Consider the following 113405-nt stretch of genomic DNA (forward strand, 5'->3'; position numbering starts at 1 on the left):
TACATATGGATCAGGATGGCGTGAATCAAAATAATCGCCGAGGTGGCGTGAATCAGCAGGCTGTAGCGAATGACCTGGATCGGGAAGAAAGGGGCAAACCAGGGACGCCAGATGATCACCCCGGTCACCAGCAACACGAAAATCATGCTCATGATGGTCCAGAACATCATCTTCTGCCCGGCGTTATATTTGCCGACGCGGGCCACTTTATGTTCATTGCCCTTCAGCACTTCAACAATGCCCTTCAGCCACGGGATGTCCTGCTTGTCCGGAATGTTATGGTGGACAAAGCGTACAAACATAAACATCAGCGCAATGAAGATAGCCACGCCGAAGAACGGATGCAAAATGCGTCCCATCTGCGGCGTACCGAAGGTTTCCGTCAGCCACTGCAGCGTCGGGAAAAAGAACGAGATCCCGGAGAGCGCCACCAGAAAGAAGCAGATAACCACCGTCCAGTGACAGGCGCGGTCGATAAACTTTGTGCGCACAATCATTTTCGACTTATTCATCATGCTCCTCCTCGTCGTCATCCACTTCCTTGTTCGGCCCGATGCCGATGTAGTGATAAATCAAGCCGGCAAAGGTAGCGATAAAGCCGGCCGCTGACAGCGGTTTCAGCGCCCCCTTCCACAGATTAATACTGGTATCAATCTGCGGCTGTTTCGGCAGATTGTGGTACAGCTCCGGCTGGTCAGCATGGTGCAGGACGTACATCACATGGGTACCGCCCACTCCCTGCGGGTTGTACACCCCGGCCTGTATATAGCCGCGCGCTTTCAGCTTGTTGACCCGCTCCTGCGCCACCTCCAGCATCTCTTTCTTGCTGCCAAAATGGATGGCGCCCGTCGGGCAGGTTTTCACGCACGCCGGTTCCTGGCCGACGCTAACGCGATCCACGCAGAGGGTACATTTATAGACCCGGTTATCCTCTTTATTGAGACGCGGGACATTAAACGGACAGCCGGCAATGCAGTAGCCGCAGCCGATGCAGTTCTCCTGCTGAAAATCGACGATACCGTTGGCGTACTGAATAATCGCCCCGGCGGAGGGACAGGCTTTCAGACAGCCTGGCTCCTCGCAGTGCATACAGCCATCTTTACGGATCAGCCACTCCAGCTTGCCGTTCTGCTCGGTTTCGCTAAAGCGCATCACCGTCCAGGATTTGGCGCTCAGGTCCGCCGGGTTATCGTACACCCCGACACAGTGCCCCACCTCATCGCGGATATCGTTCCACTCGGAACAGGCCACCTGGCAGGCTTTGCAGCCCACGCAGGAGGAGACATCAATCAGCTTAGCCACTTCCGCCTTGTAGTCCCGCGCACGCGGCGCGGGGGTTATCGGGTTGGTTGCGGAGCGCTTAATAATGTCTTGTGTTTCCATCGCCATTGAATCGCTCCTTACGCTTTCTCGATGTTGACCAGAAACGCTTTATACTCCGGCGTTTGCGAGTTGGAATCGCCGACGTTTGGCGTCAGGGTATTGGCGATATAGCCTTTCTGCGCCACCCCTTCAAAGCCCCAGTGCAGCGGGATCCCGACGGTTTCCACCTGCTGGCCGTGAACGTTGAGGGTCCGCAGACGGCGAGTCACCACCGCCACCGCGCGAATAAAGCCGCGCTGGCTGCTCACCGTCACCCGATCGCCGTTGGTAATGCCTTTCGCCTGCGCCAGACCTTCGCTGATTTCCACAAACTGTTCCGGCTGGGCGATGGCGTTAAGCCGCGCATGCTTGGTCCAAGTGTGGAAATGCTCGGTCAGACGATAGGTGGTGCCGACGTAAGGGAACCGATCTTTTTTCCCTAAGCGCAGGGCGTCGTCTTCATACAGACGCACCACCGGACTGGAGATCACGTTCGGGTGCAGCGGGTTGGTACCCAGCGGCGTTTCCATGGGCTCGTAATGTTCCGGGAACGGCCCTTCCGCCAGCTTATCGAGCGCAAACAGACGCCCCAGCCCTTCCGGCTGCATGATAAACGGCCCGGTGTTGCTGCCCGGCGCGGCGGTATTGAAGTCAGGGATATCGTTCCCCGTCCACTTGCTGCCGTTCCACTGGATCAGCATCCGCTTCGGATCCCACGGCTTGCCGTTAATATCCGCCGATGCCCGGTTGTACAGCACGCGTCGGTTCAGCGGCCACGCCCAGGCCCAGCCCAGCGTATTGCCCAGTCCTGACGGATCGGCGTTATCGCGGTTGGCCATCTGGTTACCCTGCTCCGTCCAGCTACCGGCGTAGATCCAGCAGGACGACGCCGTGGTGCCGTCATCACGCAACAGTGCGAAACTGCTCAGCAGCTGGCCTTTTTTCGCCAGCAGGACGCCGTTGCTGTCATAGAGATCCGCCAGCGCATAGCCGTTGTTCTCTTTCGCCACCTCTTCCGACTCCGGATGATCCGGCTGCCTGTAGCTCCAGCTCATCTTCAGCAGCGGTTCGGCGCCTTTCCCGCCTTCACGGCGATACATCTCGCGCAGACGGTGGTAAATCCCGGCCAGAATTTCACCGTCGTTACGCGCTTCGCCCGGCGCATCCTGGCCTTTCCAGTGCCACTGCAGCCAGCGCCCGGAGTTAGCAATCGACCCGTCCTCTTCAGCAAAGCAGGTGGAGGGCAGACGGAACACTTCGGTCTGAATCGCCGCCGGGTCAACATCGTTCGACTCGCCGTGGTTTTGCCAGAAGGTCGAGGTTTCGGTCACCAGCGGGTCGATAACCACCATGTACTTCAGCTTGCTCAGGCTGCGGACCACCTTGTTTTTGTCCGGGAACGAGGCCACCGGGTTGAAGCCCTGGCAGATATAGCCCGTGACCTGTCCTTTATCCATCATGTTGAAATACTTGATGACGTCGTAAGACTGATCCCATTTCGGCAGCCAGTTAAAGCCCCAGTCGTTCTCTTTCTGCGCCGCATCGCCGTAAAACGCTTTCATCAGGCTGACCGCAAACTTCGGATAGTTGCTCCAGTAATTCACCTGATCCGCTCGCGTGGCTTTTGGCGTGTTCGCCGCCAGCCAGCTGTGCAGATCGGTCTGTTTTTCAGAGGGCAGCGTCAGATAGCCCGGCAGGCTGGTCGACAGCAGACCGAGGTCGGTTAAGCCCTGAATATTGGAGTGGCCGCGCAGGGCGTTGACGCCGCCGCCGGCCATCCCCATATTGCCAAGCAGTAGCTGGATCATCGCCATGGTGCGGATGTTCTGCGCGCCGACGGTATGCTGCGTCCAGCCCAATGCGTACAGGAAAGTGGTGGTCCGGTCCGCGGCGCTGGTGGAGGCCAGCACTTCGCACACTTTGAGAAAATCGGCTTTTGGCGTTCCGCAGATGTTCTCCACCACTTCCGGCGTATAGCGGGAGACGTGCTGCTTCAGCAGGTTCCATACGCAGCGCGGATGTTGCAGGGTCTCGTCGCGCAGAGCGTAGCCGTTTTCGTCGAACTGATAGTTCCACGATGTTTTATCATACTGCCGTTTTTCAGCGTCATAGCCGCTGAACAGGCCATCTTCGAAGGCAAAATCGTCGCGCACCAGCAGGTTGGCGTTAGTGTAGTGTTTAACGTACTCCGCGTTGATTTTGTTGTTTTCGATCAGGTACCGCAGCACGCCCGACAGGAAGGTAATGTCGGTACCGGAACGAATCGGCGCATAGATATCGGCGACCGAAGCCGTACGCGTAAAGCGCGGGTCAACGACGATAAGCAGAGCATCGTTGTTGTTTTTCGCCTCCATCGCCCAGCGGAATCCCACCGGATGGGCCTCAGCGGCATTGCCGCCCATCACCACCACCACGTTAGCGTTTTTGATATCAACCCAATGGTTGGTCATCGCACCGCGACCAAATGTTGGAGCAAGACTTGCTACCGTTGGTCCGTGTCAGACGCGCGCCTGGTTATCCACTGCCAGCATGCCGAGCGAACGCACGAACTTCTGCGTCAGCATGCCGGTTTCATTACTTGCCGCCGAGGCGCACAGCATCCCGGTTGAAAGCCAGCGGTTAACCACGGTGCCCTGCTCGTTTTTCTCAATAAAGTTGGCATCACGGTCGGCTTTCATCAGTCTGGCGATACGGGTGAAGGCATCGTCCCAGGAGATGCGCTGCCATTTGTCAGAGCCCGGCGCGCGGTATTGCGGATAACGCAGACGATTCTCGCTGTGAACATAATCCAGCAGCCCCGCCCCTTTCGGGCATAACGCGCCCCGGCTGACCGGGTGATCGGGATCCCCTTCAATATGATAAATGGCTTCTTTCGCGTTCTTCGCGCCGTCGCCCAGGCTATACATTAATAGCCCGCAGCCCACGGAACAGTATGTGCAGGTGTTGCGGATCTCTTTGGCGCGCAATAATTTGTAATTACGCGCCTGAGCCAGCGCCATTTTGGGTGCGAAACCCAGTGCAGCAGCTGTTGTTCCGGCCATACCGCCTGCGCAGATTTTAAAAAACTTTCTGCGGCTGACGTCCATTGATTTTCTCCATGCAGGATGCGTGTTCATCGCGGGGGAAACTAACAGCAATGCCCCTTATTTTTTTGCGTCAAATCAATGTCGAAAACCATCGCCCCCTTAATAGTCAAGGTCAGCGGATTTCATTACTCCCTTTGTATTAAGCGCGAAGGAAAACAGGGGCCAGAAGGAATGAAAAAGTGTTATAAATCGTCTCTTGATGAATATCGGTGTCAGGTTTGACATGGAAAAGAAAAAAGCAACGTTGACCGGTCTGGCTGCCATTGTGCTGTGGAGCACGATGGTCGGATTAATTCGTGGCGTCAGTGAAGGGTTAGGTCCGGTCGGCGGCGCGGCAATGATCTATACGCTGAGCGGCTTATTACTGCTGGCCACCGTCGGGTTTCCCCGGCTGCGGCAAATGCCGCGCGCCTATCTGCTGGCCGGCAGTCTGCTGTTCGTCAGCTATGAAATTTGTCTGGCGCTGTCGCTGGGCTTTGCCGGGAGTCGCCAGCAGGCGATTGAAGTCGGGATGGTCAATTATCTGTGGCCCAGCCTGACGATTCTCTTTGCCATTCTCTTTAATGGTCAGAAAACCAGCTGGCTGGTCATTCCCGGCTTATTTCTCGCGCTGCTTGGCGTCACCTGGGTATTAGGCGGTGAGCATGGCCTGAATATCGATGAAATTACCCGCAACGTCGTCTCCAGCCCGCTGAGCTATATTCTGGCCTTTGTCGGCGCATTTATCTGGGCGACCTATTGCACGGTCACCGCAAAATATGCGCGCGGCAAAAACGGCATCACCCTGTTTGTTTTATTAACCGCTCTGACCCTGTGGCTGAAGTTTATGCTCAGCGATCAACCGCCGATGATTTTCAGCTGGCCGGTGGTCATTAAGCTGGTGATGTGCGCGGTGGCGCTGGGGTTTGGCTATGCGGCCTGGAACGTGGGGATTCTCCACGGTAACGTCAGCCTGCTGGCGGCCGCCTCTTACTTTACCCCGGTGCTCTCTTCGGCGCTGGCGGCGGTGTTGCTCAGCGCGGTCCTCTCCTGGCCATTCTGGCAGGGCGCCGGCATGGTTTGCGCCGGCTCCCTGCTCTGCTGGTACGCCACCCGACGTTAGCCGAGGTCGCCACCGGCCACCGGCAGCGTAACGCCGGTGATATAGCTTGCTTCATCGCTGGCGAGAAACAGGATCGCGTTCGCCTGTTCCGCCAGCGTGCCGTAGCGATGCATCAGGCTGCTCTCCACGGTTTGCGCGACCACCTGCTGATACCACGCCTGCTCCTGCGCCGTGGGCGTTTCATGATTCCGTGGGGTTAAGCGCGCCGGCGCCTCGGTTCCGCCCGGCGCCACGGCGTTGATGCGAATCCCGCTGCCGCTGTACTCCATGGCAATCGAACGGGTCAGCGCGTTGACCCCGCCCTTCGCCGCCGAGTAGGGCACCCGGTTAATCCCCGCAGTGGCGACGGACGAGACGTTAACGATGCTGCCCTTGCCCTGTTTGAGCATCCACGGTAGCGCCGCGCGGCAGCCCCATAGCGTCGGAAACAGCGAACGACGAATCTCTTTTTCAATCTGATCCGGCTGATATTCGGCAAACGGGCGCGCCCAGATCGTCCCACCGATGTTATTAATCACCACGTCCAGTCGGCCAAAATGGGCGACCCCGGCGGCAAAAGCCTGCTCGGTGCTCTCCCACTGTTCGAGGTCCGCCTCCAGCGCCAGCACCTCGCTGCCCCCCTCGGCCAGCGTCGCCGCCAGCTCATGGACATAGCGCGAACGGTCGATCAGCAGCAAACGGGCGCCTTCGCGGGCGGCTTGTTCTGCCGTCTGACGGCCAATACCCTGGGCGGCGCCGGTAATGGCCACCACTTGATGTTGAAAACGCATCGCTCCTCCTTATGCCGCCGCACTCTGGCTGGCGAGAAATTTTTCGTACCAGAAACCTGCCGGGTTAATTCCCCGCTCGCGAAGCGCGCCGGAGACCGCGTTGACCATCGGCGGTGGGCCGCACAGATAGATGTCGACATCGCCATCGTTAAGCATCGCCTCATCAAGATGCCCGGTGACAAACCCGCGCTGCGGGCAGGCGCTCTGTTCATCGGCGACCACCGGCAGCCAGCGATAGTCGGAAAGCTGGCCGACAAACGCATCCAGCGCCTCGGTTTTCACCAGATCGCCATCGCGGGTGACGCCGTAGAGCAGCGTGATCGGCCGGGTGCTGCCCTGGCGGGCAAGGGTGTGCAGCATCGACAGCAGCGGCGCCAGCCCGGTTCCGCCCGCCAGCATCAGCAGCGGGCGTTCCCCGTTGCGCAGGTAGAAGCTGCCCATCGGGCCGCTGAGGGTGAGACGATCGCCCGGCGCCGCCTGGCGTGTCAGCCATTGGCTCATTACCCCGCCGGGCACGTTGCGGATCAGAAACCGGCCTTCGCGCTCGCCCGGAAGCGAGCTGAAAGAGTAAGCGCGCACCTGCGGCGTGCCCGGGACCTGAATGTTGATGTATTGTCCTGGCAGAAAAGCCAGCGGCTCATCCAGCTGGAGCACCAGCTCAATGGCGCTCTCCGACAGGTGATTCACCTGCATCACCGCCGCACCGGTGCTGGCCAGCGCGGTTTTGCACTGCGCCGCAGCAACCGGGACGTCAATCACGCAATCGCTGGTCGGGATCATCTGACAGGTCAGCACCTGACGGGCATCGGCCTCTTCTTCGCTCAACGCCTCCTCCAGATACTCTTCCCCCATGCCATAGTCGCCGCTGGCGCAATGGCATTTGCAGGTCCCGCAGACGCCGTCCGAGCAATCCATCGGCAGGTTGACCTTCTGTCGGTAGGCGGCGTCCAGCACTTTTTCTCCCGCATTGCACTGGATAAAACGGGTAATTCCATCCTCAAAATTGAGTGCGATAGTAAACATATCCACCTCTTAAATATGGTAAACGTCGATCACCTGACGGATATAATCGTTATTCAGGCGCACCGTTTTACGCAGGATCTGCGGCTTGCCGTCGCAGGCCGTCAAGGTGACGCAGGTCGAGCCAAACCACGCATCGGTCTGCTGATAACGGTGGTTGTAAGTCACCCAGTTGTAGCGCACCTCCACCCCCTGCTCATTTTCGCCAAGCAGCTCAACGTTGCTAATCATGTGGGTGGTGCGCGGCTCCGGCGTACTGGCGCCAGAACGTTCCGTTTTGATGCGGTAGACGCGGTCTTCCAGTCCCTCGCGGTTGGGGTAATAGATCAGCGATATTTCGCGCTGCGGATCGCGGGTCAGCTTGTCGTCATCGCCCCATGCCGGCATCCAGAACACCACTTTGGGGCTGTAGCACGTCAGCCACTCATCCCACTGGCGGTCGTCCAACAGGCGGGCTTCGTAATAGAGAAACTGGCGAACCTGCTCAAGCGTCAGCATCACACCACCTCCACACGTTGGGTTATGGACTGTTCATAGCGCTGCTGCTCTTTTTCCAGAGCGGCCAGCATGACCTTTTGCCAGTGATGGTGATGGGCAATGTACAGCGCTTCATCCTCCGATTTCACCCCGCTAAGCAGCGGCGTAAATCCGCCATGCCGCGCGTGCTCATCCGGACCATCAACCCAGTGCAGCGCGCCGCGACTGAGATCGCTCCACGCCAGGTTCTCGCCGAGATAGCCGCGCTGACAGGCGCTGAACTCTTCCAGATCGTCCGGCGTTCCCATGCCGCTGACGTTAAAGAAATCCTCGTACTGACGAATGCGCAGCGCGCGGGCCTGGTCCGGCTCACCTTTCGGGGCAAAGCACCAGATAGTGACTTCGGTTTTATCTACTGCGAGCGGGCGAATGACGCGGATCTGCGTGGAAAACTGGTCCATCAAATAGACGTTGGGATAGAGACAAAGATTGCGCGTTTCATTGACCATCTGGTCGGCGCGCAGCTCGCCAAACTCGGCCTGTAAGCGGGCCTGATGGGCGAAAACCGGGCGCACTTCCGGGTTCAGCGCCCGGGTCCACAGCAGCATATGGCCGTTTTCGAAACCGTAACCGCCGCCGAGACTTTTCGACCAGCCGTTGGCATCGACGGAATGCGTCCCTTCGGCTTCGTAGTTGCGGCGCGACATCGTGGAAGCGTAGTTCCAGTGCACCACGCTGACGTGATAGCCGTCGGCGCCGTTTTCCGCGCCCAGCTTCCAGTTGCCCTCGTAGACATAGCTGGAGGAGCCTTTCAACACTTCCAGCCCTTCCGGCGCCTGATCGACCATCAGATCGATAATTTTGCAGGTTTCGCCGAGATAGGTTTCCAGCGGCTGCACGTCCTCATTGAGGCTGCCGAATAAGAAGCCGCGATAAGAGGCAAAGCGCGGCAGTTTTTTCAGGTCGTGCGACCCTTCATGTTTAAAGGTCTCCGGATATCCGCCGGTACTTTCATCTTTGGCTTTCAGTAATTTACCGTTGTTGCCGAAGGTCCAGCCGTGGAACGGACAGGTAAACGAGTTTTTATTGCCGGTTTTACGCCGGCAGAGCATGGCACCGCGATGGGCGCAGCTGTTAATTAACGCGTGCAAGGCATGCTTTTTATCGCGGGTGATAATAACCGGCTGACGCCCCAGGGTCAGGGTGAAATAATCGCCGGGCTCAGGGATCTGACTTTCATGGGCGAGGAATACCCAGTTCCCTTCAAATATATGCTTAATCTCAAATTCAAATAACTGAGCATCGGTAAAAATCGAACGATGGCAGCGGTAAATATGTTTTTGCCGGTCAACAATTAATGCATTGCTGATTTTATCTTTTAATAGCGAGAGTGTTTTTTGCATGAGCTTAGCCCTCCTGCAGAATTCAGGAATTAATGAAATCAGAGAGAATAATCAATTCGGCAATATCCCCGGCCGCGCGTGGCAGGCCGGGTAACAGCATGGCTCACCGCCCCGGGCGCACTGGCCCGGGAGGTGTGCCGATCATGACTCTTGCGCGCGCAGGCGGGAAATACGCTGTTCTTCTTCGGCGTTCAGGGCCGTGCACAAAGTAAAGTCGAAGCGAACTTCGGTGTGTTCGCCGTCAAGCTTACGCTGCTGAATCAGTTCCCGATCGGTGATTTTAACCGGGTCGGCAATCAGGCCATCGCGGGTCGCGAAGGCAAAGTCATCCCACAGATACTTATCGCCGTTAAGGTTAATCTGGCTGGTTAAGTGCTTGTGGCCCGGCGCGGAGACAAAGAAATGAATATGTGCCGGACGATTGCCGTGACGACCCAACTGGTTAAGCAGCTTTTGGGTCGGGCCATCCGGCGGGCAGCCGTAGCCAGAAGGCATGATGCTACGCACGCTGTAGCGGCCATCTGCGCCGGTGCGGATGCGGCGTCGCAGGTTATAGTCGCTCTGACTCCGATCGAAGAACGAGTAGTTCCCCAGGGTGTTGGCATGCCAGATATCAACAATCGCATTGGCAACCGGACGGCCCTGGGTATCGCAAACCTGGCCGTGCAGCCACATCACCTCGCCGGCGTCACGACCGTCATCCATCCGCGCATACCCTTCTGCAAGCGGCGCATTGGCGACATACAGCGGCCCTTCAATGGTGCGCGGCGTGCCGGTTTCGCGATGCTGCGCGGCATCGATCGCATCCTGACGCAGATCGAGGAAGTGTTCCAGCCCGAGACCTGCTGCCAGCAGCGCCGCTTCCTGACGCCCGCCCAGTTCATGCAGATAGTTCACCGCATGCCAGAACTCTTCCTCGGTAATATTATAATCGTCGATCAGGGTGCACATATTTTCCAGTAAACGATGCACAATGGCTTTAAAGCGTTCATTACCGCCGGGAACATTTAACCCGGCACTTTCACGTAATAATTTCTGCACGGCTTCTTGTTGTACGAAAGAATTTTTCATTGTGATTCTCACTTATTGCTTGCAGGTGGCTTGTAGGGTTAACGCCGGAATATCCGGCGCGAGGTTTCTTATTATTTTTAGCTATCGTCTTCACGAATCGAGGAGGGATGACGACACAAGGCCTCGACGCGGATTTCCATAAACGGGTATAACGGCAGAGCCATTAATATCTGGTGCAACTGGTCGGCATCACGGACATCAAAAATACTGACATTGGCGTACAATCCGGCGACGCGCCAGATATGTCGCCAGGTGCCTTCACGCTGTAATTGCTGCGAATAGGCTTTTTCTCGTTGTTTAATATCCTCAAGCTCGTCGGCGGGATATCCCAGCGGGATCTTGACGGTCATATCCACTTTAAACAGCATATTTTTCTCCTGTCATGTCCTACGCTTTACGGGCATAGAACTGCAATTTATCTTCATCGAGTTCGACACCTAAACCCGGGGTCTGCGGCAGGACCACGCTGCCGTTAGCGAACGTCAGCGGTACGCTGACGATGTCATCTTTGAGCAGCAGCGGGCCAAACATTTCACTGCCCCATTGCAGCGGCAGCGTCGACCAGGCGTGCAGCGATGCGACGGTGCCCACGGTCCCTTCCAGCATGGTGCCGCCATACAATCCGATGCCCGCCGCCTGCGCGACGTGCGCCAGGGCTAAAACGCTGGCCGGACCGCCCGCTTTGGCAATTTTCAAGGCAAAGGCGCCGCTGAAGCCTTGCTGCGCCAGGCGATAGCCATCGAAGTACGTCGCCACCGCTTCATCCGCCAGAATCGCGGTTTCAATGTGATGGCTGAGGCGAACCAGCGCCGCGTTGTCCTGCGCGCTGACCGGTTGTTCAATTAAGTCGATGCCCATCGCCGCCAGTTCACGACATCCTTTAGCCGCCGCGGTGGCGTCCCAGGCCTGGTTGACATCGACACGAATGCTCGCCCGATCGCCCAGCGCTTCGACAATCGCCCGGGTGTGGCGTAAATCGCTAGCCAGTTCGCTGGCGCCAATTTTCAACTTAAATGCCTGATGGCGACCTTCGGCCAGCAGCCTTTCCCCTTCGGCGATGTCCTTGTGGGTATCCCCGCTCGCCAGGGTCCACAGCACCGGCAGCGAGGTCTGCAGCGCGCCGCCAAGCAGCGCCGAAACCGGTAGCCCCAGCGCCTTGCCCTGCGCATCCAACAGCGCGGTTTCAATCGCGGATTTGGCGAAGGTGTTACCTTTGATGGCGCTGTTGATACGCTGCGTCAGCGCATTGAGGTTATCGGCGGGCTGCCCTTTGAGCAGCGGCGTCAGGTAATGGTTAATGGCGCTGGAGATAGCTTCCGGACTCTCGACGCCATAGCTCAGCCCGCCGATGGTGGTCGCCTCGCCGATACCGCAAATACCGTCAGAGCGCGTAATGCGGACAATCACCAGCGTCTGGCAGCCCATGGTTGTCATTGAGAGTTTGTGCGGGCGGATGGTCGGGACGTCAACCAGCCAGCTTTCAATGCGTTCTACGGTCGCGGTCATGTTTTCTTCCTGATCGTTAAATTCATAACTTTTTGTGACGCCAACCATAACGAGGGGTGACGATGACTTTGACAATAGGGGGGAGCCGGTGAAATGGTCAACGGCGATAATCGAAATGTTGTGCGATTATCGACGCGCTTGTTAAAATGAGGTTAATAGTGTGATCCGGGTGGTAAAACAGGCACATTCCGTCGCCGCCCTTTTTCCCCACGGTATAGTGGTGTCCCGTGAGCTTTTGTTTTCGAATGGAGAGGAATTCAATGAGCGCGACACCACCAACCCCCCTCAGCGCCAGGCAGGCCGAACACGACCCGAACTTCATGCTGTCGCTGGCGCGCGGGCTGGAGGTTCTCAACGCCTTTACTCCCCAGCGCCAGCGGCTAACTATCTCCCAGCTCAGCCAGAAAACGCAGATTTCTCGCGCCGCCGTCCGCCGCTGCCTGTATACCCTGGCCGCGCTCGGCATGGTGCACAGCCCTGACGGACGCTGCTATGAACTGCTGCCGCGAGTGTTGGCCGTCGGCCACGCCTACCTGGCCGGGACGCCGCTGGCGAAAGTGGCCCAGACCGCGCTGGATAACCTCGGTAAGAGCCTCGGCGAGTCCTGCTCCGCCGCCACCCTCGATGGCGATAACGTGCTCTATATCGCCAGAGCCGCAGTCAACAATCTGCTGAGCGTCGACATCGGTCGCGGCAGCCGTCTCCCCGCATGGGCGACCTCAATGGGCCGTGTACTGCTTAGCGCCCTGCCGGAAGATCAGCTTGACGTGACATTGTCACGCGCAAATTTAATTCGCTATACCCCACATACGCTGTGTGATCTAGCGGGATTGCGGGAGGAAATAGCCAGAGTACGTATGCAGGGATATGCCATCGCCGATCGGCAAATTGAGGTGGGATTATGTTCGCTGGCGGTACCGCTGCTGTCACGCAGCGGCCAGGTGGTAGCGGCGCTCAACATCGGCGTGCCCGCCAGCGCCATGAGCGCCGTCGCGCTGAGAGAGAAAGCGCTGGCCCCGCTGCGACGGGCGGCCATGGAGCTTTCTCTCCAGCTGTAGGGCTAGTTCATTTTCGGCGCCTGCGCCAGACTGCGCCAGATCCCGGCGGCCAGCAACAGTAGCAGCACCCCGGCGGTGGCCAGCACGATACTGTGGGCGCTGATAAATGCGGTTTTCGCCGCTGCAATCAGCGAATGCGCCGGAACAGCGGGCAGCGATTGCGCCAGGGCGATCGCTTCGCTGATGGACGACGAGGCCTGCGCTGCGACCTGACCGTCCATCCCGCCAGGCAGCACAATCGATGAGCTGTAGCTGCGGGTCAGAATCAGGCCGAACAGCGCGATCCCCAGACCGGCCCCCAGCTCGTAGGCCATCGTTTCAATGGCGCCGGCCGCCGCCGCTTTCTCTTTCGGCGCGGCCGCCATAATGGCGGCGCCGGAAGCCAACAACGCGCTGGCGACGCTGAAGCCTAAAAGAGTCATCAATCCCCACGCCAGCCACTGCTGGGAGCTGAAGTCAGTCATCGACAGGCCGAGGAAACTGAGCGCGCTCAGCAGCATACCGCCAGTTGCGACCTGCCGCAGGCCCAGGCGGGAAACCATCACCCCGGCAACAGGTCCGCTAAATCCGCTCGCCAGCATCAGCGGCAGCATAAACAGCCCGGCTTCAAACGGCGTTTTGCCATGGACGAACTGTAGCTCCTGCGCCATCAGTAGCTCAAAGCCCACCAGGGTGATCAGTGCGGTCATCGCCATCATCACGCCGCTTAAGATAATGCGATGCGTAAACAGGCGCATATCGACCATCGGGGTCGCGGCGGAAAGCTGCTGACGAACAAAGCGCACCAGCAGCGCCAGGCCCACCAGCGCGATCAATCCGGTCATCCATAATGCCATCTGCCCTTTTAGCGCCGATTTTGCGCTGAACACCAGCATCAGGATCGCCACAATAAGCATCAATGCCTGGGTCAGATTAAGCGGTTGTTCGCGGCGCGCCGGCTGGCGCGGTACCATCCGGGCGCTGAAGGCGATAACCGCCAGCACGATGGGCACGTTGATCAGGAACACCGATCCCCAGTAAAAATGTTCCAGCAGGATGCCGCCTACCAACGGGCCGAAAGCGGCGCCGCCAGAGCCAATCGCCGCCCACAGACCAAGCGCCATGTTGCGGTGCCGCGCCTGCGAAAAAGTGTTACGGATGCCGGCAAGCGTCGCCGGGACGATCATCGCCGCACCAATGGCCAGCAGCGCGCGGGAGGCGATCAGCGCCAGCGCAGTGGGTGAAAATGCCGCCGCCAGCGACGAAACGCCGAAAATAGCGCTGCCGAGCAGCAACAGCCGTTTAAAGCCAATTTTATCGCCGAGCGCCCCCATCGGCAGCACCATGCCGGCCATGACTAATGAATAAATATCAATGATCCACAGCAGCTCATTGCTGCTGGTCCCCAACGACATACTAAGCGTTGGCGCGGCGACATGCAGCACCGTGGCATCAATCGCCACCGGTAAATACACCAACAAAATCGCCACCAGCGTTAACCATTGCCGAGACATACTTTTTTTCCTCAATTTTACAAATTGGACACGCGTCCAGGATTGCGATCCTGCCGGATTGTTGAACAACTGTCCAACTTTTTGTTACTATCGAGGAAAACCACGGCTCAGCGGGGAAATATGCACTACTTAAATCGGGAAGCTCGTCGGGAGGTGATCATGCTGGCGGCGATGCGCGTCGCGCTGCAGGGTGGCTTAGGTGCCATGACCGTCCGGCAAATCGCCGCCGAAGCCGGAGTCTCTACCGGGCAACTGCATCACCATTTCACCTCTATCGGCGAACTTAAGGCCCAGGCCTTCGTTCGGTTAATTCGTGAGATGCTGGATATCCAGCTGGTAGCGGAAGACGCCAGCTGGCGCGAGCGTCTGTTTTCCATGCTCGGCAGCGAAGATGGCCGCCTGGATCCCTATATCCGTCTGTGGCGCGAGGGGCAACTGCTCTGCGGGAGCGATAGCGACATCAAAGAGGCCTACCTGCTCACCATGTCGATGTGGCACGAAGAGACGGTCAATATTATTCGTCTCGGTAGCGCAAGCGGTGAATTTCATCCCGCTGACAGCGCGGAGAATATCGCCTGGCGTTTAATTGCCCTGGTCTGCGGACTGGATGGGATTTATGCGCTGGGAATGGAAGCGATCGACGACAGCGCATTTACACGCTATATAAATCATTATATATCGTTAGAGCTGCTATGCCCGCCAACCATTTAGCCCCCAGACCTTCAGTTGTCCCGGGACGGCATGGTCTGTCGGCCCGACAGAACCTGTCGCCGCTGCCAGCAGGGGCACATTTTGAATCACATTTCATTTACATTTAGTAACAAATAATAAACTCCTATTCCGTGCACGCTTTCCTGAAGCGTTTTTTTTTATCTATTCTTCAAACACTACAATAATTAATTCGGCCAGCCTTGATCGCCTCTTCTGCTTAATTTGCGGTGTTGTCATCTTTAAATTTTCTTTGGTTACTGGGCACGCGAGGGCACTATGTCAAGAGAAAGTGAGAAAGATAATCATTACCTTTTAAAAGGATGGCGCCCGGAAAATCCGGCATTCTGGGAAAATAAAGGCAAAGCCATTGCGCGAAGAAATCTTATTATTTCAGTGAGTTGTTTACTTCTCGCCTTCTGCGTATGGATGTTATTCAGCGCGGTTGCGGTTAATCTCAATAAAGTCGGCTTTAATTTCACCACTGACCAGCTTTTTTTATTAACCGCGCTTCCTTCGCTGTCCGGGGCAATATTACGCGTACCCTATTCTTTTATGGTTCCTATATTTGGCGGACGCTACTGGACGGTGATCAGTACCGTTATTTTAGTGGTGCCCTGTCTGTGGCTTGGGATCGCGGTGCAAAACCCGGCAACCCCATTCTGGATATTTATTCTTATCGCTCTGCTGTGTGGGTTTGCCGGGGCTAACTTTGCCTCCAGCATGGGCAACATCAGCTTTTTCTACCCGAAAGCGAAGCAAGGCAGCGCCCTCGGCGTGAACGGCGGCCTGGGCAACCTCGGCGTCAGCGTGTTGCAGCTGCTCTCGCCGGTAGTGATCTTCGTGCCGATCTTCACTTTTGTTGGCGTTCGCGGCGTCGACCAAGCGGACGGCGCGACTCTGTGGCTCGGCAACTCGCCGCTAATCTGGGTGCCGCTGCTGCTCGCCGCTACCGTGGCGGCGTGGTTCGGAATGAACGATATCGCCGGCGCCAAAACCTCCATTCGCGATCAGCTCCCGGTGTTGAAACGCCCGCATATGTGGCTGCTGAGCCTGCTTTATCTCGCCACCTTCGGCTCGTTCATCGGTTTTTCCGCCGGCTTCGCGATGCTGGCCAAAACGCAGTTTCCGGAGGTGAATATCCTGAAGCTGGCCTTCTTTGGCCCGTTTATCGGCGCCCTGGCGCGATCCTTCGGCGGCATCATTTCCGACCGTCTGGGCGGCGTCAACGTCACCCTGGTGAACTTCATTCTGATGGCGCTGTTTACCGGCCTGCTGTTCCTCACCCTGCCCGGCTCCGGTTCCGGGAGTTTCCTCGCATTTTACGTGGTGTTTATGGGGCTGTTCCTCACCGCGGGTCTTGGCAGCGGCTCCACGTTCCAGATGATCGCCGTGATCTTTCGCCAGATAACCCTCGATAGCGTCAAGAAACGCGGCGGCAGCGATGAACAGGCCCAGCACGAAGCGGTCACCGATACCGCCGCCGCGCTCGGGTTTATCTCCGCCATTGGCGCCGTCGGGGGGTTCTTCATCCCAAAAGCCTTTGGCACCTCGTTAGCCATGACCGGCTCCCCGGTCGGCGCCATGAAGGTTTTCTTTGTCTTTTATGTCGTTTGCGTACTGGTGACCTGGCTGGTCTATGGTCGTCGTAAACCGGCAAAAAAATAACGGCATATTTGTCGGATGGCGGCTGACGCCTTTATCCGGCCTACGGGATCGTGCGGTCTTACGGGGCGGATAAGGTGCAAACGCGTCGCTTCCGGTAAGGGCTTGATGCCGGACATTATCGGAGCAGGAGAAACGTCATGAGTAAACTACTGGATCGCTTTCGCTACTTTAAGCAGAAACGCGAGACCTTTGCCAACGGCCACGGTCAGGTCCTGGATACCAATCGTGACTGGGAAGATAGCTACCGTCAGCGCTGGCAGTTCGACAAAATCGTCCGTTCCACGCACGGAGTAAACTGTACGGGCTCATGCAGCTGGAAAATTTACGTCAAAAACGGACTGGTCACCTGGGAAACCCAGCAGACGGACTATCCGCGCACCCGCCCTGATCTGCCCAACCACGAACCGCGCGGCTGCCCGCGCGGCGCCAGCTACTCCTGGTATCTCTACAGCGCCAACCGACTCAAATACCCGCTGGCGCGTAAACGGCTGATTGAGCTATGGCGCGCGGCGCTGGACCGCCATCCCGACCCGGTCGATGCCTGGAACAGCATCATGGAAGATCCGCAGCAGTGCCTCAGCTACAAGCAGATGCGCGGCAAAGGCGGGTTTATTCGCTCGACCTGGAAAGAGCTGAACCAGCTGATTGCCGCCGCCAACGTCTGGACCATCAAGCATTATGGCCCGGACCGCATTGTCGGCTTCTCGCCGATCCCGGCGATGTCGATGGTCTCTTATGCCGCCGGCACCCGCTACCTGTCGCTGATCGGCGGTACCTGCCTGAGCTTCTACGACTGGTATTGCGACCTCCCCCCCGCCTCGCCGATGACCTGGGGCGAACAGACCGACGTGCCGGAATCCGCCGACTGGTATAACTCCAGCTACATTATCGCCTGGGGCTCTAACGTTCCGCAGACCCGAACGCCTGACGCCCACTTTTTTACCGAGGTGCGCTATAAAGGCACCAAAACCATTGCCATTACGCCGGACTATTCGGAAGTGGCGAAACTGTGCGATCAGTGGCTGGCGCCGAAACAGGGTACCGACAGCGCGCTGGCCATGGCGATGGGCCATGTCATCTTAAAACGCTTCCACCTCGACAATCCGAGCGATTATTTCCTCAACTACTGCCGCCACTACACCGACATGCCGATGCTGGTGTTGCTCGACGATCGCGACGACGGCACCACCGTCCCCGGACGAATGGTGCGCGCTTCGGACCTGCTGGACGGACTGGGCGAGAGCAACAATCCGCAGTGGAAAACGGTGGCCTTCAGCACCGCCGGTGAACTGGTCGCCCCCAATGGATCTATCGGTTTTCGCTGGGGCGAAAAAGGGAAATGGAACCTCGAACAGCGGGCCGCCGGGCAAGAGACCGAACTCACTCTTTCGTTGCTGGATCTCAAAGATGAGGTCGCTGCCGTAGGCTTCCCCTATTTTGGCGGCAATGAAAACCCGCATTTTCGCAGCGTGCCGCAGCAGCCGGTGCTGGTTCATCGGCTGCCGGCCAAACGTCTGACCCTGGCCAGCGGCGAGAGCAGACTGGTGGTTAGCGTCTATGACCTGGTGCTGGCTAACTACGGCCTTGACCGGGGGCTCGACGATGAGAACGCCGCCGGTGATTTCAGCGAAGTGAAAGCCTACACCCCGGCCTGGGCGGAACAGATTACCGGCGTTCCCCGTCACCACATCGAGCAAATCGCCTGGGAGTTCGCCGATACCGCGCATAAAACCCACGGCCGCTCGATGATTATCCTCGGCGCCGGCGTCAACCACTGGTACCACATGGATATGAACTACCGGGGGATGATCAATATGCTGGTGTTCTGCGGCTGCGTCGGACAAAGCGGCGGCGGCTGGTCGCACTATGTCGGCCAGGAAAAACTGCGTCCGCAGACCGGTTGGCTGCCGCTGGCGTTTGCCACCGACTGGAGCCGCCCGCCGCGCCAGATGAACAGCACCTCTTATTTCTACAACCACTCCAGCCAGTGGCGCTATGAAAAGCTGACCGCCCAGGAGCTCCTCTCGCCGCTGGCGGACGCCAGTCGATATACCGGACACCTGATTGATTTCAACGTACGCGCCGAGCGCATGGGCTGGCTACCTTCCGCCCCGCAGCTCAGCGTCAATCCGCTGAGAATTAAGCGGCAGGCTGATGCCGCTGGTCTCTCACCCGCCGACTACACCGTGCAGGCGCTGAAATCCGGCGCCATCCGCTTTGCCTGCGAGCAGCCGGACAACGGTAAAAACCACCCGCGGAATATGTTTATCTGGCGCTCCAACCTGCTGGGTTCCTCCGGCAAGGGGCATGAGTACATGCTCAAATATCTGCTGGGTACCGACAGCGGCATCCAGGGCGATGAACTGGGGGCGACGGACGAGGTTAAACCGGAAGAGGTCGAGTGGCAGACCGCGGCGATTGAAGGCAAGCTCGATCTGCTGGTGACCCTCGATTTCCGCATGTCGAGCACCTGCCTGTTTTCAGATATCGTTCTGCCGACCGCCACCTGGTATGAAAAAGACGATATGAACACCTCGGATATGCATCCGTTTATCCACCCGCTTTCCGCCGCCGTCGACCCGGCCTGGGAAGCCAAAAGCGACTGGGAAATCTATAAAGAGATCGCCAACGTCTTTTCAACGGTCTGCGTCGGCCACCTCGACGCGGAGACCGATGTGGTACTTCTGCCTTTGCAGCATGACTCTGCGGGTGAGCTGTCCCAGCCCTTCGATGTGGTTGACTGGCATAAGGGCGAGTGCGATCTGATTCCGGGGAAAACGGCCCCCACCATCGCGGTCGTCGAGCGCGATTACCCTGCCACCTACGAGCGCTTCACTTCCCTGGGCCCGCTGCTGGATAAGCTGGGCAACGGCAGTAAAGGCATCAGCTGGAAAACGCAGGATGAGGTCGATTTCCTCGGCAAACTCAATTACGTCAAGCCCGACGGCCCGGCAAAAGGCCGCCCGCGCATCGACAGCGCCATCGACGCCACGGAAGTGATCCTCAGCCTGGCGCCGGAAACCAACGGCCAGGTGGCGGTCAAGGCCTGGCAGGCGCTGGGAGAGTTTACCGGGCGCGATCACACCCATCTGGCCATCAACAAAGAAGATGAGAAGATTCGCTTTCGCGATATTCAGGCCCAGCCGCGTAAAATCATCTCCAGCCCGACCTGGTCCGGCCTGGAAAGCGAACATGTCTCCTACAATGCCGGCTACACCAATGTCCATGAACTGATCCCCTGGCGTACGCTCTCCGGCCGCCAGCAGCTGTATCAGGATCATCCGTGGATGCGCGCCTTCGGCGAAAGCCTGGTGGTCTACCGACCGCCGATTGATACTCGTAGCGTCAGCCATATGCATGAGATTCCGCCCAACGGCTTCCCGGAAAAGGCGCTCAATTTCCTCACCCCGCACCAGAAATGGGGGATTCACTCCACCTACAGCGAAAACCTGCTGATGCTGACCCTGTCGCGCGGCGGGCCGATCGTCTGGATCAGTGAAACCGACGCCAGAGAGCTGGGCATCGAAGACAATGACTGGATTGAGGCTTTTAACGCCAACGGTGCGCTCACCGCCCGGGCGGTGGTCAGCCAGCGCGTACCGCCCGGCATGACCATGATGTACCACGCGCAGGAGCGCATCATGAACATTCCCGGATCTGAAGTCACCGGCCGTCGCGGCGGCATTCATAACTCGGTGACCCGCATTTGCCCGAAACCCACCCATATGATTGGCGGCTATGCGCAGCTGGCCTACGGCTTTAACTATTACGGTACCGTCGGCTCCAACCGCGATGAGTTCATCATGATTCGTAAAATGAGCAACATTAACTGGCTGGATGACGAAGGTCGCGATCAGGTACAGGAGGCGAAAAAATGAAAATCCGCTCACAAGTTGGCATGGTGCTCAATCTCGACAAATGCATCGGCTGCCATACCTGCTCGGTCACCTGCAAGAACGTCTGGACCGGACGCGAAGGGATGGAATACGCCTGGTTTAACAATGTCGAAACCAAACCCGGTATCGGCTACCCGAAAAACTGGGAAGACCAGGAGGAGTGGCAAGGCGGCTGGATCCGCGGGATCACCGGTAAGCTGACGCCGCGCCTCGGCAACCGCGTTGGCGTATTGTCAAAAATCTTCGCCAACCCGCAGTTGCCGGGCATCGACGACTATTACGAACCCTTCACCTACGACTACCAGCATCTGCATACCGCGCCGGAGAGCCAGCATCTGCCTACCGCCCGCCCCCGTTCGCTGATCAGCGGTAAGCGGATGGACAAAATCAGCTGGGGCCCCAACTGGGAAGAGCTGCTCGGCGGCGAGTTTGAAAAGCGCGCCCGTGACCGCAACTTCGAAGCCATGCAGAAAGAGATGTACGGCCAGTTTGAAAATACCTTCATGATGTATCTGCCGCGCCTGTGCGAACACTGCCTTAACCCGAGCTGCGTCGCGACCTGCCCGAGCGGCGCTATCTATAAGCGCGAAGAGGATGGCATCGTACTGATCGATCAGGATAAATGCCGCGGCTGGCGCATGTGCATCAGCGGCTGTCCGTATAAAAAAATCTACTTCAACTGGAAAAGCGGCAAATCGGAGAAGTGCATTTTCTGCTATCCACGGATTGAATCCGGCCAGCCGACGGTCTGTTCGGAAACCTGCGTCGGACGCATTCGCTACCTCGGCGTGCTGCTGTATGACGCCGATCGGATTGAAGAAGCGGCCAGCACCGAACATGAAACCGACCTCTATGAGCGCCAGTGCGATGTGTTCCTCGATCCCCACGACCCGGCGGTGATTGAAGAGGCGTTGAAGCAAGGCATCCCGCATAACGTCATCGAGGCGGCGCAGAAATCGCCGGTCTATAAACTGGCGATGGACTGGAAACTGGCGCTACCGCTGCACCCGGAGTATCGCACCCTGCCGATGGTCTGGTACGTCCCGCCGCTGTCGCCGATTCAGTCGGTCGCCGATGCGGGCGGCCTGCCGAATAATGGCAGCATCCTGCCCGCCGTCGAAAGCCTGCGCATTCCGGTCCAGTATCTGGCCAATCTGCTGAGCGCCGGCGATACCGGGCCGGTGCTGCGCGCGCTGAAACGGATGATGGCGATGCGCCACTACAAACGCTCACAAACCGTCGAAGGGGTGACCGACACCCGGGCTATCGAAGAGGTGGGCTTAAGCGTGGAGCAGGTCGAGGAGATGTACCGCTACCTGGCCATCGCTAACTATGAAGATCGCTTCGTGATCCCCACCAGCCATCGGGAAATGGCCGAAGATGCCTTCCCGGAACGCAACGGCTGCGGATTTACCTTCGGCGATGGTTGCCACGGGTCGGATAGCAAATTCAACCTGTTCAACAGCCAGCGCATCGATGCGATCAACATCGGGGAGAAAGAGTAATGCGGATCCTCAAAATCATCGGTCTGCTGCTGGAGTATCCGGATAGCCTGCTATGGGACAACCGTGAAGAAGCGCTGGAGTTGGTCCGTGCCGATGCGCCGGCGCTGCTGCCGTTTGTTGCATCGCTGCTGGCCGCCCCGCTGCTCGACCGCCAGGCCGAATGGTGCGAAGTGTTTGACCGCGGACGGGCCACCTCGCTGCTGCTGTTTGAACATGTTCACGCCGAATCCCGCGACCGCGGCCAGGCAATGGTCGAGCTCATGAATCAGTATGAGCAGGCCGGGCTGCACATCGACTGCCGGGAGCTGCCTGACCATTTACCGCTCTATCTGGAGTACCTCAGTAGCCTGCCGGCAGATGACGCCAGAGAAGGCCTGCACAACGTTGCCCCGATTCTGGCGCTGCTTGGCGGGCGCGTCAAACAACGCCAGTGCCAATATTATCAGCTGTTTGACGCCCTGCTGGCGCTGGCCGGCAGCACGCTCAGCAGTGACAGTGTCACCAGGCAGGTGGCGGGTGAACAGCGCGATGATACCCGCCAGGCGCTGGATGCGGTGTGGGAGGAAGAGCAGGTGAAGTTTATCGAAGATAACGCCACCGCCTGCGACAGCTCTCCGATGCAACATTATCAACGACGCTTTAGCCAGGACGTCGCGCCGCAGTACGTCGACGTCGGTGCCGGAGGCCCGAAATGATACAGTACCTGAACGTCTTTTTTTACGATATCTACCCCTATCTGTGCGGGACCGTGTTTCTCATCGGCAGTTGGCTACGCTACGACTACGGGCAGTATACGTGGCGCGCCTCCTCCAGCCAGATGCTCGACAAACGCGGCATGGTGCTGTGGTCGAATCTGTTCCATATCGGCATCCTGGGCATTTTCTTCGGCCACCTCTTCGGGATGCTGACCCCACACTGGGTTTACTCCTGGTTCCTGCCGATGTCGCAAAAGCAGCTGATGGCGATGATTCTCGGCGGGATCTGCGGCGTACTGACGCTGGTGGGCGGCGCCGGGCTGCTGATTCGTCGGCTGAGCAACCCGCGTATTCGCGCCACCTCATCGACGGCGGATATTTTGATTCTGAGCATTCTGCTGATTCAGTGCGCGCTGGGTCTGACGACGATCCCCTTCTCCGCTCAACATCCTGACGGCAGCGAAATGCTCAAGCTGGTGGACTGGGCGCAGGCGGTGGTCACCTTCCACGGCGGCGCCTCGGCGCATCTGGATGGCGTGGCCTTTATCTACCGCGTGCATCTGGTGCTGGGGATGACCATCTTCCTGATCTTCCCGTTCACTCGCCTGGTGCACGTCTGGAGCGCGCCGATAGAGTATCTGACCCGCCGCTACCAGCTGGTGAGATCCCGACGCTGAATGTTTTACCACTCGCTCTGTCAGCCCTTATAAGCTAACCAATCAGCCTCCGCGCCAGGAGGCTGATGCGTTTAAAACAGGCGGAAAAGAGTAACCCTGTAGTCGCTTCCCGCAATGACTTATACTGTTCCCGCGCGCGATCTCTTCTCTTGAAAAGCGCTGACTCAACCGGATGATACGGATGTGAGGGAACCATGGGTAAATACGTCATTTTTATCAGCAGCCGCGGCGGGAAAGCCGTACCAAAAGAGGCAGTGACATCCTCTTTGATTAAAGAGATGAAACGACAGGGGTTCAGAAAGCATCACGTTGCGGTAGAAGCTGAAAACGAAAAAGATGCCGTTAACGCGTTAAATAAATTTAATGACGATTATCTGACGGAGGTAAAGGAGTACACCGCAAGCGTTATATTTATGTGCCTGTGTGCAATTCTTATGTTCATCGTTTATCTTTTTGCAAACAGATAGCAAATTTACGCCGCCAGGCGCCAAAAACAGCTTAACAGACCGGGTTCAGCGCTCAGCGGAATTATCCGTCGGCGGTATATGCAGCGCAAAACAGGCGGTAATGGTATTCAGCAGCAGTTTCGCCGGCCCGGTAAGCCGATTTTCATCGCCATATAACCCCACCCCGATGTCACCCGCCGCGGGCAATTTTGCGCAATCAACGACCTGCAGCGAAGCAGGCATGCCAATCGTGGTGCGTAGCGCCACCCCCAGTCCTGCGGATGCGGCGGCCCAGATACCGTTCAGGCTGCGGCTGGTAAAGGCAATCCGCCAGGGTATTCCGGCGTTGTCTAACGCCGCGGTGGCGGCGGTGCGCATGACGCACGGCGCTTCAAAAGCCAGCAGCGGCAGCGGCTGGTTTCTGTCGAGGTAACGGGCAGGATCGAACTCCGCCGCCGCGATCCACTGCAGCGGCAGTCTCCCCAGCAGATGATCAAAAACCGGTTGATCGCGCCCTTCCCAGCTCAGGGCCAGATCGAGCTCCTGGCGCATCATCGCCTCGCGCAGCGGCGCATTGCGCGTGACGGTAACCACAATCTCCACTTCGGGACAGGCGCGGGAAAACTGCCCGAGGACCGCCGGCAATAACACCTCGCCAAAGTCCTCCTGCAGTCCGAGGCGAACCTCGCCGCTCACTCCTCTGGCCTTAAGCGCAGCCCAGGCTTCGTCGTTCAGGCTAAGCATTCGCCGCGCGTAGCTCAGCATAATCTCCCCTTCCGCCGTCAACGCCAGATGACGCCCGGCCTTTTGTACCAGCGCCGTGCCGCTCTGCTGCTCAAGCTTTTTAAGCTGAGCGCTGATCGCCGACGTTGAACGCCCCAGGCGTTCGGCGGCAAGGGCAAAACTGCCCAGTTCCATGCCGGTCACGAAAGCGCGCAGCGCATCGGCATCAAAGGTCAGTGGTCGTCTGGTCATCATTAATCATCCCGCTTTTCAGGATTGTTGATCACAAATTATATGATTATCGAAACCATCATAACCGGATATCGTCTCCGTGACATCCACCTATGAGGTTGCAAATGGACAAAGTTAATCTGACCCGGGAAAACCTGGCGGCGCTGGCGCCAAAGCTGGCATCACTGAGTGAAGAGGTTCTGTTTGGCGATATCTGGCAGCGCCCGGCGCTGTCACCGCGCGACAGAAGTCTCATCACTCTCAGCGCGCTGGTCGCCATGTATCGCCCTGAACAGCTTGCCTGGCACCTGAAATTGGCCCGCAAAAACGGCGTAACGGAGAGCGAAATCACGGAGCTTTTTACCCACCTGTCGTTTTACGCCGGATGGCCAGCGGCGGTTTCGGCGCTCAATGTGTTTAGCCAGCTCGATACCGAATGAGGGGACGCTTATGCCCATGACCCGCATCGCCATTTCCGCGCAGCATTTCGAGCAATGGCACGTTCAAATCTCCAGGGATTTGCAGCAGGCGCTTGAAGAGCATTTTTCGGTACCGCCTGGCGACTGTTTTCAGCTTTTTGACTGCTACAGCCCACAACAGCGCGTGTTTGACCCTGACTATCTCTGCGGCGCAGAGGGCAGCCGCAGCGACGATTATCTGCTGTTTCAGATAACGGCTGGCAAAGCGCGCAGCCCTCATCAGAAACAGGCTTTTTATCAAAATTTAGTCGCCAGACTGGAACGTTCGTTGGGGATCGGCCCGCAGAATATCATGGTGGTCATTGGATTTACCGGGCCGGAGGACTGGTCGTTCGGCAGCGGCAAAATATTCAGCTTAACGGATATTCCTGCGCCGCGGTGACCCACGCGAGGATAACGGAGGCGGAGACCTGCCAGGGGCCGGAAGCAAACTGTCGTCCCGGCGGCCGTGCGGGTCTACCGATGCGATACAGGCGGTCCGCCTGCGCGGCCGACCGCCTCTCTGTCTGGACGGAGTAACCCTTACTTCCCCGCCTCCGGGTGGGTATCAAACGCCGCCATGACCGCTGCGAGCTCGCCTTCCGTAAAGCCATATCTGGCATCATCGACGCCAATACCGAAGCGGGTTTGCAGCGCTTCATACAGCGCCGGAACATCCGGTAAATCAATCTTCTCGACCACATGGGCGTTATCCCAATGGGTGAAGTGGAAGTTGGTTAAAGTCATTTTCCCGCCGTCCGGTAAATGACGGCACATCAGCAGATGGTGGCGGAAATGCGACTGCGGCCAGTGCGCCGACCAGAAATTCCCCATGACATAGTCAGCGGCATACTGGCGCCCGAGGTCGAAAACGTACATCGACTGCCAGTGGCCGTGATGGCTGTACTGCAACGTCCACTCATCCCCTTCGCAAATCAGTCGGTAGACACCGTGCGGGGTTGACTGTTCCGCATCCGCCAGCAGCCGGACAGGCGCGGTCAGGGTCTGGCCGCCGAAGCCGACATCGGCAATCCAGCGCTCACCGTCGACCTCGATCAACAGCAGACGATGGGTTCGCGGCGGCATCTGCGCCGGATTGGCCAGCACTACGCGCCCCAGCAGACTACGGACGTGAAAACCCAGCTCGCGAAGTACCCGCTCCAGCAGCCCATTTTGCTCAAAGCAGTAACCGCCGCGACGGCCATGAATCAGCTTCTCTTCCAGCGTTCGATCGTCGAGATGGATCTCTCTGGGCAGCAGGACATCCAGATTTTCAAACGGGATCGCGCCATTGTGGTGAATATGCAGTTCGCGCAAGGTGTTAAGCGATACATCAGGGGTTCCCGTCCAGCCCAGACGAGAAAAATAAGCGCTTAAAAATCGACTCATCAATGCCTCCAGCAATCGGTGTCCGACATTTATAGCCTGGTTTTCCCCGCCGATTGCATTTTTTGTGCGGTCACCATTAACCGCGCGTGCTGCGTTGCATCAGGGCCAGCGCGCCGAGCATCAGCGCCAGGCCGCTCAACAGCGTCAGCGAAGCCATGGCCATCCCCTGGCCGATTGACCCCTGCTCAAACTGACGCCAGATAAATACCGCCACGGTTTGCGTCCCCGCCGGCGCCAGCAGCAGCGACGTCACCAGTTCGCGCGAAGCGACGGCAAACACCATCAGCATCGCCGCCAGCAGCGCCGGAAAGACCAGCGGCAGCACAATCAGCCGCAGCGCCCGCAGCGGCGATGCGCCGTGGACCCGCGCCGCCGGTTCGAGATTACTCCCCAGCTGGCGCAGGGCGCTGCCAACATAGCGCACCGGCCACGGCAGCAGCAGACAACAGTATGACAATAGCAACATCCATCCGCTGTTATAGGGCGAAACCGGCCAGAACGGCTGGTTCCACAGCAGAATCAACCCGACGCCCACGACAACCCCGGGCAGCGCCGCCGGCATCAGCGATAGCGCATCGACGATGCCACGGCCTTTGATTTTCTGCACCAGCACCAGCCACGCGACAATCAGCCCCACCAGGCCGACGATCAGCGCCGACGCCAGCGCCAGAGAAAGGCTGGTGCCCAGAGCCGACAGCGCATCCCCCTGGCTGGCAAACAGCGCGGCAAAATGGCGGAAGGTAAAATTATCGGCATGAATGCCGCCTGATAAGGTCCCCATCAGGCCGGTCAGGACCATTGCCGCCCCCGGCAGCACCACCGCGATGCCTCCGATACCCAGCATCAGTAGAACAGCGGGCAACGCCAGCCACCCCAGTTCCGCCCCGCTATTTTCCCCCGGCTTACCGGTCACGCTGGTGACCTCAGTATCCCCCACCAACCGCTTTTGCAGCCACCAGGCCAGCAGCGCAACCCCAATCAGCAGCAGCGACAGCAGCGACGCGCCGGGCAGATCGATGGGCCAGTCGGCCAGCTTTTTCTCAATACCGACGGTAAGCATCACCAGTCCGGCCCGCGATCCCAACGCCGCCGGGACGCCAAACTCCTCAATTGCCAGGGTAAACGCCAGCAGCATCCCTGCCGCCAGCGCCGGGGAAAGCATCGGCAGCGTAATATGCCAGAAGGCTCGCCAGGCGCTGGCGCCATGAACGCGCGCGACAATCGCCAGCCGCTGACCGCTCGCCAGCAGGCTGCGGGAAACGGCAAAATAGACCACCGGGAAGATATTAAAGGTCATCACCAGCACGATCCCGCCGCGGCTGAACAGCAGATCGTTCAGATCCCAACCGGTTAACTGTTGCAGATAGCCGTTGCTTTGCAGCACCAGCATCCACGACAGCGCCGCGATATACGGCGGCGTGAGGAACGGGATCAGGAACAGCAGATCCCACAGGCGCGGCAGCGGAACATTAAACAGGCCGCGCAGCACCCCCAGCGGCAGGCCGATAACCACGCTCATCAGCGCGACGCCGCTGGCCACCCACAGGGTACCGCCGAGCATCGGCAGGAGCTGAGGATCGGCTAACAGCATCGGTACGCCCGTCAGCGCCCCGCTCAGAGAACCGGCGCTAAAATGAGGGAAAATGGCCTGCAAGACGATGAATAAAAGCGGTAACGCCACCAGCACCAGTAGCACCGTCAGGGTGACGCTGGAAATCAGTTTCTGTTTCACGGTAGAGTCCTGGATACGATCTTACCCGGCTCGCGCTGCGCTTAGCCGGGCTACAGGTTCACAGCCGTCTGCGGTCCAGTAGCCCGGACAGGCGCGCCAGCGCCGCCTCCGGGAAATGTGCCCGAGCAAACTTTCGCAACCCGGGAAAAGTTGGCTTACTGGGCGAAAAGCGTATTAAAGCGGGAAAGCACCGCGCTGCGTTCGCTGCTGCCATCGCCGGTGGTCGGCAGAATTTTCAGTTCATTAAGCAGCGGACGTTTAGCCGGGATATCGCTACGCGCGGGCATCAGCCACGCGCCGGCGACCAGCGCCTGGCCTTCCGGCGACAGGACATAGTCGACGAAGGCTTTGGCATCGTCAGCATGCGCCGTGGTTTTGAGGATCATCATCGGCCGCGGGGCAATCACCGTACCGCTGGCGGGGAAAATCACCTTCAGGGACTCCCCCTGGTCGATATTACCGTAAGAGACATAGTCCACCGCGCCGAACACCGCCGCTTTCGCCCCCTGCATCACCGGCGTCACCGCCTGAGCGTTCGGCCCGCTGACCACCATACCGTTCTTTTTCAGATCGTCGAACAATGCCCAGGCCTTGTCGCCCATGCCATTTTGTAACCCGATCAGCAAATCCAGCGATGCGCCGGAGAGCGCCGGATCTGGCGTGGTGACCTTATCTTTAAACGCCGCTTCGGTCAGGTCGCGCCACTCTTTCGGCTCCGGGGTTCCGCTTTTGCTGTTCCAGACGATCCCCAGTGCGGATATCCCCTGCGCAACATAATCCGCAGATTTCAGGTTCGCCGGGACCTTATCGGCATTGGCGCTTTCGTACGGCAGCAGCCAGCCGCGTTGATGCAAATCTTCCGCGGTATCCCAGGAGGCGGAGATCAGCACATCCGCCTGCGGATTGGCCTGCTCCGCGTCGAGACGCGCCATCACCTTACCGGTTGTGGCCTGGAAAATACTGACCTTCACCCCGGTTTTCTTTTCATAGCCGCTGGCGAGACTTTTCGCCAGCGAACCCGGCCCGGCGGTATATACGGTCAGCGCGTGGGCGCTGGACATCATGGTGGCAGACAACAACATCGCGAGCACAGCTCCTTTCTTAACGGTCATAACGGTTTTCATACGAGTTCCCCGGAGGATGAAGTGATGGTGCGAACGGCGGCAACAGTGCCGGCAGATAAATGAACAATTCGGTCGGCCAACAGCTCGGCTTCGCGGCGGTCGTGAGTCACATACACCGCGGTGATCCCCAGCTGACGCAGCAGACGGCTCATCTCAACGCACAGCGATTCGCCCAGTTCGCTATCGAGGTTGGAGAGCGGTTCGTCAAACAACAGCACGCGCGGTTCGGCAACAATGGCGCGAGCCAACGCGACGCGCTGCTGCTGACCGCCGGAAAGGCCGGAGGGCTTCCTATCGGCAAAGCCGTTGAGGCCAACCATCGCCAGCGCGTCATTCACCCGCTGTTGTCGTGCAGCGCGCGCTACGCCGCGCATACGCAGAGGAAAGGCGATATTCTGCGCCGCCGTCATATGCGGCCACAGGGCGTAGTCCTGAAAAACCATGCCGATGTCGCGCTGCTCCGGCGCCATCCCCCAGCCGGGTTTCGCCACCAGACGATCGCCAAAGCGTATCTCGCCTGCTGCCGGGACGCTGAGACCCGCCAGCAGACGCAACAGGGTACTTTTGCCGCAGCCCGATGGCCCCAGCAGCGCCACGATGCTGCCAGCATCGATATGCAGGTCTATTTGATTCAGTACAGTATGAGTGCCGAAGGCGAACGAAACGCCGTCGAGTTTGATGCCGGTAAGCGCACGCATTATCGCCCTCCCCGCCGGGAAAGCGTTGCTCCGCCCGCCGTCAACAGCCGACGGGCCGCACTCACCTGTGATAAAGACAGGAGAGCTAACATATTGTTATCCTCTTTGGGATTTAGTGGTGCCGACTATAGGCAGCCTGTATGACGTATTGATTACAATTTCATTGCGGATTAACGTGTTGTCTGGCACCAGACCCATTTACCAAGGAACGCTTATGAGCCGTTTTCGCCACGTGGAACTCCAGTACGCCAGTCGTCTGCTCAATCATGGCCCGACCATTCTGATAACCAGTTACGATGCCGCATCTCAGCGCCGTAACGTCATGGCCGCTGCGTGGTCGATGCCGGTGGAGTTTGCCCCTCCCCGGCTCGCCATCGTGGTGGATAAAAGTGCCTGGACAAGGGAGATCATTGAGCGCAACGGGACCTTCGGCATCGTGGTCCCCGGCGTAGAAGCTGCCAGCTGGACCTACGCGGTCGGCAGCATCAGCGGACGCGATGAGGATAAATTTAACGCTTACGGCATTCCCGTTGTGCAGGGGCCGGAACTGGGATTACCGCTGATTGAAGAGAAGTGTCTGGCGTGGATGGAGTGCCGACTGCTGCCGCCAACGGCAGCGCAGGAGCAGTACGATACGCTGTTTGGCGAGGTGGTTTCCGCCGCCGCCGATGAGCGCGCTTTCGTCACCGGACGCTGGCAATTCGACGACGATAAGATCAATACGCTGCATCATCTCGGCACCGGCAACTTTGTCGCCAGCGGCCGACATGTGCGGGCCAATACCCCGGAAGAATAAACCCCATTCGTCGACACAGGCAGGGTTTACCGACCTGCCTGACTTGCTGACTGCATAGTGCGCTTCAGAGCATTGCCCGGCGGCGCTTCGCTTACACAGGCCTACACGATCGGCGCATGACATCAACTCCCTCGCAAGGAGGGCCTTTCGCTATCACATCCACAACCACCTGTATTTACCTGCAGGCTTGCTGACTGCATAGTGCGCTTCAGGGCATTACCCGGCGGCGCTTCGCTTACACAGGCCTACACGATCGGCGCATGACATCAACTCCCTCGCCAGTCTGGGCCTTTCGCTATCACATCCGCAACTACCTGTAGGCCGGGTAAGGCGTCAGCCGCCACCCGGCAAAATGTCGGCACGCTCTCGCGGCAGGTTTGCCATCACTCTCTACGTTTTACGCTGATGTTCACAAAACGCGCGTTTACATTTGATTGTCTGTGAACCCACCCATATAGTTAGGCGCCATACTATGTTTCAGAGGCCGCTATGGAGCTTGAACAGAAATATCTTTCACTATTGCAGGAGGCCCGGCGTCTTCAGCTTGCCGGTGTCGATAGGATCCGTCTCTGTTTTCAGACCCTCTCACTGGCCGCTGCGATTGATCGCGATTGCGCGATGCTACTGGCGCCATGGGGATTATCCGAGGGGCGCTTCGTACTGTTGTTTTTACTCGATGGCGCGCCTGACGGTCTGGCCCCCAACGTACTGGCGGAAAAAGCCGGCGTCACCCGGGCAACCATTACCGGATTACTTAACGGTCTCGAACGCGACCGGCTGATTGAACGCCACGCTGACCCCCTTGATGGCCGAGCCATGCGTATTGCATTAACCTCTGAGGGTAAGCAACTTATCGCCCGCGTTTTTGCCCAACATAGCCGCTGGATAGCCAGTTTGTTCAGCCCTCTCTCGGCGCAAGAACGCACCCAGCTATCTGAACTGCTGGCGAAAGTTGCCGCCGGTGCCCTGGCGGGAAAAGGAGATACCCATGCCGGTTGAACAACAACGTAAAGGCGCAACCCGCGTCGCGGATATCCCTGACGACATTTTGCACCGGCTTTCGCGGGGAGAGTTGCCAGGTGCCAACCTGACGGAAATCCTGGCCATCGATCAGGCCGTTCTGCTGCGCTCAGTCTTTCCAGAACTGTCGCCGGTTTCCCACCAGGCCGCAGAGGGATTGGCTGCGCAGGGTATTGTTAAACGAATGGCGGGTATGGCTCGTCTGTTGCTGAGCGAACTCGGGGAGAGTGGATTCGACCGCTGTGCGGCTCATTCGTCGGATACGGTGCGCGGCTGGGCCTGTTTTATGCTCGGCGCCGCGCCGGATTTAACGCTTGATGCGCGCTTACACGCTATCTATCCCCTGGCCGACGATAGTCATTTTGGTGTTCGCGAATGGGCGTGGCTGGCGCTGCGTCCGCATCTGGCGCACGATCTGGATCTCACTATCGCCCTGCTCACCCCCTGGACCTCTTGCGCGTCGCAATACATTCGCCGTTTTGCCTGCGAGTCCCTGCGCCCACGCGGCGTCTGGTGCGCGCATATCGCTGAGTTGAAACAACAGCCCCAACGGGCGCTGACAATCCTTTCCCCACTGCGTGCTGACCCGTCGAGATATGTCCAGGATTCTGTGGCCAACTGGCTGAACGACGCGGGTAAAGAGAGAGCGGAGTGGGTACAGTCGCTCTGCGAGCAATGGCTAGCCGACAACCCTTCCCCCGCCACCTTGCGTATTTGCCAGCGCGCGAGGCGAAATTTAACCTGAGGAGCGACGCAGGCGCCCTGCCCGGGCGATAAACGCCGCCGATTGTCGAGCACAGTCGCCCGCGCAGATGCCCGATATCCCACTGCGGAAACATACCGTATAACCAACTCATCCCACCGAAAGGAACTCGCTATGAGCGTACCGCAAACCCAGGCGCAACTCCTGCAAGCCATCAATAAAAACTACGCTAAACTAGCCGGCTATTTGACGCATATTCCCCCGGAGATGACGGAGCAAAAGACCCTTCCTGGTCATGCACAGAACACCGAAATGAGCGTTCGCGATCTGGTCTGTTATCTGCTGGGATGGAATGAACTGGTTCTCAAATGGCTGGCTCGCGATGAAGCGCAGCAGCCCATCGACTTCCCGGAAACCGGTTTTCAATGGAACCAGCTTGGGCTGCTGGCGCAAAAGTTCTACCTCGATTACCCCGCGCAGGACTACCCGGCTCTGCTCGATTCTCTGCATCAGGCTAAACGGCGGCTTATCGCCTGCATCGAAGCCCAGGACAATGATTCGCTTTACGGCCGGCCGTGGTATGGAAAATGGACTCTGGGGAGGATGATTTCACTCAACACCTCGTCGCCTTATGCTAACGCCAGCGCCCGCCTGCGCAAGTGGGCGAAGGCACAAAATGTCGCCTTGAAATAGTGGCTCCATCAGCGCAGCAAACGACGCCTGTCTTCGCTGGGGGTCACCCCAAAAACCTTTTTGTACAGGGTCGTGAAGTGGTTACTGTTGGCAAATCCACACAAGTAAGCCACATCGGTAATCGTCATATCTGTTTCCCGGAGCTTTACTCGCGCTGAGACTAAACGCAGGCGTTTTAAATAATTATCCGGCGTCATCCCGGTGGCTTCTTTTATATGGCGAAAAGCAGTACGTGACGTCAGATGAAATTTTTCGGCCAGCTGTTGCCAGTTATGGTCTTCAAAACAGTGCTCCTGTAACCAGGTCAGCAGCTTATGCAGTTTATATTTGGTATTGCTGTATTCAGCTTCGGTTTCCGCATACATTATGGTCGTGACCAGCTGGAAAAAAGCGGCTTCCCGCAGCGCCCTGTTTTCCCCCCGCTGGCCATCCGCTGAAAATATTTTCCCCACCAGTTCCTTGCAGATATGGCGGGCATCTGGCGCCAGCCAGCCGTAGCAGGAGGCCTGCCGGGAAGAGAAGGTCTGCAATAGCGAATCGAGATGCTGTAAATAATGAAATTCAACCTCGGGGTTAATCAATACATTAATTAATTTCAGTGTTCCAAGCTCATCATAATAATGTACATCCCCAGGTTGAACATAAAAAACGTCGCCCTGCTGAATATATAATGGCCGGCCGTTAATAATATGTAAGCCGTGCCCCTCGTCCACTATCACCAGTTCAGCAAACTCGTGACTGTGTTCATGACTGTTATCTTCCGGATCGCTAGCGTACATCCCTAGCTTATCCTGCGGATCGGCGAAATAATACTCAACGGTTAATATCATCGTTAACAATATCCAAAACGGCATTCGGGCAGTGGCACGATAATGCATTTTACTGACTGCCACGAACAAGATTTATAGAATTGTGATCGTCAACCGGCCCACCCCACTATCAGTGCCATTTTCACAACGGGATTGGCATTGCCAGAGTGGTTATGGCGGGCGTCGACATCTTATGCTGCGTGAAAATCAATTCAGAGGACGCAGTATGTCACAGGCCATTCAACGCAACGCGCAGGTCACGATGACCCGCCACCCGCATTTTTTACGTACCGCCGAAGCGCTCAGACCTGTACTGCACAGCCAGTCGCGCCAGCCGATGGCGGTGATACAAGCCCATGCCGACCCCGAGGCCCTGTTCGGCTGGCGCGGGGATGAAGTAGGCACCTTAGCGGACTTTTCCCGGCGTGAACTGACCAGCGGTGACAGTGCGATCATCGATTTCGGCAGCCACATCGTCGGCTATCTGCACTTCACCTGTCTGAGCGCCGGCAGCCCCCCCGACGCCCCGGCCCATTTGCAATTGACCTTCGGCGAAACCCTGTGCGAAGTGTGCGAACCCTTCAGCGATTATCAGGGCTGGCTCAGCAGCAGCTGGTTGCAGCAGCAGGACCTGTGGCTTGACGTGTTGCCCGCCGCCGTCGACCTGCCACGCCGCTACTGCTTTCGCTACCTGAAAGTGGAGGTTAAGGCGGTGTCGGAGAAATTCCGCCTGCGTCTCAACCAGATCCAGGTCAATGCCGTGACGTCAGCAACGCAAACCTGCCCACCGGCAGTGACCACCGATCCGCAGCTTCAGGCTATTGACCGGGTTGCCGTCCTGACCCTGAAGAACTGTATGCAGGAGGTGTTTGAAGATGGTCCGAAACGTGACCGCCGCCTGTGGCTCGGGGATTTACGCCTGCAGGCGTTGGTCAATGATGTCACCTTCGCGCACCACGATCTGGTCCGCCGCTGTCTGTACCTGTTTGCCGGTCATACCCGGGAAGACGGGATGGTGTCAGCCAACGTTTTCGTCCAGCCGGACGTGCTGGCTGACGATACCTTTCTCTTTGATTACTCTCTCTTTTTTGCCGACATTCTCTATAACTATCTGCACAGTACCGAAGATGACAAAACCGCTCGCGAACTCTGGCCGACGGCGCGTCGACAAATCGACCTCGCCCTGGCCCGCTGCGAAGCGTCTGGCCTGGTGCGCGATAGCGATGACTGGTGGGTCTTTATCGACTGGCAGGCATCATTGAATAAACAAGCCGCGGCTCAGGGTGTGCTGATCTATTGCCTGCGCCGCGCCATCCGGCTGGCCGAGCGCTTTGAGCCTGAGCGAGTGCCGGACTACCGCGCCCGTTTGCAGCAGCTCTGCGCGGCGGTGCAGGAGAGACTGTGGGATGAGAAGCAGGGATTTTACGTCAGCGGCGCACAGCGCCAGGTCTCCTGGGCCTCGCAGATCTGGCTGGTGTTGGCGGAAGTCGGTAGCGCCGGGCAGCGTCGGGAGATCATGCATAACCTGCGACGCCATCCGCCGGCCATCGCCATGAATACCCCCTATTTGCGCCATCACTATATCGCCGCCCTGCTGCAGTGCGGGCTCCGTGAAGAAGCCATTGCCGAAATCAAGGCCTACTGGGGCGCGATGATCAACTACGGCGCCGATACCTTCTGGGAAATTTTTGACCCGGCGGATCCTGAGTTTTCCCCTTATGGCAGCAAACTGATCAACAGCTATTGCCATGCGTGGAGCTGTACCCCGGCCTGGTTTATTCGCCAGTACGGACTTTAACAACAACAATAAGCGAGTGCATTTTATGGCAGAAACATTCTTTACCCGATGGCGGCAGCGCATTGGCTATGGCATCGCCGACCTCTCCTGCAACCTCGTGTGGCAGATGATCTCTTTATATCTGATGTTCTTTTATACCGATGTGATGGGCCTTCCCGCCTACTATGTCGGCCTGATGTTCCTCGTCACCCGTCTGGTTGATGGCGTCGCTGACGTACTGATGGGGCTGGTGATCGATAATACCGCCACCCGCTGGGGGCGCTGCCGTCCGTACCTGCTGATTGGCGCAGTACCCTTCGGTGTGCTCTGTATTCTGGCCTTCTACGTGCCCGATTTTGGCACCACCGGTAAGCTGCTCTACGCCTTTGTGACCTACCTGTGTCTGTCGTTTCTCTACACCCTGGTCAATATTCCATTTTGCGCGATGCTACCGTTTCTGACCAACGACTCGCGGGAGCGCACCACGCTATCGGCGGTGCGTATTCTGCTGGGCTCACTTGGGGCAACGATTGTCGCGGTCGCTACCCTACCGCTGGTCGGGGCGCTGGGCAACGGTAGCCAGGCCGATGGCTTCTTCTATACCGCGGTGGTTTTCGGCGTGATTGCCACCTTCTTCCTGCTGGTGAGCTTCCGTAACGTCAAAGAGAACATCCGCATCACCGAAGAACGGATGACCTTAAAACGTGCGTGGGTCAGCCTGCGCGCCAATCGTCCCTGGTTGGTCTTCGCGGTGAACATTTTCCTGATGTGGGGCGCGTTCTTCTTCCAGACCGGGGCGCTGGTCTATTTCTTCCACTACTACGTTGGCAATAACGATCTGACGGCGATCGTTGCCGGGATCTCCACGTTTGTCCCGCTGCTGGGCACTCTCACCGTTCCGCTGCTCGCCAGCCGGATGAAAAAGCGCCACGTTTATCTGTGGGCGAGCGCGATTAACCTCATGGGTATGGGCATGATGATGGCGGCCGGCGCTAACAGCTGGGGGCTGATTGCCGGGGCGGTGGTACTGTCCCTCGGCGCCGGTCAGCGAACGGCCATTTACTTCTCCATGCAGGCGGATCCCGTGGATTACGGCGTGTGGAAAACCGGTATCAATACGGCGGGGATTTTAACCTCCATCAACGGTTTTTTGGGGAAAGTGGCGATGGCCGGCGCGGGTGCGTTCACCGGCGTGCTGCTCTCTTCCGGCGGCTATATCGCTAACCAGGTACAAAGCGACAGCGCAATGTTGGCGATTAAAGCCTGTTATCTCTACATCCCGGCGCTGCTGATCGTTGCCTCAATGCTGTGGATCGGGCGCTTCTATCGCCTTGACGATCATTACGAACAGATTCGCGCCGACCTCGATGCAGGCCGCCGCGCGCCGCCCGACCCGTCGGTGGCTTCAGGAGAAAAACACGCCATCTAAGGCGCCCCTGCACCGTTCTACCTCTGGAATAAATAAGGATTGATATGCGCATCTCTGTGATAAGCGCAGCGGTTTGCTGCGCCCTTTTTTCGGCCTTCGCCGCCGATGCCACGCCGCTTTCTGTCGAACAAAGGCTGGCGCAGCTGGAGGCTCGCCTGAACCATGCCGAACGTGAGGCGGGAGAAGCAAACCGCCGGGTGCAACAGGCGGAACAACGGACCACCGCCGCCGAGCAACGTGCGGCGGCAGCGGAAAAACAGATACAGACCCTGAGCCAAAGAACCGCGGTGGCCGAACAAAAACAGCAGGCGACCGACAAGCAGCTGGCGAAGAGCAGCCTAAGCGACGGGTTTGAGTTCAATGCCTATGCCCGCGCCGGGATGCTGGTTGACAGCCACGGCAAAGGCGCACGCGGCGGCCCGGGGATCTCTCCGGCCAGTTCGCTCAACGGTGATGCCCACGTTGGCCGTCTTGGCAATGAAAAGGATAACTACGTCGAGCTAAGCTTTGGCAAGAAGATGACCTTCAGCGACGGGTCGTGGGCACGCTTCAAAACGATGCTGGCCGATGGTGCGACCAACCCGGACCCGTGGGTACAGGATAACGACAGCCATCATCTGAACGTGCGCCAGCTGTACGTCGAGATGGGAAACTTCGCCGACTTCTCCGGACCGTTTAAGAACGCGTCGATCTGGGCGGGTAAACGCTTTGACCGCGATAACTTTGATATCCACTTTACCGACAGCGATATCATGTTCCTTGGCGGCACCGGCGGCGGGATCTACGACGTCAACTGGGGCAACAGCCTGCGCGGCGATTATTCGCTCTATGCGCGTAATTTTGGCGACCTGGGAAGCGATAACTACACAGATAACGACATTCAGAACCTGATGTTCACGGCAAACCACTTCTGGCAAAAATGGCAGCTGATGACCACCGCGATGACCGCTCAGGGCAATGATTCGCTGAAAGATAATACCTCCACCACCGGCAGCTACGCTCTGCGCAGCGACAATACGGCGAAAAATGGCTATTACGCGATGCTCGCGTATCACGACAAAGAGCGGTTCTACGGTCTGGCACCGGGAGTATCGGAAAGTGCTCTGCAGTACGGCAGCGGACTGGGCGCCGAGGCGCGGCAGCCCGGTAGCGATGGCGACCTCACCGAGAACGCCAAATCGTTACGTTTTGCCTCGTACGGCATTTTACCGCTGGGGAAAAACTGGCAGTTGGCGCCATCGGTGATTGCCCAGCATAGTGAAAACCGCTACCGCGACGGCGACCGCTACGACTGGGCGACCTTCAACCTGCGCGTCTCGCAAGCGCTGACCCGTAATTTCGCTCTGCTGTATGAAGCGTCATGGCAGTATATGGACCTGAACCCAAACGGGCGCAGCTACCGTTATAACGACCATCTGTACCAGTATCAGGCGGTGAGCGGTGATTTCTATAAACTGACCTTTGCGCCGACATTTAAGGTCGGCGATGTGTTTGATATCAAAGCTCGCCCGGAAATTCGGTTCTTCGTGACGTGGATGAACTGGGACAAAGCGCTGGATCACTACGCCATCAATGATGATTTTGGTAGCAAAGGCTTTACCGCCGGGGGTAACTGGAACTTCGGCATCCAGTCGGAGATTTGGTTCTAATCGGCAAAACCGTGGTCGCTTCTGGGGATGATGGTCTGCAAAAAACAGGTCGCCCGGACCCTGCACAGCAACACCCGGGCGACAACATCCGCCCCTTTTAAAACCGTACTCCGTGACAACAGACCGCCACGGCGACGGGCCTGGCAGCGGCCTGAGGGCAGCTTTCCCGGACAGGGGCGACAGCATCTGTCCGGAAAAGGTTCGCGACTACATGCTGTAACCCGGCTTCTTAATCAGCCTCTCCATCTGCGGGGCGATTTCGCTATCCCAGACTTTTTGCCAGTCGCTTTGCGCAACCTGATTGAGGGCGACGCTCACCGCCCCGTCTTTACTGTTCAGATGGCGGATCAGCACCTCGGTAATGTCGGCGGCCAGGGCGCTTTTTTGTTCATCGGTCAGTTCGCGGGGAAAACATTTAATATCAACATGTGGCATAGCAGGCTCCTTATTGTCAGATCGATAAACTAGCATAGCGGTGGTCAGTCGGTTCGCCTTTTGTGCTTTAAATCAACTCGTTGTCACGCAGAACCTGCTGTAGCTCCGGCCGCTGGTACACTTTGTCCGCCACGGCGACAAACTTTGGCGTGTGCGCCATAAACCACGCCCGCCGCGGCCCCCAGCTGCACATCGCCGCGATATAACAGTCGAGCAGCGACATGTCGGCCCCCAACGCATAAGGCGCCGCCGTCAGCTGCTGTTCCAGCCACAGATACAGCGATTGGCGATAGCGGATGCAGTTCTCCCGCAGCTGTTCAGGCGCATCGGCGGTCCAGCGCTGCGGATAATCGGCATAGGTGAACGTAGGGTAGACATTGGCCACCAGCCAGATCAACAGACGCTGAAACTGCTGGCGCTGCGGTGTGCCCGGCGCCGGTGCCAGATCCGGACGGCTATCGAGGATCATCAGGGCAATCGCGGCGGATTCGGTCATCACGCTGCCATCGTCCAGCCGCAGGGTCGGCACCTGACACAACGGATTTATCTGCATCAGGCTGTCGCGCTGCGGGCCCGGCTGGTCGAAGCCTGCCACGTTAACGAAATGGTAAGGAATGTTGGCCAGGGTCAGCATCAGCTCACTAATCGCCGATCCCCAGCCGGGTACGCCATAGACGGTCATCATCATCGGCCTCCACGATAAAGCTTAAGTTTAGGCACAAAATCGGACTGACATGCTGGCGGTACCGGGCGCTGCGCTTGTTCCCTTCGGCGTGCAGTCGCTACGCCGATTCGCGCGCCACCAGGTGAAAGCCGATATCAATTATCACACCGCCTTCACCATGGCCTTCTATCCTATCGGCCAGCAGCGTCGCCGCCTGTTCGCCGATGGCGTGGCGATCGACGCTGACGGTCGTTAACGCCGGACGATTGCTGCCGGCGAAATCAAGATCGCCGAAACCAATCACCGCCAAATCCTCAGGCACGCGCAGACCGCGGCTTTCAGCTTCCATAATCGCCCCTTGCGCAAGCGTATCGGAGCTACAAACGATGACATCAAACTCGCCGGAATCCAGTAACTGCGCCAGTCCACTGCGCCCCAACGCCAGAGATGCCGGCAGCGGCACTTCAACCTGAGGCACCGCCGGCAGACCGTTTTTGCTCAATACAGCGCACAACCCCTGCTTACGCAGCGCTGCGCGGGAATCTCCTGCCCACAGTAATCCCGGGCGGCGGTAGCCTTTTTGCCACAGAAATTCACCAATGGTTTCACCCACCTTCTCGTGAGAAAAACCCACCAGCATATCCAGCGGCGTAGGGGTCAGATCCCAGATTTCTACTACCGGCGTGGCGGCGTTAAGGATCGTTTTTTTCAGCGCCGGAGTATGCTGAATCCCGGTCAGGACCACACCATCCGGGCGCCGTGAAAGCAAGGTTGCGACCAGCTCAGCTTCGGTCTGACGGCTATAGCCTGCCACACAGAGCAGCATGTGATAGCCGCGCGCGGCGAGGGTATCGCTGAGAGCCTGAATCGTATCGACGAACATATTGTTGTTAATCTGCGGTACGACGACGGCCACCAGTTTGCTGCGCCGCGATGCCAGACCGCCCGCCAGCGCATTGGGGATATAGCCGGTGGCCTGTACCGCCTGCATGACTTTCTCCACCGTTTTCGGCCGCACCAGCTGCGGGGTATTTAGCGCGCGGCTGACCGTCATCGATGACAACCCGGCGCTGCGGGCGACATCATCCAGCGTTGGTGCACGCGACGGTTTTCTGCTTTTCACGACGAAGCCCCTGTATTGAATCGTTTTCCTGCGGGCATTATTGATGATGACCCACGCAATTGCCAGTCTCCTTCGACATATCCCCAATGGAATCAATTACCTGAAAGACAAAATGTTATCGCTATCATTTTTGTTTGTGCTTTTTCACAAATCTGATTGGATCGTGATATCTAATACACAATTTTACCATTAATAACCGCTAATTGTGATCATTTGTACAAATTAACGCCATCGCCGTAGCGGCGATTTAAAATCAGGATTAAAAATGTTAGCGCAAACATTTTTAACTTTAAGGAACTAATCATGACCTTCAGCGCTAACTCTGAGTCCGTAACCTACGCGAAAACCCTCGGCGTCAAAACCGCTGCCGAAACCGGCGATTGCATTGAGCACGTCAAACTGTCGCTGGCCTTTTTACCGCTGGCCACGCCGGTCAGCGACGCCAAGGTGCTGACCGGTCGGCAAAAGCCGCTGACCGAAGTGGCGATTATCATCGCCGAAATTCGCTCCCGCGATGGCTTCGAAGGCGTCGGTTTTAGCTACTCGAAACGCGCGGGCGGCCAGGGGATCTACGCGCACGCGAAAGAAATTGCCGATAACCTGCTCGGCGAAGACCCGAACGATATCGATAAGCTCTATACCAAACTGCTGTGGGCCGGCGCATCCGTTGGCCGCAGCGGCATGGCGGTGCAGGCCATCTCCCCTATCGATATCGCGCTGTGGGATATGAAAGCCAAACGTGCCGGGCTGCCGCTGGCCAAACTCCTCGGCTCGCACCGGGATTCCGTGCAGTGCTACAACACCTCGGGCGGTTTCCTGCATACACCGCTGGATCAGGTGTTGAAGAACGTGGCTATTTCGCGGGAAAACGGCATCGGCGGAATCAAACTGAAGGTCGGTCAGCCTGATACCGCTGAAGATATCCGCCGACTGACGGCAGTGCGCGAGGTGTTGGGCGACGATTTTCCGCTGATGGTCGATGCCAACCAGCAGTGGGATCGCGAAACGGCCATCCGCATGGGACGGAAAATGGAATCGTTTAATCTTGTCTGGATTGAAGAGCCCCTCGATGCCTACGACGTTGAAGGCCATGCCCAGCTTGCCGCTGCGCTGGATACCCCCATCGCGACCGGCGAAATGCTGACCAGCTTTCGCGAGCATGAACAGCTGATTCTCGGTAACGCCAGCGACTTTGTGCAGCCGGATGCGCCGCGTGTGGGCGGCATCTCGCCGTTCCTCAAAATTATGGACCTCGCCGCAAAGCATGGTCGCAAACTGGCGCCGCATTTTGCCATGGAGGTGCATCTGCATCTGGCCGCCGCCTATCCTCTGGAGCCGTGGCTGGAGCACTTCGAATGGTTAAATCCGCTGTTTAATGAACAGCTTGAATTGCGCGACGGGCGGATGTGGGTATCTGAACGCCACGGTCTGGGCTTTACGCTGAGCGAGCAGGCCCGCCGCTGGACCCAACAGAGCTGCGAGTTTGGCAAACGCCCCTGATAAATGCGCCCCGGATGACGCTACCAATCGGTTTATCCGGGCTGTCACGTCATCACATCGCCGGAAAAGGTGACGATACCACCGGATTTGCTGATAACGACAAGCGGGAGCGCCTGGTCTTTATCTCGTGCTCCTGACAGACAGTATTTACATCAACAACCCTGCAAAGGAGTTGACTCATGACCACCACCGCAAAGCGCAGCAATGTGCGCTATGGTATTTTATTATTCCTTTTTTTGGCTACCGTATTTAATTATGCCGATCGCGCGACGTTATCCGTCGTTGCCCCGATGATGAGTAAAGAGTTAGGTTTTGATCCGGAAGCCATGGGGTTGGCTTTTTCGGTTTTCGGCATCTCGTATGTGGTGATGCAAATACCCGGCGGCTGGCTTCTGGATAAATACGGTTCACGACTGGTCTACGGCTGCGCGCTAATTGGCTGGTCGCTGGTGACCATGCTGCAGGGCACCATCTATCTGTATGCCAGCCCGCTTATCGTGCTGATTATCCTGCGCTTGATGATGGGAGCGATTGAAGCACCGGCGTTCCCGGCCAACAGTCGCCTCAGCGTCCAGTGGTTCCCGAATAAAGAACGTGGCTTCGTCACCTCGGTTTATCAGGCGGCGCAATATATTTCATTGGGTATTGTTACGCCATTGATGACGATTATTTTGCATAACCTCAGCTGGCACTATGTCTTTTATTATATTGGCGCCATTGGGGTCGTGCTGGGGATATTCTGGCTGATCAAAGTCAAAGATCCTCTGCACCATCCGGCAATTAATCAACAGGAACTTGATTATATTCGCGACGGCGGCGGCGAACCGGAACTGGGCAGCCGAAAAACGCAGTCGAAGCTTACGCTCGCGCAGGTCAAAAGCGTCTGCGTGAACCGGATGATGATCGGGGTCTATATTGGCCAGTTTTGCGTAACCTCGATCACCTGGTTCTTCCTCACCTGGTTTCCCACCTATCTTTATCAGGCCAAAGGCATGTCGATTCTGAAGGTTGGCTTCGTCGCCAGTATCCCGGCGATTGCCGGGTTTATCGGCGGCCTGCTCGGCGGCGTCTTCTCCGACTGGTTACTCAGGCAGGGCTATAGCCTGACTACCGCCCGCAAGCTGCCGGTGATCTGCGGAATGCTGCTTTCCTGCGTCATTGTTGTCGCCAATTATACCGGTTCGGAAGTGGTGGTGATCGCCGCCATGAGTCTGGCCTTTTTCGCGAAAGGCTTTGGCAACCTTGGCTGGTGTATCCTCAGCGACACATCGCCGAAAGAGATGCTCGGCATTGCTGGCGGCGTCTTCAATATGTGCGGCAACCTGGCAAGTATTATCACCCCGCTGGTGATTGGCGTCATCATTGCCAACACCCACTCATTTGATTACGCCATTTTGTATGTCGGTTCGATGGGAATAATAGGTCTGCTCTCGTATCTGTTTATCGTCGGCCCGCTGGATCGCATTACGCTCACACCGCGCGCCGCCTGATTTAATATCGCTGGCGAAGATTCGCCCCCGCTGTTTCGCCCCGTACTCCGGCGAAACAGCGGTTTTTTAGTAGGTGATCCCAGGGGGATTTACCTGAGACTGTGCTACCGCCTCGCCCTGCTCTCCCCAGCGTGCCAGCACCTGCTGGTATTCGCCGCGCGCAATGGCGCCATCGAGCGCCGCCTGCAACGCAAACACCAGGCCATTGCCCTTTTTGGTGGTGGTAGCGACCCAGGCTTTTTTCGGCCCCAGCCCGACAACTTTGGTGGTCCCGGTCAGCGCCGCTTTGTAGGCCGCCACCGACTGGGGGCCAAAGAAAACATCGGCGCGCCCGGACTGGATGTACAGATTGCCGGAGGCGTCGTCGGTTAAAAAGATCGGCAAAGCCAGCTGGCGCCCCGCCGCTTCATTCTCCCCGTTCCAGCCAAGCAAAATACGCTCCTGATTGGTGCCGGATCCGACGATAACCTTCCGCCCGGAGAGATCCGCCGCGCCGCTGATTTTCTCAATGGCGCTGGTGGATTTAACCGAAAATGCCAGCGAATCGACGCGATAGGTGGCGAAATCGAATTTCTCCTTACGCTGTTCGGTGACCGCGATATTGACCAGCGCCACGTCGTAACGCCCGGAGGTGATCCCCAGCGGCCAGTCTTCCCAGGCCGTCGGCACCAGTTTCAGCTTGAGGCCTAAACTGCCGGCCAGTAGACGGGCAATATCCGGGTCGCTGCCGATGCGCGTCCGGTTGTCGCTGGCCAGCAGCGCCAGCGGCGGTGAATTAAGCGCTGAAATCGCCACCGTCAGCGTACCGGGTTCAACAAAGCGATAGCTGGCCGGGATCCTGGCGATCGCGGCGTTGTCCACCGTTACCGGCAGCGGCTGTTCGTTCGCCCGGAGATCAATTTTCGCCTGCGCCCCCGCCGAGAGCGCGCCCAGCGCCAGGGCAACTATCCTTTTTCTCATGCCAGCACCTTTGATAAAAATTGCCGCGTACGCTGATGCTGCGGATGATTAAGCACCGCGTCGCTGCTGCCCTGCTCAATAATTTTCCCCTCGACCATAAACACCACCTGATCGGCCACTTCGCGGGCAAACCCTATCTCATGCGTCACCACCACCAGCGTGGTACCGGAGCGGGCCAGCTTCTTAATCACATCGAGCACTTCGCCCACCAGCTCCGGGTCCAGCGCCGACGTCGGTTCATCGAACAGCAGCACTCGCGGCTTGAGGGCCAGCGCCCTGGCGATGGCAATCCGCTGCTGCTGGCCGCCGGAGAGATGGCGCGACCAGGCATCGGCCTTGTGGCGCAGCCCCACCACATCCAGCAGCTCATAGGCGCGTTCGACCGCTTCCTTACGGCTGACCTGCTTGTGGGCGATCGGTGCTTCAATCAGGTTTTCCAGCACCGTCAGATGCGGGAACAGGTTGAAGTTCTGAAACACGTAGCCCACGTTAACGCGCTGGCGCAGAATCTCTCTCTCCTTCAGCTCATAGAGCTTATCGCCCTGGCGCCGATAGCCAATGTAGTCGCCATCAATCTGAATAAACCCTTCATCCACTCGCTCAAGATGGTTTATGGCGCGCAGCAGGGTTGATTTCCCCGAACCGGATGGCCCGAGGATCACCGTCACCGTGCCGGGCGGAATTTCCAGCGAGACATCATCCAGTGCTTTATGGCGGCCGAAATACTTACTGACGCCGGTAATCGAGATATGACCGTTATGAGAGTTGGGCATGAATGGCCTCCTGCGGTTTCTGCGGCTGACGTGCGGAGTCATCGGCGCGCGCGCGGCGCGGCGAGTTGACCGCCGAACGGCGTTCGCTGCGCGCGAGGGCGCGTTCCACCAGATATTGAATCAGCGACAGGACGCTGGTGATCGCCAGATACCAGACGGCGCCCACCATCAGCAGCGGAATCACTTCCTGGGTACGGTTGTAAATCATCTGGATGGTGTAAAACAGCTCGGGCATTGCCAGCACATAAACCATCGCCGTCCCTTTGGCGAGGCTGATAATTTCATTAAAACCAGAAGGCAAAATCGTGCGCAGCGCCTGAGGCAGAATAATCCGCAGCGTACGCCGCCACGCCGGCAGCCCCAGCGCCGCGGCCGCCTCATACTGACCGTGGTCAACGCCGAGGAAGCCGCCGCGAATGATCTCCGCAGTATAGGCGCTCTGCACCAGCGTCAGCCCCACAACCGCCGTGGAAAACTGCCCCAGCACGTTGATGGTCTGATAACTCCCCCAGCTGATCCCGGTAAACGGAATACCGAGCGATAGCGTGTCATAGAGATAAGAGAAGTTGTAGAGGATTATCAACACCACAATCAGCGGCAGCGAGCGAAACAGCCAGATATAGCCCCAGGCCAGGCTGCTCAGCAGCCATGAGGAAGAGAGTCTGGCCAGCGCCAGCAGGCCGCCAAAAATCACGCTCAGTACCGTACCCAGCAGCGTCAGCAGCAGCGTTTGTCCCAGCCCTTCAAGAATGACCGGGTCAAAGAACCAGCGGGCGAAGACCGCCCACTCCCAGCGCGGGTTAAAGGCCACCGACTGCACGACGGCCGCCAGCACCAACAGCGCCACCACTGCGCCGACGGCGCGCAGCGGGTAGCGTGCCGGGACCACTTTAATCGTTTCCGATCTGTTCATGCTCTCTCCTCAGGCGCTGTAGCTTAGGGCGCTTACCGCCAGCGCTTTGGTGAACCGTAGCCGGCCGTCAAATGGCGGCTGGCTGTACTCTTCCGGGTTGCGAGCCAGGTCAAACTGCGCGTCGTAGCCCTGACTCAGATAGAGCCTGACCGCTTCCGGCTGGCGAAAGCCGGTGGTCAGGTAGATATGGCTGTAGCCTGCCAAAACCGCCCGCCGCTCCAGCTCCTGTACCACTTTCGCCGCCAGTCCCTGCTGGCGCAGGGCCGGATGGGTCCAGATACGTTTAATTTCCGCCGTGTGGCTGTCCTTCGGTTTATAGGCGCCGGTGGCGATAATTTCCCCCTCCCGCTCCAGCACGATAAACAGCCCCTGCGGCGCCAGATACCATTCGGTCAGTTCGACTTCCGCATCGCGGGAAAAATAGTCGCCGTAGCGCGACGCGTATTCGGCGAACAGGCCGTTGATAATCGGCTGGAGTTCAGGCGCTTCGGGTGAGATATCGCGGAATGCTGCACTCATATTGCCTCCTGTTAATCGCCCAGCCCGGCCGGGTTAATTTCTGATTGCGGGATGCTCTCCACGCCTTCGCCCCAGCGGGTAAGCACTTTGGCATAGTCACCGTTCTGAATGGCGCCGTTTAACGCGGTCTGCACGGGTTCAACCAATCCGCTGCCTTTTTTCAGCGTGACGGCGATGTGCGCCGCTTTCGGCCAGCCGCCATCCACGCTGCCCACCAGTTTGGTTTTCCCGGTCAGCGCAGCCTTCCAGGCGCCAATCACGTTCGGGCCAAAGAAGGCGTCGGCACGTCCGGACTGGATCGCCAGCGTCTGGGCGGCATCATCTTTGGTGTAGACCGGGGTAAACGGCTTCAGCCCCTTCTTCAGGTTTTCCGCATTCCACGCCAGCAGAATGGCTTCCTGGTTGGTGCCTGAGCCGACGATAATGCGCAGCCCGGCAATGTCTTCGGCCTGCTCAATTTTGCTCAGCGGGCTGCTACTCTTGACGTAAAAGCCCAGCGAGTCCTTACGATAGGTGGCAAAGTCGAACTTCTCTTTGCGCTCTTTGGTGACGGTAATATTGCTGATCGCGGCATCATATTTGCCGGAGGAGACGCCCAGCGGCCAGTCCTCCCATGACGTCGGCACCACGTTCAGCTCCAGCCCGAGGCTATCGGCGACCAGGCGGGCGATATCAACTTCGCTGCCAAGCAGGGTCTTGTTGTCATCGGAAAATACGGTCAGCGGCGGCGAATTCAGCGCCGCCACCGCCACGGTGAATTTCCCCGGTACCGCGAAGTGATAGTTAGCTGGCAACAGGGCAATGGCCTGCGGATTTTTCGCCGTGTGCACCGGGGCTTTATTGGCCTCCACGCTGACGCCGGTACCGTTAATGTTGACGTCCTGGGCCCATAATGGCGCGCTGAAACCCAGCGCAAGGGCCAGTAAAAGTGACTTTTTCTGCATAGCGAGCGTTCTCTGTTGTTATTGTTGTTGGAATTGATTAACCGGCGGCGTCAGCCCCAGGCTTTCGCGCAGCGTCGTTCCCGGATACTCCCGACGGAACAGCCCGCGCTGCTGCAAAATCGGCACCACCCGATCGACAAAGCGCGGGAAGGTATCCGGCGTGCCGCCCTGGATAATAAAACCGTCGGCCCCTCGTTGTTCAAACCAGTGCTGCAAACCGTCGGCGACCTCCTGCGGCGTCCCGGCGAAAAGCGGGCGCGGGCTGGCGGCTTCCAGCGCGACCTGGCGCAGGGTCAGTCCGCGCTCGCGCGCGTTGCGCTTAATTTCGTCGGTGGTGCTGCGGAAGCTGTTTTTGCCGAGATCGCCGATATCCGGGAACGGTTCATCCAGCGGATACTGCGCAAAGTCGTGGTGTTCGAAATAGCGTCCGAGGTAGTTGAGGGCGTCCTCAATCGATACCAGCGCGGCGGTGGTCTGGTATTGCTGTTCGACATCGTCGGCATCGTCACCGACAATCACGCTGACGCCCTGGAAGATATGTAATTGGTTATCCTGACGACCATAGGCCGCCAGTTGGTTCTTCACATCGCGATAAAACGCCTGCGCTTCTGCCAGCGACGCCTGATGGGTAAAAATGGCATCGGCATGACGCGCCGCCAGCTTTTTGCCGTCATCGGAGGCCCCGGCCTGAAAAATAATCGGCCGCCCCTGCGGCGTGCGGGAAATATTGAGCGGGCCGGCAACCTGGAAAAAATCACCGCGATGGTCGAGAGTGTGCAGTTTATTTTTATCGAAGAATTGGCCACTCGCTTTATTACGCACGAAGGCGTCCTCTTCCCAGGAATCCCATAATCCTTTCACCACCTGCAAATATTCATCGGCAATCCGGTAGCGCAGCGCGTGGTCAGGATGTTGGGCGCGGGAAAAGTTCTTTGCCGACCCTTCCAGCGGCGAGGTCACCACGTTCCAGCCCGCGCGTCCCTGGCTCAGATGGTCAAGGCTGGCAAACTGTCTCGCGGTGGTAAAAGGCTCGCTGTAGGAGGTGGATAAGGTGCCCACCAGCCCGAGATTGCGGGTGACCGCCGCCAGCGTCGAGAGCACGGTCAGCGGTTCAAAGCGGTTTAAAAAATGCGGGATCGATTTCTCGTTAATATATAAACCATCGGCAACAAATAAAAAGTCCAGCTTGCCCTCTTCGGCTTTTAAGGCCGTCTGCTTGACGAACTCAAAATTAATACTGGCATCCGCCTGCGCGGCCGGATGACGCCAGGCGGACATATTTCCCGATGCGCCGTGTAATATTGTGCCCAGACGCAATTGTCGTTTTTCAGACATAGCAACCCCTTTCCTTGCCGAAAATGAAAACAGAAGCCCGAACGCTCAGGCGTCAGATCTGGCGTAAAGCCTGCTCCGCCAGCGCCGCAAAATAGCGGGCCGCCGGGGCAATTAAGTTGTCATCCGGGTTGTAGGCCGGGTGGTGAAGACCGAATTCGCTGGCGCTGCCGATGCTGACAAACGCGCCGGGAATATGCTGCAGGTAGACGGCGAAATCTTCGCCGCCCATGTGCAGATCCGCATGACGGGTGCGGTAGCCGGACTGCGCGGCAACCTCGCTGGCAAATGCCGCCCAGCGTGGGTCATTGACCAACGCCGTAGGACCGGCGTACCAGAAGACGTCGATTTGCGCGCCAAAGGCGCTGGCGAAACCGGCGGCAATGTCGCTGACCCGCGCCTTGACCCGCTGCTGCACCTCGCTGCTGTGGGTACGCAGGGTTCCTTCGAGCTCCACGCTTTCCGGCAGCACGTTCCAGGTATTGCCGCCCTGGATCCGCGTCACGCTCAGGACCACCGAATCGAGGGTATTGACCTCGCGGCTGGCCACGCTCTGCAGGACGGTGACCAGCTGGCTGGCCAGTAAAATCGCATCTTTGCCTTCGTGCGGCCGGGCGGCATGCGCCCCTTTGCCGGTAACTTTAAAGACGAAGCGATCGACGTTGGCGTAAAACGCCCCGCCGCGGGTAGCAAACTCGCCCAGCGGCAGACCGGGTTCATTATGCATACCGAAGATCGCCGCGACCCCCTCCAGCGCCCCGGCGCGAATCAGGGTTTTCGCCCCGCCAAAGTTCTCTTCCGCCGGCTGGAACAGAATCCGTACCCGCCCCGGGAGCGTCGCTTCGCGTTCTTTCAGCAGCAGCGCTGCCCCCAGCATCACGCTGGTGTGAATATCATGGCCGCAGGCGTGCATCACCCCCTCGTTTTGCGAGCGATACGGCAGACCGGTGGCCTCCGCAATCGGCAGCGCGTCGATATCGGCACGCAGGGCGATAATCTTATCGCCGCTGCCCACTTCGACCACCAGGCCGGTTTTCAGCTCATAGGGCAGCACCCGCAGGCCGCCGCTCTCAAGCCAGTCACGAATGCGCGCGGTGGTCGCCACCTCCTGCAAGGAGAGTTCCGGGTACTGATGCAGCTCGCGCCGCCAGGTAATCAGCTGTTGTTCAAAGCTCATGACAGCGCCTCCGCACCAAGATGGGCCTGGGCCAGCAGGCGCAATGAGTCGAGACGCGTCTGCCCTTCGCTGAGCGGCGTATCGATAATGAATTCGTCAATATTCCAGGCGCTATGCAGGGCGTCGAGCTGCGCTTTAACCTCGTCTGCGGTTCCTGCCAACAGCGAGGCGTCGCGGCGGGCGATGCGAACCGGCGGACTTCCGGCCTGACGGGCAAAGGTGGCCGCCTGGGCTTCGCTACCTACCGTTACCCGCTGGCCGTTTTCCAGTTCGACGCCCCAGACTTCAACCTGTTTCGCCAGCTCAATCGCCGTGGCGCTATCCTCCGCCACGATGACCTGCACTGCGACGATGGCGTCCCGGCGGCTGAGGGCGCGCCAGCGGGTCAGGACATCACGCAGCAGGGTTTTATCGCCATTAAGATGGGCGGCAAAGACAAAGTTCCAGTCCAGCTGAGCGGCCAGCTGGGCGCTTTCGAGGCTGGCGCCGAGCAGGAACCCGTCGGCGCGGCGCGGGGGGATTGGCGTGGCGCGCAGGTTCTCTTCCCCTGCGGCATCGGTGAGCGACAGCCAGTTATCCAGCTGCGCGAGGCGGTCGGCAAAGGTTCCCCCTTCTTCAGGATGCAATCCCTGTTGCAGAGCGCGGGTGGACAGCGGCAGGCCGCCCGGGGCTTTACCGACGCCCAGATCGACGCGGCCAGGCGCTATCGAGGCCAGCAGGTTGAAGTTTTCCGCCACTTTATACGGGCTGTAGTGCTGTAGCATGACGCCGCCGGAACCGACGCGAATCTGCCGGGTCTGGCCGAGGATCCAGGCGATCACCACTTCCGGCGACGGGCTGGCTAATTGATCGGTATTATGGTGCTCGGCAATCCAGAAGCGGTGATAGCCCCAGGCCTCCGCCTGTTGCGCCAACGTTAATGTACGCGTCAGCGCCTGAGCGGCCGTTTCTCCCGCCGCGAGCGGACTTTTATCCAGGATACTGATTCGATAAGACATTTCGCAGGCTCGTATTAATTAACATGCCTGCATTATTAGAATCTGCCGCGGCCACTGAGAAACAATTTATTTACATGTACTCTGCCGGAAAATAGATATACGCCCTCAACCCGGCGCCGCCTGCCGCTGTAGCTGGCGGATAAAATCCTCGGTCTGCCGCGGGTGACCCAGGCGTACGAAGCGAATATGTCGATACGCCGGGTCGGCCATATCAGACTGATAACGCTGGCGATTTTTCTTCCAGGTTTTGAGGGTCCACCAGATAATGGAGTCGCGGCTGAGGAAGGCGCGACGGAAGCTTTCACGGTTGCCGGTTCCCGGCCACAGCTCCTGACCGCGGCTTGCCCGGGAGATGGCCCGCCAGACGGCCTGGCGCAGAGTTCGGGCGAAACCATAATCCACCCACACCACCAGATCGACATTGCGCCACTTAACCGGGCGGCTGCGGTTATAATTGCCGTCCAGCACCCAGCCGGAGGCCTCGGTGGCCGCAGCCACCCTGGCGAAGAACGCCTCATCCGGCTCGCCCTGCCACTCCGCGCGCCAGTAAAGCCTGTCCATCTCAATGTAGGGAACGGACAGGATCTGCGCGAGCCTTCGCGCCAGCGTCGATTTACCGACGCCGCTGGTACCCACTACGTTGATATTCATCGCTGTCTCTCAGCCGTTGCGCCGCTGAGAATCATAGCCCGAAAAAGCCCGACGGCGCTACCGGCTGGCCGCAAAGGCGGGCGTCGGGGTATCCCGCCTGCCGGCAAACGGCGACGATTAGTTTGCCGGATATTGCTCGTCGGTCACTTTTTCCAGCCAGGTGACCGGGCTGCCGTTTTCGGCTTCGGCAATCGCAATATGCGCCATTGCAGTATCGCTGCTGGCGCCGTGCCAGTGCTTAACCCCCGGTGGAATCCAGGCAATATCGCCCTGATTCAGCGCCTGCGCCTCCTTGCCCCACTCCTGTAGCCAGCCGCGACCCTGGGTGACGATCAGCGTCTGACCCAGCGGATGGGTGTGCCAGGCGGTACGCGCGCCGGGCTCAAAGGTGACCGTCGCACCGCCCACTTTTGCCGGCTCGCTGGCCTGGAACGGCGCATCAATACGAACATCGCCGGTAAACCAGCTGTCCGGACCTTTTCTCGAAGGCTGTGAGCCGCTACGAATAATGTTCATTTCTGTTCCTCTCAACATGACGTGTCTGTTCAAAGTAGCGCAATCTGGCAACGAGGATTAGACTGCAAAATCAGAAAAGAACCATGAGCAAAATTCATTAATCAGGAAAAGTGATGTTAAAAGATAACGTTAACGACCTGCTATCATTTATGGTGGTCGCCCGCGAGCGCAGTTTCACCCGCGCGGCCGCTCAGCTTGGCGTCTCTCAGTCCGCCCTCAGCCACGCGATGCGTAACCTCGAGGCCCGGCTCGACGTGCGGCTGCTGACCCGCACCACCCGCAGCGTGGCGCCTACCGAAGCGGGCGAAAAGCTGTTCCAGCGCCTGAGTCCGCACCTGCAAGAGATAGAACAGGAGCTTCACGCTCTGCGCGATACCCGCGACCGTCCGGCGGGTAACATTCGCCTGACCGCCAGCGAGCATGCCACCGGCGCCGTGCTCTGGCCGGCGCTGAAAAACTTCATGTTGCAATACCCGGAGATCAATATCGAAGTCACCGTGGACAACGGCCTGACCGATATTGTCGATGGCCGCTATGATGCCGGCATTCGTCTGGGTGAACAGGTTGCCAGAGATATGATTGCCGTGCGCATCGGCCCCGATATGCGCATGGCGGTGATCGGCTCTGCGACCTATTTTCAGCGCTACGGTATCCCGCAAACGCCCTACGATCTCGCACAACATCGCTGTATTAATCTGCGCCTGCCGACCCTCGGCGGTATCTATGCCTGGGAGTTTGCGCAGGACAATCGCGAAGTCCGCGTACGGGTTGAAGGACAAATTACCTTAAACAGCCTGCCGCAGCGGATTGATGCCGCGGAGTCCGGGCTGGGTCTGGCCTATGTCCCGGAAGATAGCGTGCAACAGGCGCTGGCGGAAGGACGACTCATTCGGGTCCTCGAAGCCTGGACTCCCTCCTTCCCCGGCTATCACCTCTATTACCCCAGCCGCCGCCAGCATACGACGGCCTTCAGCCTGCTGGTGGACGCCCTCCGTCGTTGAACTCATTGATATTTAAGCAAGTGCGGTCGAGAAATGTTTTACGTGCGTGACTATCTCGATACGTGTAGGATGCTGCGCCATGCTCTGCTTATCTCCTACGTCAGAATGATGGGAAAGCCAGCATAACGTGCTGCTACTCAGCGGTGCGATGAACCACTCATGGACATTGACAGGAAAATGGGTACATCAATGAATACTAAGCAACACTCGACGGCGGAACACCATGCCGCCAGACGTCACTGGCTCAACTCTCAGGAATCGGGCTATCACAAAGCGATGGGCAACCGTCAGGTGCAGATGATTGCCATCGGCGGCGCCATCGGTACCGGTCTGTTCCTCGGCGCAGGCGCGCGTTTACAGATGGCTGGCCCCGCGCTGGCGCTGGTTTATCTGGTCTGCGGCCTGTTCTCGTTCTTTATCTTACGCGCCCTCGGCGAACTGGTGCTGCATCGTCCTTCCAGCGGCAGTTTCGTCTCCTACGCCCGCGAGTTTTTGGGTGAAAAAGCGGCCTACGTCGCCGGCTGGATGTACTTCGTTAACTGGGCGATGACCGGGATAGTCGATATCACCGCCGTGGCGCTGTATATGCACTACTGGGGTGCCTTTGGCGACGTCCCGCAGTGGGTCTTCGCGCTCGGGGCGCTGGCGATCGTCGGTACCATGAACATGATAGGCGTGAAGTGGTTCGCCGAAATGGAGTTCTGGTTCGCTCTGATCAAAGTGCTGGCGATTGTCGCCTTCCTGGTGGTAGGGACCATTTTCCTCGGCAGCGGCAAACCGCTGGACGGGAATGCCACCGGCTTCCACCTGATTACCGATAACGGCGGTCTGTTCCCGCACGGGCTGATGCCTGCGCTGGTGCTGGTTCAGGGGGTGGTGTTCGCCTTTGCCTCCATCGAACTGGTCGGGACCGCCGCCGGTGAGTGCAAAGAGCCGCAGACGATGGTGCCGCGCGCGATCAACAGCGTGATCTGGCGTATCGGCCTGTTCTACGTCGGCTCGGTGCTGCTGCTGGTGCTGCTGCTGCCGTGGAATGCCTATCAGGCCGGGCAAAGCCCGTTTGTGACCTTCTTCTCGAAGCTGGGCGTGCCGTACATCGGTAGCGTGATGAATATCGTGGTGCTCACCGCCGCGCTCTCCAGCCTCAACTCTGGCCTGTACTGCACAGGACGTATTCTGCGTTCGATGTCGATGGGCGGCTCCGCGCCGAAGTTTATGTCGAAGATGAGCCGTCATCAGGTGCCCTATGCCGGGATTCTGGCCACGCTGGCGGTGTATGTCGTCGGGGTGTTCCTGAACTATCTGGTGCCGTCGCAGGTCTTCGAAATCGTCTTAAACGTGGCTTCGCTGGGGATTATCGCGTCGTGGGGCTTTATCGTGGTCTGCCAGATGCGCCTGCGTAAAGCGATTAAGGAAGGTAAAGCGGCGGACGTGAGCTTTAAAATGCCGGGCGCGCCGTTCACCTCCTGGCTGACCCTGTTGTTCCTGCTCAGCGTGCTGGTGCTGATGGCCTTCGATTACCCGAACGGTACCTATACCATCGGTTCAATTCCGCTGATTGCGGTACTGCTGGTGGCCGGCTGGTTCGGCGTACGTAAACGCGTTCACGCGGTGCATAGCACGGCGCCTGGCGCACAACCTACGCAAAAATAACGTTATCGCGGTTTGTCCGTCACCGGGCAAACCGCCGCTTGCTGCTTAGTTATCTTCCACCAGCTGCGACACATCGCTGCTGTTAATCTGGCGACGGTTGCCGGATTCATCCACATAGCTGGTCATACCGGTGTCTTTATCCAGACGCGGCTTACCCTGAGTCACAATGGTCTGCCCGCTTTTCGTCGTCATGACATAGTTTGAAGTACAACCCGCAAGCAGTGCCAGCATCGCGCCAGCGCACAGAACCATAAATGGCTTATTCATACATCCTCCAGAATGATTAATTCCGCCAGGCAGCAGGCGGCAAAACGATGATTGTAAAACCATAACGGCTATCGGGCCAATAAGTGTTTGTAACAGAGGGTGATTCCGGCGGGCGGGAGGGGTTTCCCCCTCCTCAATCATGACTTACAGCGCGATACGGATAACGTCATCCGGCTGGGTCGCTTCTTTCTGACGGGTGGATTCCTGCTTCACGCTGACGTACAGCGTTTTACCGTCGGCGGAGAGCGCCAGGCTGTTCGGGAAGGTTGGCGTTTTGAAGGTTTTAACCACTTTGTAAGTTTTACCATCAATCACGCTGACTTCGCCGGCTTTACGATGCGTCACGTAGGCTTCATTGCGCGTCGGGTTGAACAGCACCGCCAGGGATTCCGGCGCGGCGATTTTCTCCAGCACTTTCCCGTCACGCAGGTCAACAACCAGCACTTCCGGCTGTTTGCTGTCGGTGATGAAGGCGCGGTGACCGGCGGTATCGAGGCTCAGGTTCAGATAGAAGTGCTCTTTACCGTCATCCTGCAGCTTTTTACGGCTCAGAATTTTGTTGCTCTCGCTGTCGATGGTCAGCAGTTCGCCATCGGCGTTGGTCGTGTAGATTCGCTTCGCGTCAGCATCCACCGCCAGGCCGGTCGCCATGGCGCCGGTATTGGTGATCGTGTCTTTCAGCGTCAGCTTTTCACCATCCACAACCCAGATCACGCTCTCTTTACCCAGCCCGGTGATATAGACCGTGTTGGTTTTTTCATTGACCGCCAGCTCACGCGGCGCCAGCGGACGCACGGTTTCACTGCGCTGACGATTGTCGAGCACCAGACGGCCTTTCACCGCGCCGGTTTTCGCGTCAATGGCAGTGACGGTGCTGTCAGTGGTGTTACCAAACCACAGCGTTTGCGTAGCGTTATTGATCGTCGCACCGAACGGTTTCAGATCGTTATGAATAACCTGCGTCACCTCCAGCGTGGTCGGGTCGAGACGATAAACAATCCCGCCTTTGTCCAGTGAACGGCTTTGAGAAGTTGCGACCCACAGCGCATTTTCCTGCTGGCTGTAAGCCATTTCGTATGCGCCCTTACCGACCGCCTTGCGCAACATTTCTTCTGCCGCGTGAGCGCTGAAGCTCCCTGCCAGCAGTAAAGAGGTTAATAACAGTGAACGACGCAGACGCGGCGCGGACAGATGACGTAATGACATGACGACTCCCTTGAATAAAACACTATGTGCCTGCTCGACATTGCTTCCCTGACGCAAAGTCCTGGCTTTGCGTTCATTTTCAAATGCGAATAGTAATCATTATTTGGCATGAAGTGGAGCGTTATTTATTAAAACCGACGGCGAAAATAATCATTCGGTGCCATTATTTAACGAAAATAACGTTAATAATTTTCAAAAAATTACAAAAGGGTTAACATATGGACATATGTTCCGTTTGGTTCGTTTTACGAGTAGCTTTATGAAAATCCATTCCGTGCGCACGGCTGCGCTACCTGCCCTCCTTTTCCCGCTGATCGCAGTGGCCCAGACCAGCGCCAGCGATGAACAAACAATGGTTGTGACCGCCGCTCCGACCGCGGTCTCCGAACTCGATACCCCCGCGGCGGTCAGCGTCGTTAACGGGGATGAGATGCGCCAGGCGGCGCCACGAGTCAATCTCTCTGAATCGCTGGGCGCCGTACCGGGGCTGCAGGTTCAGAACCGACAGAACTATGCTCAGGATCTGCAGCTATCGATTCGCGGCTTTGGTTCCCGTTCCACCTACGGCGTGCGCGGGCTGCGCATTTACGTTGACGGCATTCCGGCCACCATGCCCGATGGCCAGGGACAAACCTCGAATATTGATATCGGCAGCGTCGAGAGTATCGACGTCCTGCGCGGGCCGTTCTCCGCGCTGTACGGCAACTCCTCAGGCGGCGTGATTAACGTGACCAGCCAGACCGGCAGCCAACCGCCGACCATCGAGGCCAGTAGCTATTACGGTAGCTTCGGCACCTGGCACTACGGTCTGAAGGCCACCGGCGCCGTCGGCGACGGCACCCACGCCGGTGACGTCGATTACACCGTGTCGACCAACCGCTTTACCACCCACGGCTATCGCGATCACAGCGGCGCGCGTAAAAATCTTGCCAACGCCAAACTCGGCGTGCGCATCAATGACGTCAGTAAGCTAACCCTGCTGTTTAACAGCGTGGATATCAAAGCCAATGACGCCGGCGGCCTGACCTACGATGAATGGCAGAATAACCCGCGCCAGTCGCCGCGCGGCGATCAGTACAATACCCGCAAATCGACGAAGCAGACCCAGGCGGGATTACGCTATGAGCGTCAGCTGAGCGAGCAGGACGACCTGAGCGTGATGATGTACGCCGGCGAGCGTGAAACCACGCAATATCAGTCAATCCCCCGCGCGCCGCAGCTCAATCCTGGCCATGCCGGCGGCGTGATTGACCTGACCCGCCACTATCAGGGGATCGATACCCGCTGGACCCACCGCGGCGAGCTGCTGGTGCCGGTCACCTTCACCACCGGCCTCGACTATGAAAACATGAGCGAGCGGCGCAAAGGCTTTGAAAACTTCGTGATGGTCAACGGCGCGCCGCAGTACGGCGAAGAGGGGAACCTGCGCCGTAACGAACGCAACCTGATGTGGAACATCGACCCCTATCTGCAGACCCAGTGGCAGCTGACGGACAAACTCTCCCTTGATGCCGGGGTGCGCTACAGCTCGGTGTGGTTCGACTCCAACGACTATTACATTACGCCAGGCAACGGCGATGACAGCGGTGACGCCAGCTACCATAAATGGCTGCCGGCCGGGTCGTTGAAGTACGCGGTCACCGAAGCATGGAACGTCTATCTCTCCGCCGGTCGCGGTTTTGAAACGCCGACCATTAACGAGCTCTCCTATCGTTCAGGCGACCAGAGCGGCCTCAATTTCGGCCTGCAGCCGTCGACCAATGAAACGGTCGAGATCGGCAGTAAGACGCGGGTCGGCAATGGCCTGTTTACCGCCGCCCTGTTCCAGACCAATACCGATAACGAGATTGTGGTGGATGCCAGCAGCGGCGGACGCACCAGCTACAAGAATGCCGGTAAAACCCGCCGTCAGGGGATGGAGCTGGGACTGGATCAACAGTTTGGCGAAAGCTGGCGTCTGAAAGCCGCGTGGACCTGGTTGGATGCCACCTACCGGACCAACGTCTGCGACGACGCCAGCTGCAACGGCAACCGTATTCCGGGGATCGCCCGTAATATGGGCTACGCCTCATTTGGCTATCAGCCGGATCGCGGCTGGTACGCCGGCAGCGATATCCGCTATATGAGCGATATTATGGCTAACGATGAGAACACCGCCAAAGCGCCGTCCTGGACGGTGGTCGGCCTGACCACCGGCTACAAGTGGAGCTATGGCAAGATGGACATGGATCTGTTTGGCCGCGTCGATAATCTCTTCGATCGCCGCTACGTCGGCTCGGTGATTGTCAACGAGTCCAATGGCCGCTACTACGAGCCGGCGCCGGGACGTAACTACGGCGTCGGGCTGAACCTCGCCTGGCGATTTGAGTAACCCCCGGCATCAGACCGTATAAACCTGACTCCCCGGTAGGTACCGCGCCACCGGGGAAACGGCCCGCATAACCTCGTCGCCCCGCGAAGCGCAGCGCCAGCGGGGAAACAGACCGCATAACCTCGTCGCCCCGCTAAGCGCAGCGCCAGCGGGGAATCATCCCCTCCACCATCATAATGCGGCATACTTCACGCTTTGATTTATCCTTTCTCGTCTGTTGTGCCCCAGAGCGTTACCCTTATCACAAATAACGCCCATAAAAAGGAGCCGCTATGGCACTGCCAATCATCCTTGATTGCGACCCGGGTCATGATGACGCCATCGCTATCGTTCTCGCCCTCGCCTCACCCGAACTTGACGTCAAAGCCATCACCTCCTCCGCCGGTAACCAGACGCCGGAGAAAACCCTGCGTAACGTGCTGCGCATGCTGACGCTGCTGCAACGCCAGGATATTCCGGTGGCCGGCGGCGCGCGTAAGCCGCTGATGCGGGAGCTGATCATCGCTGATAACGTTCACGGCGAAAGCGGGCTCGACGGCCCGGCGCTGCCGGAGCCTGATTTTGCCCCGCAGAGCGTTACCGCCGTGGAGCTGATGGCGAAAACGCTGCGCGAAAGCCCGCAGCCGGTGACGATTGTCGCCACCGGCCCGCAAACCAACGTCGCCCTGCTGCTCAACAGCCACCCGGAACTGCATGACAAGATCGCGCGTATCGTGATGATGGGCGGCGCGATGGTGCTCGGCAACTGGCAGCCCGCCGCCGAGTTTAATATCTACGTCGACCCGGAAGCGGCGGAGATCGTTTTCCAGTCGGGTATTCCGGTGGTGATGGCCGGGCTGGATGTCACGCATCGGGCGCAGATTCATGGCCTGGATATCGAACGTTTCCGCCAGCTCGGCAACCCGGTAGCCACCATTGTTGCCGAACTGCTCGACTTCTTTATGGAGTATCACAAGGATGCTAAATGGGGCTTCACCGGCGCCCCGCTGCACGATCCCTGCACCATCGCCTGGCTACTGAAGCCGCACCTGTTTACCAGCGTTGAGCGCTGGGTCGGCGTGGAAACCCAGGGGAAATATACCCAGGGCATGACGGTGGTCGATTATTACTTCCTCACCGGCAATCAGCCAAATACCACGGTCTTGCTGGATGTCGACCGGGAGGGGTTTGTCGACCTGTTAGCCGAGCGGCTGGCGTTTTATGGCTGACTTTAGATTCTGCGAGACGTTAAAGGCTGCGATACTGCCTTCTGGATAAAGACGAGCCGACCGGAAGCGTCGGCAGTTTGCAGAGTATCAGGCGACGAGTTTGTCAGGCGCAGGCCCTGTCCGCTCGTTCGTCAATAACCCTGCCTTTGGTCTGTCCAGGTTGGATCTATCAGAGGCTGGCAGTACCGTTAATTTCAGTATCATGGCCGACAAACAGCGTTTACATGGGAAAGATATTCAAGGATAACGGCTTCGAAGAGCCGTTATGACTAGTGGTGTATCAGGTCCAGTATTCATATCCATCGCCATGGATCCAGACAATCCCTCCCGGACATTCCTCAAATGTGAACCACAAGCCAGAGTATAAGTCCTCTTCACATGTAGGTAGCGCCTTTCTATATCGTTCTATTTTCTCCTCGATAGTTCCATCCAGAAATTTATCGTGCTTTCCTAATTTCACTCGTCCTTCAGAAAGCAGGCATTTAATTAACTTTAGAAAAATATCAATCCTTTCTTCATACGATAGCTCTATGTCCTCAAAGTTTTCTGAAACAATTGCCGACCATATAGTACTTATAGATGAATCTTCCAACGACTGGACAAGTAAATTATATTTTTCTTTATTATAAAGCATACGACCTCACCTAAATTTAATTTCAATTTTTCTTTACCTTCCCCTGAATCTCACTTAGTTTTTGATTCCCAATAATACCTATCGTCCAGCAAGCCTTTGTTTTATCCGAGCTTTCAGAATAGCTCCTCAGATTTATAGTACTACCATCATCTAACTTTGCATAGAACCTACCTGGAGCTGTGGGTATTTCTATTAAAGGTTTCCCCCCGGTTAGTGATTGGGCATAATCGAATATTTGTTGTTGCGAAAGTCCCTCAGTTGCAAACACTTTAGTATTCCCCTGTATGTTACTCCCTCCATCACCCAACACCTGCGCAAACTCCTTCCCGAACACATTGAGCTTATCGCTACTCTGTTTTGGATCAAACACTTTAACTAACTGGTCAGTATTGGTTTTCTGAATATCGCGGACATAATCTGCCGTTTTCGTAGAAAGATTCGTTCCGGCGGCTGTTTCTCCTTTGATAAAACTGGCAACAGACTGAGTATTCGCCAGAACCAGCTCGGGGGCCGTACCAACCAGAGTCATTCTACCTGCGGTCAGTGCCATACCTCCGCCGCTGGCAGCAGCCACGATAATCGCCGCTTCCCTCCGGGCCTGAACGCGTTTAGCTGCCTCCTTATCCCCTTTATCTGCCGCCAGAATATCCCGCTGATTATCCAGAGCATATTGTTGCAGCATATGCTCCGTCATATTGTAACGGTAAACATTTTGCGCACTGTCTGCACCGCTATACGCGCCTTCGGGCGTATGCGTGGTCAACGCACCGGTTAACGCGCCAATCACGCGGGCCATTTGCTCTTTTGCCTCGTTACCGTTTAGTGCTTCCTGCAGACGCTGCAACTGGCGCTCTTGCTCATTCAGATTAGCGGGTTCGAACAACGAACTTTGCATGATGACGCCGGCCAGCTCCCCCGCCAGGGCACCAGCGGCCGATCCTTTCCCGTCCCCCCGCCCGATTTCCGCGCTGATGCCCGCCAGCACAGCATGGCTGACCGATTTCCCGGCCACTGACGTTCAGGTCTGTCTGCGCTTTAACATTGCTGAGGGTGATTTTTCCGGCCGTAGTCAGGGAAATATCCCGTTGGGTGGCGGTAACGCTGTTCAGGTTGACTCCCACCCCGTCCTCGGTGGCAACAAGGCGGATTTTTCCGGCATACATCCCGTCCAGCGCCTTAGTGTCGACGGCAAGCTGAGGCTTTGCTCCCTCGCCGGTAATCGGTTTTACCGTGCCATCTGAGTTGATTCAGGGACAGTTGATAGGGGGATGCGATAAGGGAAAGCGCGGATAGCGCGCTTGCGTGTGATGCGGGCTAGCGATCGGGGCGTAGGCCCCGGTCAGCGCAGCAAGACCGGGGGCAGTGTTTGTTATTCGTCAGGCGAAACGCGGATGACCACTTTGCCGAAGTTCTCTCCCTTCAGCAGGCCAATCAGCGTCTGTGGTGCATTTTCGAGGCCCTCAACGAGCTGCTCGCGGTATTTGATTTTTCCTTCCTGCACCCAGCGCCCCATCTCCTGCTGGAATTCGGCAATACGATGCCCGTAGTCCTGGCCGATAATAAAGCCCTGCATCCGGATCCGTTTTTTCAGCAGCGTCGCCATCAATAGCGGCAGACGATCCGGCCCTTCCGGCAGTTCGGTCGCATTATAGCCGCTCACCAGGCCGCACACCGGTACCCGCGCCGAGGTATTGAGCAGCGGCAGCACGGCATCAAACACCTTGCCGCCGACGTTTTCATAGTAAACGTCAATGCCCTGCGGGCAAGCCTGCGCCAGCTGTTCGGCAAAATCAGGCGCGCGGTGATCGAGGCAGACGTCAAAGCCCAACGTCTCAACGGCATAACGGCATTTCTCGCTGCCGCCGGCAATCCCCACCGTCCGACATCCCTTCAGCTTCGCGATCTGGCCGACCGTACCGCCCACCGGCCCGGTGGCCGCGGCCACCACCAGCGTTTCTCCCGCCTTCGGCTGACCGATATCCAGCAGCCCCATATAGGCCGTAAAACCGGGCATCCCGAGGATGCCGAGCGCCCACGACGGGTGTTGCGGATGTTCGCCCAGCTTCACCAGCCCGTTGCCATCGGAGAGTTCAAAATCCTGCCAGCCGCCGTAGCTCAGCACCCACTCTCCCGGTTTAAAGTCAGCGTGGTGAGACGCTTCAACGCGACTCACCGTTCCACCGACCATCACGGCGCCGATGGCAACCGGCGGCGAGTAGGACGGTGCATCGCTCATGCGCCCGCGCATGTAGGGGTCTAACGAGAGATAAACCGTGCGCAGAAGCACTTGCCCGGGACCGGGCGTCGGGGCATCGCTCTCTTCCAGACGGAAATTATCCCCTGTCGGCTCGCCGTGCGGGCGAGAAGCCAGTACCCAGCGGCGGTGACGTTGCGGATGAAAAGCCATAGCAAACTCCTCTTGTTTAGGACCTGTACTGAGGCTAGTCGCAATTGCCGCCGCGCACATTGGCATTATGAGGCAGATTGATTTAATCGCACCACCAGATAGGTGCAGGAGGTGCTGGACTCATTGATAAAACGGCAGTCGTTAGGCGGCCCCAACTCGAGGCAATCACCGGCCCGCATCTCATGCCGGGTCGCGCCCTCGACAAACACCAGCTCCCCCTGTTGCAGCCAGATCAGCTGACGCGCCAGCGCGTAGGAGGCGGCGGGCATCGGCACATCGCTACCCGCCGGCAGCTCCACCTGCACCAGGTCGATGGGCAGATCGCTACGCGGCGACACGTGACGCCGTAAATAGTGGCTTTGCGGATCGCGCCAGACCGGCTGCTGGGCAAAGCGCAGCAGTTTACCTTCCTGCATCTCCGCTCGGGCAATCAGCGTCGACATACTGATGCCGAAAGCACCGGACAGCCGCCCGAGCATCGATGCCGTCGGGCTACTCTCGCCGCGCTCGATCTTGTGGATCATAGCGCGTGAGGCGCCAGCGCGTTCGGCCAGTTCGCTGAGCGACCAGCCGCGAGATTCGCGTTCGATACGGATACGGGCGCTAATGCGCTGATTCATATTGTCTTCAATAGTATTCATAGCGTAGTACTATAGTGTATGAATCAATCTCAGACAAGGCGAGCGCGGGCAAAGCCAGCCCCGTACCCTCTGGCCACGCCGCCCCGCTATACCTGCCCACAGACAACAGCTCTTGATAAATTTCTTGCTAAAACAGATGACAGCATTGCGTACATTATTGTAATAATATCGTACTACTATAGTGTACAGAGATTGAGTTGAGGTTTGCTATGACCATTCGTTACGCCTGCAAAGAAGATTGCGCGGCGATTGCCGAAATTTACAACCACGCGGTGCTGCACACCGCCGCCATCTGGAATGACAAAACCGTCGATACCGATAACCGCATCGCCTGGTTTGAAGCGCGTCAGCTGGCAGGCTACCCGGTTCTGGTGAGCGAAGAAAACGGCGTGGTGACCGGCTATTCTTCGTTTGGCGACTGGCGCGCATTTGACGGCTTTCGCCATACCGTCGAACATTCAGTCTACGTCCACCCCGACCATCAGGGTAAAGGATTAGGCCGCAGCCTGCTGGTGGCGCTGATTAAGGAGGCTCGTCGCCTGAACAAACATGTCATGGTGGCCGGTATCGAAGCGCAAAACCAGGCCTCTTTGCATCTGCATGAAACGCTCGGGTTTGTCACCACCGGGCAGATGCCGCAGGTCGGCACAAAATTTGGCCGCTGGCTGGATCTGACCTTTATGCAGCTCCAGCTCGACGATCGTCGCGATCCGGACGCCAGCGCATGAACGCTTCGCTGACCCTCGCCTGTCTGATTGCCGCAGGCGTCGGACTGGTGGTGCAAAATACGCTGATGGTGCGCATTACGCAGTCCGCCTCCACAATACTCATTGCGATGCTGCTGAACTCGCTGGTGGGGATTGTGATTTTCGTTACCATCCTGCTGCTGCGCCACGGTGCGGCGGGCTTTCAGGAGCTGGCGCTCAGCATAAAATGGTGGACGCTCATTCCAGGATTACTGGGATCGTTTTTTGTCTTCGCCAGCATCAGTGGCTATCAGAACGTTGGCGCCGCCACCACTATCGCGGTGCTGATTGCCAGCCAACTGGTGGGGGGATTAGCGATGGATATCATTCGCGCTCACGGCGTACCGTGGCGGGCGTTGCTGGGGCCGCTGTGCGGCGCGGTGATGCTGGTGGCAGGCGCCTGGCTGGTGGCCAGACGCCAGTTTTAGCGCGCAATATCAGAGAATGGCGCCGCCTTTATTCAACTGCTCGCGGCGCGTTTCCTGCTCTTCATGCTGCTGACGGCCGTGATGGGCAATCGTGGTGCGTAAACGCTGCTGCTGGGTATAGCGTTCGTCGCGGCTCAGCTCAGCATCGTCACTCAGCGCCACCAGCAGTTCATTCATGTGAGTAATCACCCCTTCGGCGATCGCCGCATCGACACGGGCGATAACGTCATCCAGATGTGCCATATGTGCTCCTTTCGGCTTAGTTCAATTTAACCTTCGAAAAATCGCTCCCCATCAGGCTCACACTATACCCGCTAACGTTGCTGCGCGTGGCGTAGAAGGTTTTCCCGGTCGCCAGGGTAATCCATGGCGCCTGCTGATAAAAGATCTCTTGCGCCTGACCATATAGCGCGGCGCGTTGTTGCGGATCGCTGACCAGGATCGCTTTTTTGACCAGCGCGTCATACGACTTATCGCACCAGCGGGCAACGTTGGAGCCGCTCTTGATATTATCACAGCTCAGCAACGTCCCGGCAAAGTTGTCCGGGTCGCCATTGTCCGACATCCAGCCAAACAGGGCGCTGTCGTGTTCGCCTTTACGCATGCCGGAGAGATATTCCCCCCACTCATAGGTGACGATTTTGGCCTTGATGCCCACTTTGCTCCAGTCGTTCTGAATCATTTCAGCAATGCGGCGCGAATTGGGGTTGTAGGGGCGCTGTACCGGCATCGACCACAAGGTCACCTCCGCCCCTTTTTCCAGCCCGGCCTGCTTCAGCAGCGCTTTAGCCTTTTGCGGATCGTAGGCGTAATCCGGCAGATCTTTCTTATAACCGAGCATATTCGCCGGCAGTGGAGATTTGGCCACCACGCCCGAATCCATAAACACCGCTTTGACGATTGCCTGTTTGTCGGTGGCGTAGTTCAGCGCCTGACGTACCAGCACGTTATCAAACGGTTTTTTCTCGGTATTAAACGCCAGATAGCCGACGTTCAGCGCTTCAACAGCATGCAGCGCCAGATCTTTATTGCCCTTGATCGCGGCAAACTGCACCGGCGACGGCGCCGGGATAATCTGACATTCGTTGGTTTGCAGCTTCGCCAGGCGAGTCTCGACATTCGGGGTGATGGAGAAAATCAGATGCTTTGTCGGCACCTCGCCTTCCCAATAATGCGGATTGGCAATGTAGCGGATAAGCGAATCGACTTTATACTGCTGAAGCGCATACGGACCGGTCCCGACAGGCCAGGTATCAACATACTCCGGCGTGCCTTTCTTCATCATGGCATCGGCGTATTCCGCGGAGAGTATTGAGGCAAAATCCATTCCCCAGTCGGCGAGGAAGGCGGCATTCGGCTCCGTCAGTACAAACTGGACATGATAATCATCGACCTTTTTCACCTCTTTAATCAGCTTATCCAGCCCGACATCGTGAAAATATTCATAGTTGCCTTGCGAAACGTTATGGTACGGATGTTTCGCATCCTGTTGACGCAGGACGGAGAACAGCACGTCATCGGCGTTGAAATCGCGGGTCGGAGTAAAGTACTTATTGCTGTTGAACTTCACTCCTTTACGCAGGGTAAAGGTCCAGGTTTTGCCATCTGGCGACACGGTCCACGCAGTGGCCAGCGAAGGGATCGGCGTGTTTTTAACCGGATCAAAGGTGATCAGACGGTTGTAGAGCACCTGTGAGCTGGCCACAAACGAGGGGCCGGAGCTGGCAATCTGTGGGTTAAATGATTCCGGCGAGGCTTCGGAGCAATAGATCAGCGTATCGTTACCGGCCGCCCATGCGACGCCGGCCGGCAGCCATGCGCTTAACGCCAGCGCAATCAACGTTTTCCCTGTAGACATGGTTATAAACCTTATCAATTTGTTATAAGTGCTCTAATAACAGCACAGCGGCATGCAACCGGCAAATAATCAATCGGTATCAGGTTATGCTGAAAGCGCTGTTTTCGCCGGTTTATTGTCCAGTCCGGGCCAGCCTGCTGAAGTTGTGAACTGCCTATAAAAGCCGAAAAAAAACGTGCGATAACCGCCCTGCCTGCTCCACGCGGTCTCGTCGCCCGATACACTCGGAAAACCGCAGAACGCCGCACAACGAGGTTTTCCCATGACAATAACCTGCAACTTATATACCCAAGGCCAGTGGCATGATGCTGAAGGCCAGGCCACCTTTACCCGTGCCAATCCGCTCAGCGAACAGCCCGCGTCCATCGCATCGGCGGCAAGCCTGGCCGATGCCCGACGCAGCGTCGAAGCCGCCGCTGCCGCCTTCCCGCAATGGCGCGATACGCCCCCCGCCGAACGTCGTCGCCTGCTGCTGGAGGCGGCGGAGCAAATGCAGCATCGTGAAGCAAAATTCATCGCCGCCATGTCAGCTGAGACGGGTGCGACGGCGCACTGGGCGGGTTTTAACGTTCATCTTGCCGCCGACATTTTGCGTGAGGCCGCCGCCCTCACCACCCAGATTGAAGGGCAGATTATTCCGTCTAATGTACCGGGCAATCTGGCCATGGCCGTGCGTCAGGGGGCTGGGGTGGTACTGGGGATGGCGCCGTGGAATGCGCCGCTGATCCTCGCCACGCGCGCGGTTGCGACACCGTTAGCCTGCGGGAATACGGTGATCCTGAAAGGGGCGGAGATGTCGCCCGCCAGTCAGGCGCTGATTATTGATGCGCTGGCTGCGGCGGGATTACCGGACGGCGTCGTGAACTATCTCACCTGCGCGCCGGCGGATGCGCCCGCGCTGGTGGAGTCGCTTATCGCCCATCCGGCAGTGCGCCGCGTCAACTTTACCGGCTCCACGCCGGTCGGACGCATTATCGCCCGCACCTGCGGAGAGCACCTGAAACCGGCAGTGCTTGAACTCGGCGGCAAAGCGCCGCTGCTGGTCCTCGACGATGCCGATCTCGAACAAGCGGCGGCCGGCGCCCTCTTTGGCGCATTCGCTAACGCCGGGCAGATCTGTATGTCGACCGAGCGCATTATCGTCGACCAATCAATAGCCGACGCCTTTATCGCTCTGCTCAGTCGCCGCGCGGCAACGTTGCCCGCCGGGCTGATGGGGCCGGTTGTCGATATGAAGACCGTCACACGCTGCAATGAGTTGATTGACGACGCGCTGACCAAAGGGGCCCGGCTTTTAACCGGTGGTAAAGCCGACACCACTCAGATGCGCGCCACCCTGCTTGATGGAGTGACCCGCAGCATGCGGATATGGCAGGAGGAATCCTTTGGCCCGGTAAAAGCCATTATCCGGGTGCAGGGTGAGCAGGAAGCGCTGACGGTAGCCAACGAAAGCGAATACGGGCTCTCCTCGGCGGTATACAGTCGCGACACCGCCAGGGCGTGGAATGTAGCCCAGAGATTGCAAACCGGCATTTGCCACATTAATGGCCCCACCGTGCACGATGAAGCGCAAATGCCGTTTGGCGGCTGCAAAGCTTCCGGCTACGGACGCTTCGGCGGCCGCGCAGGTATTGCCGAGTTTACCGAACTACGCTGGATAACGCTGCAGACCAGTCCGCGCGAACTGCCGTTTTAACCCCCGGATCTGCCGGTTAGCCCGTTCTCCTAACCGGCTTAAACCGCGCCAGTGAGCAGCCGTTGTGCGGAAGGCTGACCGCGGAACGGTCGCAATGCCATTGCGACCGCACGCCACGGCGAAAGGTTGCGGGTCCCTAACCAGCGCATCTCCTGCCAACCGGGCAGAAAAAGTCGTTCCCGCTGAACGCCAGCGTCTACGCACGCCACGGCTGGCGGTTCCGTCCTCCGCGCGGTCGGGCAAACTAATCACCCCGGCGATATTTCGCCGTCCGCCTGAGCACGGCTGAAGAATTGCGCCATACAATCGGCCAGGGCAACGGGATTCTCCCAGGCCATAGAGTGGCCCGCATCCGGCACCACCAGCAGCGGAATACCTGCGGCGACAACATCGTCAGCCTCCTGAGCAGGAAGCGACAGTTCACCATAAATCAGCGCCTTGCGGCAGGATAATTGCTGAAAGCGCGCGAACCAGGACGGCGACACCCCATCAACCAGGCTGCTGGCCCCTCGCCATACCGCCCAGGGGGCGCTGTTTTGCAGACACCCGGCCCAGGGAGAGGTTTCCGCTGCCAGCAAATCGGCAAAGCCGCGCGCCACAAACCCGGCTTCCGGTTGGGCGGCGATAGCCCGACTGTACATGCCACCACCGGCATAAAGATTGGGTTCGGAGACCAGCAGAGCCTGGACGCGGCGGCCCAGAAGCTCAGCCGCTTCAATGGCAATACTGCCGCCCATGCTGTGCCCGAACAGTGAGCAGCGGGTCAGTTGCAGACTGTCAAGCAGCTCCACAACAACCCGCGCCTGTTCAGCGGTGCCGTAACCAAAGGATCCAGGCTTGTCGCTATAGCCAAAGCCTGGCAGGTCGATCAGCAGGGCCCGCTGACCGGAAAAAGCCGGATCGGTCACCACGCCTGGATAATCATAAGAGGATGCACAACCCAACCCGTGAATAAAGACCACCGGATCGCCGTGCCCTGGGAAATCGAACCAGCGCACGGTCGCGCCAGCGAATGAGGAAAAATAGCTCTTCATAAGGTTACCCCGCCAACAGTTACTGTATTTTTATACAGTAACATTATGACGGTTGCCATCGCTTTATGCTGTCAGAATAACGAGACCAGCAGCGCCATCGGAAAGCTAAACGGCCAGGTGGCGCCAATCAACAGTGCGGCCAGCAGGCGAATCAACCGGCTTTCTTTTGTCAGAAACCAGCTAATGATCGCACAAATACATCCCATAACTGCATAAAAAACCAGCATCTTCTGGTATAAGGTCATTCTTCTTCCTTCCCTGATAAGCCTCATTATGATACGGAGATGAGCGGCACCAGGAGTGCGACACAGTCCGCAAAATCACACAATGAATAGCGCGCTTAATCAGCGGAAAACAGCCAATTCATCCTTGTCTGATAGCACTTCCTTTCGCCTCGTACTATACCTGTAGAGGCTTACTCATAAAGGTGGCGTTATGGATGTTTCCAGCAAAACCGTAATTCTGATTAATGTCGGCGTAGCTTTCGCGCTTATCAGCCTGTTATCTGTTCGTTTTGGTTGGTTTTACTGATTTTATTCAGCAAAGAAACCTAAAAAAGCAGCCTCTGCGGGCTGCTTTTTTACGCTTTAATCGCGACGGTTTTATCCGCGCGGGTCCGAGCCTGAAGCTCGGCATTAGCCTTTATATATTCAGGGTTATAGTCAGGCAGCAGATTAATTTTTTCATTATCCCATTCAGCCGCTGCGCAGATGGACTCGCTGACCCCCTGCTGTTCACAAAGGCTAATATGCCGGGCAGGTAAATTGCCATACACCATTGCCGTGGCGCAGGCCACTGACAGAAAAAAAGCTATTTTTTTCAAAACAAGATCAACGTCAAAGTAACAAATTATGACAAATGTTCGCATGAGCCTGCCTGTAAAGTCAAACCTCAAACATCCTTTTACCCCCTGGCCGCCGCGGCCGGACAGTGTTTTTTAACATTTGATCTACACAATGTAGTAGAACAAGTAGTAGAACAAAATGTAGTGGAACCCAAAGAGGCCTCTGTCGATCCCCTTTCATTCTCCAGCGTCCATCTCTGCAGCTTACTGGACAATATGAACAATTTGTCCTCATTGCCTCCATGAAAGTAATCTGCTCAGGTGAAATTAAAAGGGAATAACTGTCTGATGTCTTACATGACGTCGCGAAAGGTTCGACGAATAATAAAAATAGTGTATAAGAACAAACCTAAAAAACATCATAAATCATACGGTAAATTAATGAAGGATAATAAAAAAAACTCCGGAAATTGACTAAAAATGCGGAAGAACTTACACAATCCGCTCAAGAAAACCAGTAAACAAAACACCACAACACACTGTTTTATAACAAATAAACAAATCAACCGTCTATTTTAGATACTGACTGACAATGCACTTATCAGTAAATATCATTTGCGTTCTCATCTTTTAGAAATTACATTCTTAATTGCATATTTTGACCTTTTTTGCTTTTACTCATTTATTTTGGGGTGGTACATGTCTGGAATTATTGTGCTTATTGTGGCACTGCTATTGCTGGTAATTGCAGCGTATAATCTGGTTTCTTACATTCGCGATCGTCGCCAGTCTGGTTTACCGACAAAAAAATCAAAGCGATAGCTCGACGCGCGCGTGACAACATCCTGCGGATACGCCAGAAAACATTTTACTCACTGCGACTTCATGGGTGACAAATAACACCACAGTTCATGCGGGAAATAGAACATTCCGGCATCTCTACGTCCCTCTCTTACCAATTGTGCCGACGTTACAGCCACCAAAAAAAACCCCTGTATTCAATACAGGGGTTTTATTGTGGATTGCCGCAGCGACGGAAATGTTATCTGATGAGTTTTCTGTCTGTCCGCGCTGAAAGGCAGATTACACGCCCCACCCGGCGCTTATCTCCGGCACTCATTGGCTTAGCTCTTGAAGGGGCATAAGAATCCTCTCATATTTCACTGCTTCTGTTTTAGCAATAACTGCCATTGTGACTATTAGCAAGCTAATGCACGCAGAGAGTGACTATCCCGGCCGTAACAAGCTCGCGATCGCCCAGGCACCGCCTCATACTTATAGCCGACCCCTGAAGGTTGCCCCATCCGCAGCAGCAGGCATAAAAAAGGCCGCCCCGGCGACCTTTATCTTTCACATCAGCTTGATCCTGACGTCGTATCCGTCAAGACCCGACATGGTTTCGTGAGCAACAAACTCAATTTCAGAGACTTCTTGCCCCGTTTTCTTGCGCAGTTCTGCAACCTTTTTGCTAATCAGCGCCGAGATCTCTTCTTCAGCTTTACGAGTCAGCTCTTCGCTTTTCATTGGTCAACTCTCCTTGAATTTCACGATGTCGTTTAGCGTAAGGGTTGTCCCGCGTTAGCCGAAAGCCAACCCTAATCCATTATAAACAATAGGTTATCTTCATTGAAGCTGTTTTTTGTCATCGGTTGTTAGTGATATCGAGCCCCGTATCACAACGCCATTTTTTAAGCATAGTACGCCCACCCTGCAGAGGAAAGAACATGGCGGTCAGACCGTTTTTCCGCTTGAAGAGCCTCCCGGATTTGCCCAGGTCTTTGGTATAGATTGTCTCTTCTGCATCGGTAAAATTGCCTGCGGCATAGGCGCTCATGTGCCAGCCCTCTAGTGCTATTGATGCAAATTGCTGCCATGTCGTGTCAATTCGACGCACTCCCTGCCGAATACTATTCCACGCCATCAGATACCGCCTACAGAACGGCGATGTATTGCGATAAACAGGGATACTGAGAGCCATTTCCCGGCTTTGCTACTGTATTTTCTTTAACTGCACGCGAAAATACGCAATATTTAACAGCAGATCGGCGGAGAGTATTTCATCAGCCCCCTTCAGATTGTCACTATAAGGAAGAATGAATAATGGCGAGGACTTATTATCTCGGTTGTGTTCTGCTGCTGGCCTCCTCATCCGCCAGTGCGGGATGCTGGGTTATTGAAAACTTGCGGGGTTCTGGCGCCTATGAGTACAACCAATTTGCCATTAAAAACGATGGTTTCGCCGAGAAAGTAGTGGTGGTAAATATTGATAAAAAATCCCCTTCCGTGACCGACAGCATCATGAACTACACCGTGTTAAGCCCAACGGCCATGACCGGAACCTATGCCACGGAGCTGGGGCTGACTATCCAGACATGGCAAATTTCCACCGATGAGACCAAAGCGATGATGACGATTAACCGAACCAACAAAAATAACGTCTTACAGGATGCCGTCGCATCTTTTATCGGCGATGTTAAAGCCAGATGTGACCATTAATCTCTCCTGTTGCTGCGCTCCTTGGACAATTCAGGCAGCCATAGCGCGGCGACGATCTCCGAACGGCACCTTCGCCGTTCACGGTTCAGCGGCTTCCCCATCATGGCGGCAACAGACATTCGGCTTCTGTCGGCATTTAATGTTTTATCATCATGGTCTCTCACCTCCGTTTATCGCCGGGTGCGGTGTGTTATAACTAAGTACCCCCGGAAAGCAGGGCCACGGAAAAGTCTAAAACATAACTTTGGAGAGTGTTGACAGGTGCACGCGATAAGAAAGTTCAGTCTGATTTGGTGTATTAGTTTAACCGGTTGTGTTGTCGCCGATATGGATTCAAGTAACTATGACTATTTTCCATATGTTCAGACGTTCCAGAATCCGCAGACGATGGGCCATACTAACGTGCAAAAACGCCGAAATGATTTGTACGAGTGCGGCGTGGACAGAAAGTTTTCGCTCAATTCATGGGATAACAAATTCATTCGTAACGGTGTGCCGCCCGGTGAAACAATAGCAGAGCACGACGCCAGAACTAAAAAAATCGAGGACTGTATGAAGTCAAAAGGATATGTACTTCTGGATTTCTCGGAATGCGGACCACGAAAAAAACCGAGCGGTTTGTGTAATTAGCGCTGGTTCGATAAAGTCAGGCCCCGGACTGGATTAACAACCACGCCCCTGATGGTGTGGATTATGAGCCCGTCACCAGCTCAGGTCATTGTCTGGCGGAAGATGGAAGCGTCGCTCCCCTACCATTACCAGCGCCACCGGGTTCAAACACCGGAAAGCGCATGAGTCTCGACATACATTTGCATTCCGGGCAATAAACGCCGGGGCAAACCCACGTTTTATCACCTACCAGTACACCTCTGCACAAATGGTTTTCAGCGTTTACGGGAAAGGGATGTGCGCCCAAAATGGCGATCAGATTGCCCTGTTGAACAGTCATGCTGACCTCAATGTCGCACAGATGCCCCATAAAAAAGTGGCTGGAATATAAAAACAATTTATTACAGCCACTTAACATCACATCAATGCTTTATCATCACATGACGCACGACGGTGTAGTCTTCCAGGCCGTACATCGACATATCCTTACCATAGCCGGAAAGTTTCTGCCCACCGTGCGGCATCTCGCTGACCAGCATAAAGTGCGTATTGACCCAGGTACAGCCGTACTGCAGACGCGCGCTCAGACGATGAGCCCTGCCCACATCGCGAGTCCATACCGACGAAGCCAGGCCGTACTGCGAGTCGTTGGCCCATGCCAGCACCTGATCTTCATCGCTGAACGACGTCACGCTGACCACCGGGCCAAACACCTCACGCTGAACAATATCATCCTCTTGCTTTGCGCCAGCCAGCAGCGTCGGCTGATAGAAATATCCCTTGCCAGCCACCTGACTTCCTCCGGTCACCACCTGGATATGCGGTAACGCGCGTGCAGCTTCAACCGCTGCGCTGACCCGCTCCAGATGCGCCTGAGAACTCAGCGGCCCCAGTTCAGTGGCGGGATCGTCCGGCTGGCCAATTTTCAGCGTGGCCACGGCCGCGCCCAGTTTCTCCACCAGCCGATCGTAGATCCCCTGCTGGGCGTAAATGCGACAGGCAGCGGTACAATCCTGCCCGGCATTATAAAAACCGAAGGTTCTCACCCCTTCCACCACGGCATCGATATCCGCATCGTCAAACACGATCACCGGCGCTTTGCCGCCCAGTTCCATATGCGTGCGTTTTATCGATGAAGCCGTATGGCCGATAATATGGGCGCCGGTGGCAATCGACCCGGTGAGCGACACCATGCGCACTTTCGGATGGCCGGTCAGCGGATCGCCCACGGTTTTACCTCGGCCAAACAGCACGTTCAGCACGCCGGCAGGGAGAATCTCTCTGGACAGCTCAGCCAGCTTCAGCGCCGTCAGCGGCGTAATCTCTGACGGCTTGATGACCACGCAGTTGCCGGCCGCCAGCGCCGGCGCCAGCTTCCACGCCGCCATCATTAACGGATAGTTCCACGGCGCGATAGAGGCCACCACGCCAACCGGATCCCGGCGAATCATCGAGGTGTGCCCCTCCAGGTATTCGCCCGCCGCCATGCCCGGCAGACAGCGTACCGCGCCGGCAAAGAAGCGGAACACATCGGCGACGGCGGGCAGCTCATCGTTCATCACGCAGTGCAGCGGTTTGCCGCAGTTTAAGGACTCCAGCTTCGCCAGCGCTTCAGCGTGGTCGGTAATCGCCTCCGCCAGCTTTAACAGAGAGTCCGCGCGGGTTTTCGGCGTCGTCTGGCTCCAGCTGACAAAAGCCCGATCCGCTGCCTCAACCGCCGCGTTGACCTGGGCCTCCGTAGCTTCCGCAATCTCCAGAATGACCTCACCATTAGCAGGATTGAATACTGGCACCATTTCGCCTTCACCCGCCACTAACTCACCGTTAATCAAAAGGTTATGTTGCATAGCATTATCCTGTAGAAATAAATTATTTACTGTTTTCAGCGCTCATGTCGCTATCACGGGTAAGCCACCAGGCACCCAAAATGGGTATCGTCGTCACCAGCATCACCAGCAACGCGACCACGTTGGTCACCGGTACATCGCGCGGGCGCCCCAGCTGATTCAACAACCACAGCGGCAAGGTCCGCTCATGTCCGGCGGTAAATGTCGTAACGATAATTTCATCAAACGATAACGCGAACGCCAGCATTCCTCCCGCCAGCAGCGCCGATCCCAGATTCGGCAGCACCACATAGCGAAAGGTCTGCCAGCCCGTTGCGCCTAAATCCATTGATGCCTCCACCAGACTCCACGACGTCCGGCGAAAACGGGCGATGACATTATTGAACACCACCACCACGCAAAACGTGGCATGCCCCACGACGATAGTGAGCAGGCCAGGTTCCAGATTAATCGCCTTAAAGGCCGTCAACAGCGCAAGTCCGGTAATAATCCCCGGCAGCGCGATCGGCAACAGCAGCAGTAACGACACGGCATTTTTGCCAAAAAACGTACTGCGCCATAATGCGCCTGCAGCCAACGTGCCAAGTACCAGCGCAATCGCCGTCGACATCGCGGCGATTTTAAGTGACAACGTCACGGCTTCGATAATATCGCTGCGCCCTGCCGCCTCGCTGAACCAGCGGAGCGTCAGCCCCTGAGGTGGAAAGCTAAAGGCGGCATCTTCGGTATTGAACGCATACAGCGCGATAATCAGCAGCGGAAAATGGAGGAAAATCACTCCGCCCCAGGTGGCGACTTTGAGGAACAGCGGTGCCCGTTCAGAGTGCATCGAACGCTCCCAGGCGCTTCACGAACGCCAGATAGAGGGCAATCAGCACAATCGGTACCAGGGTAAATGCGGCTGCCATCGGCATGTTGCCGATCGCCCCCTGCTGGGAATAGACCATATTGCCAATAAAGAAGCCGGGCGGCCCCACCAGCTGCGGAACGATAAAGTCCCCCAGCGTCAGGGAGAAGGTAAAAATCGATCCGGCGGCAATGCCAGGGATCGCCAGCGGCAGAACCACGTGGCGGAACGTCTGCCGCGGGCGGGCGCCAAGATCGGCGGAAGCCTGAAGCAGCGAAGGCGGCAAGCGTTCCAGCGCCGCCTGTACCGGCAGGATCATAAACGGCAGCCAGATATAGACGAACACCAGAAAACGGCCGAGGCCTGAGGTCGACAGCGTATTTCCGCCGACCGCCGGAATCGTCAGTACCAGGTTCAACACCTCCTCCAGCCCGAGATGCCCGAGAAACCATTGCGCCACGCCATCTTTCGCCAGCAGTAACGTCCAGGCGTAGGCCTTCACGATATAGCTCGCCCACATGGGCAGCATGACGGCAATATAGAAGAATGCTTTCATTTTGCCGCGGGTATAGCGAGCCATATACCACGACATCGGCAAAGCCAGCACCGCGCTGGCAATCGTCACCGACAGCGCCATCACCAGCGTGCGGACAATGATGTCGTAGTTCGCCGGATTAAACAGCGCTTTAAGGTTGGCAAGCGTCAGATCCGTGGTGACCGACATGGTGAAATCATCAAAGGTATAGACGCTTTGCCACAGTAAAGTCAGCAGCGATCCCAGATAGACAATGCCGAACCACATTAACGGACCCAGCAGGAGTAAGAACAGGCCCAGCGATGGCCTGCGCCAGAAGAGTCCGGACAGACGCCCGGACGGCGCGCGTGGAATGACCATCGTCATCTCAGCCCCCTTGTTCCAAAGGCACCATCGCCGAACGTGACCACGAAGCCAGCACCGTTTGTCCGGTCTGCGGCGCGCTGGATGCCATCCCGCCATCGCTGTTCGCCTGGCTGACCAGCAGCTTGTCGCCATTCGCCAGCTTCAGTTCGATACGCGTTGCGGCCCCCTGGTACTGAACCGCCTGCACCACGCCCTGAACCTGCACTTCTCCGCCGCTGTTCAGGCGAATATGTTCCGGTCGCAGTGACCAGACCCCGCGCATCCCGCACAGCCGGGCGGCAAGATCGCTATCAAATACGTTAGCGGTACCGACGAAGCCGGCGACAAACGCGGTTTTGGGACGCAGATAGAGATCGTGCGGGGCATCAACCTGCTCGATACGCCCGTTATTAAAGACCGCCACCCGGTCGGACATCGACAGCGCTTCGCCCTGGTCGTGGGTGACGAAGATAAAGGTGATCCCCAGCGTCTGCTGGAGCTTTTTTAGTTCAACCTGCATCTGCTCGCGCAGCTTTAGGTCCAGCGCGCCGAGCGGCTCATCAAGCAGCAGCACCCGCGGTTCATTCACCAGCGCACGGGCAATCGCCACCCGCTGCCGCTGTCCGCCGGAGAGCTGTGACGGTTTGCGGGTGTGCACAAAGCCGAGGGCCACCTTTTCCAGCGCCTCCTGCGCGCGAAAATGGCGCTCCTTTTTACCGATGCCTTTGACCATCAGCCCGTAGGCAACGTTATCGAGGATCGACATATGCGGAAACAGCGCATAGTCCTGAAAGACGGTATTCACGTCGCGCTGCCACGGCGGCAGCTCACTGGCCTTGTGCCCGTAAATTGAAATCGCCCCGCCGGAGAGCTGCTCAAATCCGGCGATCAGCCGCAGGCAAGTGGTTTTGCCGGAGCCGGACGGCCCCAGCATGGAGAAAAACTCGCCATCACGGATCCCCATGTTGACGCCGTCCACTGCGCGAACGTCACCATAGAAACGTGAGACGTTGTGAAACTCTACCGCGTACGTCATGTTCTGCCTCCGGCCGATTACCGGCCGCCCATAATCGCGATATAGTCCTGTGTCCAGCGGCTGTAAGGTACGTATTTACCCCCTTCGGCTACCGGCGTTTTCCAGAATGCAATTTTAGAGAACTCGTTGTAGCCATTGGTTTCGCAACCTTTGTCACCCAGTAGCGCGCTCGCCTTACAGCCTTGCGGTACCACCGGCAACGAGCCGAACCACGCCGCCACGTCGCCCTGTACCTTCGGCGTCAGCGACCAGTTCATCCATTTATAGGCGCACACCGGATGTCTGGCGTCGCTATGTAACATCGTGGTATCCGCCCAGCCGGTCACCCCCTCTTTCGGGAAGACGGTGGCAACCGGCTGGCCGTCGGCTTTTAAGCCGTTGGCCTGGTATGGCCACGCGCTCGAGGCCACCACGCCTTCGTTTTTGAAGTCGCTCATCTGAACGGTGGTGTCATGCCAGTAGCGGTGGATTAACCCATGCTGAGCGCGCAGCACCTTCAGCACCGCCTGATACTGTGCTTCGGTCAACTGGTAGGGATCGGTGATACCCAGCTGCGGCTGGGTGGCTTTCACGAACAGCGCCGCATCGGCAATATAGATAGGCCCGTCGTAGGCCTGGACGCGCCCTTGATTACTTTTACCATCGGAGAGTTTTTGCTCGACAAAGACCACGTTCCAGCTGTCTGGCGGCGTCGGGAATATTTTGGTGTTGTACATCAGCAGGTTTGGTCCCCACTGGTACGGGGTGCCGTAAACTTTACCACCGACGTTAAACCAGGCGCCTTTTTCAACGCGGGGGTCGAGGGTAGACCAGTTGCTAATCAGGGCCGTATTAATGGGCTGCACCCGCTTGCCCATAATTAAGCGCAAGGAGGCGTCACCCGAGGCGGTGACCAGATCGTACCCTCCTTTCGCCATCAGGCTGACCATCTCATCGGAAGTGGCGGCCGTTTTCACATTCACCTGACATCCGCTCTCTTTTTCAAACTGGGTGACCCAGTCATAATTTTTATCCGTCTGGCCACGCTCGATATAGCCCGGCCAGGCGATAATATCGAGCCGGCCTTCTCCTTTATCCAGCGAAGCGGGCGGTTCAGCGGCCTGCGCGGTCAGGATCGCCATACCCAGCGCACAGAGGCTGCCACGGGCAATTTTTTTGCTCATCGGGTGTTACTCCTGTCACAATAAAATTAGCGGCAGCCGTGCCGTAAAAATATCTCCCTTAATAACCATAGACGGCGCACTTACGCCCCCCGGAGAAATTTATTCAGGTTGTGACAAGGGGCGCATTCCACAAAAATCGATGAATACCTGGCAACAATATGGATTATAGACAAGGAGTTAGAGGCAGGATACGACTATGCGTATTTCCTATGACCACGGCCGGTAAAATATTAACCGGCCGGGCTTGATAATAATATTTAGTTATTTCATCAGCGGCTGTTTAGCCGTATAAAAAATCAGATCTTCAGCTCAGCTGCTCACGAATAAGTTCGCCGAGTCGTTTAACCCCTTGTTCTTCTCTTTCTCCCCAGCCCCACGCGGTATTAAAGCGGAAAAAAGAGGTCCAGCTGGCGGTGGTAGAAAACATTTTCCCGGGGGCAATACTGATGTTATCGCGCAATGCCCTGGCGCTCAGCTCTCCGGCATCAGCCCCTTCCGGCAGTTCGAGCCACAAAAAGTAGCCGCTGTCGCTGTGATGGATTTTCACCTCGGCGGGCAGATGGCGCAGCAGCGCCTGCCAGGCCTGCTGTTTACGCTCAGCCAGCTGGCGACGCAGGCGGCGGAGATGGGCGTCATAGCGCCGGGTAGAGAGGTAATCGACCAGCGCCATCTGCATCGGCGAACTGGTGGAGAGCGTGCTCATTAACTGCAGCTGCTGAATACGTCGGGCATGTTTACCGGCCGCCACCCAGCCGATTCGAAAACCGGGCACCAGGCATTTTGAGAACGAACTGCAGTGCAGCGTCATCTCCTGCCGGTCCCAGAATTTGGCGGGGAGCGGTTTTTCGCGGCCAAAATAGAGTTCGCTGTAGACATCATCTTCAATCAGCACCACGTTATAGCGCGCCAGCAGATCCACCAGCTGCGCCTTTTTCGCCGCACTCAGCGTAAAGCCGAGCGGATTCTGTCCGTTGGTCATCAGCCAGCAGGCCTTAACCGGGTAACTCTGCAAGGCCTGCTCCAGCGCGGCTAAATCAATCCCCTCTTTGACATCCGTCGCCACCGACAGCGCTTTCAACCGCAGCCTTTCCAGCGCCTGCAGCGCGCCGTAAAAACAGGGGTTTTCCACCACCACCCAGTCTCCTGGCTCCGTCACCGCCTGCAGGCTGAGATTCAGCGCTTCCAGGGCACCCGCGGTAATAACGATTTCGTCCGGCGAGATATTCATCCCCTGCAGCGCGTAGCGCCGGGCAATCGCGTGGCGTAGCTCATCATTGCCCGGCGGCAGATTCTCAATGACGCTCATGGCGGTCGCAGTTTTGCTCACCTGCGCCAGCGATCGATTAAGCTGCTGGAGCGGAAACAGTCGCGGGTCGGGAAATGCCGAGGCGAAGGGCAGCATCGAAGCCCGGCGGCTGGCCTGCAGCACCTCAAAAATGTAGGTGTTGATATCCACCGCTTCATCACGGGTCACCTGCGCAGGCGGTGGCGGCTGGCGGAGTCTGACTGGTTTTGGCGCCACGTAGTAGCCGGACTGCGGACGGGCAATAATCCGGCCCTGACTTTCCAGCAGCTGGTAGGCATGGCTGACGGTCATAAAACTCATCCCGCTGCTAACTACCTGCTCGCGTAGCGAAGGCAGCCGATCGCCGGGTTGCCAGACGCCGAGCGCAATCTGTTCGGTCAACTGCTGCGCAAGCTGCTGATACTTTTTCATGAGGAGTCTCGCGGTTCAGGTTTGCGCCTATAGTATATCAGCAATGAAAAAATAGCCGTTTATAAAAACTGTTATAGCTCTGGTCGCGCCGATTTCTGGTCCCGACGCTATCGACACTGGCTATTTTTTAGATCTTATTCTTAACAAATGAGTTACATGTCACAAATTGCACGTAAAGCTTTCCCGGCGCTTTGACACCCGCCGTTCACCGCTCTAGAGTTCAGCCTACAGATTTTAGATTAGAGACTATCTGTCATTCATTAAGATGGTCTCTCATTGCCTTTCCTGTATGTAGCGGCCTTCTTTCGAATATTTGCAAAGGGGACCGCTATGTCTGTTCATAAAAATACAAGCAAAAAAAATATTCGCGGCATTGACGATATAATTCAGTTTATCGATGCACAGCCGAATATTACAGGTAAAGCCGGCATTATCTGGTGGCTGGCACTCGGCGGGTTATTTTTAGACGCCTTCTCTAATTCAGCATTAAGCGCCGGGCTCAATCCGATGACCCGGGATTTACAGCTAAGCGCTACGGACGTGGCGATGCTGACCTCTTTTTCTTCATGGATTGCCATTATTTTTAATCCCGTCGGCGGCTGGATCGCCGACCGCTGGGGGCGGGTCACGCCGCTGATTGCGGCAAAAATATGTGCCGTTCTCGGTGCCCTTCTCGTCACTTTCTCCCATGATTTCAATTTGATACTTACTGGCCGATTCTTTGTGGGCATAGCCTACGGCATGGATTTCGCGGTGGCGATGGCGCTGCTCGCGGAGTTTACCCCGGCGCGCTTTAAAAGCCGGCTCAATACCTGGCAAGGAGTCTGGTATGTCGCCGTCTGCTTAAATCTGGTACTGGCGTTGTTATTTTATTCATGGCAGGTCGGCGATACTATCTGGCGCTATTCGGTGGCCGCAACCGCGCTTTGCGGAATAATCATTTTGCTGCTGCAAATACGTTATCTGGTTGAAAGTCCGGTGTGGTTAGCGCGTAAATCGCGCCTGCCTGATGCGGTCACAGCGATGCAAAAAATATATGGCGATCGTTTTATTCTCGCCCCCACCAGCGAACAAAAACCGATAATTGGCCAGGCGCAAAAAGGAATTAAAAACGTTTTGCTTATTTTTCGCGGTGTCTATTTACCTCGTACAATTCTGGCATCGACGGTACAGATCTGTCAGTCGATTCAATATTTCGGCGTGGGCTGGTATCTCCCGGTCATCAGCGCCAGTCTGTTCGGTAAAAACTTTGTCTACGCAACTCTTGGTTCACTATTTTTTAACATATTCGGTATTGTCGGCGGTTTTCTGTCACCGGAGATCGGTCGTCGTCTCGGTCTGCGCCGCTCCTCCGCTATCGGCTTCGCCATCGCTTTTCTGGTCCTGCTCACTCTCGGTTTGTTCAGCGACGGCATGCCGCTGTGGGTATCGCTGATGGTACCGGCTCTGTTTATTCTGTTTCATTCCGGCGGTCCGGGCGCCAACGGTAAGAGTCTGTCTTCTCTCTCCTTTCGCAGCGAATTACGCGCCGGAGCCAACGGCATCGTCGGCGCGTTAGGGGCGATTGGCGCTGCCATCGGTCTGTTTGTTTTCCCCATCTTTCGTGAAATGTACGGGCTACAGTCGACCTTTTTGATCATGTCGGCCGTCCCGCTTTGCGCCAGCATCGTCTGCTTCGTTATCTCCTGGGATCCGACGCGCACCACGATCCAACCGGATAACGAACCTGGCGCGCCGCAATTTTTACCCCCATCCCATCCCCCCCTGCAGCCTGTCGCGCAGGAAACAGGCCGAGGCACAAAATGAATGCACCGCAAAACGTTATTCTGTCGATTGATGAAGGTACTTCCGGCACCCGCGCGGCGGTCGTCGGTCAGGACGGACAGGTTCACTGTCTGGAATATCACCCGCTTCGAGTCATCAGCCCACGTCACGGCGTGGTGGAACAAGATGCCAACGAGATCCTGACTATGACGCTGGCGGTATGTCGCAAGACCATCGCCAAGGCGCAAAGCCGCAACATGCACATTCAGGCACTGGCTATCGCCACCCAGCGCTCCACCGCCGTACTCTGGGATCGCGAGAGCGGCCAGGCGCTGGTACCGGCGATGGTCTGGCAAGATGCTCGCTATGCCCGGACACTGGCGGACAAAGCCGGCGAATGGGACCAACCGTTGCTGAATCACACCGGCCGTCCGGTGGGGATTCGCTCGCCGTACCTGTGGGCCGCCCGCCATATTGCCGACACCCCGGCGATCGCAGCGGCGCACCGGGCCGGACGCCTGATGTTTGGGACCATCGATAGCTGGCTGCTCTGGCATCTCACCGAGGAGCGGCGCTGTCTGTCCACGCCGACCAATGCCACCTCGGCCGGCGCCTATCAGCTACGGGATCACCGTTACTACGCCCCGTGGCTGGCAGAGCTGGCCTTCCCGAGCGGACTGTTACCCACTCTGGTCGATGATGGGGAGATACTCGGCACCACGCAAAAATCGTTGCTCGGCATCGCCGTGCCGGTACTGGCCTGCATGGGCGATCAGTTTGCCGGCGCCGTCGGTCTGGGCTGCATCGCGCGCGGTCAATCCTTGTGTATGCACGGCACCGGCAGTTTTGTCGATCTGCTGGTTGGCGACCAGCTCCCGGCACTGCACGAGGCCGGTGAAAGCACGCTGGTGATGACCGCCAGACGCCAGCATGGGAAATCCCACTATTCCGTCGAAACCTTCGTCCCCACCAGCGGATCCGCCCTTAACTGGGTATGTGAAAATCTGGGTTGGTTCGACACCCCGGAGCAGATCAGCGATCTGGCAGCGCAAACCGCCAGCGCTGGCGGCGTAAGCTTTATTCCGGCGCTAACCGGGCTTCGGGTTCCGGTGCTGCAACCGCAGGCCCGCGCCTCGCTCAACGGTATTTCCATCTCCAGCACCCGCGCGCAGATAGCCCGGGCGATTCTCGAAGGCATCGCCCATTCGGTGGCCGCCTGCATTCGCGCCAACGAACAGGCCACCGGCCTCAGCGTCAGTGAACTGGTGGTGGGTGGTGGAATGTCCAACAGCGACACCCTGATGCAAATTCAGGCCGATCTGAGCGGCATTCCGGTTCTCAGAATGGCCGAAACGGCGCGCGCCAGCCTGCGAGGAGCCGCGTTTCTCGCCGGTTCCGGCGGTCTGCTCTGGGACTCATTACACGCGGCCTGTCAGACCGTGCAGGTCGCCCGTCGATTTATGCCATCCATAAATAGTGAATGCCGCCGGCAGCAGCGAACCCTCTGGGAGAGCCGTATCGCCCAGGAGCTGGCTACGGCCGCCACCCCATCTCATAATCAGGAGTAAAGGCGTTGATGAAGTTTTTTCCGTCCCGTAAAGCCAACAAAGCGCGCAGCGAGATGTTCGACACCGCTCCGCTGCGCCTGCAGCGCGAAGAACAGCTGGACCGGCTGGCCAGCGATACTTTTGATATTTTGATCGTCGGCGGCGGCGTCACCGGCGCCTACACCGCGCTGGACGCCAGCCTGCGTGGCTATCGCGTGGCGCTGGTGGAAAAGAACGACTTTGCCTCCGGCACCTCGTCCAAATCATCAAAAATGGTCCACGGCGGCCTGCGCTATATCGAACAGGGGAATTTAGGGCTGGTGCGCCACTCGCTGCTTGAGCGTCAGCGTCTGCGCCGCAATGCCCGCCATCTGGTTCAGCGCCTGCCGTTTATGTTTCCGGTGCTGGATAAAAACGGCATTTTCGACAAACGCATGGCCTCCGCCTTTGAGAGCCTGCTGTGGACTTACGATCTGGCCGGCGGCTGGCGAGAAGGCATTCTGCACCAGAAACTCACGCCGGCGGAGGTGCTCTCCCACTGCCCGACGCTTAATGAAGAACAGCTTTCCGGCGGATTTATGTACTTTGACGCCAGAGTCGATGACGCCAGGCTGACGCTGGCCCTGGTACGCACCGCCGCATTTCACGGGGCGACGGTGGTGAACCATGCTCAGGTGATCGCCACGACCCGCGATGGTCATGGCAAAGTGAACGGCGTGCGGATCCTGGCCGACGAGCATGAGCTCGCGGTCAAAGCCCGGGTGGTGATTATGGCCACCGGCGTGTGGCTGCGCGACTGGGACGGGCAGAAAAAAGGCGCCTCGTCGGCACTACAAATCCGTCCGGCAAAAGGCGTCCATGTCGCGATTCCGTGGCTTAAAATTCGCAATGACTGCACGGTCACCATCCCCGTCGCCGGGCGCAAACGCCGCGCTACCATTACCCGTTGGGGCAATGTCTCCTATCTGGGTACCACCGATGAAGATTATGACGGTGACCTGGACGATGTGTGCTGCACCCGGGAAGAGCTGGATTTTCTGCTGGATGGTGCCAATTCCGCGCTCAAAACCCAGCTCACCGCGCAGGATGTGGTGGGCAGTATTGCCGGTTGCCGCCCGCTGATAGGCAGCCCCGGCGGAAAAACCGTGGAACTGAAGCGCAATCACGAAATTAACGTCGCGCCGGACGGCCTGATTACGATTGTCGGCGGCAAACTGACAACATCCCGGCATATGGCGGAGCAGACCGTCGATACGGCCGCGAAACTGCTGGGACGCAAACGCGCCTGCTCCACCAAAAACGCCTTTTTACTTGGGGCCGCTGGCTATGATCCGCAGGCAATTCTCGCTTCCGGCGGGCTCTCTGCCCATCTCGGTGAGCGTTATGGCGCCGAAGCCCATTTTGTCAGCGACCTCATCCACGCCAACCCGGGGTTAGACACGCCGATTATTGCCGGTCTGCCTTACACCGAAGCCGAAGTGGTTTACGCCATTCGCCATGAGCTGGCCGGCAGCGTCGACGACATTTTGTCACGTCGCTTACGCGCCCGGCTGATGGCGCGGGATGCCTCGGCCGCCGCCGCCGACCGCGTCGGCGAACTCTTACAGCAGGAACTCAACCTGGCCCCGGCAGTCGTTGCGCAGCAAATTGCCGCCTACCGGGCCGCCGTTAAACATGAAAAATCCATCCTTATGGGGAGCGCAGAATGATCAGTAAAGAAGCGATTAAGCGTGGTTATAACCGCGGCAATTATCTTGTCGGCGTCCACACGCCACCGGGCTGGGCCGCACAAAGTCAGGTCGAGGGCCGCGGGCACAGCCTGCAACGTGACCCTGTCACTGTGAGTGAAAGCATTGTTGACCAGCTGCGTAGCGTAGCTAACGAGGTGCTCACCGCCCGTCATGATGTCTTGAACTGGACCCGCGACTGGTGGGCTGGCTCGATGATCGCCGAGACCGATGGCAACCCGGCGACCCCAATTGCGGTTATCGTCCGCGTCTCCCGCGTCGAGCAGGTTCAGGAGGTGGTCAGAATCGCCCATCGCCACCATCTGCCGCTAACGGTTTCCGCCGGACGCAGCAACGTTACCGGCGCCGCGTTGCCGGTGCGCGGCGGCATTGTGCTCGACGTCTGTGACCTCAACCAACTGCTGACGTTTGACCCGGACAGCCAGATTGTTGAGGTAGAAGCCGGGATGTTTGGCGATATCTTCGAACAAACCATTCAGCAGGAGTACGGCATGACGATGGGCCACTGGCCCTCCTCGTTTGGCATCAGCACGGTGGGCGGATGGGTCGCCTGTCGCGGCGCCGGTCAACTGTCGACCCGCTACGGGAAAATTGAAGATATGGTCTACGGCATGGATGTGGTGCTGGCTGATGGACGCTTAATTACCGTCGGCGGTGCGCCGCGCAGCGCCATCGGACCGGACATTCAGCAGCTGTTTATCGGCTCTGAGGGGACGCTGGGCGTCATTGTGCGCGTACGCCTGAAACTGCATCGCCTGCCGGAGTATGGCCGCGCCATCGCCTGGGGTTTCACCAGCTTTGCCGACGGCCTCGAAGCCTGCCGGCAGATCCTCCAGCACGGCGCAACCCCCGCTGCCCTGCGGCTGTACGATAACCTCGAAAGCGGCGTGCAGTTCTCCTTACCGGATACCAACGTTCTGTTGATTGCCGATGAGGGCGAAAAGGAGCTGGTAGACGCGGTGATGGCCATCTCGGCGCGCGTCTGTGAGCAATGCCAGGGACAGCCGCTGGAGAGCGATCCGATATTTGAGCGCTGGCTGGATACCCGCTATCTCACCGGGAAAAGCGCCGAAGGGTTTGCCCGCAGCCCAGGCCTGGTGGCCGATACCCTGGAGATGGTTGGCCGCTGGCGAGATCTGGCCACTCTCTATGAGGAGGTCGTCGCCGCCATTAACGCCGTCCCGGGTACCCTCGCCGGCTCCGCCCATCAGTCTCACGCCTATGTCGACGGCGCCTGTCTGTACTTTTCGCTGCGCGGAGATGTTGCCGTGAAGGAGCGAGCGGCCTGGTATCGCGCAGCCTGGGACGCGGCAAACGCGGTGCTGATTCGCCATAACGCGTCTCTCAGCCATCATCATGGCGTAGGTTTATTACGTTCGCCCTATATGCAGGCCGCCTTAGGCGAAACGCTGAATGTGATGGCGGAGATCAAAGCTGCACTCGATCCACACCGTATTCTCAATCCGGGGAAACTGGGGTTGAGCGATGAATACGTTTCGCGCCCGGCAGGTCAACAATGATCAAAAACCTCGGCACGCAGCTGGCGTGCCACCCGATGATTATGGCGATCTACGGCATCGACCAGTTAAAAGTGGCGCTCACCAGTCGGGCGCAGGTCTGCATTATTGCCAATATCGATCTGATTAAACTCCAGCCGGTGATTACCCTGCTGGCCAAGGCAGACAAGTATGTGATCGTCAATATCGACAGCTGCAACGGCTTGTCGCAGGATAAAGGCGGGATCGACTATATTGCCGAAACCGGCGCCATGGGGCTGCTCTCTACGCGCCTGCAGACCGTGCAGCGGGCAAAAAAAAGCGGACTGGTAACGATGCAAAAGATCTTTGTCACCGATCGTTCGACCTGGCTTCGCAGCCTGCATGCGCTGGAGCAGAGCGAGCCCGATTACGTGCAGCTGATGCCGGCCCCGATGCTCGCCATGTTGCCGCAGGCCGATCGCCAGCGCCTGCCGCCCATTGTCGCATCCGGGTTTGTCAGTAATGAAGCGCAAATCCGCGCGGCGCTTGCCAGCGGCGCGACGGCGGTCTCCAGCAGCGATAGTGCGCTGTGGAATCTGCCCCTTTCAACGAAATAACGCGGAGCTTTCTATGGGAAATCAGCAGTTACAGGTCATCGCCCACTACTACACTCGTCCGGATGAGATTGAGCACGTGGCAACCGCATTGCACGCCCTCGCAGCAGCCACGCGTCAGGAGACGGACAATCTCTCCTATGCCTTCTTTCAGTCCCGGGAAGATCGTCGGCACTTCGTGATCCTCGAGCGTTATCGCCACGCAGGCGGGCTCGATGCGCACAGGGCGACCCCGCATTTTCAACACCTGGGCCTCGAAGTGATAGCCCCGTTGCTGGATAAAAAAGAGGTGGAGAGCTTTTTAGTTCCGCAGACAGACAACGACAGATAAGGAGTCAGTATGCCCCCATCAGGAAAGGCCTTCACCTTCACCACCGTCGGGACCGTTCTCGTCGAATGGCAAGGTGCGACGCGACTGGGCGAAATCGTCCAGCGCTACTTTCAGGCCAGGCGAATCTTACTGGTCACCGACCCCGGCCTGGTGAGCGCCGGTGTGCTGGCACCGGTGGAGGACGCATTGCGCCGCAGCGGCTATACGGTAACCCGATTCGACCGGGTCGTCGCCGACCCGCCCGCCGAGTTGGCCCTGCGTGCGGCGGAACAGGCCCGTGAGGCACGCTGCGACATGGTCATTGGGATCGGCGGCGGCTCCTCGCTGGATGTGGCGAAAATGGCCGCCGTGATCGCGCCGTCGCAGCAGCCGCTCGAGGCGATGTACGGCATGGATAAGGTCGAAGGGACGCGTCTGCCGCTGATGCAAATCCCGACGACGGCCGGAACCGGGTCCGAAGTGACCAACATCGCGATTCTCACCACCGGTGAAAACAGCAAAATGGGCGTTGTGGCCCCGCAACTGTATTGCGATGTGGTCCTGCTGGATGCCCACCTGACGCTCGGCTTGCCCCCGGTGCATACCGCGGCCGCCGCAATTGATGCGATGGTCCATGCCATCGAAGCCTATACTAGCGCCCATAAAAAAAATCCGCTATCGGATGCGCTGGCCCGCGAAGCGCTGCGGTTGATGACTCGTCATCTGCTCAACGCTTGTCGCCACGGGCAGGATCGCGAGGCGCGCGAAGGGGTGCTACTCGGGGCGATGCTGGCAGGTCAGGCCTTTGCCAACGCGCCGGTGGCAGCCGTTCATGCGCTCGCCTATCCACTTGGCGGACGCTATCACGTGCCCCACGGCCTCTCAAACGCCCTGATGCTGATCCCCGTTTTGCATTTCAATGCTCCCGTAGCGGGGGCGCTGTATGCAGAACTTGCGGCGGCTATCGGTCTACAGACCGGTGGCGATGTGCAACGGGATAGCGCGGCATTCATTACCGAAATGACCCGTCTTATCGTTGCCAGCGGCGCGCCGCAGCGCTTGCGAGATGTCGGAGTTGAGAAAGCTCAACTGCCGCTGCTCGCCCGGGATGCCATGCTGCAAACCCGGCTGTTGGTGAATAACCCGGTGACGGTCAACGAGGGCGACGCGCTGCGGCTTTATCAACAGGCCTTTTAAGACCGTTCGCGCCGCGGATTGACTCAAGCGCAACGCGGCGCGCATTTTTTCTCCGGCGTACGCAGCGACCAGCCGCAGATAACATCCCGCTCGTGGATCATCATCATCGCCTGACTCCCCCGATAAAAGCCATAACAGTCAGGCAACTGTTATCACAAAAAATAGCCTTTCTGCCTCTGCAACCCGAAACTCTCGCCGCCTAGAATTGCGCTGAATCAATTTTCTTGCGGAGTTCTGCATGTTCGGTCTTGATGCATTCCACCTGGCGCGAATTCAATTCGCCTTTACCGTCTCATTTCACATTATCTTTCCCGCCATAACCATCGGCCTGGCCAGCTATCTGGCGGTACTGGAAGGGTTGTGGCTGAAGACAAAAAATCCTGTCTGGCGCTCGCTCTACCACTTCTGGTCAAAGATTTTCGCCGTTAACTTCGGCATGGGCGTCGTCTCCGGTCTGGTGATGGCCTACCAGTTCGGCACCAACTGGAGCGGTTTTTCCGAGTTTGCCGGCAGTATTACCGGCCCGCTGCTGACTTATGAAGTCCTGACCGCCTTCTTCCTTGAGGCCGGGTTCCTCGGGGTCATGCTCTTTGGCTGGAACCGCGTCAGCCCCGGCATGCACTTTTTCGCCACCTGCATGGTCGCGCTGGGGACCATCATCTCGACCTTCTGGATCCTCGCCTCCAACAGCTGGATGCAGACGCCGCAGGGATTTGAAATCGTTAACGGCCAGGTGGTTCCCGTCGACTGGTTCGCGGTTATCTTCAACCCGTCGTTCCCGTATCGTCTGCTTCATATGACGGTAGCGGCTTTTCTTAGCAGCGCGCTGTTCGTCGGGGCCTCGGCGGCGTGGCATCTGCTGCGCGGTAATAACACGCCGGCAATTCGCGCAATGTTTTCAATGGCGCTGTGGATGACGCTTATCGTTGCCCCCATTCAGGCGATGATTGGCGATATGCACGGCCTGAACACCCTGAAACATCAGCCGGCAAAAATTGCCGCTATCGAGGGACACTGGGAAAACCGGCCGGGGGAACCGACGCCCCTGCTGCTGTTCGGCTGGCCGGATATGGCGCAGGAGCGCACCCGCTATGGCCTTGAGATCCCGGCACTCGGTAGCCTGATCCTGACGCATAGTCTGGATAAACAGGTTCCTGCCCTGAAAGAATTCGCGCCGCAGGACCGCCCCAACTCGACCATTGTCTTCTGGTCATTTCGCCTGATGGCCGGGCTCGGCATGCTGATGATCCTGCTTGGAGCGCTGGCGCTGTGGCTGCGCTACCGCCAGCGCCTGTATCAGTCGAAACCCTTTCTGCGCTTTGCCCTGTGGATGGGCCCTTCCGGGCTGATTGCCATTCTCGCCGGTTGGGTCACCACCGAAGTGGGCCGTCAGCCCTGGGTGGTCTATGGCGTACAGCGCACTGCCGATGCCGTCTCCGCCCATGGCGACCTGCATATGACTATCAGTCTGCTGACCTTTTTCATCGTCTATAGCTCGGTATTTGGCGTCGGCTACAGCTATATGCTGCGCCTGATCCGCAAAGGACCGCAGACCTTCAATCCACCGCTATCCGGTACCCCGGCCCGCCCGCTCTCCGCGGCAACGGAAGGTTTTCAGCATAAGGAGTCCCGCTAATGGGGATCGATCTCTCAGTTATCTGGTTCGTCATTATCGTCTTCGCCACCCTGATGTACATCGTGATGGATGGCTTCGATTTAGGGATCGGCATTTTGTTCTCGACCACCCGCGATGCTGAAGACCGTGACGTCATGGTTAACAGCGTGGCGCCGGTCTGGGACGGCAATGAAACCTGGCTGGTGCTTGGCGGCGCCGGGCTGTTCGGCGCGTTTCCCCTCGCCTATGCGGTGATTATCGATGCGCTGGCGATCCCGCTAACGTTAATGCTCATCGGCCTGATTTTTCGCGGCGTGGCTTTTGAGTTTCGCTTTCAGGCAACGCCGTCACACCGCCCGTTCTGGGATCGCGCTTTTCTTGGCGGCTCGCTGCTGGCCACCTTTTCCCAGGGAGTGGTTGTTGGGGCGGTCATTAATGGCTTTTCGGTGAGCGGACGCGCGTTTAGCGGCGGGATGCTCGACTGGCTGACGCCGTTTACCCTGTTCTGCGGTCTCGGATTGACTATTGCCTATGCGCTGCTGGGCGCCACCTGGCTGGTCATGAAGAGCGAAAACCCGCTGCAGGACAAAATGCGCCATACCTCGCGGACGCTGCTGCTGGCGCTGCTGATCGCAATCGCCGTCATCAGCCTGTGGACACCGCTGGCGCAGCCGGCCATCGCCGCCCGTTGGTTCACTCTGCCGAACCTCTTTTTCCTGCTGCCGGTTCCCCTGCTGGTTGTGGCGTTAGGGGCCTGGCTGTGGCGGGACCTGCGCAACCCACACCGCCATGCGCTGCCCTTTATTCTGACGCTGGGCCTGGTGTTTCTCGGCTTCAGCGGTCTGGGGATCAGTATCTGGCCGCACATTATTCCGCCGGGCATTACGCTGTGGCAGGCCGCCGCGCCGCCGCAGAGCCAGGGCTTCATGCTGGTAGGCGCCCTGCTGATTATTCCGGTGATCCTCGGCTATACCTTCTGGAGCTATTACGTGTTTCGCGGCAAAGTCCAACATGGTGAGGGGTATCATTGATGAATCAGTCACGACTGAAGCAATTATTATGGATGGTCGCGCTGTGGGGGACCAGCGTGCTGGCGCTGGGGGCAGTCAGTATGCTTTTTCGCTTTTTAATGACCGCCGCCGGGCTGAAAGTTTAATCCCCGGCGCTGCGGATTACTCTGATTAGCAAGAACTCCATTGTCTCTCCATTTTTATTTGCTGAAATCTCAAAGCACATAAAAATAAAGGATGTAGCGATGAAAAAGATTGTCTTGTTATCTGCGGCGATGTCGTTGGCGCTCTCTTCCCTGACCTTTGCGGCCGATAATCCCCCGCCGCCTCCGGGGAAAGCGGCCGCAGGCCAACAGCATAACGGCCACAATAAGAACCTGCAGCAGCACAGCGCTAAACGGCCAGCGCAGAGCGCACAGTATAACGGCAAACCGTCGTCGAAAGGCAAGTCGCCCGCACACGGCAACCAACAGCCGCCGAAAGACGGCCAGCACAATGGCAAACCGTTGCCACCGAAAAAATAATCCTGCTGTGGCCCGACGCGTGCATCGCGCCGGGCTTTTTTTCGCCATTCGTCAGGAAAGACTGACGCAGACTTTGCTCTTCTTTGATAACCCGATAATAAAGCTCAAGAAATTCAGAGCATAGTAGCCCCACTCGTCTGTCACTGGAAATAGATATGCTCAAGAGATGCGTTTCGGCGTTAGTGCTGATGTGTGCGTTATTTTCCGGCCATCTGCTGGCCCGCAAACAAGGACATGAATACTTCCCGGTACAAAGCCTCGAACAGCAGCTGCTGCACGAGGCCGACAGTGATGAGCTGCGCAGCCAGCGGAACGAGGCCGCCGCCGATCTGCGCGAACGTCACCACTGGCAGAATGCGCGCAAACCGAAAATGGACTTCCGCCAGTAGCGTCTGCCGTCGATCAGGCGCCTTTACGCTTTGGCAGGGTCTTCAACAGCTCATCCGGACTGACCGAGGCGACAACGCTCCCCGGAAGCGGCATTTTCAAAATATGATTTTTCATTTTGCCGATGACGTGCATTTCGCACGGACGGCAGTCGAATTTCAGCGTCAGCACTTCATCACCGTGAATGAGCTGCATCGGCGTCGCTTTCCAGCTCTTAATCGAACCCTTAGCCTGCTTCGGACATAAATTGAAGGCAAAACGCAGACAGTGTTTAGTGATCATCACCGGCACGTCGCCCTTCTCTTCATGCGCTTCATAGGCCGCATCGATCAGCTTTACGCCATAGCGCTGGTAAAACGCACGCGCCTTATGGTTATAGACGTTGGCAAGGAACGACAGATGGGTTTCAGGGTAAACCGGCGGCGGCACGGAAACCGCTTTACGCTGGCCGCGCGGCGCGGCATTCACCCGCGCCTCGTCCAGGCGTTCTACCGTTTCCCGACGCAGTTGGTTCAGCAGGCTATTCGGCACAAACAGCGCCCCGGGGAGATTGATCTGCACATCGCGGGCAAAATAGATAGTCTGCCCCAGCTTGGCCACGCCGTCCCGTAGGTTCGCCAGCGCTTTCTCCGCCTGGGTCGCTTCGGCAAACTCGCCGTCCAGGGTGTGGGTGACGCTGACGCCATCTTCGCAGGTCATCGTCAGCACCAGCTGCTCCTGCCAGCCGCTGAGGTTGATGTCGACCGCAATCCGCCGCTCGCTGGAGGTCTTTTGCAAAGCCTGCTGCCAGTTATGGTCGAGGTTACGGTTCAACACCTGGTGCGGCCGAACTTTATGCAGATCGGCCGGCATCTCGTTCGGCCATACGCGATAGCGATTTTCGCCGGTTTTTTCCACCGTGTTGGCGCGGAAACCGACGATTTCGCGCTTAATCATCACGTTGAGGCCATCGCCATTGGTCAGCGCCTCGGTCACTTCAACATCCAGGTGGTCTTTAGCCACTTTCAGCACTTCACCCACCGGCAGGCCGATAAATTTCGGTGAATCAAACGCGCCGATGTCGCCTTTGCGCGCATTGACAAAGTAGTCGGTGCTGCCGCGATGGAAGGTTTTATCCGTCGAGGGGACGAAAAAGTGTTCGGTGCGCCCGGCGGACGAACGCATCAGATCGCCGCGATCTTCAATAATCGCGTCGAGCATCTGACGATAGTGCGCGGTGATGTTCTTCACGTAGCTCATATCTTTGTAACGACCTTCAATTTTGAAGGAGCGCACGCCGGCATCGATCAACTGGGCCAGGTTGGCGGTCTGATCGTTGTCTTTCATCGACAGAAGGTGTTTCTCATAGGCCACCACGCGGCCCTGGTCATCTTTCAGGGTATACGGCAAACGGCACGCCTGGGAGCAGTCGCCGCGGTTGGCGCTGCGCCCGGTCTGGGCATGAGAGATATTGCACTGCCCGGAATAGGCCACGCACAGGGCGCCGTGAATAAAGAACTCGATCGTCGCGTCGGTATTATCGTAAATCGCTTTAATCTGTTGCAGGTTCAGCTCGCGCGCCAGAACAATCTGGCTAAAACCGACGTCGGAGAGGAATTTTGCCTTCTCGACGCTGCGAATATCGCACTGGGTGCTGGCGTGCAGCTCAATCGGCGGAATATCCAGCTCCATCACCCCCATATCCTGCACGATCAGCGCATCAACGCCGGTTTCATACAGGTCGGTAATCAGTCGCTGCGCCGGTTCCAGTTCATCATCGTGCAGGATCGTATTCAGCGTCACAAAGATTTTCGCGCCGTAGCGATGGGCGAAAGGCACCAGTCCGGCGATATCGCTGAGGCTGTTGCTGGCGTTGTGGCGTGCGCCGAAACCCGGTCCGCCGATATAAACCGCGTCTGCGCCGTGTAAAATCGCTTCACGGGCGATCCCGACATCGCGGGCGGGGCTAAGAAGTTCAAGATGATGGTTGTGCAGGCGCATACGCTCGTCGTTATCCGTTATAGGGGGTCGAAATGGCGGCTATTGTAGTCAGAAGTGGGCACAGACGAAATCATTTTCCATCACGGGGAATGGGTGAATTTTCAGTTTCCAGCAAAGCATTGAAGGAAAAGGTATTTCCTTCGCAAAACGTCTACGGTTACAGTCATCACGTATTCCGGATTTTCCTCGTCACGTTGTGAGTGGTTACATTAATCATTTGATTGGCCGCAGGTTAAATCTCTGCGGCTTTTTCTTTGGGATAATGAATCAGCGAGTGAAAATGGGCCGTTTGCGCGCCGCTGTTACGATAGGCATGCGCCAGATCTCCGGCAAACCGCCGCCCTTCTCCGCTCGTTAGCGTCAGCCACTCCCCCTGCAGACACAGATCCAGCACGCCGCTTATCACCACCACATGTTCAATCACCCCTTTCTCGTGCGGCGTGGATTCGCTGAGCGCGCCGGGGGCGAGAGTAATCGAGAAGTGGTCAAAACGCAGCTCCGGGTCCCACGGGAAAATGGGCGTCACCACCATCGCCTGCTGCTGCGGGTCAAAGGCGGTCGGCGCGGTCGATTCATCGGCGACGATAAACGCCGAGAAAGGCACGTTCAGACCGGTGGCGATTTTCCACAAGGTCGCTACCGTCGGGCTGGATTCATTTCGCTCAACCTGCCCGAGCATCGCTTTTGACACCCCGGTCTCTTCCGCCAGTCGCGACAGACTCCAGCCGCGCTGTTGACGCAGCGTTTTCAGGGTCGTCGCCAGATGTTGCGCAATATTCATTCCACCTCCTGATATGCTCAGCAGAAATTATACGCGCATTCGTATGATTCTACAGGGAGTTTCGTCGGGAAACGCGTCTGGAACTGCCGGGACGACGATAACGGCGGCATGGAAAGAGGGAAAAGATGATTGTGCGTTATAGCGCACGGTGCTACATTTTGTCGGATGTTATAACGCACAAGAGGTCACTATGCGCTCGTTCTCACTCCCGCTGCCAACGCTGCTCGCCGGGTTTATCGCAGTCCTGGTAGGCTACGCCAGCTCAGCCGCCATTATCTGGCAAGCCGCCGCCAGCGCAGGTGCCAATGCGGATCAGATAGCCGGCTGGATGACGGCCCTCGGCCTGGGGATGGGGCTCAGCACGCTGGCCCTCACGCTATGGCGCAAAGTGCCGATCCTCACCGCCTGGTCAACCCCCGGCGCCGCGCTACTGGTCAGCGGCTTACCGGGCGCGACGCTGAACCAGGCGGTCGGCGTGTTTATCTTTGCCAATGGTCTAATGGTGCTATGCGGGCTGACCGGCCTTTTTGCCCGGCTGATGAAAATTATCCCCCACTCGCTCGCCGCCGCCATGCTGGCAGGGATTTTACTGCGCTTCGGCCTGCAGGCCTTCGCCACCCTTGAAGACCATCTCCTGCTGTGCGGCGCAATGCTGGCAGCCTGGCTGCTGTGTAAAGCGCTGTATCCACGCTTTGCGGTGGTGGCTGCGCTGCTGGTCGGCGGCGCCATCGCCGTGTTCTCCGGCAATGTCGCCGGGAACCACATCAGCCTTGCTTTTGTCGCCCCGGAATATATCGCGCCGCAGTTTACCCCGTCACTGCTGCTCAGCGTCGGCGTGCCGTTCTTCCTGGTCACCATGGCCTCGCAAAACGCCCCCGGGTTCGCCACGATGCAGGCTTCCGGTTATCGGGTGCCCGTGTCGCCGCTGATTGTCGCGACCGCCGGACTGGCGCTGATACTGTCCCCTTTTGGCGTCTACTCCATCTGTATTGCCGCCATTACCGCCGCCATCTGCCAAAGTCCGGAGGCCCATCCTGACCCGCAGCGGCGCTGGCTGGCCGCTGCCGCCGCGGGCGGTTTTTATCTGCTGGCCGGGCTGTTCGGCGGTTCGATTACCGCCTTGATGTCCGCGCTGCCGACGGCGTGGATTCAGATGCTGGCAGGGCTGGCGCTGCTCGGAACGCTTGGCGGGAGTCTGTTTCAGGCGCTGAATCAGGAGAATGAACGCGATGCGGCGGGGGTGACGTTTCTGGTCACCGCCAGCGGCGTGACCTTAGCGGGAATCGGCTCGGCATTCTGGGGGCTGGTGCTCGGCGGCGTGAGTTTCGCCCTGCTGTCAGCGCTGCGCCGCACGTAACTGCGAAGGGGTCAGACCGGTGGCACTTTTCACCCGGTTGCTGAAATGGCTGGCGGAGCTGAAACCGCAGGCCATCGCGATATCGGTCAACGGCCGGGCGCTGCGGCAGATAAGCTCCTGCGCTTTGACCATCCGCCGCTGCATCACATACTGGTGCGGCGCCATGTTCATTGACTGCCGGAACATCCGCGCGAAGTGATATTCGCTGAGCGCCGCCTCCTGCGCCAGATCGGCCAGCGTCAGCGGCTGATCCAGGTTCTCCTCAACCCACGCCAGCAGATTACGCAGAACGTGCGGCGCCAGGCCACCGGAGACCGTGGGCAACCGCCACTGAACGTTCGAGTAGTGCTGAATAAGATGGGTCAGCAGCAGCGTGCTGGCGGAGCTTAAGGTCAGCTGGTTGGCCTGCTGCTGCCAGTCGTAATCGAGAAGAAACTGGCGATAGACGGCGGTAATTTTATCATCCCGGGAAAAGGTCTGTTCCTGCAGACTAAACGAGGCCGGGCTGCGGTCCCAGATCTGCTCGCCGACCCGACGCAGATGGTCGTCGGTACAGTACAGATGCACGAACGAGAGGTCGCCGCGAATATCCCAGGTGCTCTCAGCCCCCTTCGGCATCAGGCAAAAACGGTCCGGACCCCCGCCGTTTTTCCAGCCGGCGGGGGTTTTCTGATAACTTTCGTAGCCATCCGCGACGTACAGACTCAGGGTATGGTGGTCGCTGCGCACCGTCACCGTATCGCGATTGTTATACCACGCCGCCAGTTGAATACCGGAGTTGAGCTCCACCGTCTCCCGCAGGACGGCTTTTTGTCGGCGTAATGTTTCGAACGTCCCGTAAGCCATGGCCTTCACACATCTGATTTCGTAAACCCCTAGTCTATGAAGAGTCGGCAGCGGATACCAGATCTCTCCGGTCATTCGGTAAAAATAAGCGCAAGAATTTGCAAGTCCAGCCCGCAAGGATGACAGCGGCGGCGCTCAATAACCGCCACACTGCGTCTTTGGTGTGCTTATGGGAGAAATATTTTGAACGCAATACTGTACGGGCTGGTGGTCGTTATCTGGGGAACGACATGGATTGCCATCTTTTTACAACAGGGTCCGGTCTCCGCGCCGGTCTCCATTTTCTGGCGTTTCGCGGTCGCCAGCGTCACGATGCTGGCGATACTGCTGGCAACCCGTCGTCTGCGTCCGCTGGCACTGCGCGATCATCTGTTCTGTGTCGTGCAGGGCTGCTGCGTCTTCTGTTTCAACTTCTGGTGCTTTTATACCGCCGCCGCGCACATCAACACCGGTCTTGAATCGGTTATTTTTTCCATGGCGGTCCTGTTTAACGCCATCAACGGGTTTATTTTCTTCCGTCAGCAGCCGCCCGCTCGTTTCTGGCTTGCCGCCGCGCTTGGCCTCGTGGGGATTATCACGCTGTTCTGGGACGATCTGCTCAGTAACGGGCTCAACGCCTCCCTGCTGTGGGGAATTGGTCTCAGCGCGCTGGGAACCTACGGTTTTTCTCTCGGCAATATGCTCAGTATGCGCCACCAGCGCCGTGGTCTGGAAACCCTGACCACCAACAGCTGGGCGATGCTCTACGGCACCCTGGTGATGGGAGCTATCGCTCTGGTGCGCGGCGATGATTTCACGCCCCAGTGGACGCTGAGCTATATGGGCGCGCTGCTATACCTGGCGCTGTTCGGATCGGTGATTGCGTTCGGCGCTTACTTTACGCTGGTTGGCCGGATTGGCGCCGGAAAAGCCGCCTACAGTACCCTGCTGTTCCCGCTGGTGGCCCTGACGATTTCGACCTTTTACGAAGGCTACGTCTGGCACAGCAACGCGGTTATCGGGCTGGCGCTGATTCTGGTGGGGAATCTGGTGATGTTTGCCCGTCCCGAGCAGTGGTTCCTGCGCCGCAGACTGGCTTAATTCCTGCCGGCTGACATAAAACAGGCGCCCTCGTGAAGGGCGCCTGAGACTTGTGACAAGCCTGTTTTGAACATCGTGCCCACATTTTGCCGGGTGGCGGCTGACGCCTGACCCGGCCTACAAAACCCGTCATCGCTAAGATTTGCACAAGCTCTGTAGGCCCGTACAAGCGCAGCGCCATCGGGCAATTTAAGAGGCTTGCTCTGTCAACAATCCAGTGCGCTATCCCGAAGGGTGCCTGAGATTCATGACAGGCCCGTTTTAAACATCGTGCCCACGTTTTGTCGGGTGGCGGCTGACGCCTGACCCGGCCTACAAAACCCGTCATCGCTAAGATTTGCACAAGCTCTGTAGGCCCGTACAAGCGCAGCGCCATCGGGCAATTTAAGTGGCTTGCTCTGTCGACAATCCAGTGCGCTATCCCGAAGGGTGCCTGAGATTCATGACAGGCCCGTTTTAAACATCGTGCCCACGTTTTGCCGGGTGGCGGCTGACGCCTGACCCGGCCTACAAAACCCGTCACCGCTAAGATTTTCACAAGCTCTGTAGGCCCGTACAAGCGCAGCACCATCGGGCAATATGATTTGCCGACAATCTGAGACGCCCTTCAGGAGGCGCCTTTTGCGTTGTCGCAGGATTATTTCTGCGTCGGGTCAAATTTCACGGCATCGATCGCCATGTCATCAATCACCTGTTTCAGGGTATCAATGGTCATCGGCGTACTTTCGTTCGCCAGCGCTTTGCCCTCGCCCTTACGCACCACTTTGACCACCGGTTTATTGGTCGCCGGGTCAATCAGCTCCCCTTCAAAGTAGAGGTTGGTATCCATTGTCCGGTGCCCGGTCGCCATCTGCGTTCCTGCCACCACCATCGCGACCGGAACCACTTCATAGAATTGCAGCCCCTCTTTACTGGAATCCACGCCGGTGATCGCGCCGCGGAAAATCAGGCTGCGCGGGCCGGGTTTCGCTACCAGCGGTTTACGCTCGGCTATCGCCTGCTTCATCTGTTTGTTGGTATAAGTGAGAATATCGCTCAGCGCTTTTTCCCCGACCTGGGTAGAGGGTTTTGGCACCGGGTAATAGGTAATCGGGTTATAGACGATGCTATCGTAGTTTTGCGGATTGTAATCCGCAGCGATCCAGCGCAGTTCTGGCTTACCAGAAGCCGACGTCGTTTCTTTTAAGTTCGAATAGTCTTTTAAGAAACCAGAATATTTTTCCGGGGCGGCAATTTTTGAGGCACAGCCCGCGAGTGCTAACAGACCAGCAAGTGCTGCCACTTTAAAAATGAAATGAGTACGCATGAGTGAATCCCTGTAAATGCAGTTGTCGGCGCGATTTATAGCAAAATACCAAGGTAAGTTTTGTGACAAAAAAAGGGGAACGTCAAACGTTTGAAAAAATAAATCCGCCACGGTGGGCGGATTGACATTTATTGTTTACTTTATGTCGACCTGATAGAAAATATGCTTGCCAAAAGGATCAATTTCATAGTCAGAAATTTCTTTGCGTACCGGTTCAAAAATAGTCGAATGCGCAATCATCACCGCCGGCATTTGGTCATGCATCATCTGCTGCGCCTGTTTATACAGCGCTTCGCGTTTTGGACGATCGGTAATCGATTTTGCCTCGGCGATAATTTTATCAAATGGCTGATAGCACCATTTCGCCGAGTTAGAGCCGCCGTTCGCCGACTGACAGGTAAATAGCGGCCCGAAGAAGTTGTCGGGATCGCCGGTCGCCGTGGTCCAGCCCATCAACGCCGCCTGATGCTCGCCATCTTTTACCCGCTTCAGATATTCACCCCATTCATAGGTGGTGATTTTGGTCTGTACGCCGATTTTAGCCCAGTCGGCCTGAATCATTTCCGCCATCCGCTTAGCGTTGGGGTTATAAGGACGCTGCACCGGCATCGCCCACAGATCGATCGTTAACGGACCGCTAATACCCGCCTCCTGCAGCAGCGTTTTGGCTTTCTGCGGGTCATAGTCATAATCTTTCAGTTCCGCGTCCGCGCTCCATACCCCCGGCGGCAGCAGGTTTTTCGCCTGCGTGCCGGTACCGTGGAACACCGCTTCAATAATCGCCGGCTTATTAATCGCCATCGCCAGGGCCTGACGCACTTTGACATTGTCCAGCGGCGGTTTTTGCGTATTAAAAGCAAGGAACCCGGTATTCAAGCCAGCTTTATTCAGCAGATGAATGTTTTTATTTTCCTTCATCCTGGGCAAATCGGCCGGATTAGGAAATGGCATCACCTGGCATTCATTCTTTTCCAGTTTGGCATAGCGCACCGAAGCGTCCGGGGTAATGCTAAAAACCAGCCGATCGATTTTTGCTTTCCCCTGCCAGTAGTCCGGGAAGGCGGTATAAAGAATGCGGGAATCTTTCTGATACTGCGCCAGCTTAAAGGGACCGGTGCCAATCGGGTCGGAATCGACGCGCTGCGGGGTACCGGCTTTGAGCATCGCATCCGCATATTCCGCCGATAACACAGAGGCAAAATACCACGCCAGGTCTGCCACAAACGGCGCTTCGGCGCGGGCCAACGTAAAGCGCACCGTATACTCATCAGGCTTATCAATAGCGGTAATTAACTGGCCAAACTCCAGGCTTTCAAAGTTAGAGTAGCTGCCGCCGGAGACGTTGTGATAAGGATGCTGCGGATCTTTTTGCCGCATAAAGGAGAAAATCACATCGTCGGCATTAAAATCGCGGGTGGGCGTGAAATATTTATTACTTTGAAACTTCACCCCTTTGCGTAAATGGAAGGTATAGACTTTTCCGTCGTCGCTGACCTCCCAGCTTTCCGCGAGGCTCGGCTGCAGTTCGGTGGTGCCCACCTTAAAGTCAACCAGCCGGTTATAAACCGGAACCGCGCTGGCGTCCACGCTGGTACCGGAGGTGTAGAGCTGAGGATTGAAATTCTCCGGCGATCCTTCGGAGCAGTAAACCAGCGTTTTTGCGCTCACGGCGGAACCAAACGTGAGTGCCGTTATTGTCAGAGCAAGCGTGGTGAGTTTGCGTTGCATAACGTTTTCCTTTTTTAATTTGTCAGCTAATGAATAGCTTGTTGTTTTCCTGCCCATACATAACACTAAAGCCAGATTGCAAACACCTGAAAAAATAAATAAAGAAGGAATCACTATGCCATCTCCACTTGCCAGTCAATTGACCCAGCGCTTCTTCCGCTACCTGGCCATCAGCAGCCAAAGCGACCCGCGCGCTACCACGCTGCCAACCACGCCGGGACAACATGAGATGGCCCGCGAGCTTGCCGACGAGTTACGCCGCCTTGGGCTGGACGATATCGTGATTGATGACCATGCCACCGTCACCGCGGTAAAAAGAGGGAATGTTCCGGGCGCGCCGCGGATTGGCTTTATCACCCACATCGACACCGTGGACGTCGGGCTGTCCCCGGACATTCATCCACAAATTTTGCGTTTTACCGGCGAGGATCTGTGCCTGAATAGTGAAAAGCAGATCTGGCTGCGGGTTGCCGAGCATCCGGAGATTCTCGCCTACCCGGACGAAGAGATTATTTTCAGCGATGGCACCAGTGTGCTCGGCGCCGACAACAAATCGGCGGTCACGGTGGTGATGACGGTGCTGGAAAACCTGACGCCGGAACATCGTCACGGTGATATCGTGGTGGCCTTCGTCCCCGATGAAGAGGTGGGCCTGCGGGGGGCGAAAGCGCTGGATCTCAGCCGTTTTGCCGTCGATTTTGCCTGGACTATCGACTGCTGCGAACTGGGTGAGATCGTGTATGAGAACTTTAACGCCGCGGCGGCGGAGATTCGCTTCACCGGGGTGACCGCCCATCCGATGTCCGCCAAAGGCGTGCTGGTCAACCCGCTACTGATGGCCGCCGATTACATCAGCCATTTCGATCGCCTGCAGACGCCAGAGCACACCGCTGGACGCGAAGGTTACGTCTGGTTTAACGGCATTCAGGGCGATCAAAACAGCACTCTGCTGCAGGCCAGCATTCGCGATTTCGACAGCGAGAGCTTTTTACGCCGCAAACAGCAGATTGGCGACGTCGCTGAACACATTGCCGCACAATACCCGACGGCCAGCGTCGAATTTTCGATTAGCGACACCTACAGCAACATCAGCAATGCCATTGGCGACGATCGCCGGGCCATTGACCTGATGTTCGAAGCCATGGAGAGCATTGGCGTGACGCCAAAACCTACGCCAATGCGCGGCGGTACCGATGGTGCGGCGCTCTCGGCAAAAGGCCTGCTAACGCCCAACTTCTTCACCGGCGCGCACAACTTCCACTCGAAATTTGAGTTTTTGCCGCTGCGCGCCTTTGAGGCCTCGTATCATACGGCGTTACAGCTCTGCCTGCTGGCGGCCCGTTAAACCGGCTTTTGCGCCAGCATGGTGGCAAAACGCAGTTTGATACGGTTGCCGTTGGCATCGGTGCGGTGCAGCTCGCCCACCTCTTCGTTGTACCTGAGGAACGACCAGCCGGCGTAGTAGCGCCGCAGTTCCTCAGGTTTAAAGGCAAACGGGAAGCCAACGGTGCAGGGATAATCGTCGGTGTCCATTGCCGCAACGATCAGGTTGTAGCCGCCCGGTCTGGTGCAACGCTGCATGTTCGCGATGAGTTCCGGAATAGTTTTCGCTTCAAGGAACATCAGTACCACGGTGGAGAGAATAAAGTCATATTCACCGTCGAAGCTTAAGCTATTCAGATCCTTGACCGCCGCCTGGAGATTGCTCAGCTCTTCCTGCGCACGAATGCTCTCCAGATTATTGATGCTCATCGGGTTTTTATCCCACGCCGTCACATCAAAGCCGTTTGCCGCCAGATAGAGGCTATTGCGCCCGTTGCCACACCCCAGATCCAGCGCTTTTCCCGGCGGCACCTGGGTCGCGGCATAGACCACTTCCGAGTGGGTACGGGTCAGCCCGTATTTATCAGTAAAGTAGTTTTCGTCACGGATAGTCATGATAAGTCCTTATTGTTTAATAATGCGGCCCGGTCGACGCGAATCAGCAATTTCCCCCGCAGCAACAGCAGAAACGTGCGTAGCAACAGCAGTCCAATAATCAGATTGGTAAAGATAAACAACGGAATCGATAAGTAATGGAACAAGCCGCTCGGCTGGCTGTGTCCAAGATGCAATCCGGTGCTGGCCAATGCGGAAATACCAAATGAAAAGCTCCAGAAGGACGCATTGAACGGCTGCCGCAGGTACCACGGCATCAGACGTAGCATAAACAGCAGTTGTAAAAGGCCATAGCCAAACAGCAGTTTGGCGAACGTATCCGCCTCTGCGCCGTTGACGCTGAGCCAGGCGCTGCACGCCACCAGCGCTGGCGCCAGCTGGATACCCAGCGAGGTGCGCATCGCGGCGGGCAGTTCGCCATGGCTGCGTAGTCGTTGCAGAATCACCGGCTCCAGGCTCAGCCACGAGAAGATCCCGGCGCCAAGAAACACCAGCCCGGCGTCGTTAAAGCCGAGCGCCCCGCAGGCCATCGCGCTGATAAAATTGTTTGCCACCGTCGGTAAATAGAGTCCCGGCGTGGTGGCGTCGCTCGGGTGTTTTCCGCGCCATAGCCCGGCGCTCTGCCAGGCGGAATAGCTCAGCTGGAGCACCACGCCAAGGCTGAACAGCAGCAGCGAGAGCGGACGAAACCACGGTACGAAGCCGATAGCCACTAACATCGTGGTGGCGGGAAACAGGCTGACAAAGCTGCTGGCAACCGGATGGCGCATCTCCTGCAGCACGCTCCACGGGAAGCGAATGGCCCGGGAGATAAACGCTATCGTCAGTAGCGCCCAAATCATTGCCGCCAGCGCCACCAGACCATCGCCGATAGCCCGACTCACCGGCCAGAGGGTGCTGGCATAGCGCCACGCGAAGCCCATACCGATCGTGCCCAGCACCATGCCAAAATAACCTGCAGGTAAATTCAGGACCTGCCGTTCAAGCGTTTTTTTATTCATTTTATTTATTTTTTCAATTTATCTTTAAGTTGTATTTTAAAAGAACCTTATAAAACACGCTACGGAGATTTTTGCTATGTTTGTGTTAACCAAAAGTAAAAAGAAGCCTTGATAAGAGAAGTCTTGATGAACAAATATCGTCTGAGCGACAAGGTTCGCCTGTTTCACTATGAAGAGGACGGGATTAAACATAGCGTAAATCTGCGGCAAATTGTGGCCCTGCGTGATTTCGCCGATGTGCGGGCCGGCAGCGAAGGCGGCTGGCTGGACGATGAGGCGGCGCTGAGTCAGGCGGGCACCTGCTGGATCTACGACCCCAACAGCGCGGTGTTTGCCGGTGCGCGGATCGAAGGTAATGCGCGGCTGACCGGGACCTGCATCGTCAGCCACTTCGCTATCATCCGCGACGAGGCATGGATCGACCACGGTACCATCAGTCATCACGCCCTTGTTTGTGACAACGTCACGCTTCAGAACTCCCGCGTTCGCGGCTTTTGCCGCCTTGCCGACCAGGCGCGCATTCTCCCCCACTGCCTGATTATCGCCGCCCAGGGACTGACCGCCGACCGCGACAAATATCTGCAAATCTACCAGCGGGCGACGGTCAGCGCTTCGCGCATCGTTCATCAGGCGCAGATTTACGGGGATGCCTTCGTGGAGCACGCCTTTGTTGAGCACCGGGCGGAAATATTTGACTATGCCCGGCTGGAAGGCAATGAAGAAAACGATGTCTGGGTCTGCGATAACGCCAGAGTCTACGACCATGCGCGCCTGATTGCCGGACGCGCTGAGGATGCGATACCGACGCTACGCTACAGTTCGCAGGTGGCAGAGAACGCCGTGATTGAGGGCAACTGCGTGCTCAAACATCGGGTGATGGTGGGCGGTCACGCCCGGCTGTGCGGCGGCCCGATCCTGCTGGATGACGACGTGCTGGTGCAAGGACATGCCCACATCAGTGGCGATGTGGTGATCGAACATCGGGTCGAAATTACCGACAACGCGCGGATTGAGGCGCTGAACGGCGACGCGATTCATCTGCGCGGTCGCAAAGTGATCAATGGCGCGCAGCAGATTACCCGCACGCCGCTGCTGGGATCGCTGTAGCGCTGTATCCCGGCTAAGGCGTCACGCCGCGCGCCGGGAACCCCTATCATCAGGAGGCGGGGCTATCGATAATCCGCCCGTAGATATTCTGATCGTCATAAGCGCCGTTCAGATACTCGGCCTGTTTCAGACAGCCTTCGAGGGTAAAGCCATTGCGCAGCGCCACCTGGTTGCTCTTGTGGTTAGCCACCCGGCATTTAATCACGAAGCGCCGGACTTCGCCGCGGCGAGCGTAGTAGTGCATAAAGGCCTGCAGCGCCTGGGAAAGCAGCCCTTGCCCCTGGTGATGTTCATCAATCCAGTAACCGATGTAGCCGGTTTTATTCAGCGGTTCAATCTGGTTGAACGACAGCACGCCCACCATCTCATCGCGCAAAAACAGTAAAAACATTTTCGCGTAACCGCGCTGGTGCAGCAGCACGTTTCCCTGGACATGGCGACGGGTTTCATCTTCGCTGTCGACCGCGGCGGGCCAGCTAAGCGAATGCTGTAACCAGTGTTTATTCTTCTCCACCAGCAGGTGTAAGTCGGTAACGTAGCGCTCGTCCACCGCGCGCAACGTCAGCTGGTCGGTGACCGGGATCGTTTCAGGAACGGGGGTTTTTTCTGCGGACATGGCTCTCTCTCACTGCGGGAAAACCCGTCTACGGCACGCAGACGGGCAACCGCGACGGTTACTTCATAACCCGGTCATCAACGTAGTTGCGTTTATCCGGAGCCGGCGGGAAATACTGGTACAGCCAGGTCTCACTGATGGCCTCGCCCTGGCAGCGCAGGAACATGCGCATTTCCACCGGGTCGGTGGAATCGTTGGTCGGGTACCAGTCAAACTGGATGCGATAGCCGTCGAACGGCTCAACGTACAGAATCTCGATCTGCTTCGCTTCACCGTTAGACAGGGTAATCACCGGTTCGATGCCTTTTGGCGCCGCGGCCTTCAGGTCCCCACCGACGAAATCAATGGCAAAACGGCGCGCCCATTTGTCCGGGTAGTGTTCGCCCGGCGCCCAGCCTTCCGGGAAACCGCCCATCCCGGTGCGGGTCGCCATCACCCGGGCCAGCGGAGAACGCACCGGCGGCTGCGCGCTCCAGTACAGGCGATAGCTAAAGTCCAGCTCATCACCGGCCTTGATCGCTTTTTCCGGCTGCCAGAAGCAGACGATGTTATCCAGCGTCTCACCGGTAGTGGGGATCTCCATCAGGCTGACCGCCCCTTTACCCCACTGGTTACGCGGCTCGACCCACAGGCTCGGACGCTTGTTGTACCAGCCCATGATGTCCTGGTAATGGCTGAAATCGCGGTCAAGCTGCAGCAGACCAAAGCCGCGCGGGTTCTTGTCCTGGAAGGCGTTGAACTGCAGTTTTTGCGGGTTGTTCAGCGGCCGGCAGACCCACTCGCCGTTACCGAGCCACATGGCGAGGCGGTCGGAGTCGTGAATTTGCGGGTGGATGGTGTCGCACATCCGGCGCTCGTTGTTGCCGCAGCTGAACATACTGGTCATCGGCGCGATGCCCAGCTGTTTGATATCTTTGCGGGCGTAGATGTGGTTTTCGACATCCATAATCACCTGCGTCTCCTGGCAGTTGATCACAAATTTATAGGCGCCGGTGACGCTCGGGCTGTCGAGCAGCGCATAGACGGTAAAGACCGTCGCCCCCGGCTTAACCGTCTCAAACCAGAACGAGGTAAAGTCCGGGAACTCTTCCGGGGTATCGGTGAAGGTATCGACCGCCAGACCACGAGCGGAAAGTCCATACTGATAGGTACTGTCTACCGCGCGGAAATAGCTCGCACCGAGGAAGGCGACGATATCGCGGCGCGCCAGCTCCGGCGCTTTAAACGCGCGGAACCCGGCAAAGCCGAGGTCGGTTTGCCCTACCAGCTGTTTGGTGTCTACGCCGGCGTTGTTGTAGTTAAACAGTTCCGGGCGGAAGTGAATCTCCCGCGCCTGCTGGGTTTGTGAATCCAGCGAGAACATGCGCACGCGGCGGCGAAAACCCATGCCGACGTGGAAGAACTGGATGTCCAGCTTGCGGTCGTCAATGTTATTCCACAGCGAATGTCCCGCATCGTACTGAATACTGTTGTAGGCCTGCGGAGTCAGATTAGCCAGCGTTGGCGGCAGGTCGCGCGGGGCGCCGCCCCACGGCTGACGCGACAGGTCGTGGGCCATCGATTGCAAAACGGTAAAGTCAAAACGGCGCGTCATCCCATCAGCAATGCCCGATTCCTCGGCAAGCGCGGCGTTAGAAAAAAGTGAAGCGACTCCTGACGTTCCGCATACGGCGGCAACAGCCATGGAAGATTTGAGAAAACGTCTGCGATTCATGCCTGAGAAAGCGTCCTTCTGTTATGCCAATTGGTCGGCAACGCGACAAACAGATGCGTCGTGAATTTCGCCCACTCTAGACAAAAACGATTGATAATCCAATTGTTGGCGACAGAAAAAGCGTGAAAAAATTCTCTCCACCGAAGCGGACTGGATCCCCCCGCAGGTTTGCCCTGCGGAGGAAAGCGGGTTATTTGACGCTGACGTCGATACCCGGGTAGTATTTCGCCGCCAGACGGGTGATGGTGCCGTCAGCGCGAACTTTGTCGATTGCCGCATCGAGCTGTTTTTTGGTCGCCTCGTCGCCTTTGCGCAGGCCGTAGCCGATCCCGCTGCCGAGAATAGTATCGTCAGCCACCGGTTTGCCGATAAAGCCAAAGCCTTTGCCCTGCGGCTTGCTGAGGAAACCGGCCTGCCCGGCGGCAGACATCACCAGCGAAGCATCGATACGGCCGTTCAGCAGATCTGCCCACGCCATATTTTGATCTTTGTAGGACACCACCGTTACGCCATGCTTCTCCCAGTGCTCTTTGGCAAAGGTTTCCTGAATCGAACCTTGCAGCACGCCGATGGTTTTGCCTTTCAGCCCTTCCGGGGTGGTCTCCATGCCGCTATCGGCTTTACCGACCAGCTGCGAGGGGATGCGATAAATCGGCTGAGTAAAATCAATGCTTTTGCGTCGCTGTTCGGTGATATTCATCGCCGAGTTAATGGCGTCGAATTTCTTCGCCACCAGCCCCGGGATCAACGCATCAAACGAGGTCTCCACCCAGCTGCATTTCAGCTGAGCCGCCTTGCAAATGGCGTTTCCGAGGTCGATATCAAAACCTTCCAGCTCCCCTGCCGTATTGCGGCTTTCAAACGGCGGGTATTCCGCTTCCACGCCGTAGCGCAGTTCGCCGGCGGCAAACGCAGAGAAGGTACACATCATCCCCAAAGCAAGGGTAAGGGCTGTTATTTTCATCTTCATCGTGGGGCTCCTTAACGCGGCTTAACGTGACACAGTGCCTGCGCACCGGCCCGCAACGTGGCTTCATCTTTAGCAAAAGAGAGGCGAATCAGTTTGTTATCCGTACCATCCGTATAAAACGCCGACAGCGGGATCGTCGCCACGCCGTAGTCGGTTATCAGCCGCTTCACCATTTCGCTGTCGCTTTCGTCGCTGAAATGGCTGTAGTCCGCCAGCATGAAGAAAGAGCCGGCGCTCGGCAACAGACGGAACGGTGAGTCAGCCAGCAGCTGACGGAGTAAATCCCGCTTCTGCTGGTAGAACGGTGCCAGCGCAAGCCAGGACTGAGGATCGGTCATATGCTCAGCAAAGGCATATTGCATCGGCGTGTCGGCGGAGAACATCAGGAACTGGTGCACCTTGCAGATCTCATCCATCAGCGCCGCCGGCGCAACGCAATAGCCGACGCGCCAGCCGGTCACGTGGTAGGTCTTGCCGAACGATGAGATGATGACGCTGCGCTCAGCCAGCTGGGGATGGGTCGCCATCCCGTGGTGGTGTTCAGCGTCAAAAACCACGTGTTCATACACTTCGTCCGACAAAATCACGATATCGGTATTGCGCGTCAGCGCCGCCAGCTGGTCTAAATCAGCGCGGGAAAATACCTGGCCGCTGGGGTTATGCGGCGTATTGACAATAATCATCCGCGTACGCGGGGTGATGGCGGCGCGGACTTCATCCCAGTTGACGCTAAAATCAGGCACCGTCAGCTTGATAGCCACCGGCGTCGCCCCCTGCAAGCGGACAATCGGCGCATAGCTGTCGAATGAGGGTTCAAAGTAGATAACCTCATCGCCCGGATGCACCAGCCCACCGATAGCCGAGTAGATCCCCTGGCTGGCGCTGGCGGTAATCAGGACTTCGTGGTCGACGTCATAACGCGTGCCGTACAGGGCCGCAATCTTCCCGGCAATTCGCTCCTTCAGCGCTGGCAGGCCGGTCATCGGCGCATACTGGTTATACCCCTCCTCCATCGCCCGCGTGACCCCGGCAACCAGCCGGGCATCGCAGGCAAAATTCGGCGCGCCCTGAGAAAGGTTGATGGCATTATGCTGAGCGGAAAGTTGACCGATCACGGTAAAAATTGTCGTGCCGACATCCGGCAGTTTGGAGCGCGTGGTCACCGGGGAACTGAGACTCATAGTTAATCCTTTCTCATTTTATTTGCATAACCATTCAATCCAATGCGCTACCCGGCGACAACCGAATTGTTGTCATAGTAGCCATGCATTTTGATCATGCCTTGAGAAAAGAGACGGCCAGCCAGGGCTGGCCGGACGAGAAAACTACTTGCGGGTTAAGGTGTTAAAGCTGGTCATCAGATTGCGGTAATCGGGAATATGGTTGGAAAACAGCGTCCCCAGCCCCTCAACATCATTGCGCCAGTCGCGATGCAGCTCACACGCGGCGCCAAACCATGACATTAACTGCACGCCGGCCTGTGACATGCGATCCCAGGCAGCATCGCGGGTCATCGGGTTAAAGGTGCCGGAGGCATCGGTGATCACGAAGACCTCATATCCCTCTTCAATCGCCGACAGCGCCGGAAACGCCACGCAGACCTCGGTCACCACCCCGGCGATAATTAGCTGCTTTTTCCCCGTGGCTTTCACCGCGTTTACAAAGTCTTCGTTATCCCAGGCATTGATATTCCCCGGACGAGCAATATAGGGCGCATCCGGGAACTGCGCTTTGAGTTCCGGCACCAGCGGGCCGTTGGGGCCGTTCTCAAAGCTGGTGGTCAGGATGGTCGGCAGACCAAAATATTTCGCCATATCCCCCAGCGCCAGCACGTTGTTCTTGAATTTATCCGGGTCGATGTCGCGAACCAGAGACAACAGTCCTGCCTGATGATCTACCAGCAGCACCGCCGCCTCGTTCTTATCCAGACGTACGTAGGGTTTTGCCATGATTGACTCCTCATTTAAACATCAGGTTATCCCGCCAGCCTTTCCGCGCCGGCAGAGGTTTACTGCACAGGTCAAATCATAGTTTACTGGCGGGCTGAGGATTAGCCGGCAAAAGTGGGACGCAGTGTCCCATTCGCTGAACAAAGCGGGCATACTGTCCATGATCAAAATGCATAGCTGGAGATGAGATGTCGCGAAGCGCCCTGCCTTTTCATGCCGTGGAAACCTTTCTGGTCACCGCCAGGCACCTTAACTTAACCCATGCCGCGCGCGAACTCTGCCTGACTCAGGGCGCCGTCAGCCGCCAGATTGCGGCGCTGGAGGCGTGGTTTGGTTTCCCGCTTTTTGCCCGCCACGCGCGCGGCCTGCATCTTTCGCCGCAGGGCAGCGCCCTCTACCCGGAGCTCCAGTCGGCGTTTGGCCGTCTGATCGCAGTGGCAGAACAGGCTCGTCAGCAGCAGACCGTGGTACGCCTGAAGGCGCCGACCTGTGCCATTCGCTGGCTGGTTCCCCGGCTGGTGGCTATCGAGCGGCGTCACCCGGAACTGCAAATCGCCCTGACCACCACCACGGAACATAGCGTCAACTTCAGGACCGAACCCTATGACGCCGCCATCGTCTTCGGGACTCACCACAGCGTCGGCGATCTGCTGTTTGAAGAGGCGCTGACGCCGGTCTGTAACGGTATCCTGACGGGGGACAACATGCTAAACGACGTCACGTTTTTGCACCCGACCCGGGATAAGACCGACTGGTCGCTATGGCTGGCGGCATTCTCACCCGAGGCCCCACTACTGATGCGTAAAAACCAGCACTTCGACACCATGGATCTGGCGATCACCGCGGCCATGCAGGGGCTGGGCGTCGCCATGGCTGACGCCACCCTGGTGGCTGAAGATGTCCGCGCCGGCCGCCTGGCGCGCCCTTTCACCCTAAGCGTAAAAACCGGCGCCAGCTACCGGCTGGTAGTCCGTAGCTCGCAGAGCAAAGCCGACGGTCTGGCGCGATTTCGAGAGGAGCTGGTTAATCCAGCGTAACGTGGTGGCGCATGACCCGGCGAAACAGCGCCAGCCGGGCGCGCATAAAGCGGTTTTCCAGCTTAAATCCGACCCGCTTATGCAGCCCGATGCGCAGCAGACG

At 57.5% G+C, this 113405-nt stretch carries 108 protein-coding genes and 2 pseudogenes (2 of these 110 running past the window's edge); 49 read left to right on the forward strand and 61 right to left on the reverse strand.

Annotated features, from left to right (window positions below; genetic code table 11):
• The 3 genes in view from fdnI to fdnG are tightly spaced (at most 11 nt apart) and all read right to left on the reverse strand, a layout consistent with a single transcriptional unit that may run on beyond the window.
• A protein-coding gene (fdnI, locus tag AC007G_RS11535) for a formate dehydrogenase-N subunit gamma (protein WP_064794245.1) crosses the window boundary here: on the reverse strand, positions 1-512 show its 5' portion. Its footprint begins 157 nt before the window's first position; 512 of the gene's 669 nt are visible here — the first part of the coding sequence; the start codon lies at positions 510-512; its stop codon lies beyond the left edge, outside the window.
• On the reverse strand, positions 505-1389 hold the full coding sequence (fdxH, locus tag AC007G_RS11540; RefSeq protein WP_047664867.1) for a formate dehydrogenase subunit beta: 885 nt from the start codon (positions 1387-1389) through the stop codon (positions 505-507). The genes fdnI and fdxH overlap by 8 nt, the downstream gene beginning before the upstream one ends.
• Positions 1390-1400: 11 nt before the next feature.
• Positions 1401-4448: a formate dehydrogenase-N subunit alpha gene (gene fdnG / locus AC007G_RS11545; RefSeq protein ID WP_112150620.1), complete on the reverse strand. Its 3048-nt coding sequence runs from the start codon at positions 4446-4448 to the stop codon at positions 1401-1403.
• 223 nt (positions 4449-4671) lie between these two features.
• Here fdnG and yddG point away from each other — a divergent pair, with 223 nt between their 5' ends.
• On the forward strand, positions 4672-5550 hold the full coding sequence (gene yddG, locus AC007G_RS11550) for an aromatic amino acid DMT transporter YddG (RefSeq protein WP_032699929.1): 879 nt from the start codon (positions 4672-4674) through the stop codon (positions 5548-5550).
• Here the strand turns inward: yddG and benD are convergent.
• The 7 genes from benD to AC007G_RS11585 all read right to left on the reverse strand — a co-directional run bounded on the left by benD (position 5547) and on the right by AC007G_RS11585 (position 11845).
• Positions 5547-6320: a benzoate diol dehydrogenase BenD gene (gene benD, locus AC007G_RS11555; protein ID WP_032687814.1), complete on the reverse strand. Its 774-nt coding sequence runs from the start codon at positions 6318-6320 to the stop codon at positions 5547-5549. The genes yddG and benD overlap by 4 nt on opposite strands.
• A 9-nt stretch (positions 6321-6329) precedes the next feature.
• Positions 6330-7343: a benzoate 1,2-dioxygenase electron transfer component BenC gene (benC, locus tag AC007G_RS11560; protein ID WP_064794246.1), complete on the reverse strand. Its 1014-nt coding sequence runs from the start codon at positions 7341-7343 to the stop codon at positions 6330-6332.
• A 9-nt stretch (positions 7344-7352) separates the two neighbouring features.
• Entirely contained in the window at positions 7353-7838 is a 486-nt protein-coding gene (gene benB, locus AC007G_RS11565; protein ID WP_142630653.1) for a benzoate 1,2-dioxygenase small subunit, read from the reverse strand.
• A complete protein-coding gene (locus AC007G_RS11570; protein WP_032696248.1) occupies positions 7838-9220 on the reverse strand; it encodes a Rieske 2Fe-2S domain-containing protein in 1383 nt (460 codons plus the stop codon). The genes benB and AC007G_RS11570 overlap by 1 nt, the downstream gene beginning before the upstream one ends.
• A 141-nt stretch (positions 9221-9361) precedes the next feature.
• Positions 9362-10291: a catechol 1,2-dioxygenase gene (gene catA / locus AC007G_RS11575; RefSeq protein ID WP_032696249.1), complete on the reverse strand. Its 930-nt coding sequence runs from the start codon at positions 10289-10291 to the stop codon at positions 9362-9364.
• A 77-nt stretch (positions 10292-10368) separates the two neighbouring features.
• On the reverse strand, positions 10369-10659 hold the full coding sequence (gene catC, locus AC007G_RS11580) for a muconolactone Delta-isomerase (RefSeq protein ID WP_032687819.1): 291 nt from the start codon (positions 10657-10659) through the stop codon (positions 10369-10371).
• A gap of 19 nt (positions 10660-10678) precedes the next feature.
• Positions 10679-11845 (reverse strand): muconate cycloisomerase family protein, encoded by a 1167-nt coding sequence (locus tag AC007G_RS11585; RefSeq protein WP_369804349.1) that lies wholly within the window; start codon positions 11843-11845, stop codon positions 10679-10681.
• 112 nt (positions 11846-11957) lie between these two features.
• On the opposite strand from AC007G_RS11585, the pseudogene AC007G_RS11590 reads away from it, so the two are divergent.
• A pseudogene (locus AC007G_RS11590) lies at positions 11958-12855 on the forward strand (IclR family transcriptional regulator domain-containing protein).
• Between the two features lie 2 nt (positions 12856-12857).
• Here AC007G_RS11590 and AC007G_RS11595 read toward each other — a convergent pair.
• Entirely contained in the window at positions 12858-14348 is a 1491-nt protein-coding gene (locus AC007G_RS11595; protein WP_032699920.1) for an MFS transporter, read from the reverse strand.
• A 120-nt stretch (positions 14349-14468) separates the two neighbouring features.
• Between AC007G_RS11595 and AC007G_RS11600 the strand changes: the two genes are divergently transcribed.
• The 7 genes from AC007G_RS11600 (at position 14469) to AC007G_RS11630 (ending at position 23964) form a co-directional block, all read left to right on the forward strand.
• Positions 14469-15059 carry a TetR family transcriptional regulator gene (locus AC007G_RS11600; protein WP_032696252.1) on the forward strand — a complete coding sequence of 197 codons (591 nt, stop codon included), beginning with the start codon at positions 14469-14471 and terminating at the stop codon, positions 15057-15059.
• Between the two features lie 276 nt (positions 15060-15335).
• On the forward strand, positions 15336-16724 hold the full coding sequence (locus AC007G_RS11605; RefSeq protein ID WP_479466601.1) for a NarK family nitrate/nitrite MFS transporter: 1389 nt from the start codon (positions 15336-15338) through the stop codon (positions 16722-16724).
• A 137-nt stretch (positions 16725-16861) separates the two neighbouring features.
• The gene (locus AC007G_RS11610) at positions 16862-20602 is read left to right on the forward strand and encodes a nitrate reductase subunit alpha (protein ID WP_032696254.1); all 3741 of its coding nucleotides are present in this window, start codon (positions 16862-16864) and stop codon (positions 20600-20602) included.
• Positions 20599-22125 (forward strand): nitrate reductase subunit beta, encoded by a 1527-nt coding sequence (gene narH, locus AC007G_RS11615; protein ID WP_032696255.1) that lies wholly within the window; start codon positions 20599-20601, stop codon positions 22123-22125. Before AC007G_RS11610 ends, narH begins: the two co-directional genes overlap by 4 nt.
• Entirely contained in the window at positions 22125-22820 is a 696-nt protein-coding gene (narW, locus tag AC007G_RS11620) for a nitrate reductase molybdenum cofactor assembly chaperone (protein WP_032687838.1), read from the forward strand. Before narH ends, narW begins: the two co-directional genes overlap by 1 nt.
• Entirely contained in the window at positions 22817-23497 is a 681-nt protein-coding gene (narI, locus tag AC007G_RS11625; RefSeq protein ID WP_142630619.1) for a respiratory nitrate reductase subunit gamma, read from the forward strand. Before narW ends, narI begins: the two co-directional genes overlap by 4 nt.
• 194 nt (positions 23498-23691) lie before the next feature.
• Positions 23692-23964, forward strand: coding sequence for a hypothetical protein (locus AC007G_RS11630; protein ID WP_032687840.1), 273 nt, complete (start codon positions 23692-23694; stop codon positions 23962-23964).
• 45 nt (positions 23965-24009) lie between these two features.
• On the opposite strand, the gene AC007G_RS11635 is transcribed toward AC007G_RS11630, so the two are convergent.
• On the reverse strand, positions 24010-24918 hold the full coding sequence (locus tag AC007G_RS11635; RefSeq protein WP_335290076.1) for a LysR substrate-binding domain-containing protein: 909 nt from the start codon (positions 24916-24918) through the stop codon (positions 24010-24012).
• A gap of 104 nt (positions 24919-25022) precedes the next feature.
• On the opposite strand from AC007G_RS11635, the gene AC007G_RS11640 reads away from it, so the two are divergent.
• Together AC007G_RS11640 and AC007G_RS11645 are read left to right on the forward strand one after the other, a co-directional pair.
• Positions 25023-25337: a carboxymuconolactone decarboxylase family protein gene (locus AC007G_RS11640; RefSeq protein ID WP_032687841.1), complete on the forward strand. Its 315-nt coding sequence runs from the start codon at positions 25023-25025 to the stop codon at positions 25335-25337.
• A gap of 10 nt (positions 25338-25347) precedes the next feature.
• Complete coding sequence (locus AC007G_RS11645) at positions 25348-25758, forward strand: tautomerase family protein (RefSeq protein WP_032687843.1); 411 nt, start codon at positions 25348-25350, stop codon at positions 25756-25758.
• Positions 25759-25898: 140 nt separating this feature from the next.
• Here the strand turns inward: AC007G_RS11645 and nhoA are convergent, their stop codons facing one another.
• The 4 genes from nhoA to AC007G_RS11665 form a co-directional block, all read right to left on the reverse strand.
• Positions 25899-26744 (reverse strand): N-hydroxyarylamine O-acetyltransferase, encoded by an 846-nt coding sequence (gene nhoA / locus AC007G_RS11650; protein WP_032699935.1) that lies wholly within the window; start codon positions 26742-26744, stop codon positions 25899-25901.
• A gap of 76 nt (positions 26745-26820) precedes the next feature.
• The gene (locus AC007G_RS11655) at positions 26821-28476 is read right to left on the reverse strand and encodes an ABC transporter permease (RefSeq protein ID WP_064384962.1); all 1656 of its coding nucleotides are present in this window, start codon (positions 28474-28476) and stop codon (positions 26821-26823) included.
• A gap of 155 nt (positions 28477-28631) precedes the next feature.
• Positions 28632-29600 (reverse strand): ABC transporter substrate-binding protein, encoded by a 969-nt coding sequence (locus AC007G_RS11660; RefSeq protein ID WP_142630618.1) that lies wholly within the window; start codon positions 29598-29600, stop codon positions 28632-28634.
• A complete protein-coding gene (locus AC007G_RS11665; protein WP_185935633.1) occupies positions 29597-30301 on the reverse strand; it encodes an ABC transporter ATP-binding protein in 705 nt (234 codons plus the stop codon). Before AC007G_RS11665 ends, AC007G_RS11660 begins: the two co-directional genes overlap by 4 nt.
• Positions 30302-30512: 211 nt before the next feature.
• On the opposite strand from AC007G_RS11665, the gene AC007G_RS11670 reads away from it, so the two are divergent.
• The 4 genes from AC007G_RS11670 to AC007G_RS11685 all read left to right on the forward strand — a co-directional run bounded on the left by AC007G_RS11670 (position 30513) and on the right by AC007G_RS11685 (position 33510).
• Positions 30513-31094: a flavin reductase family protein gene (locus tag AC007G_RS11670; RefSeq protein WP_004861659.1), complete on the forward strand. Its 582-nt coding sequence runs from the start codon at positions 30513-30515 to the stop codon at positions 31092-31094.
• 489 nt (positions 31095-31583) lie between these two features.
• Positions 31584-32093: a MarR family winged helix-turn-helix transcriptional regulator gene (locus AC007G_RS11675; RefSeq protein ID WP_032699942.1), complete on the forward strand. Its 510-nt coding sequence runs from the start codon at positions 31584-31586 to the stop codon at positions 32091-32093.
• On the forward strand, positions 32083-32859 hold the full coding sequence (locus AC007G_RS11680; protein ID WP_142630616.1) for a DNA alkylation repair protein: 777 nt from the start codon (positions 32083-32085) through the stop codon (positions 32857-32859). The genes AC007G_RS11675 and AC007G_RS11680 overlap by 11 nt, the downstream gene beginning before the upstream one ends.
• 132 nt (positions 32860-32991) lie before the next feature.
• Positions 32992-33510, forward strand: coding sequence for a ClbS/DfsB family four-helix bundle protein (locus tag AC007G_RS11685; protein WP_085397352.1), 519 nt, complete (start codon positions 32992-32994; stop codon positions 33508-33510).
• Between the two features lie 8 nt (positions 33511-33518).
• Here the strand turns inward: AC007G_RS11685 and AC007G_RS11690 are convergent, their stop codons facing one another.
• On the reverse strand, positions 33519-34340 hold the full coding sequence (locus AC007G_RS11690) for a helix-turn-helix domain-containing protein (protein WP_004861650.1): 822 nt from the start codon (positions 34338-34340) through the stop codon (positions 33519-33521).
• 205 nt (positions 34341-34545) lie between these two features.
• Here AC007G_RS11690 and AC007G_RS11695 point away from each other — a divergent pair, with 205 nt between their 5' ends.
• The 3 genes from AC007G_RS11695 to AC007G_RS11705 are packed head-to-tail and all read left to right on the forward strand — an operon-like array spanning position 34546 to position 39174.
• Complete coding sequence (locus AC007G_RS11695; protein ID WP_180888520.1) at positions 34546-36117, forward strand: alpha-L-rhamnosidase-related protein; 1572 nt, start codon at positions 34546-34548, stop codon at positions 36115-36117.
• Positions 36118-36142: 25 nt separating this feature from the next.
• Positions 36143-37525 (forward strand): glycoside-pentoside-hexuronide (GPH):cation symporter, encoded by a 1383-nt coding sequence (locus AC007G_RS11700; RefSeq protein ID WP_142630614.1) that lies wholly within the window; start codon positions 36143-36145, stop codon positions 37523-37525.
• 44 nt (positions 37526-37569) lie between these two features.
• Positions 37570-39174: a carbohydrate porin gene (locus tag AC007G_RS11705; protein ID WP_085397355.1), complete on the forward strand. Its 1605-nt coding sequence runs from the start codon at positions 37570-37572 to the stop codon at positions 39172-39174.
• Positions 39175-39381: 207 nt separating this feature from the next.
• On the opposite strand, the gene pptA is transcribed toward AC007G_RS11705, so the two are convergent.
• The 3 genes from pptA to AC007G_RS11720 all read right to left on the reverse strand — a co-directional run bounded on the left by pptA (position 39382) and on the right by AC007G_RS11720 (position 41396).
• Entirely contained in the window at positions 39382-39609 is a 228-nt protein-coding gene (gene pptA, locus AC007G_RS11710; protein WP_064794255.1) for a tautomerase PptA, read from the reverse strand.
• Between the two features lie 67 nt (positions 39610-39676).
• Entirely contained in the window at positions 39677-40294 is a 618-nt protein-coding gene (locus tag AC007G_RS11715) for a glutathione S-transferase family protein (RefSeq protein WP_032688008.1), read from the reverse strand.
• Positions 40295-40391: 97 nt separating this feature from the next.
• Positions 40392-41396, reverse strand: a complete 1005-nt coding sequence (locus tag AC007G_RS11720) for a LacI family DNA-binding transcriptional regulator (RefSeq protein WP_032696265.1) — start codon at positions 41394-41396, stop codon at positions 40392-40394.
• A gap of 303 nt (positions 41397-41699) precedes the next feature.
• Between AC007G_RS11720 and AC007G_RS11725 the strand changes: the two genes are divergently transcribed.
• From AC007G_RS11725 to AC007G_RS11735, 3 genes are read left to right on the forward strand one after another with little or no spacing between them, the layout of a single operon-like run.
• The gene (locus tag AC007G_RS11725) at positions 41700-42896 is read left to right on the forward strand and encodes an L-talarate/galactarate dehydratase (protein WP_142630613.1); all 1197 of its coding nucleotides are present in this window, start codon (positions 41700-41702) and stop codon (positions 42894-42896) included.
• A 14-nt stretch (positions 42897-42910) separates the two neighbouring features.
• The gene (locus AC007G_RS11730; protein WP_255380357.1) at positions 42911-43033 is read left to right on the forward strand and encodes a hypothetical protein; all 123 of its coding nucleotides are present in this window, start codon (positions 42911-42913) and stop codon (positions 43031-43033) included.
• Between the two features lie 42 nt (positions 43034-43075).
• Positions 43076-44386, forward strand: coding sequence for an MFS transporter (locus AC007G_RS11735; protein WP_032699957.1), 1311 nt, complete (start codon positions 43076-43078; stop codon positions 44384-44386).
• 66 nt (positions 44387-44452) lie between these two features.
• On the opposite strand, the gene AC007G_RS11740 is transcribed toward AC007G_RS11735, so the two are convergent.
• The 9 genes and pseudogenes from AC007G_RS11740 to AC007G_RS11780 form a co-directional block, all read right to left on the reverse strand.
• On the reverse strand, positions 44453-45346 hold the full coding sequence (locus AC007G_RS11740) for a transporter substrate-binding domain-containing protein (protein WP_180888521.1): 894 nt from the start codon (positions 45344-45346) through the stop codon (positions 44453-44455).
• A complete protein-coding gene (locus tag AC007G_RS11745) occupies positions 45343-46119 on the reverse strand; it encodes an amino acid ABC transporter ATP-binding protein (RefSeq protein ID WP_032696269.1) in 777 nt (258 codons plus the stop codon). The genes AC007G_RS11740 and AC007G_RS11745 overlap by 4 nt, the downstream gene beginning before the upstream one ends.
• Entirely contained in the window at positions 46103-47032 is a 930-nt protein-coding gene (locus AC007G_RS11750; RefSeq protein WP_032699961.1) for an amino acid ABC transporter permease, read from the reverse strand. Before AC007G_RS11750 ends, AC007G_RS11745 begins: the two co-directional genes overlap by 17 nt.
• Before the next feature lie 9 nt (positions 47033-47041).
• Positions 47042-47551: a GNAT family N-acetyltransferase gene (locus tag AC007G_RS11755; RefSeq protein WP_142630612.1), complete on the reverse strand. Its 510-nt coding sequence runs from the start codon at positions 47549-47551 to the stop codon at positions 47042-47044.
• An 11-nt stretch (positions 47552-47562) separates the two neighbouring features.
• Positions 47563-49830, reverse strand: a pseudogene (locus AC007G_RS11760) (NtaA/DmoA family FMN-dependent monooxygenase).
• A 52-nt stretch (positions 49831-49882) separates the two neighbouring features.
• Entirely contained in the window at positions 49883-51004 is a 1122-nt protein-coding gene (locus AC007G_RS11765; RefSeq protein WP_032699965.1) for a M20 peptidase aminoacylase family protein, read from the reverse strand.
• Entirely contained in the window at positions 51001-52002 is a 1002-nt protein-coding gene (locus AC007G_RS11770; protein ID WP_142630611.1) for an LLM class flavin-dependent oxidoreductase, read from the reverse strand. The genes AC007G_RS11765 and AC007G_RS11770 overlap by 4 nt, the downstream gene beginning before the upstream one ends.
• Before the next feature lie 105 nt (positions 52003-52107).
• The gene (locus AC007G_RS11775) at positions 52108-52653 is read right to left on the reverse strand and encodes an AAA family ATPase (RefSeq protein ID WP_142630610.1); all 546 of its coding nucleotides are present in this window, start codon (positions 52651-52653) and stop codon (positions 52108-52110) included.
• A gap of 117 nt (positions 52654-52770) precedes the next feature.
• Positions 52771-53169 (reverse strand): (R)-mandelonitrile lyase, encoded by a 399-nt coding sequence (locus tag AC007G_RS11780; RefSeq protein ID WP_064384978.1) that lies wholly within the window; start codon positions 53167-53169, stop codon positions 52771-52773.
• A gap of 113 nt (positions 53170-53282) precedes the next feature.
• Here AC007G_RS11780 and AC007G_RS11785 point away from each other — a divergent pair, with 113 nt between their 5' ends.
• Both AC007G_RS11785 and ansP read left to right on the forward strand, forming a co-directional pair.
• Positions 53283-54170, forward strand: coding sequence for a LysR family transcriptional regulator (locus tag AC007G_RS11785; protein WP_032687866.1), 888 nt, complete (start codon positions 53283-53285; stop codon positions 54168-54170).
• Positions 54171-54359: 189 nt separating this feature from the next.
• Positions 54360-55823: an L-asparagine permease gene (gene ansP / locus AC007G_RS11790; RefSeq protein ID WP_032687867.1), complete on the forward strand. Its 1464-nt coding sequence runs from the start codon at positions 54360-54362 to the stop codon at positions 55821-55823.
• A gap of 45 nt (positions 55824-55868) precedes the next feature.
• On the opposite strand, the gene AC007G_RS11795 is transcribed toward ansP, so the two are convergent.
• Together AC007G_RS11795 and yncE are read right to left on the reverse strand one after the other, a co-directional pair.
• Positions 55869-56090: a YgdI/YgdR family lipoprotein gene (locus AC007G_RS11795; protein ID WP_032687868.1), complete on the reverse strand. Its 222-nt coding sequence runs from the start codon at positions 56088-56090 to the stop codon at positions 55869-55871.
• Positions 56091-56234: 144 nt separating this feature from the next.
• A complete protein-coding gene (gene yncE, locus AC007G_RS11800; RefSeq protein WP_032687869.1) occupies positions 56235-57296 on the reverse strand; it encodes a 7-bladed beta-propeller protein YncE in 1062 nt (353 codons plus the stop codon).
• Between the two features lie 259 nt (positions 57297-57555).
• Between yncE and pqqU the strand changes: the two genes are divergently transcribed.
• Both pqqU and rihA read left to right on the forward strand, forming a co-directional pair.
• Positions 57556-59667, forward strand: coding sequence for a TonB-dependent receptor PqqU (gene pqqU, locus AC007G_RS11805; RefSeq protein ID WP_032688009.1), 2112 nt, complete (start codon positions 57556-57558; stop codon positions 59665-59667).
• A 272-nt stretch (positions 59668-59939) separates the two neighbouring features.
• A complete protein-coding gene (gene rihA / locus AC007G_RS11810; protein ID WP_142630609.1) occupies positions 59940-60875 on the forward strand; it encodes a pyrimidine-specific ribonucleoside hydrolase RihA in 936 nt (311 codons plus the stop codon).
• Positions 60876-61155: 280 nt separating this feature from the next.
• Here rihA and AC007G_RS11815 read toward each other — a convergent pair whose 3' ends face one another.
• The gene (locus tag AC007G_RS11815; RefSeq protein ID WP_032696277.1) at positions 61156-61509 is read right to left on the reverse strand and encodes a DUF596 domain-containing protein; all 354 of its coding nucleotides are present in this window, start codon (positions 61507-61509) and stop codon (positions 61156-61158) included.
• Positions 61510-61531: 22 nt separating this feature from the next.
• Positions 61532-62404, reverse strand: a complete 873-nt coding sequence (locus tag AC007G_RS11820) for a hypothetical protein (RefSeq protein ID WP_228724097.1) — start codon at positions 62402-62404, stop codon at positions 61532-61534.
• Here AC007G_RS11820 and AC007G_RS11825 point away from each other — a divergent pair.
• Positions 62403-62750: a hypothetical protein gene (locus AC007G_RS11825; RefSeq protein WP_180889140.1), complete on the forward strand. Its 348-nt coding sequence runs from the start codon at positions 62403-62405 to the stop codon at positions 62748-62750. The two genes, AC007G_RS11820 and AC007G_RS11825, sit on opposite strands and share 2 nt — an antisense overlap.
• A 128-nt stretch (positions 62751-62878) precedes the next feature.
• Here AC007G_RS11825 and AC007G_RS11830 read toward each other — a convergent pair whose 3' ends face one another.
• A complete protein-coding gene (locus AC007G_RS11830; protein ID WP_032687871.1) occupies positions 62879-63916 on the reverse strand; it encodes an NADP-dependent oxidoreductase in 1038 nt (345 codons plus the stop codon).
• A gap of 65 nt (positions 63917-63981) precedes the next feature.
• The gene (locus tag AC007G_RS11835) at positions 63982-64557 is read right to left on the reverse strand and encodes a helix-turn-helix domain-containing protein (protein ID WP_015584412.1); all 576 of its coding nucleotides are present in this window, start codon (positions 64555-64557) and stop codon (positions 63982-63984) included.
• Positions 64558-64766: 209 nt separating this feature from the next.
• Between AC007G_RS11835 and AC007G_RS11840 the strand changes: the two genes are divergently transcribed.
• Both AC007G_RS11840 and AC007G_RS11845 read left to right on the forward strand, forming a co-directional pair.
• Entirely contained in the window at positions 64767-65285 is a 519-nt protein-coding gene (locus AC007G_RS11840) for a GNAT family N-acetyltransferase (RefSeq protein ID WP_032687873.1), read from the forward strand.
• Entirely contained in the window at positions 65282-65731 is a 450-nt protein-coding gene (locus AC007G_RS11845) for a DMT family transporter (RefSeq protein ID WP_032699971.1), read from the forward strand. The genes AC007G_RS11840 and AC007G_RS11845 overlap by 4 nt, the downstream gene beginning before the upstream one ends.
• A gap of 9 nt (positions 65732-65740) precedes the next feature.
• Here AC007G_RS11845 and AC007G_RS11850 read toward each other — a convergent pair whose 3' ends face one another.
• Positions 65741-65974 carry a YdcY family protein gene (locus AC007G_RS11850; RefSeq protein ID WP_004861582.1) on the reverse strand — a complete coding sequence of 78 codons (234 nt, stop codon included), beginning with the start codon at positions 65972-65974 and terminating at the stop codon, positions 65741-65743.
• A 16-nt stretch (positions 65975-65990) separates the two neighbouring features.
• The gene (locus AC007G_RS11855) at positions 65991-67589 is read right to left on the reverse strand and encodes an ABC transporter substrate-binding protein (RefSeq protein ID WP_047664851.1); all 1599 of its coding nucleotides are present in this window, start codon (positions 67587-67589) and stop codon (positions 65991-65993) included.
• Between the two features lie 262 nt (positions 67590-67851).
• Between AC007G_RS11855 and AC007G_RS11860 the strand changes: the two genes are divergently transcribed.
• On the forward strand, positions 67852-69285 hold the full coding sequence (locus tag AC007G_RS11860) for an aldehyde dehydrogenase (protein ID WP_142630607.1): 1434 nt from the start codon (positions 67852-67854) through the stop codon (positions 69283-69285).
• Positions 69286-69533: 248 nt separating this feature from the next.
• On the opposite strand, the gene AC007G_RS11865 is transcribed toward AC007G_RS11860, so the two are convergent.
• Together AC007G_RS11865 and AC007G_RS11870 are read right to left on the reverse strand one after the other, a co-directional pair.
• A complete protein-coding gene (locus tag AC007G_RS11865; protein WP_032696283.1) occupies positions 69534-70319 on the reverse strand; it encodes an alpha/beta fold hydrolase in 786 nt (261 codons plus the stop codon).
• 71 nt (positions 70320-70390) lie between these two features.
• Positions 70391-70564, reverse strand: a complete 174-nt coding sequence (locus AC007G_RS11870) for a GhoT/OrtT family toxin (protein ID WP_004861568.1) — start codon at positions 70562-70564, stop codon at positions 70391-70393.
• Between the two features lie 190 nt (positions 70565-70754).
• Here AC007G_RS11870 and yncL point away from each other — a divergent pair, with 190 nt between their 5' ends.
• Positions 70755-70850, forward strand: coding sequence for a stress response membrane protein YncL (yncL, locus tag AC007G_RS11875; protein ID WP_064610873.1), 96 nt, complete (start codon positions 70755-70757; stop codon positions 70848-70850).
• 49 nt (positions 70851-70899) lie between these two features.
• Here yncL and AC007G_RS11880 read toward each other — a convergent pair whose 3' ends face one another.
• Positions 70900-71187, reverse strand: a complete 288-nt coding sequence (locus tag AC007G_RS11880) for a hypothetical protein (RefSeq protein WP_131063813.1) — start codon at positions 71185-71187, stop codon at positions 70900-70902.
• Positions 71188-71802: 615 nt separating this feature from the next.
• Between AC007G_RS11880 and AC007G_RS11885 the strand changes: the two genes are divergently transcribed.
• On the forward strand, positions 71803-71925 hold the full coding sequence (locus tag AC007G_RS11885) for a small membrane protein (RefSeq protein ID WP_086816685.1): 123 nt from the start codon (positions 71803-71805) through the stop codon (positions 71923-71925).
• Positions 71926-72453: 528 nt separating this feature from the next.
• On the opposite strand, the gene AC007G_RS11890 is transcribed toward AC007G_RS11885, so the two are convergent.
• Together AC007G_RS11890 and AC007G_RS11895 are read right to left on the reverse strand one after the other, a co-directional pair.
• Positions 72454-72627, reverse strand: coding sequence for a GnsA/GnsB family addiction module toxin (locus AC007G_RS11890; protein ID WP_032687879.1), 174 nt, complete (start codon positions 72625-72627; stop codon positions 72454-72456).
• Positions 72628-72745: 118 nt separating this feature from the next.
• The gene (locus AC007G_RS11895) at positions 72746-72937 is read right to left on the reverse strand and encodes a hypothetical protein (protein ID WP_155274639.1); all 192 of its coding nucleotides are present in this window, start codon (positions 72935-72937) and stop codon (positions 72746-72748) included.
• Positions 72938-73203: 266 nt separating this feature from the next.
• Here AC007G_RS11895 and AC007G_RS11900 point away from each other — a divergent pair, with 266 nt between their 5' ends.
• The gene (locus AC007G_RS11900) at positions 73204-73599 is read left to right on the forward strand and encodes a hypothetical protein (RefSeq protein ID WP_032699977.1); all 396 of its coding nucleotides are present in this window, start codon (positions 73204-73206) and stop codon (positions 73597-73599) included.
• A gap of 1031 nt (positions 73600-74630) precedes the next feature.
• Here AC007G_RS11900 and patD read toward each other — a convergent pair.
• From patD to AC007G_RS11930, 6 genes are all read right to left on the reverse strand, one after another.
• A complete protein-coding gene (patD, locus tag AC007G_RS11905) occupies positions 74631-76055 on the reverse strand; it encodes an aminobutyraldehyde dehydrogenase (protein WP_046852572.1) in 1425 nt (474 codons plus the stop codon).
• Positions 76056-76077: 22 nt separating this feature from the next.
• A complete protein-coding gene (locus AC007G_RS11910; protein WP_032687882.1) occupies positions 76078-76884 on the reverse strand; it encodes an ABC transporter permease in 807 nt (268 codons plus the stop codon).
• Positions 76874-77803 (reverse strand): ABC transporter permease, encoded by a 930-nt coding sequence (locus AC007G_RS11915; protein ID WP_046852573.1) that lies wholly within the window; start codon positions 77801-77803, stop codon positions 76874-76876. The genes AC007G_RS11910 and AC007G_RS11915 overlap by 11 nt, the downstream gene beginning before the upstream one ends.
• Position 77804: 1 nt before the next feature.
• Entirely contained in the window at positions 77805-78818 is a 1014-nt protein-coding gene (locus AC007G_RS11920; RefSeq protein WP_032687884.1) for an ABC transporter ATP-binding protein, read from the reverse strand.
• A 17-nt stretch (positions 78819-78835) separates the two neighbouring features.
• A complete protein-coding gene (ydcS, locus tag AC007G_RS11925; protein ID WP_032699980.1) occupies positions 78836-79981 on the reverse strand; it encodes a putative ABC transporter substrate-binding protein YdcS in 1146 nt (381 codons plus the stop codon).
• 304 nt (positions 79982-80285) lie between these two features.
• The gene (locus AC007G_RS11930; protein WP_032687886.1) at positions 80286-81698 is read right to left on the reverse strand and encodes an aminotransferase-like domain-containing protein; all 1413 of its coding nucleotides are present in this window, start codon (positions 81696-81698) and stop codon (positions 80286-80288) included.
• 330 nt (positions 81699-82028) lie between these two features.
• Here AC007G_RS11930 and AC007G_RS11935 point away from each other — a divergent pair, with 330 nt between their 5' ends.
• The 12 genes from AC007G_RS11935 to AC007G_RS11990 all read left to right on the forward strand — a co-directional run bounded on the left by AC007G_RS11935 (position 82029) and on the right by AC007G_RS11990 (position 93894).
• Positions 82029-83504 carry an MFS transporter gene (locus tag AC007G_RS11935; RefSeq protein WP_064794262.1) on the forward strand — a complete coding sequence of 492 codons (1476 nt, stop codon included), beginning with the start codon at positions 82029-82031 and terminating at the stop codon, positions 83502-83504.
• Positions 83501-85030 carry an FGGY family carbohydrate kinase gene (locus AC007G_RS11940; protein WP_142630606.1) on the forward strand — a complete coding sequence of 510 codons (1530 nt, stop codon included), beginning with the start codon at positions 83501-83503 and terminating at the stop codon, positions 85028-85030. The genes AC007G_RS11935 and AC007G_RS11940 overlap by 4 nt, the downstream gene beginning before the upstream one ends.
• Before the next feature lie 8 nt (positions 85031-85038).
• Positions 85039-86718 carry a glycerol-3-phosphate dehydrogenase/oxidase gene (locus AC007G_RS11945; RefSeq protein WP_046852577.1) on the forward strand — a complete coding sequence of 560 codons (1680 nt, stop codon included), beginning with the start codon at positions 85039-85041 and terminating at the stop codon, positions 86716-86718.
• The gene (locus AC007G_RS11950; protein WP_064794265.1) at positions 86715-88277 is read left to right on the forward strand and encodes an FAD-binding oxidoreductase; all 1563 of its coding nucleotides are present in this window, start codon (positions 86715-86717) and stop codon (positions 88275-88277) included. Before AC007G_RS11945 ends, AC007G_RS11950 begins: the two co-directional genes overlap by 4 nt.
• Complete coding sequence (locus AC007G_RS11955) at positions 88274-88852, forward strand: glycerol-3-phosphate responsive antiterminator (RefSeq protein WP_032687892.1); 579 nt, start codon at positions 88274-88276, stop codon at positions 88850-88852. The genes AC007G_RS11950 and AC007G_RS11955 overlap by 4 nt, the downstream gene beginning before the upstream one ends.
• 13 nt (positions 88853-88865) lie before the next feature.
• Positions 88866-89180, forward strand: coding sequence for a putative quinol monooxygenase (locus tag AC007G_RS11960; protein WP_032687893.1), 315 nt, complete (start codon positions 88866-88868; stop codon positions 89178-89180).
• A gap of 9 nt (positions 89181-89189) precedes the next feature.
• Positions 89190-90356, forward strand: a complete 1167-nt coding sequence (locus tag AC007G_RS11965) for an iron-containing alcohol dehydrogenase (RefSeq protein ID WP_064384991.1) — start codon at positions 89190-89192, stop codon at positions 90354-90356.
• A 238-nt stretch (positions 90357-90594) separates the two neighbouring features.
• Positions 90595-91992, forward strand: a complete 1398-nt coding sequence (locus AC007G_RS11970) for a cytochrome ubiquinol oxidase subunit I (protein WP_032696293.1) — start codon at positions 90595-90597, stop codon at positions 91990-91992.
• Positions 91992-93002: a cytochrome d ubiquinol oxidase subunit II gene (gene cydB / locus AC007G_RS11975; RefSeq protein ID WP_032699991.1), complete on the forward strand. Its 1011-nt coding sequence runs from the start codon at positions 91992-91994 to the stop codon at positions 93000-93002. The genes AC007G_RS11970 and cydB overlap by 1 nt, the downstream gene beginning before the upstream one ends.
• A complete protein-coding gene (locus AC007G_RS11980) occupies positions 93002-93127 on the forward strand; it encodes a DUF2474 domain-containing protein (protein ID WP_004861503.1) in 126 nt (41 codons plus the stop codon). Before cydB ends, AC007G_RS11980 begins: the two co-directional genes overlap by 1 nt.
• 99 nt (positions 93128-93226) lie before the next feature.
• Positions 93227-93505 (forward strand): hypothetical protein, encoded by a 279-nt coding sequence (locus AC007G_RS11985; RefSeq protein ID WP_064794266.1) that lies wholly within the window; start codon positions 93227-93229, stop codon positions 93503-93505.
• A gap of 155 nt (positions 93506-93660) precedes the next feature.
• Positions 93661-93894: a DUF2554 family protein gene (locus tag AC007G_RS11990; protein WP_032687899.1), complete on the forward strand. Its 234-nt coding sequence runs from the start codon at positions 93661-93663 to the stop codon at positions 93892-93894.
• Between the two features lie 13 nt (positions 93895-93907).
• On the opposite strand, the gene AC007G_RS11995 is transcribed toward AC007G_RS11990, so the two are convergent.
• Both AC007G_RS11995 and AC007G_RS12000 read right to left on the reverse strand, forming a co-directional pair.
• Entirely contained in the window at positions 93908-95872 is a 1965-nt protein-coding gene (locus AC007G_RS11995; RefSeq protein ID WP_032687901.1) for a peptidase U32 family protein, read from the reverse strand.
• A gap of 232 nt (positions 95873-96104) precedes the next feature.
• The gene (locus AC007G_RS12000) at positions 96105-96653 is read right to left on the reverse strand and encodes a helix-turn-helix domain-containing protein (RefSeq protein ID WP_032687903.1); all 549 of its coding nucleotides are present in this window, start codon (positions 96651-96653) and stop codon (positions 96105-96107) included.
• Between the two features lie 148 nt (positions 96654-96801).
• Here AC007G_RS12000 and AC007G_RS12005 point away from each other — a divergent pair, with 148 nt between their 5' ends.
• Positions 96802-98010 (forward strand): benzoate/H(+) symporter BenE family transporter, encoded by a 1209-nt coding sequence (locus AC007G_RS12005; protein WP_260612544.1) that lies wholly within the window; start codon positions 96802-96804, stop codon positions 98008-98010.
• Here AC007G_RS12005 and AC007G_RS12010 read toward each other — a convergent pair.
• Complete coding sequence (locus AC007G_RS12010) at positions 97990-98856, reverse strand: AraC family transcriptional regulator (RefSeq protein WP_032696295.1); 867 nt, start codon at positions 98854-98856, stop codon at positions 97990-97992. The genes AC007G_RS12005 and AC007G_RS12010 overlap by 21 nt on opposite strands.
• A 183-nt stretch (positions 98857-99039) precedes the next feature.
• Here AC007G_RS12010 and AC007G_RS12015 point away from each other — a divergent pair, with 183 nt between their 5' ends.
• Positions 99040-99936, forward strand: a complete 897-nt coding sequence (locus AC007G_RS12015; RefSeq protein ID WP_032687909.1) for a DMT family transporter — start codon at positions 99040-99042, stop codon at positions 99934-99936.
• A gap of 637 nt (positions 99937-100573) precedes the next feature.
• On the opposite strand, the gene AC007G_RS12020 is transcribed toward AC007G_RS12015, so the two are convergent.
• Both AC007G_RS12020 and AC007G_RS12025 read right to left on the reverse strand, forming a co-directional pair.
• The gene (locus tag AC007G_RS12020) at positions 100574-101242 is read right to left on the reverse strand and encodes a DUF3313 domain-containing protein (protein ID WP_032687910.1); all 669 of its coding nucleotides are present in this window, start codon (positions 101240-101242) and stop codon (positions 100574-100576) included.
• A gap of 135 nt (positions 101243-101377) precedes the next feature.
• On the reverse strand, positions 101378-102970 hold the full coding sequence (locus tag AC007G_RS12025) for an ABC transporter substrate-binding protein (protein WP_032699992.1): 1593 nt from the start codon (positions 102968-102970) through the stop codon (positions 101378-101380).
• A gap of 115 nt (positions 102971-103085) precedes the next feature.
• Here AC007G_RS12025 and pepT point away from each other — a divergent pair, with 115 nt between their 5' ends.
• Complete coding sequence (gene pepT / locus AC007G_RS12030; protein ID WP_032696297.1) at positions 103086-104315, forward strand: peptidase T; 1230 nt, start codon at positions 103086-103088, stop codon at positions 104313-104315.
• Here the strand turns inward: pepT and tehB are convergent.
• Together tehB and tehA are read right to left on the reverse strand one after the other, a co-directional pair.
• The gene (gene tehB / locus AC007G_RS12035) at positions 104312-104908 is read right to left on the reverse strand and encodes a tellurite resistance methyltransferase TehB (protein ID WP_142630600.1); all 597 of its coding nucleotides are present in this window, start codon (positions 104906-104908) and stop codon (positions 104312-104314) included. The two genes, pepT and tehB, sit on opposite strands and share 4 nt — an antisense overlap.
• Complete coding sequence (gene tehA, locus AC007G_RS12040) at positions 104905-105909, reverse strand: dicarboxylate transporter/tellurite-resistance protein TehA (protein WP_099973584.1); 1005 nt, start codon at positions 105907-105909, stop codon at positions 104905-104907. Before tehA ends, tehB begins: the two co-directional genes overlap by 4 nt.
• Before the next feature lie 126 nt (positions 105910-106035).
• Between tehA and ydcK the strand changes: the two genes are divergently transcribed.
• Positions 106036-107016 carry a YdcK family protein gene (gene ydcK, locus AC007G_RS12045; protein ID WP_142630599.1) on the forward strand — a complete coding sequence of 327 codons (981 nt, stop codon included), beginning with the start codon at positions 106036-106038 and terminating at the stop codon, positions 107014-107016.
• A 49-nt stretch (positions 107017-107065) separates the two neighbouring features.
• Here ydcK and rimL read toward each other — a convergent pair whose 3' ends face one another.
• The 5 genes from rimL to ycaC form a co-directional block, all read right to left on the reverse strand.
• The gene (rimL, locus tag AC007G_RS12050; RefSeq protein ID WP_142630597.1) at positions 107066-107632 is read right to left on the reverse strand and encodes a 50S ribosomal protein L7/L12-serine acetyltransferase; all 567 of its coding nucleotides are present in this window, start codon (positions 107630-107632) and stop codon (positions 107066-107068) included.
• Between the two features lie 58 nt (positions 107633-107690).
• Positions 107691-109346 carry a glucan biosynthesis protein D gene (locus AC007G_RS12055; RefSeq protein WP_004861457.1) on the reverse strand — a complete coding sequence of 552 codons (1656 nt, stop codon included), beginning with the start codon at positions 109344-109346 and terminating at the stop codon, positions 107691-107693.
• Positions 109347-109536: 190 nt separating this feature from the next.
• Positions 109537-110310 (reverse strand): transporter substrate-binding domain-containing protein, encoded by a 774-nt coding sequence (locus tag AC007G_RS12060; RefSeq protein WP_479466613.1) that lies wholly within the window; start codon positions 110308-110310, stop codon positions 109537-109539.
• A 17-nt stretch (positions 110311-110327) separates the two neighbouring features.
• Entirely contained in the window at positions 110328-111497 is a 1170-nt protein-coding gene (locus tag AC007G_RS12065; RefSeq protein WP_142630595.1) for a pyridoxal phosphate-dependent aminotransferase, read from the reverse strand.
• Between the two features lie 144 nt (positions 111498-111641).
• Entirely contained in the window at positions 111642-112265 is a 624-nt protein-coding gene (gene ycaC / locus AC007G_RS12070; protein ID WP_032696300.1) for an isochorismate family cysteine hydrolase YcaC, read from the reverse strand.
• Between the two features lie 188 nt (positions 112266-112453).
• Between ycaC and AC007G_RS12075 the strand changes: the two genes are divergently transcribed.
• Entirely contained in the window at positions 112454-113302 is an 849-nt protein-coding gene (locus tag AC007G_RS12075; RefSeq protein ID WP_032699998.1) for a LysR family transcriptional regulator, read from the forward strand.
• On the opposite strand, the gene AC007G_RS12080 is transcribed toward AC007G_RS12075, so the two are convergent.
• A protein-coding gene (locus AC007G_RS12080) for a carboxylesterase/lipase family protein (protein ID WP_046852586.1) crosses the window boundary here: on the reverse strand, positions 113289-113405 show its 3' end. 1392 nt of this gene lie beyond the right edge of the window; only the last 117 of its 1509 coding nucleotides appear in the window; the start codon falls outside the window, past its right edge; it ends in the stop codon at positions 113289-113291. The two genes, AC007G_RS12075 and AC007G_RS12080, sit on opposite strands and share 14 nt — an antisense overlap.

The sequence above is a fragment of the Klebsiella sp. CSG-1 genome, assembly GCF_056521145.1.

Excerpts from the sequence above, each read along its gene's own strand:
- ydcK (WP_142630599.1), top strand. The coding sequence starts at position 106,036 with ATGAACAAATATCGTCTGAGCGACAAGGTTCGCCTGTTTCACTATGAA.
- AC007G_RS11890 (WP_032687879.1), bottom strand. The coding sequence starts at position 72,627 with ATGAAAAGCGAAGAGCTGACTCGTAAAGCTGAAGAAGAGATCTCGGCG.
- AC007G_RS11845 (WP_032699971.1), top strand. The coding sequence starts at position 65,282 with ATGAACGCTTCGCTGACCCTCGCCTGTCTGATTGCCGCAGGCGTCGGA.
- AC007G_RS11870 (WP_004861568.1), bottom strand. The coding sequence starts at position 70,564 with ATGACCTTATACCAGAAGATGCTGGTTTTTTATGCAGTTATGGGATGT.
- tehB (WP_142630600.1), bottom strand. The coding sequence starts at position 104,908 with ATGACTATCCGTGACGAAAACTACTTTACTGATAAATACGGGCTGACC.
- AC007G_RS11690 (WP_004861650.1), bottom strand. The coding sequence starts at position 34,340 with ATGATATTAACCGTTGAGTATTATTTCGCCGATCCGCAGGATAAGCTA.
- AC007G_RS11910 (WP_032687882.1), bottom strand. The coding sequence starts at position 76,884 with ATGCACTCTGAACGGGCACCGCTGTTCCTCAAAGTCGCCACCTGGGGC.
- AC007G_RS12020 (WP_032687910.1), bottom strand. The coding sequence starts at position 101,242 with ATGCGTACTCATTTCATTTTTAAAGTGGCAGCACTTGCTGGTCTGTTA.
- AC007G_RS11970 (WP_032696293.1), top strand. The coding sequence starts at position 90,595 with ATGTTCGGTCTTGATGCATTCCACCTGGCGCGAATTCAATTCGCCTTT.
- AC007G_RS11700 (WP_142630614.1), top strand. The coding sequence starts at position 36,143 with ATGGCAGAAACATTCTTTACCCGATGGCGGCAGCGCATTGGCTATGGC.
- AC007G_RS11885 (WP_086816685.1), top strand. The coding sequence starts at position 71,803 with ATGTCTGGAATTATTGTGCTTATTGTGGCACTGCTATTGCTGGTAATT.
- catA (WP_032696249.1), bottom strand. The coding sequence starts at position 10,291 with ATGAAAAATTCTTTCGTACAACAAGAAGCCGTGCAGAAATTATTACGT.
- AC007G_RS11765 (WP_032699965.1), bottom strand. The coding sequence starts at position 51,004 with ATGAGCTTTGAACAACAGCTGATTACCTGGCGGCGCGAGCTGCATCAG.
- cydB (WP_032699991.1), top strand. The coding sequence starts at position 91,992 with ATGGGGATCGATCTCTCAGTTATCTGGTTCGTCATTATCGTCTTCGCC.
- AC007G_RS11750 (WP_032699961.1), bottom strand. The coding sequence starts at position 47,032 with ATGAACAGATCGGAAACGATTAAAGTGGTCCCGGCACGCTACCCGCTG.
- AC007G_RS11705 (WP_085397355.1), top strand. The coding sequence starts at position 37,570 with ATGCGCATCTCTGTGATAAGCGCAGCGGTTTGCTGCGCCCTTTTTTCG.
- AC007G_RS11715 (WP_032688008.1), bottom strand. The coding sequence starts at position 40,294 with ATGATGACCGTCTATGGCGTACCCGGCTGGGGATCGGCGATTAGTGAG.
- pqqU (WP_032688009.1), top strand. The coding sequence starts at position 57,556 with ATGAAAATCCATTCCGTGCGCACGGCTGCGCTACCTGCCCTCCTTTTC.
- fdxH (WP_047664867.1), bottom strand. The coding sequence starts at position 1,389 with ATGGCGATGGAAACACAAGACATTATTAAGCGCTCCGCAACCAACCCG.
- pptA (WP_064794255.1), bottom strand. The coding sequence starts at position 39,609 with ATGCCACATGTTGATATTAAATGTTTTCCCCGCGAACTGACCGATGAA.
- AC007G_RS11640 (WP_032687841.1), top strand. The coding sequence starts at position 25,023 with ATGGACAAAGTTAATCTGACCCGGGAAAACCTGGCGGCGCTGGCGCCA.
- AC007G_RS11785 (WP_032687866.1), top strand. The coding sequence starts at position 53,283 with ATGTTAAAAGATAACGTTAACGACCTGCTATCATTTATGGTGGTCGCC.
- AC007G_RS11570 (WP_032696248.1), bottom strand. The coding sequence starts at position 9,220 with ATGCAAAAAACACTCTCGCTATTAAAAGATAAAATCAGCAATGCATTA.
- AC007G_RS11680 (WP_142630616.1), top strand. The coding sequence starts at position 32,083 with ATGCCGGTTGAACAACAACGTAAAGGCGCAACCCGCGTCGCGGATATC.
- AC007G_RS11775 (WP_142630610.1), bottom strand. The coding sequence starts at position 52,653 with ATGAATATCAACGTAGTGGGTACCAGCGGCGTCGGTAAATCGACGCTG.
- AC007G_RS11755 (WP_142630612.1), bottom strand. The coding sequence starts at position 47,551 with ATGAGTGCAGCATTCCGCGATATCTCACCCGAAGCGCCTGAACTCCAG.
- AC007G_RS11725 (WP_142630613.1), top strand. The coding sequence starts at position 41,700 with ATGACCTTCAGCGCTAACTCTGAGTCCGTAACCTACGCGAAAACCCTC.
- nhoA (WP_032699935.1), bottom strand. The coding sequence starts at position 26,744 with ATGAGTCGATTTTTAAGCGCTTATTTTTCTCGTCTGGGCTGGACGGGA.
- AC007G_RS11670 (WP_004861659.1), top strand. The coding sequence starts at position 30,513 with ATGAGCCGTTTTCGCCACGTGGAACTCCAGTACGCCAGTCGTCTGCTC.
- ydcS (WP_032699980.1), bottom strand. The coding sequence starts at position 79,981 with ATGAGCAAAAAAATTGCCCGTGGCAGCCTCTGTGCGCTGGGTATGGCG.
- AC007G_RS12000 (WP_032687903.1), bottom strand. The coding sequence starts at position 96,653 with ATGAATATTGCGCAACATCTGGCGACGACCCTGAAAACGCTGCGTCAA.
- ycaC (WP_032696300.1), bottom strand. The coding sequence starts at position 112,265 with ATGGCAAAACCCTACGTACGTCTGGATAAGAACGAGGCGGCGGTGCTG.
- AC007G_RS11995 (WP_032687901.1), bottom strand. The coding sequence starts at position 95,872 with ATGCGCCTGCACAACCATCATCTTGAACTTCTTAGCCCCGCCCGCGAT.
- AC007G_RS11945 (WP_046852577.1), top strand. The coding sequence starts at position 85,039 with ATGAAGTTTTTTCCGTCCCGTAAAGCCAACAAAGCGCGCAGCGAGATG.
- AC007G_RS11600 (WP_032696252.1), top strand. The coding sequence starts at position 14,469 with ATGCACTACTTAAATCGGGAAGCTCGTCGGGAGGTGATCATGCTGGCG.
- yncL (WP_064610873.1), top strand. The coding sequence starts at position 70,755 with ATGGATGTTTCCAGCAAAACCGTAATTCTGATTAATGTCGGCGTAGCT.
- patD (WP_046852572.1), bottom strand. The coding sequence starts at position 76,055 with ATGCAACATAACCTTTTGATTAACGGTGAGTTAGTGGCGGGTGAAGGC.
- narH (WP_032696255.1), top strand. The coding sequence starts at position 20,599 with ATGAAAATCCGCTCACAAGTTGGCATGGTGCTCAATCTCGACAAATGC.
- AC007G_RS11955 (WP_032687892.1), top strand. The coding sequence starts at position 88,274 with ATGATCAAAAACCTCGGCACGCAGCTGGCGTGCCACCCGATGATTATG.
- AC007G_RS11630 (WP_032687840.1), top strand. The coding sequence starts at position 23,692 with ATGGGTAAATACGTCATTTTTATCAGCAGCCGCGGCGGGAAAGCCGTA.
- AC007G_RS11820 (WP_228724097.1), bottom strand. The coding sequence starts at position 62,404 with ATGCAAAGTTCGTTGTTCGAACCCGCTAATCTGAATGAGCAAGAGCGC.
- AC007G_RS11780 (WP_064384978.1), bottom strand. The coding sequence starts at position 53,169 with ATGAACATTATTCGTAGCGGCTCACAGCCTTCGAGAAAAGGTCCGGAC.
- AC007G_RS12025 (WP_032699992.1), bottom strand. The coding sequence starts at position 102,970 with ATGCAACGCAAACTCACCACGCTTGCTCTGACAATAACGGCACTCACG.
- AC007G_RS11770 (WP_142630611.1), bottom strand. The coding sequence starts at position 52,002 with ATGTCTTATCGAATCAGTATCCTGGATAAAAGTCCGCTCGCGGCGGGA.
- AC007G_RS11900 (WP_032699977.1), top strand. The coding sequence starts at position 73,204 with ATGGCGAGGACTTATTATCTCGGTTGTGTTCTGCTGCTGGCCTCCTCA.
- AC007G_RS12055 (WP_004861457.1), bottom strand. The coding sequence starts at position 109,346 with ATGAATCGCAGACGTTTTCTCAAATCTTCCATGGCTGTTGCCGCCGTA.
- AC007G_RS11865 (WP_032696283.1), bottom strand. The coding sequence starts at position 70,319 with ATGAAGAGCTATTTTTCCTCATTCGCTGGCGCGACCGTGCGCTGGTTC.
- AC007G_RS11980 (WP_004861503.1), top strand. The coding sequence starts at position 93,002 with ATGAATCAGTCACGACTGAAGCAATTATTATGGATGGTCGCGCTGTGG.
- benC (WP_064794246.1), bottom strand. The coding sequence starts at position 7,343 with ATGTTTACTATCGCACTCAATTTTGAGGATGGAATTACCCGTTTTATC.
- AC007G_RS11825 (WP_180889140.1), top strand. The coding sequence starts at position 62,403 with ATGATGACGCCGGCCAGCTCCCCCGCCAGGGCACCAGCGGCCGATCCT.
- AC007G_RS11605 (WP_479466601.1), top strand. The coding sequence starts at position 15,336 with ATGTCAAGAGAAAGTGAGAAAGATAATCATTACCTTTTAAAAGGATGG.
- yncE (WP_032687869.1), bottom strand. The coding sequence starts at position 57,296 with ATGTCATTACGTCATCTGTCCGCGCCGCGTCTGCGTCGTTCACTGTTA.
- catC (WP_032687819.1), bottom strand. The coding sequence starts at position 10,659 with ATGCTGTTTAAAGTGGATATGACCGTCAAGATCCCGCTGGGATATCCC.
- AC007G_RS11860 (WP_142630607.1), top strand. The coding sequence starts at position 67,852 with ATGACAATAACCTGCAACTTATATACCCAAGGCCAGTGGCATGATGCT.
- pepT (WP_032696297.1), top strand. The coding sequence starts at position 103,086 with ATGCCATCTCCACTTGCCAGTCAATTGACCCAGCGCTTCTTCCGCTAC.
- AC007G_RS12065 (WP_142630595.1), bottom strand. The coding sequence starts at position 111,497 with ATGAGTCTCAGTTCCCCGGTGACCACGCGCTCCAAACTGCCGGATGTC.
- narI (WP_142630619.1), top strand. The coding sequence starts at position 22,817 with ATGATACAGTACCTGAACGTCTTTTTTTACGATATCTACCCCTATCTG.
- AC007G_RS11940 (WP_142630606.1), top strand. The coding sequence starts at position 83,501 with ATGAATGCACCGCAAAACGTTATTCTGTCGATTGATGAAGGTACTTCC.
- AC007G_RS11850 (WP_004861582.1), bottom strand. The coding sequence starts at position 65,974 with ATGGCACATCTGGATGACGTTATCGCCCGTGTCGATGCGGCGATCGCC.
- yddG (WP_032699929.1), top strand. The coding sequence starts at position 4,672 with ATGGAAAAGAAAAAAGCAACGTTGACCGGTCTGGCTGCCATTGTGCTG.
- AC007G_RS11815 (WP_032696277.1), bottom strand. The coding sequence starts at position 61,509 with ATGCTTTATAATAAAGAAAAATATAATTTACTTGTCCAGTCGTTGGAA.
- AC007G_RS11660 (WP_142630618.1), bottom strand. The coding sequence starts at position 29,600 with ATGAAAACCGTTATGACCGTTAAGAAAGGAGCTGTGCTCGCGATGTTG.
- benD (WP_032687814.1), bottom strand. The coding sequence starts at position 6,320 with ATGCGTTTTCAACATCAAGTGGTGGCCATTACCGGCGCCGCCCAGGGT.
- AC007G_RS11840 (WP_032687873.1), top strand. The coding sequence starts at position 64,767 with ATGACCATTCGTTACGCCTGCAAAGAAGATTGCGCGGCGATTGCCGAA.
- AC007G_RS11740 (WP_180888521.1), bottom strand. The coding sequence starts at position 45,346 with ATGAGAAAAAGGATAGTTGCCCTGGCGCTGGGCGCGCTCTCGGCGGGG.
- AC007G_RS11610 (WP_032696254.1), top strand. The coding sequence starts at position 16,862 with ATGAGTAAACTACTGGATCGCTTTCGCTACTTTAAGCAGAAACGCGAG.
- AC007G_RS12075 (WP_032699998.1), top strand. The coding sequence starts at position 112,454 with ATGTCGCGAAGCGCCCTGCCTTTTCATGCCGTGGAAACCTTTCTGGTC.
- AC007G_RS11915 (WP_046852573.1), bottom strand. The coding sequence starts at position 77,803 with ATGACGATGGTCATTCCACGCGCGCCGTCCGGGCGTCTGTCCGGACTC.
- AC007G_RS11950 (WP_064794265.1), top strand. The coding sequence starts at position 86,715 with ATGATCAGTAAAGAAGCGATTAAGCGTGGTTATAACCGCGGCAATTAT.
- AC007G_RS12060 (WP_479466613.1), bottom strand. The coding sequence starts at position 110,310 with ATGAAAATAACAGCCCTTACCCTTGCTTTGGGGATGATGTGTACCTTC.
- AC007G_RS11795 (WP_032687868.1), bottom strand. The coding sequence starts at position 56,090 with ATGAATAAGCCATTTATGGTTCTGTGCGCTGGCGCGATGCTGGCACTG.
- AC007G_RS11990 (WP_032687899.1), top strand. The coding sequence starts at position 93,661 with ATGCTCAAGAGATGCGTTTCGGCGTTAGTGCTGATGTGTGCGTTATTT.
- benB (WP_142630653.1), bottom strand. The coding sequence starts at position 7,838 with ATGCTGACGCTTGAGCAGGTTCGCCAGTTTCTCTATTACGAAGCCCGC.
- AC007G_RS11685 (WP_085397352.1), top strand. The coding sequence starts at position 32,992 with ATGAGCGTACCGCAAACCCAGGCGCAACTCCTGCAAGCCATCAATAAA.
- AC007G_RS11985 (WP_064794266.1), top strand. The coding sequence starts at position 93,227 with ATGAAAAAGATTGTCTTGTTATCTGCGGCGATGTCGTTGGCGCTCTCT.
- AC007G_RS12010 (WP_032696295.1), bottom strand. The coding sequence starts at position 98,856 with ATGGCTTACGGGACGTTCGAAACATTACGCCGACAAAAAGCCGTCCTG.
- AC007G_RS11920 (WP_032687884.1), bottom strand. The coding sequence starts at position 78,818 with ATGACGTACGCGGTAGAGTTTCACAACGTCTCACGTTTCTATGGTGAC.
- rimL (WP_142630597.1), bottom strand. The coding sequence starts at position 107,632 with ATGTCCGCAGAAAAAACCCCCGTTCCTGAAACGATCCCGGTCACCGAC.
- AC007G_RS11730 (WP_255380357.1), top strand. The coding sequence starts at position 42,911 with ATGACGCTACCAATCGGTTTATCCGGGCTGTCACGTCATCACATCGCC.
- AC007G_RS11695 (WP_180888520.1), top strand. The coding sequence starts at position 34,546 with ATGTCACAGGCCATTCAACGCAACGCGCAGGTCACGATGACCCGCCAC.
- AC007G_RS11745 (WP_032696269.1), bottom strand. The coding sequence starts at position 46,119 with ATGCCCAACTCTCATAACGGTCATATCTCGATTACCGGCGTCAGTAAG.
- AC007G_RS11960 (WP_032687893.1), top strand. The coding sequence starts at position 88,866 with ATGGGAAATCAGCAGTTACAGGTCATCGCCCACTACTACACTCGTCCG.
- AC007G_RS11930 (WP_032687886.1), bottom strand. The coding sequence starts at position 81,698 with ATGAAAAAGTATCAGCAGCTTGCGCAGCAGTTGACCGAACAGATTGCG.
- AC007G_RS11595 (WP_032699920.1), bottom strand. The coding sequence starts at position 14,348 with ATGTCTCGGCAATGGTTAACGCTGGTGGCGATTTTGTTGGTGTATTTA.
- AC007G_RS11935 (WP_064794262.1), top strand. The coding sequence starts at position 82,029 with ATGTCTGTTCATAAAAATACAAGCAAAAAAAATATTCGCGGCATTGAC.
- narW (WP_032687838.1), top strand. The coding sequence starts at position 22,125 with ATGCGGATCCTCAAAATCATCGGTCTGCTGCTGGAGTATCCGGATAGC.
- AC007G_RS11735 (WP_032699957.1), top strand. The coding sequence starts at position 43,076 with ATGACCACCACCGCAAAGCGCAGCAATGTGCGCTATGGTATTTTATTA.
- AC007G_RS11880 (WP_131063813.1), bottom strand. The coding sequence starts at position 71,187 with ATGCGAACATTTGTCATAATTTGTTACTTTGACGTTGATCTTGTTTTG.
- ansP (WP_032687867.1), top strand. The coding sequence starts at position 54,360 with ATGAATACTAAGCAACACTCGACGGCGGAACACCATGCCGCCAGACGT.
- AC007G_RS11895 (WP_155274639.1), bottom strand. The coding sequence starts at position 72,937 with ATGAGCGCCTATGCCGCAGGCAATTTTACCGATGCAGAAGAGACAATC.
- AC007G_RS11855 (WP_047664851.1), bottom strand. The coding sequence starts at position 67,589 with ATGTCTACAGGGAAAACGTTGATTGCGCTGGCGTTAAGCGCATGGCTG.
- AC007G_RS11635 (WP_335290076.1), bottom strand. The coding sequence starts at position 24,918 with ATGACCAGACGACCACTGACCTTTGATGCCGATGCGCTGCGCGCTTTC.
- AC007G_RS11645 (WP_032687843.1), top strand. The coding sequence starts at position 25,348 with ATGCCCATGACCCGCATCGCCATTTCCGCGCAGCATTTCGAGCAATGG.
- rihA (WP_142630609.1), top strand. The coding sequence starts at position 59,940 with ATGGCACTGCCAATCATCCTTGATTGCGACCCGGGTCATGATGACGCC.
- AC007G_RS11675 (WP_032699942.1), top strand. The coding sequence starts at position 31,584 with ATGGAGCTTGAACAGAAATATCTTTCACTATTGCAGGAGGCCCGGCGT.
- AC007G_RS11830 (WP_032687871.1), bottom strand. The coding sequence starts at position 63,916 with ATGGCTTTTCATCCGCAACGTCACCGCCGCTGGGTACTGGCTTCTCGC.
- AC007G_RS11965 (WP_064384991.1), top strand. The coding sequence starts at position 89,190 with ATGCCCCCATCAGGAAAGGCCTTCACCTTCACCACCGTCGGGACCGTT.
- AC007G_RS11835 (WP_015584412.1), bottom strand. The coding sequence starts at position 64,557 with ATGAATACTATTGAAGACAATATGAATCAGCGCATTAGCGCCCGTATC.
- AC007G_RS11585 (WP_369804349.1), bottom strand. The coding sequence starts at position 11,845 with ATGGTTGGCGTCACAAAAAGTTATGAATTTAACGATCAGGAAGAAAAC.
- tehA (WP_099973584.1), bottom strand. The coding sequence starts at position 105,909 with ATGAATAAAAAAACGCTTGAACGGCAGGTCCTGAATTTACCTGCAGGT.